This is a genomic window from Aeromonas sp. Lyrl_2 (genome assembly GCF_051948815.1).
In the GTDB taxonomy this organism is placed as follows: domain Bacteria; phylum Pseudomonadota; class Gammaproteobacteria; order Enterobacterales; family Aeromonadaceae; genus Aeromonas; species Aeromonas veronii.
Genome location: NZ_JAYJLJ010000015.1, coordinates 1 through 115,343, shown reverse-complemented (window position 1 = coordinate 115,343; position 115,343 = coordinate 1). Strand labels below are relative to the sequence as shown.

Sequence of the window (115,343 nt, the reverse complement as noted above, 5' to 3'; positions counted from 1 at the left end):
ACCCGTTCAACCCGTTTTACGTTGTCAGGATTGCTTGCCAGACCCGGTTCAATGGCATCAACGATTTTATTTGACCGGGTCGCCAATGCCTTGGCCCATATTGCATACATGGGATTGGCCGTCTTGGCTTTTTCCACAGCGGCCAGATCTGGGGCCGCAATCACATATCCTCCCGCATTTTGCGGATCGGGTTGAATATTCATGGCTGCACTCATTGCGGCATAGCTTGGCAATGCGCAGGCGGCAGCGATCAGCCAGGCACAACGCTTGGGTTTGAACATGTTTATCGTCCTTGTTTGAATTAATGCGTTCCAAGAGTAGGTGTTTCAACAACTAAATTCACGATGAGAATTAAGAAATAAGCAAAATTTGTGAACCATTTCACCTTGTGATATTCAGTGCAGCTGAAACAAAGAAAAAGAACCCAAACGAAAACGACACAGCGTGATCTGTCGCCCATTTTTAGAACAGTTGAGACGGCCAGGTGACCTGCCATACGGTCATTGTTCGTGATGAAAAAAATGGCTGACAGGCTCAACCTGTCAGCCATCATCAATGTTCAAGAAAAATGCTCAAAATAGCCGGATGTCAGGCACGCACGGCACGGATCAGGATATTGCGCGGGGTCATGGGTTTGGCACAAAACTCCCCCATTTCGACCCGATAGCCCTGCTCTTGCAAAAAGAGCGCGCGATCCAGCGCCAGCCAGATCTCGAGGGGACGGCGAAACAAATGACGCACCAGCTCCATGCGGGCGACATCGCCAAAGCGGCGCTCCCCGTGCTCCAACCAGGCGGGGTAGTCGAGCCCGGCGGGCAGCACAATCCCTTTGCGCTCTGCAGCCCAAACGCAGAATGCCTCGAAGGTGCCGGTCAGCAGGCTCTTTTGCATATTGGGCACCGGCAGATACTCATCCACCCCGCGCACCTGACGCTGCAGGCAGTCAAACCCGAGCCGCCACACCACTTCCTGCTCGCGCAGGCGGGCGATCCGCGCACCGCCAGTCACCGTCTCCTGTAGCGGCAACTTGAGATCCGCCTTGCTCAACACCAGCTCGCTGGCGCTGGCCGCGGCTGACAGCGGGCGATAGTGGCTGGTACGGATCAGGTGGTAACAACAGGGAGAGATGGTCACTCCGCGGGCACTGCGCTCGGCCACCCGCTCCAGCAGATGGGTGTGCAGCTCGCCGCAGGCATGGAGTGCCATAGCGTGATGTTCGGGGGCGATCAGCGCCGCCGACTCGGGGGCAAAAGCATCGGCGCAGGTAAAGGTCATATTGGCGCCATCCCGCTCGGCCAGCAGCCGACCTTCGTCACAAAGCTGCCCTTGCAACTCCAGACTGAGGATAGGAGCCTGTCGATGAAGTGACACCAGCCGCCCAAGATGCCCCTTGCCAGCACACCACTCCAGATAGGGGCCCTGATGGGCAGGCAGACAGGCGGTGAACGACTCGATCTGGGCCTGCTTGCGCCCCGGCATATGCAGCGCCATCTCCTTGCTGCAGGTGATGGGATCCGGGGTAAACGGGACAAGCTGGCTAAGTTGCTGCAGCTCGGCTCCCTCGGCAATCCAGGGGGCAAGCAGACTGCTGAGGGCGCCCATATCTGCATCGAGCTCTGCCAACTGGGTCTGCGTCAACCCATTGAGCTTCGCCGCCAGTTCGGGCGCCTCATCGGCAAAGGCCATGGTCAGATGATGATATGGCTGATACTGCCACCAGCGTCGGTAGCGGGTGAGCAGTCGATCCAGGTGTTGAAAACGTTGAGCCAGCACGAATGCCCCTGCCTTACAGTCAAAAAGGAGGCTCATTCTAGCGATCCCGCTTCAAATTGCACTCTCAATACCTGGCGATCAGCGCCGCGCAACAGCACAGCCAACCTTGTGAGCCAGGGCAGACCTGACAAAGTGCGGGGTTTTATGCTATATTCCGCCCCCTCTTTCACGCGCCCCGCCCAACGCGGGTCGCTTTACCACTAGCTATGGGACCAACAACATGACCATCAACGCCATTCTGCAAGCGCGCGCGGGCGCCAAGTGTGAACTGTGCAGCGCCGAGCAGGCGCTGACCGCCTTCGTGGTGCCTCACTCCCCCGCCAGCGACGATGATCACAGCGTTGCTATCTGTGACACCTGCCGTGGTCAGCTGGAACAACCGGATACTCTGGTGGTCAACCACTGGCGTTGCCTGAGTGACAGCATGTGGAGCCAGGTGCCTGCGGTGCAGGTGATGGCATGGCGCCAGCTCAAAGCTCTCTCCGGCAAGGGTGAGGTGTGGGCTCAGGATCTGCTGGACATGATGTACATGGAAGACGAAGCCAAGACCTGGGCTGAAGCTGGTATTGCTGACGAAGATGACGACAGCGTACCGACCGTTGACTCCAACGGCGCCGTGCTGCAAGAGGGCGACTCCGTCACCCTGATCAAGGATCTGGACGTGAAAGGCGCCGGTTTCACCGCCAAGCGCGGCACCCTGGTCAAGGGCATCCGTCTGACCAACAACCCGCTTCATATCGAAGGCAAGGTCAATGGCGTGCAGATCGTACTGGTTGCTGCCTACCTGAAAAAGGCCTAAGCCAAGGGCGATTGCTCTGCTGTCTGCTGCCAGAGCACAAGCACAACGAAAAAGGATGGCGTCACGCCATACTTTTTTATACCCGCTTGCCGCAAACGGCCAACTTGAGCCCATAACAGGCCAGCCAAAGTAAAAAGGCGCATCCGGATGGACGCGCCTTCTTTACAGGGCCGATACCGTTAACCGGCAGCGGAAACGGTCACTCAGGAGGAGAGCTTGCCATCCAGCTCGGCAATCTTGGCAGACCAGTAGGCCGGGCCGGTTTCGTGGATATTGTTGCCTTCGGAGTCGACCGCTACGGTCACCGGCATATCTTCCACTTCAAACTCGTAGATCGCTTCCATGCCGAGATCGGCAAAGGCTACCACGCGCGCCTTCTTGATCGCCTTGGCCACCAGATAGGCGGCGCCACCAACGGCCATCAGATAAACAGCCTTGTGCTGCTTGATACTCTCGACGGTTTTCGGGCCTCGCTCGGATTTGCCGATCATGCCGATCAGGCCGGTTTCACCCAGCATCATGTCGGTGAACTTGTCCATCCGGGTGGAGGTGGTGGGGCCTGCCGGGCCAACTACTTCGTCACGCACCGCATCAACCGGGCCAACGTAATAGATAAAGCGGTTGGTGAAATCGACCCCTTCAGGCAGCCCTTCGCCATTTTTCAGCATGTCGGCGATACGCTTGTGGGCGGCGTCGCGACCTGTGAGGATCTTGCCGGAGAGCAGCACGGTATCACCGCTCTTCCAGCTGGCCAGTTCGGCCTTGGTGATGCCATCGACGTTGACGCGGCGCACGTTGCCACCCGCTTCACGGGTGATCTCCGGCCAGTCGCTCAGTTTCGGCGGAGTCAGTTCGGCAGGGCCTGAACCATCCAGCTCGAAGTGAACGTGGCGGGTCGCGGCGCAGTTGGGGATCATCACCACCGGCTTGGAGGCGGCATGAGTCGGCGCAGATTTCACCTTCACATCCAGCACGGTAGTCAGACCACCCAAACCCTGGGCACCGATCCCCAGCTTGTTGACCTTGTCGTAGAGCTCGACCCGCAGCTTCTCTTCGGTGGTTTGCGGGCCACGGGCGATCAGCTCCTGAATGTCGATATGCTCCATCAAGGCCTCTTTGGCCAGCACCGCCGCTTTCTCGGCGGTACCGCCGATGCCGATGCCCAGCATGCCGGGTGGGCACCAGCCTGCGCCCATGGTCGGCACGGTTTTCAGCACCCACTCGACGATATCGTCAGAGGGGTTGAGCATCACCATCTTGGATTTGTTCTCGGAGCCGCCGCCTTTGGCCGCGATGCTCACTTCCACCTTGTTGCCGGGGATCATGTCGATATGGACCACGGCAGGGGCGTTGTCTTTGGTATTCTTGCGACTGCCAGCCGGATCGGCCAGCACGGAGGCGCGCAGCGGGTTGTCAGGATTGGTGTAGGCACGACGGGTCCCTTCGTCCACCATCTCCTGCACCGTCATGTCGCTGTCCCACTGGACTTGCATGCCAATCTTGACGAAACAGGTCACGATGCCGGTGTCCTGGCAGAGCGGACGATGACCTTCGGCGGACATGCGGGAGTTGATCAGGATCTGGGCCAGCGCATCTTTGGCGGCCGGGTTGGCCTCGCGGTCATACGCCGCTTTGGCAGCCTGAACAAAATCCAACGGGTGGTAATAGGAGATGTACTGGAGGGCATCTGCGATAGAATCGATGAAATCCTGTTTTTTTATAATGCTCATATCATCCTCACTGGTCCTTGTCTCTGCCACGGAGCAGGGCAAGGGCTTCCATATGATGGGCCGTGCTGACGTGCTGGCTAAAAACTATCAACCAGCAAAAAGCGAACGACACGGCAGTTTTTTCTTAAGTCACCGACACCTATGATACGCTTGCCCACCAGCACCGACTAGGGTTCGGGAACCAAACTGTTGCCTGTGTAACATAAAATGACGCCAACACTTCATATCCATCATCTAGACCATAGTGCTGAACTCCATCAGCTTTTTGCCCGCCTGCAACATCAGCCGTGGGCCATGTTGCTGGAATCGGCGGGGCCACTCGGCGCCGATAACAGCTTTGATATCATCACTGCCGATCCGCTGGCGACCCTCGAAACCCGCGGCGAGGTGACCACTCTGCGTGTCGGGGCGAATATCAGCAAACACCACGAAGATCCCCTCGCCCTGCTGGCCCATACCCAGCAACAGCTGCTGGGGGAGCTGGATCTGTGTGCCACTCACCTACCCTTTATTGGCGGCGCCCTCGGCCTGTTTGGCTATGATCTGGGCCGTCGCTTCGAACGACTGCCGGTGCAGGCCGCCGCCGATATCGCGGTGCCAGACATGGCGGTGGGCATCTACGACTGGGCGCTGCTGCGCAATGTGGCGACCGGCGACTGGCAGCTGGTGCACTGGGGGGATGAAGCAGGCCTTGCCAAGCGGCTGGCCTGGCTTGAGCAGCAGCAGGCCAAACCGGCCCCCGCTTTTGCCTTGCTGGGGGCGTGGCAGAGCAATATGAGCCGTGCCGAGTATGGCGAGAAGTTTGCCCGCATTCAGGAATACCTTGCCGCAGGGGATTGCTACCAGATCAACCTGACCCAGCGTTTCAGCGCCCCCTATCAGGGGGATGAGTGGCAGGCCTACTGCCTGCTGGCAACCGCCAACAAGGCCCCCTTCTCTGCCTTTATCCGCCTGCCGGAGAGCGCGCTGCTGAGCCTCTCTCCCGAGCGGTTCCTGCTGCTCGATGGCCGTCATATCGAAACCAAACCCATCAAAGGCACTCGCCCTCGCCACCCCGATCCAGCCACCGATCGACAAGTCGCGCAGGAACTGGCGCAGGCGGACAAGGACAGATCAGAGAATCTGATGATCGTTGATCTGCTGCGCAACGATATCGGTCGGGTCAGCCGGCCAGGCTCGGTCAGCGTGCCTCATCTCTTTGCGGTGGAGTCGTTTCCGGCGGTACATCATCTGGTCTCCACCATCCATGGTGAGCTGGATGCACGCTGGCAAGGAGTCGATCTGCTGCGGGCCTGTTTCCCGGGTGGCTCCATCACCGGCGCCCCCAAGATCCGCGCCATGGAGATCATCGAAGAGCTTGAGCCACAGCGCCGCAATGCCTATTGCGGCAGCATCGGCTACCTCAGCCAGCATGGCCGGATGGACACCAGTATCTGCATTCGCACTTTGATCGCCGAAGCGGGTCGCCTGCACTGCTGGGCCGGTGGGGGCATCATCGCCGACTCCGATGCCGACAGCGAATATCAGGAGACTTATGACAAAGTCGCCCGCATCCTTCCGCCCCTCTCGGCGCTGTAACCCTCCCCACCATCAAGGCAACACACAGGAGAGCTCCCCGCCATGGATCGCCACGAACTGCTGACCCGCTTCCAGTTGCAGCGACCCGCCCCGGCCCATCGCCTCGCCATTGGTGGGCTCAGTCCGGCTGCGGTATTGATCCCGGTGGTGATGCGCGATGAGGGGCTCAGCGTGTTACTGACTCGGCGCAGCCCACGGCTACGTCATCATGGGGGGCAGATCAGCTTCCCCGGCGGGCGACAGGATCCCGGCGACGAAAACCTGATTGCCACGGCGCTGCGGGAGACCGAAGAGGAGCTCGGCATTCCGGCCCGGCTGATTGAAGTGATCGGCACCCTCAACCCGCTCAATACAGTGTCACGATTCGAGGTACTGCCGGTGCTGGGGCTGCTCGATGGCAACTATCCCCTCATCCTGAGTCCGGATGAGGTGGATCACGCCTTCGAAGTGCCGCTGACCCATCTGCTGGATCGGCGCAACCACATCCCCCTGACCCTTTCCAGAGGGGGGAAAGCACACACCATCTACTGGATCCCCTGGCAACAGCACTTTATCTGGGGGGCTACCGCCAGCATGATCAACCAGCTAGCCCAGCACCTCGCAAAATAACAATTTACCTACATTTGGCTGAGCGAGATTTAATCATTAACACTAAAATAACGTGTCAATTGATAAACAATAATTGAATTTTTCTTGTTTTGATCACATTTCCATAAGAAAGTGCGGTTTTTCGTGCCGTAAAGATGAATTTGATCAACATTTTTGATTAGAAAAACCGTATCCTTGCGCCGACTTAATAAGAACCACACATTCGGGGTGAGATAGATGTCAAACACAGTCACTGGCACGCAGGGAGTTGCGGCGTCAACAGAGCAAGGGATCCGCTCTACTCAAACCACTCGTTGGGAAAAACGCGACTCTACCTGGGTCATCAGTCTGTTCGGGACCGCGGTTGGCGCGGGGATCCTGTTCCTGCCTATCAACGCGGGTATGGGCGGTTTCTGGCCGCTGGTCGTCATGGCGCTGCTGGTAGGTCCCATGACCTATCTGGCCCACCGTGGTCTGGCCCGCTTCGTCCTTTCCTCCAAAAAGCCAAATGCAGACATCACCGAAGTGGTGGAAGAGCACTTTGGCGTGGGTGCCGGTAAATTAATCACCCTGCTCTACTTCTTCGCCATCTACCCCATCGTGCTGATCTACGGCGTGGGTATCACCAACACCGTGGAAAGCTTCATGGTCAACCAGCTGCAGATGAGTGCCCCGCCGCGCTGGATCCTCTCCATCGTGCTGATCATGGGCATGATGTCGGTGATGCTGGCCGGTGAAAAGCTGATGCTGAAAGTGACCGAGCTGCTGGTTTATCCGCTGATCGCCATTCTGGCCGGTATCTCTTTGTACCTGATCCCGGACTGGACCGGTGCCGCGCTGGAGCAAGTGCCCTCTGCCAAGGATTTCGCCACTACCCTGTGGCTGACCATCCCGGTACTGGTCTTCTCCTTCAACCACAGCCCGGCCATCTCCAGCTTCTCTCTGGCCCAGCGCCGCGACCACGGTGATCAGGCTGTCGAGAAAGCCGATGCCATCCTCAAGCGTACCGCCATGGTGCTGCTGGGCTTCGTGATGTTCTTCGTCTTCTCTTGCGTCATGAGCCTGACTCCGGCTCAGCTGGCAGAAGCCAAGGCTCAGAACATCGCCGTGCTCTCCTATCTGGCCAACCAGCATGCCAGCCCTATCATCTCCTACTTCGGTCCGCTGGTTGCGTTCGTGGCCATCGTCTCCTCCTTCTTCGGCCACTATCTGGGTGCCCGTGAAGGTCTGAAGGGGATGATCGTGCAGAACATGCGCAAGTCCGGCAAAGAGCCGAACGCCAAGAAAGTCGAGATGTTCATCATCGCCTTCTTCATCCTGACCCTGTGGGGCACTGCCATTGCCAACCCCTCCATCCTGGGCATGATTGAATCCTTGGGCGGCCCGATCATCGCTACCATCCTGTTCATCATGCCGATGTACGCCATCAAGCGCGTACCGGCCATGGCGAAGTATCAGGGTCATATCAGCAACGTATTTGTCGCTGTGATGGGGATGATCGCCATCTCCGCCATCCTCTATCAACTGGTTGGTTAATCCTCCACCTACCGCTGATAGCAAAAAGCCAGCCGAATAGTCGGCTGGCTTTTTTTATTGCATTTGTCCCGTCCTGAATAGTCTTGCCACTCATCACGCAGTTATTGCAGCGACAGCACCTGAACTCACACAACAACCAAGGAAACAACCCTTATCCGGCAACCACATCATGATGTTTCAGGGCTTCGCACCGAACCTCGACCAACAAAAATGCCAGTCGGGTAAACGACTGGCATCTCTTGATAAACACGCACTATCTCTGGCTGATTAGAGTGGTTGCGCTTCCAACAGGAACGGCGTGATACCGGTGATTTCCGGAATACCGAGCACCAGGGTGTCTTTCTGACCATTGCTACCTGGTTTCATGGTCAGATATGCGGTGACACTGGCGTTGCGATTGGCAAAATCGCGCATCTTTGTTTCCCAGAGCCCCTCATAAATTTTTCCCTCTTTGATATCAGCAGGCCCTGTCAAGGTATTGAAACTGCATGACCGATTGTTCCAACCAGTCAACGTCAGCTTGTTCAAACCTTGAGTGTTGGCCTCTGTCTCACCGCTTACAGAACACCCTTCTTTAAACAGGATGGTCAGCTTGATCCCCAAGCCATTGTTGCTGCGCTCAGTTTTGAAATCTTGAAACAGTGCACTCTCCCCAAGGTTGTACCAGGAGTCCGCGTTGATAGGCGCAGTGACCATCGGCTGCAATGCCACTTGGCCGCCCCAATTCTGAATAGTGAGTGCAGAATCGATTTTGGCTTTGACGGGTCGATAATCGAGTACCCAGAGTGACTGGCTGCTTCCCGCCGCATCTGGCACAGACGCCACCTTGACCAACCCATCGACATTGGTATTGGACTTTTGCTCAGCCGAGTCGAAGGTACTGGGTTGGCTTTTGTTCACCAGCAACGACAACGTCAGTGGGTAACCCTCACCTTTATTCAGAGAAGAGAAGCCTTGAGGGAAGGTATAAGTGCTGACTGTGGCACTTCTTTTCTCAGCAATGTTCATCGCCCAACCCGTGCCCTCTGTGGACGCCGGATAGACAAAACCGACCGCACGATAACTGTCGTTGACCGGACGGTTGATTAACTGCCCCTGAGCGTCCATCAGGACGGGGAGATAAACACCAGCCACCGGCAGCGCCCTCGGTTGCGGCTCCGGTGGCGTGGTACCACCACCACCACTATCTCCGCCACCACCACCGCAACCAACCAAACCTAATGCAGCAATAATTGCCCACGAAAGCGTAGTTTTTTTCATTATTTAATCTCGTTTTTTAGCCTGAACCTCATTATTCCGCAGCTATTTTAACGGGGCTGCACCCGCACTGTCTGTCGGCTATTTGTAACCAAACATTTCATCAAAATGAATGTTTTCTTGCGCACTCATCTCCTCAACACATTTAGGCACGCTGATATAAAAAGCCCCTCACAGAGAGGGGCTAGAAATCGAATTCGCAAGCAAACCGAATCACGCCTCGCTGCTTGGCAGCGGCGCCGGCTCCAGCAGGGTTTCATCTTCGGCCATGCAAGCAGCGGCGGTGAACAGCACGTCGGTGGAGCTGTTCAGTGCTGTCTCAGCAGAATCCTGCAACACGCCGATGATAAAGCCGACGGCTACTACCTGCATGGCGATGTCGTTGCTGATACCAAACAGACTGCAGGCCAACGGGATCAGCAGCAAAGAGCCACCAGCGACACCGGACGCGCCACAGGCACTGATGGTGGCGACCACGGAGAGCAGAATGGCCGTTGCCATGTCCACTTCCATCCCCAGGGTATGTACCGCCGCCATGGCCAGCACAGTGATGGTGATGGCCGCACCCGCCATGTTGATGGTGGCACCCAGCGGGATGGAGACAGCGTAGGTATCTTTGGGCAGGCGCAGTTTTTCACACAGCGCCATGTTGACCGGGATGTTGGCGGCAGAGCTGCGGGTAAAGAAGGCGGTCACGCCGCTCTCTTTGAGGCAAGTCAGCACCAGCGGATAAGGGTTGCGCTTGATCTTCCAGAAGACGATCAACGGGTTGACCACAAAGGCGATAAACAGCATGCAGCCGATCAGCACCACCAGCAGTTGGGCATAGCCAAACAGGGCATCGAAGCCGGTCTCTGCCAGCGTGGAGGCAACCAGACCCAGGATCCCGAGCGGGGCACAGCGGATCACCGCTTTCACGATGGCGGAGACACCGTGAGACAGGTCAGTGATCAGCGCCTTGGTGCTCTCGTTGGCATGGCGCATGGCGATACCCAGACCGATAGCCCACGCCAAGATCCCGATATAGTTGGCATCCATCAGCGCCTTGACCGGGTTGGTCACCACGTTGAACAGCAGGGTCTGCAGCACCTCAGTGATCCCGCCTGGCGGGGTGATCTCGGCAGTATTGGCCACCAGATGGAGGTTGGAGGGGAACAGGAAGCTGGCAATCACCGCGACCACGGCCGCAGAGAAGGTACCAAACAGGTAGAGCGCCAGCAGCGGGCGAATATTGGTCTTCTGACCCTGCTTGTGACCAATGATGGCCGCCATCACCAGTACGAATACCAGCAGCGGGGCTACTGCTTTCAGTGCGCCAACAAACAGACTGCCGAGCAGACCTGCCGTTTTCGCCCACTCGGGCGCAAACAGTGCCAGCAAGATACCGAATACCAGACCAACCAGGATCTGGCTGACCAGACTGGTGCTATTAACCAGCCGAAGGAGGGGGTGTTGTTGTGTCATCAAAAAAGTCCCTAAGCACCGTAGTGCATGAATCATGAGTCCTGTCTGCAATTACTCATCGGGAGACCCCTGTCGCCCGAATGTGGTGTCTGTGGCCAGCCTTCTGTCGGGCCGATCCGCCAGTCACCGGATTGCATGACGGAATATCCCATTCGCCATCTTTTTTTTCCAGAGACTCACCAAAAAATATCCCGTTTCCATCACAAAAAACCGCAACAAAACCTTAACTACAGCGCAACCACCCATCTTTGTACGTTTTATCGACACTCTCTGCCCTCACCCTCACGACCATTCCTGCGTCACCCGTGACCGGCATCGCTGTGCTATCATCCCCCATTTGCCGCGGAGCCTTGCCATGATCCCATCCCTGCTCAACCAATATTTTGGTTTCTCCGCACTCAGACCTGGTCAGGAGGCAGTGATCAGCCGGGTGCTGGTAGGTCAGAGTGCCGCCGCCATCTTTCCCACCGGCTCCGGCAAGTCGCTCTGTTATCAACTGCCTGCCCTCGCCCTGCCTCACCTGACCCTGGTGATCTCGCCGCTGCTGGCGCTGATGCACGATCAACTCGCCTTCCTTAAAAGCAAGGGAATAAGCGCGGCCACCCTCGACTCGAGCCAGAGCCCGGAGGAGAGCCGACGAGTGATGCAGCAGGCGCTGGATGGCCAGCTCAAGATCCTGATGATCTCGGTGGAGCGACTCAAGAACGAGCGTTTTCGCCGTTTTATCCAGCAAGTGCCGCTCTCGCTGCTGGTCGTCGATGAGGCGCACTGTATCTCGGAGTGGGGCCACAACTTTCGCCCCGACTACCTCAAGCTGCCGAGCTATCGCCATGACCTGAAGATCCCGCAGGTGCTGCTGCTCACCGCCACCGCCACACCGGCGGTTATTCAGGATATGCAGACCAAATTCGGCATCGCGCCGGAGGGGGTCGTGGTCACAGGTTTCTACCGCCCCAATCTTGATCTGGCGGTCATTCCCCTGGCGCCCGACGCGCGGGATAGCTGGCTCGCACAGGAGCTGGCCAACGCTCCGGCGGCCCCCACCATCGTCTACGTCACCTTGCAACACACCGCAGAAGCCTGTGCCGAGCAACTCATTAGAGAAGGGATCAACGCCCGCGCCTATCATGCCGGGCTCGACTCGGCGCTGCGCAGCCAGATCCAGCACGACTTCATGGCGGGCAAGGTGGATTGCATCGTCGCCACCATCGCCTTTGGCATGGGGATCGACAAAGCGGATATCCGGCGGGTCATTCACTACGATCTGCCCAAATCTATCGAGAACTACAGCCAGGAGATTGGCCGCGCCGGACGGGATGACCAACCATCGCGCTGTATCGTGCTGGCCAACCAGAGCCAGCTGCCGGTGTTGGAGAACTTCGTCTACGGCGATACGCCGGATTTGAGTGCCATCCTCCAGCTGCTTGCCATCATCAAGCAGAGCGGGAACGAGTGGGAATTCACCCTGCTGCGCCTATCCAACGACACCAATATCCGCCAGTTGCCCCTTAAAACCCTGCTGGTCTATCTGGAGATGGCGGGCATCATCACCCCGGCCTACAGCTACTACGCCGACTACCGCTTCAAGTTTGTGCTGGATAAAGGCGAGATAGTGAGCCGCTTCAATCCGAAACGCCGCCAGTTTCTGGAGCAGCTGTTCGCCTGTGCCCCGCAAGCGCGCAGCTGGTGCACCATGGACTTTGACGCCCTCTGGCAGGGCTATCAGGGGGAGCGGCAGCGGGCCGTTGCGGCGCTCGACTACCTGCAGCAGCAAGGCTGGATCGAGCTTGAAAGCAAACAGATGACCGAGGTCTACCGGATCACCCGTCAGGAATGGGACAACGAGCAGGAAGCAAATGCCCTGCATGCCCTGTTCCTGCAAAAAGAGCAGAGCGAGCTGGCCAGACTGCAAGCCATGCTCGACTTTTTCACCTCAAGTGAGTGCCTGAGCCACCGCCTCGCCCGCTATTTTGCCGATGAGGTGGCGCCGGTTCATTGTGGCCACTGTTCGGTTTGTCGCGGCGAGGTGGCGCATCTCCCGCCCCTGCCCTCACTGACCATGCCAAACGAGGCGGGGATCCGCGCCTGGTGCGATCCGCTGATTACCAAAACCGGTTTCGTGGATGCTCGTGTTCTGGCCCGCTTCTTGTGCGGTATCGCCACACCGTTGACCAGCCGGGTTAAGGCCAAATCGCTGGCGGGCGCAGGCCAATTGGCCGCCCACCCGTTTGCCCGCGTCCTGGCGGCAGTGCAACAAGCCTACCCTTGATAGATGAGTGCTGGCGGCGTCAATAGCCACCAGCAGAAACAAGCGTTTACAGACGCAGAAAAAGAAGACCCTCGCGGTTGCGAGGGTCAAGCCAACGGAAACGTGCTTAAACAGAGCTTGGTGAGGCAACAGTCAACTCTCTTGCTAAAGCGTCTTGCTGCTCACACATCGCCAATCTAGGGCACTCAAAATGTAGCGTCAATGTAAAAATTAGAGCTAAAATTCCAAACAAGGTGATTTACGTTGACGTTCACGTAATGACATTCTCATCCATAACCCCGCCAACCCGCAGCCCCATTGACTTTCGTCAAACCCCTTAATCTTTTCGCAATAAGTTCCCTCTTTCCCATAAACATTTATTTTTTATGTCTTTGACATTTACCTCACTATCGTGGCAAAAATAATTTAACAGTCAGTAACATAGCGGTGTTGTTGACTGACCCTCCCCGCAAAGGATCGGGCAGGTTTCTTCAGAATTTAACCTATCAACCGTGATGGATTACTGGAGTCTGTTGACTAGGCTTTAAAAGCGCACAACACAAAAGCAGTCATCCACTTTTTTCAGGGTAAGCGACTATAACGAGGGCAAAGTTATGGGCATATTCGAGCATTACCAACAGCGATATGAAAAAGCGAGAGAAGAGGAATATACCATCCAGGAGTTCCTGGATATGTGTAAGCAGGACAAAGCCTGCTACGCCTCCGCAGCCGAACGTCTGCTGACCGCCATCGGTGAGCCGGAGATGGTAGACACCTCAGCCAACCCCAGACTGAGCCGACTCTTCTCCAACCGCGTCGTGGCACGCTATCCCGCCTTCAAGGATTTCTACGGGATGGAAGAGGCCATCGAACAGATCGTCTCCTACCTCAAACACTCCGCCCAAGGGCTGGAGGAGAAGAAACAGATCCTCTATCTGCTGGGCCCCGTTGGCGGCGGTAAATCCTCGCTGGCAGAGAAACTCAAATCCCTGATGCAGAAGGTGCCCATCTATCGCATCAAGGGCTCACCAGTCAATGATCACCCCTTCTGCCTGTTCGATATCGAAGAGGATGGGGAGATCCTGGAAAAAGAGTACGGCATCCCGCGCCGTTACCTGCGTCCCATCATGTCCCCCTGGGTGGCCAAACGCCTGCACGAGTTTGGCGGCGACATCACCAAGTTCAAGGTGGAGAAGGTCAACCCCTCCATCCTCGATCAAATCGCCATTGCCAAGACTGAACCCGGTGATGACAACAACCAGGACATCTCCTCACTGGTCGGCAAGGTCGACATCCGCATGCTGGAGCACTTCGCCCAGGATGACGCCGATGCCTACTCCTACTCCGGTGCGCTGTGCAAGGCGAACCAGGGTGTGATGGAATTTGTGGAGATGTTCAAAGCGCCCATCAAGGTGCTGCACCCGCTGTTAACTGCAACTCAGGAGGGGAACTACAACGGTACCGAAGGGCTCTCAGCCCTCCCCTTTGACGGCATCTTGCTGGCTCACTCCAACGAATCCGAGTGGCAGCAGTTCCGCAACAACAAGAACAACGAGGCCTTCCTCGACCGGGTCTACATCGTCAAGGTGCCTTACTGCCTGCGCGTCTCCGAAGAAGTGAAGATCTACGAGAAGCTGCTGGTCAACAGCGAGCTGACCGAGGCCAAGTGCGCCCCAGGAACCCTCGAGTTGCTGGGCCAGTTCTCGGTGTTGTCACGGCTAAAAGAACCCGAAAACTCCAGCATCTACTCCAAGATGCGGGTCTATGATGGCGAAAGCCTCAAAGACACCGATCCAAAGGCGAAGAGCTATCAGGAGTATCGCGACTACGCCGGTGTGGACGAGGGGATGAATGGTCTCTCTACCCGTTTTGCGTTCAAGATCCTTTCCCGCGTCTTCAACTTCGACCACGCGGAAGTGGCCGCCAACCCGGTGCACCTCTTCTATGTGCTGGAGCAGCAGATCGAGCGCGAGCAGTTCCCGCAAGAGCTGCACGATCGCTACCTTGAGTTCATCAAGGGTTATCTGACTCCCCGCTATGTGGAGTTCATCGGCAAGGAGATCCAGACCGCCTATCTCGAGTCCTACTCCGAGTACGGGCAGAACATCTTCGATCGCTACGTCACCTACGCCGACTTCTGGATCCAGGATCAGGAGTACCGTGACCCCGAAACCGGCCAGCTGTTTGACAGAGCGTCTCTCAACAGCGAGCTGGAGAAAATTGAAAAACCCGCCGGGATCAGCAACCCGAAGGATTTCCGTAACGAAATCGTCAACTTCGTGCTGCGTGCCCGGGCCAACAATGCAGGCCGTAACCCCAACTGGACCAGTTACGAGAAGCTGCGCACCGTGATCGAGAAGAAGATGTTCTCCAACACGGAAGAGCTGCTGCCGGTTATCTCCTTCAACAGCAAAACCTCGGCCGAGGAGCAGAAGAAGCACGATAACTTTGTCGAACGGATGATGGAGAAAGGCTACACCCGCAAACAGGTGCGACTGCTCTCCGAATGGTATCTCAGGGTACGCAAGTCATCCTGACCCTGAGTGTTCAAGGGGGAGTTATGGCGCATTTTATCGACCGCAGGCTCAACGGCAAAAACAAAAGCGCTGTCAATCGGCAGCGCTTCATCCGCCGCTACAAGAAGCAGATAAAACAAGCGGTCTCGGATGCTGTCTCCAAGCGCAGCATTCAGGACGTAGACAAGGGTGAGAGCATCAGCATCCCGACCAAGGATATCGGCGAGCCCCATTTTCATCAGGGGCACGGCGGTAAACGGGAGATGGTGCATCCCGGCAATGATCAATTCGTCTCCGGCGACAAGATTGACCGCCCCAAAGGAGGGGGCGGCGGACAGGGTTCCGGCGAGGGACAAGCATCCAATCAGGGTGAAGGGGCCGATGATTTCGTGTTCCAGATCTCCAAGGATGAGTATCTCGATCTGCTGTTTGAAGATCTGGAGCTGCCCAGGCTGCAGAAAACCCAGCTCAATCAGCTGATGGAGGTCAAAACCTATCGGGCGGGCTACACCTCAAACGGGGTGCCCGCCAACATCAACGTGGTGCGCTCGCTGCAAAATTCGCTGGCGCGGCGTATGGCGCTGCAAGCAGGCAAGAAACGCCAATTGCACGAACTGGAAGATCGGCTGGCCCTGCTGGCCACCGATCCCAACGAGCACTTTGCCGAAATAGCCCTGCTCGAGAAGGAGATCAGGGAGCTGAAACGACGGATCGATGCGGTGCCGTTTATTGACACCTTCGATCTCAAATTCAACAACTTCGTCAAACGGCCCGTCCCCTCCAGCCAGGCGGTGATGTTCTGTCTGATGGACGTCTCGGGCTCCATGGATCAGGCCACCAAGGAGATGGCCAAACGTTTCTATATCCTGCTCTATCTGTTCCTGAGCCGGACTTACAAGAACGTAGAAGTGGTCTATATCCGCCACCACACCCAGGCCAAGGAGGTGGACGAGCACGAGTTCTTCTACTCCCAGGAGACAGGCGGCACCATCGTATCCAGCGCCCTCAAGATGATGAATGACATCATCAATGAGCGTTACCCCGCCAACCAGTGGAACATCTATGCGGCGCAGGCATCGGATGGTGACAACTGGGCTGATGACTCACCGCAGTGCCGTGAAATTCTGGCGCGGGACATCATGCCAAGGGTGCGGTACTACTCCTACATCGAGATCACCACCCGTGCTCACCAGACCCTGTGGCACGAATATGAGTCGGTAGCCAGCCAGTTCCCCCACTTTGCGATGGAGCACATTCGCAAGGTCGAGGATATCTATCCGGTGTTCCGCGAGCTGTTCAAGAAACAAGCGGCGTGAGGAGGTCACATGATCGAAACAGAAAAACGTGTAGCGCCACTGGATGACGGACCAGACTGGAACTTCGATCTGCTGGAGACCTATCACCAGGAGATCGCCCGAGTCGCCCGCTTCTACAAGCTGGATACCTACCCCAACCAGATCGAGGTGATCACCGCCGAGCAGATGATGGATGCCTACTCCAGCGTCGGCATGCCCATCGGCTATCAACACTGGTCGTTCGGCAAGCGCTTTATCCATACCGAACGCAACTACAAGCGCGGCCAAATGGGACTGGCCTACGAGATCGTCATCAACTCGGATCCCTGCATCGCCTACCTGATGGAGGAGAACACCATGCCGATGCAGGCACTGGTGATGGCCCACGCCTGCTACGGCCACAACTCCTTCTTCAAGAACAACTATCTGTTCAAAGCTTGGACAGATGCCTCCTCCATCATCGACTACCTGCTGTTCGCCAAGAACTACATCACCCAGTGTGAAGAGAAGCACGGTATCGAGGCGGTGGAGCAGTTGCTCGACTCCTGCCATGCCCTGATGAACTTCGGGGTGGATCGCTACAAGCGGCCCCAGAAGATCTCGATGGCCGAGGAGAAACGACGTCAGAAGGCGCGCGAAGACTACCTGCAGACCCAGGTCAACGAGCTGTGGCGTACCCTGCCTAAGCAGCATAAAGCCGCAGGGGTGGAGGACAGGCGCTACCCCGCCGAGCCCCAGGAGAACATTCTCTACTTCATCGAGAAGAATGCCCCCCTGCTGGAACCTTGGCAGCGCGAGATAGTGCGCATCGTGCGCAAGATCAGCCAATATTTCTATCCGCAAAAGCAGACCCAGGTGATGAACGAGGGGTGGGCCACCTTCTGGCACTACACCATCCTCAATCACCTCTATGACGAGGGCAAGCTGAGCGATCGCTTCATGATGGAGGTGCTGCACAGCCACACCAACGTGGTCTATCAACCCGCTTACAACAGTCGCTACTACTCGGGGATCAACCCCTATGCGCTGGGGTTTGCCATGTTTACCGACCTGCGCCGCATCTGCGAGAACCCGACCGAGGAGGACAGATACTGGTTCCCCGATTACGCTGGCAGCAACTGGGTGGATACACTGCATTTTGCCATGCAGAACTTCAAGGATGAGAGCTTTATCAGCCAGTTCTTAAGCCCGAAGGTAATGCGGGATATGAAGCTGTTCGCCATTGATGACGATGATCTGAAGAACTATCTGAAGGTCTCTGCCATCCACAATGACGAGGGCTATCGTCAGGTGCGTAATACTTTGTCGGCCCAGTACAACCTCAGCAATCTGGAGCCCAATATTCAGGTCTACAACGTGGCAGTAAAAGGGGATCGTTCCCTTACCTTGCGCTATGTCCCCCACAACCGCATACCCCTTGGCGACTCACGCCATGAGGTGCTCAAACACCTGCATCAGCTGTGGGGATTCGACGTGGTGCTGGAGCAGGATAACGGCGAGCTGCCGCCCGATATCATAGGTCGTTGCCCGGAGCGCAAACCGGGGATCTGACCCGTGACGTGATATCTCGACGGCCCACTTCGGTGGGCCGTTTTTTAATCGGTTGCTTCTGCCAGCATGAGCGCTGCCCAACCCGAACAAGCCACAACATAAAAAGAGGCCCGCATGGTGTGCGGGCCTCTTTTGCTTGCGATCAATCTGCAGCGGTTATCAGTAGAAGGTCTGCTGCTCTGCGGCCATCGCCTTGAGGCGGGCACAGGGGGCGAACCTGTCGCCATGGCGCTTCTGGTAATACTCCAGACGGCCAACCAGATGATCAATCCCGAGCGTATCCATATAACGGAACGGGCCGCCGAGGAAGGGCGGGAAACCGATGCCGAAGATGGCGCCGATATCGCCATCACGAGCCGAGGCCACCACACCGCTATCCAGCGCCATCGCCGCTTCGTTGAGCATCAGCAACACGCAGCGCTCGGCGATTTCCTGACGAGCCAGCTTGGCAGACGGCTTGATACCGAGCACGCCATAGACGCTCTCGTCCACCGTCTTCTTGCCCTCTTTGCCGGTCAGCTTGTTACGCGGTGCCGCCTTGCCATAGAGGTAGAAGCCCTTGCCATTCTTGCGTCCCTTGCGATCATTTTGCAGCAGTTTGTCGAACGCCTTGGGCGCCTGGAACTGCTCGCCGCCCAGCTCTTTTTCGAGAATGGGGGAGATCTTGGCCCCTACATCGATCCCCACCTCGTCCAACAAGGTGATGGGGCCAACCGGGAAGCCAAAGTCCAGCAGCGCGCTATCCAGCACCTCCACCGGCTCCCCTTCCAGCACCAGTCTTGCCGCTTCATTCATGTAGGGGGCAAGGATGCGGTTGACGTAGAAACCGGCTTCGTCCTTCACCACGATGGGCGTTTTGCCCTGGGCGCGGGCAAAAGCCAGGGTGGTAGCGACCGTCTCGGCACTGGTGCCAGCGTGGGGGATGATCTCCGCCAGCGGCATCTTGTCGACCGGGCTGAAGTAGTGCAGCCCCACGACTCGCTCTGGGTGCGCCGCCTCTGCCGCAATCTGGTTGATGGGTAGGGAAGAGGTGTTGGAGGCAAACACTGTGTGCTCACCGCACTCACGCTCCACGTCTTTCACCATCTGGTGTTTGAGCGCGAGATCTTCAAACACCGCCTCCACCACCATGTCCACCCGGTGAAAACCGGAGTAGTCGAGGGTACCGGTCAACAGGCTCATCTGCTTTTCCAATTCGCTGCGCAAGATGTGACGACGCTTGAGCTTCTTGGCCAGAATGTCATAGCTGTAGCGCATGGCATTGCCGATCCCGGCGCTTGCCACATCCTTGATCCGCACCGGCACGCCCGCCTTGGTAGCGGTGACGAACGCGATGCCGCCCCCCATCAGACCACCGCCCAACACGGCGGCATGGGCCACCTTGCGCGGCTCGGCCCCCTGATAGGTGACCTCTTTCTTCATCTCGGTGGTGGCAAAGAAGATGGAACGCAGGGCGGCAGACTCGGCAGTCATCACCAGCTCGCCAAAGTGGCGGGACTCGGCGGCCAGACCGGCCTTCATCCCCTCCTCCACGCCGATGCGCACAACATCCAGGATCCGCTCCGGCGCCGGGTAGTTGCCGCGGGTCTTGGCTTTCACCCCCTTGCTGGCCTGATCGAACAGCACCTTGCGGCCCAGCTTGTTGGTCTCCAGCACCTTGCCCTGCAGATCCCGTTTCAACTGATGGCGCGGTTTGCCCTTCTTGGCCAGCTTGATGGCAGCATCCAGCAAGATTGACGGCGGCACCACATCGTCCACCAGCCCCAATTTCTTGGCTTGTTTAGCACGAACCTGCTTGCCGGTCAGCATCAGATCCAGCGCCTTGGCCACCCCGATAAGGCGCGGCAGACGCTGGGTACCGCCAGACCCCGGCAGCAGACCGAGCTGAACTTCCGGCAATCCCAGCACGGTTTTACCGTGATCGGTCACCACCCGACCATGGCAGGCCAGCGCCAGCTCCAGCCCGCCACCAAGGCAGGGGCCATGAATGGCGGCGATCACCGGAATGGTTAGCCCCTCGATCTCGGCAAAGATCTCCTGCCCTTCCCGTGACAGGGTCTCGGCATCCTTGGCACTGGTGCAGGCGGCCAGCATGGTGATATCAGCACCGGCGATAAAGGAGTCCTTTTTACCGGAGGTGATCACCAGACCGATCAAATCCTTGTTGCGTTTCACTTCGGCCAGCACGGTGCGGATCTCCTCCACAAAGGCGGACTTGAGGGTATTCATGCTCTCGCCCGGCACATCCATGGTGAGGATGCCGATGCCATCTTTGCGAACATCCAGCGAAAAAGTCTTAGCACTCATCATTCAACCTCCAACACCATAGCCACGCCCAATCCACCCGCCGCACAGGCGGTGTTGAGCCCCAGTCCCCCGCCGCGACGACGCAGCTCGTGCAGGGTCTGGGTGATCATCCGCGCACCGGTCGCGGCAAAGGGGTGCCCATAGGCCAGCGAACCACCGAGGACGTTGAACTTCTCCATGTCCACCTCGCCGATGGCCTGATCACGGCCCAGCTTGTCACGGGCAAACTCGTGGCTGGCAAACATCTTGAGGTTGGCCAGGGTCTGGGCGGCAAAGGCTTCGTGCATGTCGATCAGGGTCAGATCACCGAGCGTGATACCAGCTCTGTCCAGCGCCAGCGGCGTGGCGTAGGAGGGCCCCATCAGCATGTCCTGCCACACATCGATAGCCGAGAAGGCGAAGCTGCGGATATAGCCAAGCGGCTCGAGGCCCAGCTCTTTCGCCCGCCCTTCCCGCATCAGCAACACGGCAGCGGCGCCGTCAGTGAGCGGGGTGGCATTGGCAGCAGTGACTGTGCCATGAACCCGGTCAAACACCGGCTTGAGCTTGGCGTAGCTCTCCAAGTCCGAGCTTTCACGGATATTGTTGTCCCGCTCCAGCGGTGACTTGTAGGGCGGTACATGGGCGGTAAACACCTCGCCACTGAGCTTGCCATCGGCCCAAGCCTGTGCGGCCAGAGTGTGGGAGCGATGAGCCAGCGCATCTTGCGCCTCGCGGCTGATCTGGTGGCTCTTGGCCATCTGCTCGGCGGTCTGCCCCATGGAGAGACCGGTCGAATATTCAGCCACAGCAGGCGGCACCGGCAGCAGATCCTTGATCCGCAACTGGCGCAAAATGTTGAAGCGCTGCTGCAGATTGCGCGCCTTGTTGAGATCCACCAGGGCGCGGGCCAGCTTCTTGCTCACCCCGATAGGCAGCACGGAGGAGGAATCAGCACCGCCGGCGATGGCGATGTCTACGGTACCGGCCATGATGGATTCGGTGACGTTGGCCACCGCCTGAAAACTGGTGGCGCAGGCGCGGGAGACGCTGTAGGCATCGGTATTGACGCTCATGCCGGTACCGAGCACGATCTCGCGAGCAATGTTGGGGGCTTCCGGCATCTGAACCACCTGGCCAAACACCAGCTGGTCGATAAGCTTGGGATCGAGATCGGTACGGGCGAGCATTTCGCTTACCACCAGTTTGCCGAGATCGACTGCTGGCACGCCATGAAAGGCGGTAGCCTGCTTGGCAAAGGGGGTACGCAGCCCCGCCACGACGGCAATCCGTTCGCCCTGGCGAGTCGTCAGTTTCAATGGCTGTTTCATCCTGGCTCCTTGGTTTAAAAGGCAGAGGTCTGACCTCATTGCGCCACATCTTAACAATCCAATCACAAGTTTCATACAGCTGATTGAAACTAAATTAAGCACGGCAAGGCCCCTTTGCTCGCCCTTGGGGAGCAACTGGAGTATAAAAAGATCAACTTCCATAAAAACAACGGGTTTATCGCATGGCAGCGGCGGAGTTCAGAGCGCTTAGGGACTATCTTGGCAGTCAGATCCTGGGGCAGGAGGAGCTAATTGAAGGGCTCCTGATTGCCCTGTTATGTGAAGGACATGTGTTAATCGAAGGGGCCCCCGGTCTTGCCAAAACCCGTGCCGTCAAGGCGCTCGCTGGCGCCGTCGAGGGACGCTTTGCCCGTATCCAGTTTACCCCCGACCTGCTTCCTGCCGATCTCACCGGCAGCGAGGTGTTTCACCCGCAGGATGCCAGTTTTGTTTTCCAGCCCGGCCCCCTCTTCAACCATCTGGTGCTGGCGGACGAGATCAACCGGGCGCCGGCCAAGGTGCAATCTGCACTGCTGGAAGCCATGGCTGAACACCAGATAACCGTGGGCAAAAAGAGCTGGCGGCTGCCACCTCTCTTTATGGTCGCCGCCACCCAGAATCCCATCGAGCAGGAGGGAACCTATCCCCTGCCGGAGGCCCAGCTCGACCGCTTTCTGCTCAAGCTGATGGTGGATTACCCGAGCCCCACGATGGAACTCGCCATCTTGCAGCTCAACGCCAGCGGTGAACAGCTTGGCGCTGCGCCGGTGACCCTGAGTCAGACCACCTTGCAACGTGCCCGCAGCGAAGTGCTGGCGGTTACCATGCAAAGCCGACTGGAGCACTATCTGGTGGAGCTGGTCTGCGCTACCCGCCCGGGCAGCGGCCTGTGCCCGGCTCTTGAACCGCTGATTGCCGTGGGCGCGAGCCCCCGCGCAACGTTGGGGCTGGCTCGCTCCGCCCGCGCCCGCGCCTGGCTTGCCGGACGAGATTATGTGCTGCCGGAAGATATTCAGCTGCAAGCCTATCCGGTGCTGCGCCACCGCCTTATTCTCAGCTATCAGGCACTGGCCGACAATCTGGATAACGATATCCTGATCGCCCAACTGCTGGATCAGGTGCCATGTCCCTAGATCCCAGTCTGCATCCCGATATCGTCCTGTCGCTGCCACGGCTGCTCAGTATCCGGCTCTGGGCCAAGGCCAAGAAGCCGCCTCACGCGGGCAGAAGCACCAGCGAACGCGGCAAAACGGGCCGCTCTCCCGGACTCACGTTTCGGGAGCTGCGCACCTATCAGGCTGGTGACGAGGTACGCCATATCGACTGGCGAGTGACCGCACGCCTCGGCCGTCCCTATACCCGCCTCTATAGCGAGGAGCTCGATCAGGTGCACTGGCTACTACTCGATCTCTCTCCTGCCATGTATTTCGGCTCTACGCTGCAGCTCAAGGCGCGACTGGGATGCGAGCTGGCAGCAGCCCTGATCTGGCAAGGGGAGAAGCAGCACAACACCCTGATCTGCCACGGGCTTATCCCCCATCACCAGAGCCAGCGCGGCAGCGTGCTGCCCCTGCTCGAATCGCTCTGCCATCACTATCAGCAAGGGCTGGCCCGCCGGGAGCTTTCTCACTCACTGGCCGACACCTTGTCCGGCGTGAAGCTGCCTCACGGAGCCAAGCTGACGATCATCACCGATCACAGACCCTGCGAGTCGGCGCTCTGTCAGCAGTTGCAGCTGCTCTCGCGGCGCCACGATATTCACTATTGGCAGATCCGTGACCCCCTCGAGGCAGCCCTTCCTTCTGATGGCCAACTGCCAGTGGCCATTGATCGGCCAGGGCAACACTATCAGGGCTGGCTGGATGGGGGCCATGCCGGTTTTTCCCGCCGCTACCAGCAAGCTGCCGAACAGCAACTGACCCACGGCAAGCAGCAGTTGCTGCCGCTGGTGCAGCGCCTCTATCTGCTCGATAACGGCCAGACGCTGCAACAGCAGTGGCAGGAGGGGTTATGTCATCAGGGATGATCACGCCCGCCGAACTCGACAGCGCCAGTCCCGCCTCCGACGCCATCACTCCGCCGCTGGCCGCCCTGATGCGAGACATCCACCCGGGGCCAGATCTGATTGAACAGAGTCTTGACCCCAGAGTGCAGGCGCTATTGTGGCTATTGATCACAGGTCTATTGCTGCTGCTGATCATCCTGATTGCCCGCAGGGTGATACGTTACCGCCGCTGGTGTCGTCAGCTGGAGGGAGATCCGGCGCTGCTGGTGGCACGCATACAGGAGGCCCTGCGTCATGAAGCACTGCAACGCTGGCCCGAGGCGCGCCAGTTACAGGGAGAGGCTTGGCTCGCCTTCGTCGATCGTCACGGCGGCAGCGATTTCAGCCAGTTCTCGTCTCACTGGAGCAGTTGGCTCTATGGCAGCCAGAACCCGAGCAGTGAGCAGAGCGAACAGCTTCGGCAACATTATCGCCGCTGGGGTAAGAGCCTCTTCTTGCAACGCTCCACCCGCCCAAGGCGTAAAGCCGCACGGAGGCATTCATGACCCTTGCCTGGCCTTGGTTTGCGCTGGCACTGGTGCTGCCCTTGCTGGTGCGCTTCAGCTTGCCACCCTTGCGCCGCGGCTATCTTGCTCACCCCGGGTTTGCGCTGCTGCGCCCCCACGCCGGATTGCCGCTCTGGCGCGCCATGCTGCTCTGGTGCGCCCTTATCCTCGCCCTCTGCCGCCCCCAGTGGTGGGGGGAACCGGTGATCCAATATGAAGGGAGTCGGGATCTGCTGCTGGCAGTGGATCTGTCAGACAGCATGCGCACCCCTGATATGCTCGATAACGGCGAGCAGCAAGCGCGGCTGACGGCGGTGCGTCAGCAGATCAAAACGCTGATCGCCAAACGGGCCGGAGACAGGGTGGGCCTCATCGTCTTTGCCGATCACGCCTACCTGCTCTCTCCCCTCACTCAGGAGATCCCGGCGCTGTTGACCTTGAGCCACGAGCTCGATTTTGATCTGGTCGGCCGAACCACCGCCCTTGGCGAAGCCATTCAGCTGGCACGTCAGCATGGGGATATGGGTCGCCCCACCGCCCTGCTGCTGGTCACTGATGGCCGCAATACCGCAGGCAATGCCGACCCGCTGCAGGAGGCCAAACTCGCCGCAGCGCAGGGAATACGGATCTACACGCTGGGGGTCGGGGCCGATCCCGATACCTTTATCCAACCCTACGATGAGGCGGGCAGCGGTCAGGCCGATCCCAGCAGCGAACTGGACGAGCCGCTCCTGAAAGAGCTGGCACAGACAGGCCAGGGACGTTACTTTCGGGCACGCACCCAAAGCGATCTCGATACCATCAACTCGACTCTCAATGCCCTTGAACCTGCCCCCATGCCGATTGCCCAGTACCAGCCGGTGATCGAGCTCTACCCCTGGCCGTTGGCACTGCTTTGTGGCTTGCTGCTTCTGCCATCAGGGCACGGCAGACTGAAGTTTCGCATGGTGCGTAACTGGCTGGTACGAGGCATGCGCAGATGGAACTGATCTTGCTCCGCCCCCTGTGGCTGATCGCACTCATCCCCTGGCTCTGGCAAGGGTGGCACCGTCGTCGCCAGCCCCCGCTGCTCGCACCTGCGATGCAGGCTTATCTGCTGCCAGCATCCCGTCCTCAACGTCCCTGGCTCTGGCTGGCAACCCTGCCCGTCATTTTGGCCCTGAGTGGACCGGCACTGCGCGGTGAGCTGCAACAGCAGCCTGCAGCACCGCTAGATATCTGGCTACTGGACTTGTCACGCTCGATGACCGCCACCGATCTCAAACCGGATCGGGCAACCCGGGTCAGATGGCAATTACAGCAGCTGCTGAGCCGCGCCAAGGGCGAGCGCATTGCGCTGATCCTCTACGCAGGTGACGCCTACCTCGCCATGCCGCCCACCCGAGATCATCAAGCCCTTTCGCTGCTACTGCCCGACTTGCGCCCCGATATCATGCCGTTGCAGGGCAGCAACCCGGCACGGGCGGTGGAACTTGCCATGAAGCAGCTGGCCCCTGGAGAACAAGCGCGTCTGCTGCTGGTCACCGACGACCTCACCCGGAATCAGATGACCCAAATCGCCGCCCTGTGGCCCTGCCAGCAACGCCTTCTTTGCCGCGACACCCAGTCGGCACGCCTCGATATTCTGCTTGCCAGCAGCGGTCAACCGGCCCCCATGCCCGCCATTCCGGCCAATGAGTTGGGGTTTGCCACCCGTATGCCCGCGCAGTTGCCCGCCCCCGATAGTCAGGCCATTGCCGCCCTGGCCAATCGCCTCGGTGGTGAGCTGCAGTGGCTTGGCAACGACGTCCCCCGCTTTGCCCCCCTCCCCACCACGACCTCGGCCCTCACCCCGGCACCACTGGATCTTGGCCCCTGGTTGCTGATCCCCTTGTTACCACTGGCCTTGCTGGCCAGAGTCGGCGCCCGGTTGATGATAGCGCTGATGGTGGGAGCTCAGCTGCTTGCGCCGCAAGATCTGCAAGCCGCAGAGAAGGGAGATCTGCAAGCGATGCAGGCTTATCAAGAAGGGGATTTTCAGCGGGCTGCCCATACCTTCAACGATCCAGTCTGGCGCGGCAACGCCTGGTATCGGGCCGGAGCCTACCGGCAAGCCATCGCAGCCTATCAGGAAGCGACGAGCGCCACCGCCCACTACAACCGCGGCAATGCCCTGCTGCAACTGGGGGAGTTTGCGGCCGCCAAAGAGGCCTATCTGGCCGCTCTGGCACTTGAACCCGGCCATGAAGATGCGCTCTATAACCTCTCTCTGTTACAGGGCGCAGCGGCGGCTGCTCCCGATACCAGCAACAGCAAGCAACCCGAACCATCGGCTGCTCAGCAGGCGACGGCAATGCCCCTGCCTCCCTCGCCACCCGTATTGCTGCTGGAACAGCGGCTGCGCAAAGAGGCGCTGCGCCGGGACCTGATCAAAGTGGAGGAGCCCTGGTGACGCGGGCAGGATGGGGACTGTTGCTCGCACTCGCGAGTCCACTTTGCTGGGCCTTGCCCCCTCGGGCAGAGCTGCTACCCGGGGCCGAACCCAGCGATTGGCTGCTGATCATCGAAGCGGATGGTGAGCGCCAGAGCAGCGAGCTGGAGATCACCCCCCTACTGCGCCAGTTTGCAGTGGGCAGAGTGACCATGAGCCGGGTCACCACCCCGGTACAACAACTGACTCGCTGGCAGATCCCGCTGCACCAGAGCGACTCACCCGCTAATACAAAGGTGGTGATTGCCCCGCTCAAGCTCGGAAATGAGTTCACTCCCTCGCTCACCCTGCCATTGAGAGAGGTGAAAACAGCGGCGCTGCCGCAACCCGCAGCCCCCTCGCCCCTCGAGATGCAGGCCAGCCTTGATCATCAGGGCCCGCTCTATCCCGGCCAGCCGGTGATCTACCGGCTGACACTGTGGCTGCCCACCAGTATGCAAAACCCGGCGCTGAGCGAACTCAGCTCTGCTAACTTCACCATCCGTCGCCTCGGTAGCGACGAGTGGATCGCCCCCGCTCAGGCTGGTCTACCCGGCCGGCTCACCCGCAGCTGGCTCGTTCAGGCAAAAGCGCCTGGGCTCTGGCACCTCGACTCGCCCCGCTTGCAGGGGCAGCTCACGCAGCAGGGGGGCAAGCCGCAACGGCTCTCGGCCCGTGCGGCACCGCTAGAGGTGAGGGTCGACAAAGCCCCCGCCACGCCGGTGGCCACCCGGCTGACCCTGAGCCAGCGGCTTGAACCGGCCACCATGGGGGAAGTGGGTGAACCGCTGATCCGGATCCTCACCCTGACCATGGAGAATGGTGACAGCGGCCAGATACAGCTTGCCCCCCTGATGGACCATCAACTGCCAAGCGGCATACAGGCACATCCCGATGGCGAGCAACAGCAGGAGCGTTACCGAGATGGCAAGCTGCTGTTTGAGCGACAGTGGCGCCAGACTCTGGTTGCGGATCAGAGCGGCGACTATCAGCTCCCCCCCATTGATCTGCCCTGGTTTAATACCCAAAGCGGCCGGATTGAACAGGCCAGCCTGCCCGCCATTACGCTGACGTTTCAGGCAACGACAAATCGGCAACCTGATCAGCAGACATCGCAGGTGGCACTGCGAGAGAGCCTTTGGTGGGTCGTGCTTGCCATAACGCTGCGTACGCTATGGCGCAACGGGCCCCGCTGGCGCGCCTTCTATCGACTGCAACGTGCCCTTGCCCAACACCAGCCGGATGCCAGTCGCAAGGCGCTGATCAAGTGGGCGACCTTGCGCTGGCAGGTCTCCTATTATCAATTAGGCCAGTTGCCTGACGCTGGGCATAATCGGGTCGGCAACGCGCTCGCCGCACTCGAGCGAGCCTGTTTTGCACGGCCCTCTTCTGCCCCCCCCATCGAGTGGCGCGCTCTGGCGCGTACCCTCAGGGCTGATGAAACCGCCGGTATTGCGTACCTGATTTACCTGCTGGCGCACGGGAGTTACCGCTCCCGCCGCCACGCCCCCTGACAAGGATTGCCCTATGGCACTGCTGTTTTTTAGAAAAAAACGTGCTCAGCAGCATATTGGTGGAAATGATCCGGCCACTTCGCCGGTCTCTGATCCCATGGCTGACAAACAAACCAAATTTGAAGCACTGGTTCATGCACTACATGGCGATCTCTACCGGTATGCCTACTGGCTGACCAGGGATCCCAACGTAGCGGAAGATCTGGTGCAAGAGACCTTCCTTCGTGGCTGGAAGGCTATCGACACCCTGCAGGATGACAAGGCGGCCAAGGGGTGGCTGATCACCATCCTCAGACGGGAGAACGCCCGCCGCTTTGAACGTAAACAGCTGGAGCTGGTGGATCTCGACGATCACCCTCAACCCCAGCACGATGCGCTGCACAGCGAGCAGGAGATGGAGAACGAGTGGTTGCACCGTCACATCGCCCGGTTACCCGAGGAGTACCAGGAGCCACTGCTGCTGCAAGTCGTGGGAGGATTCAGTGGTGAGGAGATTGCCGAGATGCTCGGCCTCAACAAGAACACCGTTATGACCCGCCTGTTTCGCGCCCGCAACCAGATCAAGGAGGCGATGGAGCAGAAGAACCAAGCAAGAGGACACGGACATGGATGAACTCGAATTTCGCCGCAACGCCATGATCCAGCCCAACGATCAACAACCGGACTTTCTCAGAACCGCTGACGCCAGCCAGGCCAATCGGAACTATCTCGACGAGATGAAGCAGTTCGACAGAACCCTCAAGCGCGCCATGCAGGTAGAGGTCCCCGCCGGACTGGCCGAGCGGATCCTGCTCAGGCAAGCCATGCTGCATGACAGTGACGCGCCAGATGATATGCCGCCATCCCGCCCCCTTGGCACGGCGCCGGTCAAGATCCGGACATCAACATCCTGGCGCCAGATCGCCCTGGCTGCATCGGTCGCCTTCCTGCTGGGAATGAGCACCCGCTGGATCACGCTGCCAGAAACGGCTCCTGCGGCCCTCTCCCTCGCACAGGTGGCGATGGCTCATGTCTATGGCGAAGAACCCTTTATTGAAGGTGTCGATGAGCAGGTCAATCTGCATAACATCAATGCCAAGATGGAGAAGTATGGCGCCACCTTAAGCGGGATGGATGGGCTCAAGGTGACCTATGTCAATCACTGCTCGTTTTATCAGGGACCGGCCTTGCACATGGTGATCCAGGGAAAGATGGGGCCAGTCACCCTCTTTTTAGTGCCCAAACATGTTCCATTAACCCTGCAACAGGCCACCTTTGAAGATGGCACCCTCAAAGGGGAGATACTCCAGCTCAAAGGCGCCAATATGGTACTGATTGGCGAGATGAAAGAGCCACTTGCCCCCGTTGCCAACGCCCTGCAGTCACGTCTGCAGTGGGACATTTAACATCGCTGGTTAACAACCTCAGATCCATCCTCAATAGCAGGTGGCGGTCACGAGCCGCTGCCTGTTTTCCCCCTGATTGCTCCTCTTTGTCACTCATTTGCCTCAAGATTTCGAAAAATTGACAAAATTATTTTTGTGACGGAGATCGGCAATCCAGGTCAATATTCCGCCTTTAGACCGTGAAAATGATGAATTAAACAGCAAGTTAAAACAAATGATTAACACATCGATCACTTTTATGTATTCTGCTGTCACTGGTCTGATTTCTTACCTCCTACCAGATCCATAGAATCACGCCAGAATTGATTGGGAAGAAGCTGAAATAAAAACGGATTTTGTCGAGGTTTGCATTGAACGTGCAGCCAATATCGGCAAAAAAATCTGCCTACAAGAGAGAACACCATGACGACAACTATTTTCAAGAAGAGCCTGATTGCCGCCACCATCGCGCTGGCCACCGGTCAAGTCCATGCTGCGGCATTCCAGTTGAACGAGCACTCGGCCTCCGGTCTGGGTCGCGCCTATGCCGGTGAAGCGGCTATCGCCGACAACGCCTCTGTTCTGGCCCGTAACCCGGCCGCCATGACCACCTTCGACAAGATGGCAGTTTCTGTCTCCGGCACCTACATCAAACCGGATGTCGATGTGGATGGTGCTGTTTACGCTGGCGCGAACAAAATGGCTCCAGCCAGCGAAAGTGGTATTGCTCCGGCAGCCTTCGTTCCCGCCTCCTACTTTATTCAGCCGCTGAATGACCAGTGGGCTTGGGGTATTGGCATCTTCTCCAACTACGGTCTCTCCACCGAATACTCCAAAACCTTCCCAGCTGGTGCCGGTGCTGGCGATACCGAGTTGATGACCTTCAATATCAACCCGAACATTGCCTATCGTGTCAACGAACACTTCAGTGTCGGTGCCGGTATCAACGCCGTTTACGGTGCCGCCGAACTCAACCGCTATGCCGGTCTGCTGGGCCCACTGAACCCACCTAGCCAAGGTGGCCCGCTGCCGACAGATACTCGTCTGGCTCACCTTAAAGGCGACACCTGGGGCTTTGGCTGGAACGTTGGTACCCTGTATGAAGTCAATGAAAACCATCGCTTCGCACTGACCTACCGTTCACAAGTCGATATGAGCTTTGATGGTGATTTCCAAGGCGCAAGCTCACTGAATCGCACAGTGGATGGCAACCTGAAGCTGGATCTGCCTGCACAAGCCGAGTTCGCCGGTTACCATCGCCTGAGCCCGCAGTTTGCTGTTCATTACTCTGTAAACTGGACTGACTGGAGCGCCTTCCAGGAGCTGAAAGCAACCAGCAGCCAATGTGCTGGCGGCGTATGTCTGCAAAAAGATGAGAAGTTTAAAGACTCTACCCGCTACTCCATCGGCGGTACCTGGTATATCAACCCGGCATGGGAAGCTCGCATGGGCTTTGCCTATGACAACACCCCGATCGAAGCTGACTACCGCAGCCTGAGCATTCCCGACTCAGACCGTATCTGGTACAGCGCCGGTGCCACCTACCATATCAACACCGATATGAGCGTTGACTTTGGTATGGCTTATCTGGACGGTAAAGAAGTTGACGTCAACGAAGGTCTGCGTAGCCACTCCGACAGCCTGCGTTGGAAAGGTACTTCCCACGGCAACGCCTTCCTGGCTTCTGCCCAGTTCAACATGAAGTTCTGATTATTGATAGAATTGAAAGAGCGCCGTCAGGCGCTCTTTTTTTATCCGAAAAAACCATCTCGGCGCACACATGTAGCACACACGTGTTTATTTTTCTTTTCTAATCAATCTATTAGAGTGCATCATTCCAGCATTTAATCTTGTTTTATCCTGATACTGGCCATTACCGTTGCCTTACTGGTCATACCATATAAAATCCTGCCTCCATTCATATGACCGATTGAACCTTCGGGTAACAGCAAGGATTTTGCCATGCATCCCATCATCAAACCGTCCGCCATCGCCCTGCTGGTGATCGCGGGTCAGACTCATGCCGCCGGGTTCCAGCTGGCTGAACAGTCCACTACAGGCCTGGGACGCGCCTTTGCCGGTGAGGCCGCCATCGCGGATAACGCCAGTGTGCTCTCCCGCAATGCAGCAGCCATGACCCGCTTCGATCAGATGGCGCTCTCTGGCGGAGTCATCTATGTCAGTCCTGACGTCAATATTGAAGGCAACACCCGCTTGCCGACCAAAGCCGGTATCGTCACCTCCGATGCCAGTGCACACGATATCGCCGCCGCAGCCTGGGTACCCAACGCCTATCTCATCATTCCACTCAATGAGCAGTGGCGACTAGGCTTCTCGGCAACCTCTTACTACGGCCTTGGCGTCAAGATGCCGGATAACTACAGCGCGGGACACTTTGGCAATGTCTCCGATATCAAGACCATGGATCTGGGTACCTCACTCGCCTATCGCATCAATGAGATGTGGTCAATTGGTGCCGGGATCTCTGCTATTCAGGGCGAAGGCGAAGTCGGTGGCACCTTCCCTTCTCGCAACCTGATCGCAAAACATTTGCAAGGGGATGGCTGGGCATGGGGCTGGAATGTCGGCACCTTGCTGGAGTTGTCCGAACAAACCAGAATTGGCCTATCCTACCGTCACGATGTCACTTTGACCCTCTCGGGAGATGCTATCGTGGGCCGACCCAATGCAGATGGCTCCGTTACCGAGATCAGAGATACCGGCAGTCTGGATCTGCCGTTGCCCGCGACGGCAGAGTTGGCGGCATTCCATCAGCTGACTGACAAGCTGGCTATCCACGGCAGCCTGAACTGGACCAACTGGAGCGAATTCGTTCAGTTGGAAGCTGATCTCAACAATTTGCAGAACATGCACATCAAGGACGAGCACTGGGAAGATAGCTGGCGCTACGCCATCGGTATGACCTATCAGGTCACTCCCAAGTGGCAACTGCGCTCCGGTGTGGCCTATGACGCCAGCCCGGTGCCAGCCGATCGTCGTACCATCTCCATCCCGGATGCCGATCGGCTCTGGTACAGCCTGGGAATGGGGTATCAGTTCACGCCCAACCTGACCGTGGATCTGGGGCTGACCCTGATCGATGGCAAAAAGGTGGATGTCACTGAAAAAATGGAGCTGCAACCGGGTAATCCGATGACGACCTCCACCTTCCAGGGCACTTCCGAAGGTGATGCCTGGCTGGCTGGTGCACAATTGAGCTATCTCTTCTAAATACCTTCCCTGCAAAAAACGCTATGCCAATTATTGCCTTACTCAATAAGGTGAACACTGGCATAGTGTTCTGCAACACCATAAAATCAACCCAGTACCTTTACTGGAGCAAGGCATGTATTCCTACGTAGCAAGACAGCCGATCCTCGACAGAGACCTCAAAACTCATGCCTATGAGCTGCTCTTTCGCGATAGTCTGAATAATGTCTTCCCGAGCATCTCCTCCCAGCAGGCGACGTCACGCCTGGTGGTCGAACAGTTCCTGCAACAAAATATCGATCAGCTCTTGGGCGGCCGCCCCTGCTTTATCAACTTCCCCCACTCACTGCTGCTGGAGGGATTGGCAGAGTGCCTGCCGCCCGAAAAAGTGGTGATTGAGATCCTGGAAGATTCCACACCGGATGATGCCCTGCTGGAAAAGGTGAAACAGTTGCACAAGCTGGGATATCAACTGGCACTCGATGACTTCACCATGTCGCCGGATTGGGAGCGCTTCCTCCCCTTTATCCACATCATCAAGTTTGATCTTCGTGCCACCCCCCTGATGCAGATCAAGGTGTTTATCCAGCGGCATCAAACGCTGGGGCTCACCTATCTGGCGGAAAAAGTAGAGGACAAGGCGGAGTTCGAGCGGGTCAAACAGCTGGGGATCCAGCTGTTCCAGGGCTTTTTCTTCAGCAGACCCGAGATGGTCAAGCAAGCCACCATGGAGCCAGCGCAAGTCGTGGTGATGCAGTTGCTCAACGTGGTCAACGAGGCAGAGCCTGATATCAACAAGATTGAGCAGCTGCTCGGTCAGGATATCTCCCTTTCCCTCAAGCTGTTGCGCTATGTCAACCATCTCAAAGGTCACACCAACCCTATTTCGTCATTTCGCCAGGCTGCCATCTATCTGGGCAACACCCAGTTAAAGCGCTTTGTCTCGCTGGTAGCCGCGACCAGCGCCGGCAAGGGCAAGAGCGCCGAGCTCTACCAGATGTCGATGATCCGAGCCCGATTCTGTGAACTGCTGGCCCACGCCCACGCCCCGAGCCAGCAGGCACAACAGGCCTTTATCACCGGTCTCTTCTCCCTGCTGGATGTACTGATGGAGCAGCCGATGGACAAGCTGCTCGGCACTATCCCTCTTATCGACGATATTCGGCTGGCGCTGCTGGAACGCAAAGGCAATCTGGGTTTCTACCTCGCGTTTTGTGAAGATTACGAGAGCGCCAACTGGTCACGGGTCACGGCCAGAACAGCCCGCCTGGGGCTGAGCGAGGATAAGGTGAGTCACCTCTATCTGGCCGCCACCACCTGGGTCACGGAACAACTGCTGGCGATGGAAGCCACCAATTAATTCGCCTCATCATTCACTTCGACCGCGATAGCGGTCGCCTCCCCGCCCCCGATACAGAGCGCGGCTACGCCTCGCCGCAGACCCCGTTGCCGCAGCGCGGCGATCAGCGTCACCAGAATGCGCGCGCCACTCGCCCCCAACGGATGACCGAGTGCACAGGCCCCACCATGCACATTGACCTTGTGATGAGGGATGCCGACCCCGCTCATGGCCAGCATGGTGACCATGGCGAAGGCCTCGTTGATCTCGAATAGATCCACCTCTTCCACCGACCATGCCAGACGCGCCAGCAAGCGTGAAATGGCGCCAATGGGCGCAGAGGTAAATTCGGCGGGCAATGCCGCGTGGCTCTGATAACCGACGATCCGTGCCAGCACTGGTACCTGCAAGGCTTGCGCCGTGGCGCCATCCATCAATATCAGCGCCGCCGCACCGTCCGAGATGGAGCTTGAATTGGCCGCCGTAATAGTGCCTTCCTTGCCAAACGCTGGCTTCAGGGTAGGGATCTTCTCCGGTCTGCCCTTGCTGGGCTGCTCGTCTTCGGCCAGCAACAAGCGATCACCGCGATAGACACTTGCCAGCTCGGATGCAAACGCGCCGGCTTGCTGCGCATCGCGCGCACGCTGCAACGACGCAAGAGCAAACTCATCCATGGCACTGCGGGTCAAACCGGCCTGATCGGCGCTGCGCTGGGCATGTATCCCCATCAGCTGGCCATCATAGGCATCTTGCAAACCGTCGAGGAATAGGTGGTCCAGCACCTTTTGATGCCCCATCCGAAAGCCGTTGCGGGCATTATCCAGCAGATAGGGGGCACGGCTCATACTCTCCACCCCCCCCGCGACCACTACCCTGTTGTCACCAAGGCGGATGGTATCCGCCGCCAGCATCACTGCTTTCATGCCGGATCCGCACACCTTGTTGACCGTGGTAGCAGGCACACTATCTGGCAACCCTGCTTTCAACAACGCCTGCCGGGCTGGCGCTTGCCCCACGCCCGCCGCCAGCACATTGCCCATAAACACTTCATCGACCTGCTCCGGACGCAGCCCGCTTTGTTGCAGTGCCGCCTCAATGGCACAGGCACCCAACTCAGGCGCAGTGACCTCTGCCAATGCCCCCTGAAACGCCCCCATCGGAGTCCGTTTTGCCGCCACAATTGCAATATCCATTTGCCTGCCTCTGTTTGTTACATGGCCATAACATAGGGGTTCTGACGCGATGGAACAAGAGTTGCAGTGCAGTTTACGTTTAGGTAAGGTGCAGACAGGATTTAGTTCGCCAAGAAGTCTGTATGAACAACAAGGATGAAGGACGGCGCTTCAGCATCAGTGAGCTGGCCCGGGAATTTGATATTACGACGCGCAGTATCCGTTTCTACGAGGATCAGGGGTTGCTCAATCCCGCCCGAGAGGGACAAACCCGCATTTACAGCAAGCAGGATCGGGTTCGCCTCAAGCTCACCCTGCGCGGCAAGCGGCTCGGGTTCAGCCTCGCCGAGATCCGCGAGTTGTTTGATCTCTATGATGCCGACAAGAGCAGCCGCACCCAGTTACAAACCATGCTGGGACTGGTTGAGGAGAAACGGGAGACACTTCAACAGCAGATGGAAGATATCAGGATGGTGCTGCTGGAGCTGGATGCTGCCGAGCAGCGCTGCCAACAGGCCCTTAGCCAGCTGGGATAACCAGCTTGCTGGGCTGACAAGGTAGCTCTTTCAGCCCGATCACAAGATGCCAGATAGCAAAAAGCCACTCCTGAGAGTGGCTTTTCTTCGACCTGACGGTTCGCTATTAAACGCGAACGAAGTCCAGGTGGATCAGCTTGTAACGTACCGGGTGACGCTGGATAGCTTTCACTTTTACGTTAACTTCCTCACCGTTGATAACCAGAGTCAGTACAGACTCATAGAATTCCGGCTTCTCTTGAGCCAGGATCATTTTCTTGTGGTCAACAGTGATGGACAGGGCTTCTTTGCCTGCACCGTAAACGATGGCAGGAACTTGGTCAGCTTGACGCAGGCGGCGGCTCGCACCTTTCCCCAGGTCAGAACGGACTTCAGCTTGGAATACGAAAGACATAGTATGTATCTCTTTTGGATGAATTTATGGTGCTAACTGCGACCGGTCAGCACCTCGCAAAACGAGCGCGAATACTACCACGGGCCAAATTCGGATACAAGGTACCGACTCTGCATTTAGCGCCCCTGCTCCAACCGGGCGAATTGCTGCTGACGCTGGGCCGGGCTCAGGGCATCAAACCGCGCCAGGGTCTCGGCGCGCGGGCAGTAGAGTCCTTCCCCCGTTCTGACCCGAATGCTCTTGCCAAGCCGCGGCTGATTCTCTGCCACCAGCGCCAGCAAATAGCTGTAGGTATCGGCTCCCCGGGCACTGGATAACTGGTTGGCAATGCGCCACAGGGTCTCCCCTGCTGCGACCTGATGACACACGGTTTGTGAACCGCCGGCCGCAGGAGCCGAGAGGGTAAGCATGGCGTCACCGCCTGCGGATAAGCTAGCCGTGTGGCTGGCGAGCGCCATATCGGCGCTCGCTACTCCCTCATCTCCTTTAGCACCACTCATCCCCGCAGTGCGAAAGGTCGCCCCCAGCTGAGCGAGCAGAGGTTCGCTCTCGTCGGGGTCGCTGGGTATATCAACACCACCGAACGCCTCTTGGGGTGTACGGAACTCGGCGATAAAGGGCGCGACAGGTTGCGCGTGATAATCAGGGGAACCACTCCCCTGCTGCACGATTGCACCAGCCGCAACAGCCTGCCCGGGGACGACCCCGTAAGCCATCTCGTCGATGCGCCGCAGCCTTGCCAGATAGGTTTTGGAGAGCTGCGCCTCCCCCTCGAACAGATCAAAGGGAGGCACCAGCCGGGCTGGAAAGAGGATCTGCCAGCGACCCTGCTTCTGCTTTTGGGCCAGCGGCGGAAACTGATTGCCACGCCAAGCCACAAACATCGCAGGCGGCGTGCGAGCCAGCGGGTAATATTCCGGGTTCAACTGCACCCAGGTTTGTTCCGCGATGGGTTGATAACCGCTGATCACCACCTGCGCCACACTCAACCAGATCCCCAGCATCCTTGCCTCCCTGATTTGCGGTTTGAAGGGGCTACCTGACCGGCAACCCCTTCTCATCACCCGCTATCATGCTGTTAAAACAGTTAGATAGCAGCTTAGCACTGAGCGATGGCGTTAAGCACCCGTTTATCGGAGACCGGATAAGGGGTCCCCAGATTCTGGGCAAAGAACGACACTCGCAACTCCTCGATCATCCAGCGAATATTAGCCACCTCGGTGGGAATAAGCTGGGATTTGGGGATCTTGGCCAGCAGCGCCTTGTACTCCGACTCCACGCTGTGCACTTTGAGCATGTAGACCCGATCCCGGTTGGGATCGATAGCCAGCTTCTCCAGGCGACGCTCGATGGCCCGCAGATAACGCAGCAAATCAGGCAACCGCTGCCAGCCGGTCTCGGTGACAAAGCCCTTGTGGATAAGGTTGCCCAACTGCTGCTGGATGTCGGACATGGCAAAGGCGGTGTCGAGCTGCATCTTCCCCTTGAGCCGTTTCTTGATCTCATGGGAGAGGGTCAGCACGGCTTCCACCTGCTTGGCCACTTCCACTACCGCATCGTTGAGCTCGGCGCGAACATACTCCTTGAGCGCCTCGAAACCGGCCTCGTCCCAAGCCATGCCGCCGTGCTGCTCGATCAGCTTGTCGCAGCCACAGGCGATGCAGTCGTCAATCAGCTCCGCCACCTTGCCAAACGGGTTGAAATAGAGCCCCAGCTTGGCCTTGTTGGGCAGCTTCTCCTGCAGATACTTGATGGGAGATGGCACGTTGAGCAGCACCAGCCGGCGCTGACCGGCCCACATCAGCTGCTGCTGCACCACCGGACTCTCCACCAGCTGGATGGCGACCGAATCCTTCTCGTCCACCAACGCCGGATAGGCTTTCACCTCGAAGCCGCCGCGCTTCTGGCTGTACTCCTGCGGCAGCTCGCCAAAGCTCCACAGGGTGAGGCCGGACTGCTCGATGTCATCATCCGCCACTTGCGACAGGGTCTCCTGCACCTTGCCACGCAGCGACTCTTTCAATGCCTCCAGGTCTTTCCCTTCCGCCACTTTCTTGTGTTTGTCGTCCACCACCCGGAAGGTGAGTTTCAGGTGATCGGGCACCGAATTCCAGTCCCAGGATTCGCGGGGCACGGTCACGCCGGTCATGCGGCGAAGTTGGCGCTCCATCTCGTCCAAGAGCGCCCCCTGCTCGGGGTTGATGCTGGCAAGCAGCGCATCGGCATAGTTTGGCGCTGGCACGAAGTTTTTGCGCATCGGCTTTGGCATCGACTTGATAAGGGCCACCAACAGCTCGTGGCGCAGCCCCGGGATCAGCCACTCGAACCCCTTCACCTCCACCTGATTCAGGAGCGGCAGCGGAATATGCAGGGTCACGCCATCGGCGGCCTCCCCCGGCTCGAACTGATAGGTCAACTTGAGCTTGAGGCGCCCCTGCTGCCAGAAGTTGGGGTAATCGAGATCGCTGATGTGGGCCGCATCCTCCTTCATCAGCATCTCTTTTTCGAAGTTGAGCAGCTCGGGGTCCTGCTTTTGCGCCTCTTTCCACCACTTGTCGAAGTGACGGGCAGAGATCACCTCCTCCGGCAAACGGGCATCGTAGAAGCGGAACAAGTCCTCATCATCCACCAGAATGTCGCGCCGACGGGATTTGTGCTCCAGCGCCTCCACCTCGGCCAGGAGCTTGCGGTTATCGCTGAAGAAACGGTGGCGGGTCTCGAAATCCCCCTCCACCAAGGCGCTGCGGATAAAGAGCTCGCGGCACAGCGCCGGATCGATACGGCTGAAGTTGATGGTGCGCTCGTTGACCAGGGTCAGACCATAGAGGGTCACCTTCTCCTTGGCCATCACGGCGCCGTTTTTCTTCGACCAGTGAGGGTCGCTGTGGTGCAGCTTGATGAGGTGGCCTGCCAGCGGCTCCACCCACTCGGGCTCAATTTTGGCGTTGATACGGGCGTAGAGACGCGAGGTCTCCACCAATTCTGCGGCCATCACCCACTTGGGCGGCTTCTTGAACAGACCCGAGGCCGGGAAGAGGTGGAAACGGCCATTGCGAGCACCGAGGAACTCGGGCTTTTCCAAATCCTTGTTGCCGATATGGCTCAAGAGGCCGGTCAACAGCGCGCAATGCACCGTCTTGAAATCTGCCGGTTCATGGTTGGCTTTAAAACCAAGCTCCTTGACCGTCTGACGCAGCTGGAAGTGAATGTCCTGCCATTCGCGCACCCGCAGGTAGGAGAGAAACTCCTTCTGGCACATGCGGCGGAACGGATTGCTGCCAAGGGTATCCTGCTGCTCTTTCAGGTAATTCCACAGATTGACGAAGGCGAGGAAGTCGGAATCCTTGTCCTCAAAGCGTCTGTGCTGCTCATCGGCAGCCTGCTTCTTCTCCATGGGCCGCTCGCGGGGATCCTGAATGCTGAGGGCGGCGGTGATCACCATCACCTCGCTCAGGCAGCCGGTCTGCGCCGCGCTGATCACCATCTTCGCCAGACGCGGATCAAGGGGGATGCGCGAGAGCTGGCGACCGGTCTCGGTCAGCTGCAGCTTGGCTTCGCGATCGCCGGTGGCTGGTAACTCGCGCACCGCCTCCAGCTCTTTCAAGAGAGTCAGACCGTCCTTGATATGGCGCGACTCGGGTGGCTCGACGAAGGGGAACGCCTCCATATTGCCAAGGCCGAGCGCCAGCATCTGCAGGATGACGGATGCCAGGTTGGTGCGCAGGATCTCGGGGTCGGTAAAGGCGGGACGGCCGTTGAAATCCTCCTCCGAGTAGAGACGGATACAGATACCGTCTGCCACCCGGCCGCAACGCCCTTTACGCTGGTTGGCGCTGGCCTGGGAGACCGGCTCGATGGGCAGGCGCTGCACCTTGGTACGCCAGGAGTAGCGGCTGATACGGGCGGTGCCCGGATCGATGACGTAGCGAATGCCCGGCACCGTCAGCGAGGTCTCCGCCACGTTGGTGGCAAGCACGATGCGCCGTCCGGTGTGTTGCTGGAATACCTTGTTCTGCTCGGCGTTGGAGAGGCGGGCGTAGAGCGGCAGCACCTCGGTATCGCGAAGATTGAGCTTGCGCAGGGCATCGGCGGTATCGCGGATCTCCCGCTCGCCGTTCATGAAAATGAGGATGTCCCCCAGCCCCTCGCGAGCCAGCTCTTCCACCGCATCGAAGATGCCCTGCAGTTCGTCGCGCTCTTCCAGCCCTTCGCTCTTGTCACTGCTTTTTTTATCAACAAATAGTGGACGGTAGCGCACCTCCACCGGATAAGTGCGGCCGGAGACCTCGATCACCGGCGCCTTGTTGAAATGGCGGGAGAAACGTTGCGGGTCGATAGTGGCCGAGGTGATGATCACCTTGAGATCCGGGCGTTTTGGTAGCAGCTGTTTGAGATAGCCCAGAATGAAGTCGATATTGAGGCTGCGCTCGTGGGCCTCATCGATGATGATGGTATCGTACTGGGTCAGCATCCGGTCATTCTGGATCTCCGCCAGCAGGATACCGTCGGTCATCAGCTTGATGTGGGTCTGCTCGCTCACCTGATCGGTAAAGCGCACCTTGTAACCCACGTAGTGGCCAAGCTCGGACTCCATCTCCTCGGCAATTCGGGCCGCCACGGTGCGGGCCGCCAGACGGCGCGGCTGGGTGTGGCCGATAAAACCCTTGACCCCACGCCCGAGCGCCAGACAGATCTTGGGGATCTGGGTGGTTTTGCCCGAGCCAGTTTCCCCTGCAATGATCACCACTTGATGTTCTTGAATGGCCTTGGCGATCTCCGCCTGCTTCTGGCTGACCGGCAGGTTGTCCGGATAGGTGACCTTGGGCACTCCGGCCAGACGGGTTTGATAACGCGCTTGCGCGGCATCCAGATCGGCAGCGATGGTCTCCAGCACGGCGGCCTGTTTGCCTTCAGGCAGCTTTTTGACCCCGTGCAGACGGCTGGAAAGGCGGCGGGCGTCGAGGTTCATGCAGGCAGAGAGACGGCGGCGCAGCGCCTCGATAGAGAGAGACAAGGTACGAATTCCTTAAATAGGTGCCCAGAGGGGCCATATCGATAAGCTGGGAGCGATCCTAAAGAGCGAGCGGGGGCGGTGCAAGCCTTAACGTAGCGTTATACATGGGAAGACTGAGAGATTAGCTGATCCTCAAACATGACAAAACAATCATTGTAAGATGGCATAACACGAATAAATCGCAGCATATGAAATAGCCAAGGCAAGCCGAAGCTTGCCTTGGGAGAGAGGAAAACAGGGTTAACCGTGGGTGTGATGGACAAAACAGGTAGTGAGCTGGGCGTGAATGGCCTGCATGACGTTGTGGCGATTGATGACCCCGAGCAGACGCCCCTCCTCCACTACCGGATAGATCTTCGGCTTTTGCCCCATCATCATCTCCGCCAGACTCAAAATGCTGGTATCGGGACCCACCGACAACACCTCCTTGCGCATCACATCCTTGACCTGCGCCACCTGTTCGCAGTGATAGGCCTCCTTAAGCAGCACTGCGATGCAATCCTGCTCGGAGATCCAGCCAATCAGATGGCCCTGCCCATCCACCACAGGGCCACCGAGCTGATGACTGTTCAGAAATTTCTCGACCGCAGCTTGTACCATCATGTCGGCAGTGAAGGTGATGGGTCTGCTCTGCATATAATCCTTGGCTTTTAGCGATTCCATATCTGCTCCCCTACGGTAGTCCATCAAGCTGGCGTCTTGTGCGCCGGTACCGGCACCATGCTCGGCTTGTTCCAAGCATAGCTGGCTCGCGGCAGTATGAGTCAGCGGCCAGCCTCTCCCTCAATTGGTGGCATGATCCGGCTCGCGATCCGGAATGGCTGCCATCATCATCTGCGGCAGGTGATCGGCCAGCACCGCCACCACAGCGGGATCGACCCGCCCCTGATCCGCCAGTTGCTGCATAAAGGTCAATGCGTCACGGGCAGGCAGACCGCGGCGATAAGGTCTGTCCTGCACCATTGCCTGAAAAATATCGGCGACCCGCAGGATCCGCGCTTCGAGCGCCATGGCGGATGCCGGCAGGTGGAACGGATAGCCCTCCCCATCAGGCTCCTCATGGTGATAGGCCGCCCAACAGGCAATCTCTTCAAACCCTTCGATATGGCGCAGGATCTGGTAAGTCTCGAAGCTGTGGGTATTGATGATGGCCCGCTCCTCTTTCGTCAGGCTGGCAGGCTTGTCGAGGATCTCGTCCGGCACCCTGAGCTTGCCCAGATCATGCAGCAAACCGGCGATCTCCAGCATGTCACAATGGATGGCACTGACTCCCATCTGCTCGGCCAATGCCCGAGACAACCTGCTCACACCGAGTGAATGCGTCATCGTGAATGGGCTTTTGGCGTCAACAATGCCGGAGAAGATCTGCGCCAGCGCTTTAAGCTCCCCGTTGAAGGTCAGGCAAGGCTCCCGCACCTGCAGCATCTCCAGCATGTAATCATTGATGGAGCGGGCTTCCAGCTGCAGCCAGAATGCCTCAGAGCGAGACGCCTTGAGGAAGGCATCCACCAGCTCGGGGGCAAAGAACTCGTCACGGAAATCCTGCAGGCGTGCGCGGATCTCGTGGGTATGCATCAACAATGAACCATCGCCATAGTAGGGCGCCGCCAACGCATCGCAGCGATCCACCAGAAAGATAAGGTTGGCCTGACGGGCCACATTGGGGTCCACATCGGCCATCTCACGCAACAGATGCCAGTGGGTGTGGTGATAACGGATAGGCAAGGCCAGTGGGGCCAGCAAACGGAAATCCTTGAGCAGCTGATATCCCACCTCGCAGTGGCGCTGGGAGGACTCCCAATCGAACTCGCTGACCAGATGATGATGGGTGATGGTCGAGGAGACACCGATATCATGCAGCACTCCGAGCTCGAACAGCAGACAGCGTTCGGCCTCACTCATCCCCAGCTCCCGGCTGCACTCGGCAGCCATAATCCCGACCCGTTTACCGTGGGCCACATCGCCAATGCCCACCAGATCCAGCGAGGCTGATAGGGCATACACCACCTGCCTTAGATCCACTTGCAACGAAAAGGGGGCTGTGCCCTGCGCTCTGTCCATGATCCGGGTCCCATGCGATGTTGTCGTATCAAACTGGCGCTGTTTTATGCTTCGCCTTCTATCAACTTAGTCAATAGCCGAGCCTTTTACCTTGTTTTTATAGGCATTTATGAACCTGCGCACCTTGAAAAGACAAAGATCACAGCTGGATTTATTTGTCCACTCCCATTCAAGTCATATTTATCCATTCAAAAATATGCAAGTAGACTTTTTAAATCTCGCGTAGAGATTGTGAGCAATTTTAAAACTCATATCTGAACGAAACAATCAACACCTCCACTTTACTTAATTATGACTTAATCAGAATTAAAGAGTGCTCGGTTTGCCAGTAAGAATTTTGAATAAAGGCACACCACAACCCTCATAACTGCCACCATCCCCAAATTAATTAACCAAACTGTGAACTCCATCACCCATTTATTCGCCTTGTCGCCATCGATAGCGGTAGACACCTCACGCTTTCTGGATACAGCTTCCCATGCTCGCTCGAGCCCACCCGATAGCCTGCGACCGAAAGGTTGGAGAAGAAATATCGGATAACCAGCGGTTATATTCGCTATAAGGCGACAAGGATAAACGGGATTTATAGAGTGAAACTGTTGAAAGCTGATTTCCAAGCGGCGGTTAACTCGGGCTATTCAGGTCATATCACTCTTTGCTGGTCATAACGACAGCGATAAAGGGGAATGTGCCCATCCGGGTATTCCATCCCCTCCAACAGCCTGCATGGGATGATATTTCCACCGCGTTAAACGCACGCTGCTTTCATCGCCCATTTTGTGTACCAATTCACATCAGATTAGGAGTGGAGCCAATAATGGCCATTCAAATAAACAAAATAGCCATGAGCCTTGCCTTAATGGCCACCGCTGGTAGTGCCACAGCAGCCGCCAAGCCCAATATTCTTGCCATCATGGGCGATGACATCGGCTACTGGAACATCAGTGCCTACAACCAGGGGATGATGGGCTACCAGACCCCGAACCTGGACAGGATCGCCAATGAGGGTCCTCTTAACCGGTCACTACAGATATCACTAAACAATCATCATATCCTGAGAGATAGATTGGCCTTATAGTCCCGGTGTGCCAGACAGAAGTGCATAAGATATCGGAAGCAACCGCCCAATAAACCACCACCTGCACGGCTCGCCCTTCGTTCTGCCTGCGCTATGGTTTACCATGCACACAATTGTGGTGCCTGGCACCGCCCACCCAGGCGCTAGCCGCCGTCATCGGATACCTCATCTCGAGCAACATGAGCAAAACAGCACACGCGGGCAACGAGCCAACATTCTATTTCCACGACTACGAAACCTTCGGCATCAGCCCCGCCAAGGACAGGCCGTCGCAGTTTGCCGGTATTCGTACCGATGCGGATTTCAACCTCATTGGCGAGCCGCTGGTCATCTACTGCAAGCCACCGGCGGACTATCTGCCGGATCCGGAGGCGTGCCTGATTACCGGTATCACGCCGCAAAAGGCGATGAAGGATGGGCTGTGCGAGGCGGATTTCATTCGCCAGATCCACGAGCAATTCGCCACGCCGAATACCTGTGTGCTTGGCTACAACAGCATCCGCTTCGATGATGAAGTGACCCGCTACACCCTCTATCGCAACTTCTATGACCCCTATGCCTACAGCTGGCAGAACGGCAACTCCCGATGGGATATTCTCGACATGCTGCGGGCCTGCTATGCCCTGCGCCCGGAGGGGATCGAGTGGGCCTTTGACGATGAGGGCAAGCCGAGTTTCCGGCTGGAGAAGCTGACGGTTGCCAACGGCGTCGCCCACGCCAATGCTCACGATGCACTCTCGGACGTGCTGGCCACCATCGAGATGGCCAAGCTGGTGAAAAAAGCCCAACCCAAGCTGTTTGGTTATCTCTTTGATCTGCGTAACAAAAACAAGGTAAAGGCGCTGATTGACGTGGTGACCATGAAGCCGCTGGTGCACGTCTCCGGCATGTTCTCCCCCTGGCAGGGTTGTGCAAGCTGGGTCTCGCCACTTGCCTGGCACCCCACCAACCAGAACGCGGTGATCATGGTGGATCTGACCCGTGACCCCACCCCGCTTATCGAGCTCACGAGCGAGGAGATCCGCGAGCGCCTCTACACCAAGAAAGAGGAGCTGGGGGATCTGGCGGGCATTCCGGTCAAACTGGTACACATCAACAAGTGCCCGGTACTGGCGCCGGCCGCCACCCTGACCGCGGAGCGCGCCAACGAGCTCGGCATCAATCGGGAGCAGTGCCGCAAGAGCCTGGATCTGCTGCGCGCCCACCCCGAGGTGCGGGAAAAACTGGTGGAAGTGTTCAATCAGGAGTTCGCCGGCAGCAATGAGAGCGACCCCGATACCCAGCTCTACGCCGGATTCTTTGGCCATGGCGACAAGTCCACCATGGATCTGGTGCGTGCCACCCCCGCGGACCTGCTGGGTGAACGGGAGTTCGCCTTTACCGACTCCCGGCTGCCGGAAATGCTGTTCCGCTACCGCGCCCGCAACTGGCCGCACACATTGAGCGAAGCAGAGCAGAAACGCTGGCGCCTGCACTGCAGCGACTACTTCAGCCGCCGTCTGCCGGACTACGTGCCCCGTCTCGAGGCACTGGCCGAGCAGAACCAGAGTAACGAACGGAACTTTGCGATTCTAAAGAGTCTCTACCACTATCTGGAAGATTTATGAGTTGTGAGTAGTTTCACAATAAATCCTTCCCGCCCATCCCCTTCTTCAGGTCATAATGACGAAGGGGATTTCCCCAAAAACCAATATCTTGCAACATCCTGAGCGGATGTCTCCCAAGCAAGAGTTCTCTTTGGCCGAACGGAAGCCATTTGCTGATGCCTCGTCACCACGCACTGCTCGGATTACTGGCCCTGCTGCCGCTGGCAGCCAACGCCGCATACCGGTTCGATGTGCCGGATTATCTTGCTCGCCTGCCCGAGCAGACCTATCGCATCGTAGAACAGAACTTCAATACCCTTTATCAGCAGACTGATTTCACTCCCCTGATCACCAACAGCTACTTCAACGGCTCCCATCTCTACAAGTTTGTCGGGGTACCGCTGGCCATCAGCGCCCAGTCAGGTTTCCAGCTGGAGGTGTTTGGTCAGGTCTATAACCGCGCTTCGCAAGCCTATATGCACCTGAGCGAGGACATGTCCCTCTATCGGGTGATGCGAGTCGATCTGATGGGGAACCCCAATGATCAACTGGCCATCGGTTTTGGTCTGGGGGTGCCCATCACACCATTGCTGACCCTCAAGGCGATCGCCTCCGGCAGTGATATCCCGGGCTATGGCTCCGCCAAATACGCTGTCGGTTTTGAGTGGCGTTACTGAAAAACGTGACTGATAACCGCTGATTGAAACAATTCAGGCTCCGTGATGGAGCCTGAATTGTATGTGGTGATGCGGTGATCAGGTGTAGCGGATCACCCGCCCCTCGCCCCCTTGCAGGGTCACGGTTGTGCCGACTGCCTGCCCCTGCCAAAAATCGGTTCCCCCTTCTGGCAGCAGAAACTCCTGTGGTTGCCCCTCCCAGTTGAACAGGCAGAGCAGAGTGCCGCCCTCGGGCAGGCTTACTTCGCCGCAGGCAAAGTCCATCGACTCGAAACGGGCAGAAGGTGTCCGGGCCGCACAGAGCTCAAGCAGCTTGCGCAGTTGCGCCGCCTGCTCCTCATCGAGATCTTGCAGCCGATCACCCGCCAGCATCATGCCGCCGCTTGCCACCAACGCCGCCAGATGGAAACTGTATTCCGCCTGGCTTGCCTGCTGGCTTGGCAGATCCCGCAGACAGATGCAGTCGGGGTCGAGGGCCCAGAGCTTGTCGTTCTGCCAGGCGCGGCAGAAGGCCTCGCGGGCAATTTGGCGATAGCGGTGGCCATTGCGCTCCACGTCATCGCTCACCCGCATGCCGTGCACCAAGCCAAGGCTTGGCCAGATGGGGGCGTTGCAACCGAGCAGGAAGGCCCCTTCACCTGCACCACGCAGGATGGCGGCCATGCCGCGCCGATAGGCTTCAACCCGAGTGGCTGCCGGATCATGGAAACGGCCACCATGGATAGCGCCCCAGAAGTTGGCATCGAGCTTGAAGTAGTGGATGCCCCACTGCTCACGCAAAGTACGGAACACCCGCTCGAGGTGCACCTGCACCTCGGGGTGGGTACCGTCCAGCACATACCAGGGAGTACAACGCCAACCGCCATAGGTGACCCGCTCGGAGGGCAGCGGCAGACCGTCATCCCCCTTCACAAACCAGTCGGGGTGATCCTGAAACACCTGCGAACCTGGCTCTGCAATAAAGGGAGCGACCCAGAGGGCAGGCTCGCAGCCAGCCTGTTTGATCTCCGCAGCCAATGAAGCAACGCCTTGCTCGAACTTGGCCGACGGAGTGAGCCAGTCGCCCATCTTGGCCTGATAGCCGTCGTCGATCTGCACATAGCGCAACGCCGGGAAGCGCTCGGCGCGCACCTGCAGGTTCTCGCGAATATCGGCAGCGCTCACATCCGCGTAGTAGTGATACCAGGAGCACCAACCGCTCGGGCGCTCACTCACCTGGCCGATCAGCGAGCCATGTTCGACCTCGATCAGCTGTGCCAGCTCGGCCAGCAGATCTTCTCGCTCCGCTCCTTCGAGGCAGATCAGCGCCTCGCTCTGCCAGTGCTCACCGGCTACGAGTTTTCGCCCTTCGCAGTTCATCAGGATCTGCAAGCGACCATCGGGATAGAGGCGAAACTCTCCGCCAAAACGGTGGCAACTGGCAAAGGCAAGCAGCAGCCACCCCTTGTTATGCTCCACCAGCAACAGGTTGTGCATGGTGTGATAGCCGTTGTCATCGGTGATGCGATAGACGCTGGCATCGGGGCAACGGCCGACATGTTGTGGTGATTGCCAGCTACCCATGGTCTGAGCCAGCATCTGGAATCCTTCACCATAGATGGCGCTCTCCACCGGCAGGCCAAGCTTGCCATCAAACAGCACCCAGCGCTCAACCGGAGTGGCAACAGCGCCGGTGTTGTCGAGTCGCACCCGACACAGAGGCCCTTCCCACTGACGGGTTTGCAACAGATGGGGTGGCAACGCAGTATCGTTCGCCAGCTGGCGAACTCGGGACAAGAGGGATGTCATCACTACTCCTTGTAGTTCGAAAAAGGTTCTATCGGGCACTTTTCAAAAAATGCCAATCAAATCAGCTTCAAACGAACTGATTTCAGTTGTTATTGTTTTAATGCCGCGACCCGGCCTCTCTGGTAAACTGCGATTTTTCTTCCCAGTCGATGAGGTTCACGTGATCGCGCAACGCGCCTTGCTGTACTTTCGTGACTTTATGGTCATCGTCGCCTGCCTGCTGGCAGGCAAATCCGTGGCAGCCATCCTGCCGTTTGCCTTTCCCGGCAGCATCATCGGCATGCTGCTGCTGTTCGTGCTGCTCTCCCTGCAACTGATCAAGCTGCACTGGGTCGAGCTGGGGGCAGGCTTGCTGCTGCGCCACATGGGCGTGCTGTTCGTGCCGGTTGCGGTCGGACTGGTGGCCTGGCTTGAGCCCCTGCGCCAATCCTTCGGCGTCATCATGCTCTGCATCGTGCTCGGGATCGTGCTGATCCTCGCCACCGTCGGTCGGCTCTACCAGAGGATGAACAAATGATCTTCTGGCTAGCCATTCCCCTGACCCTGGCGCTCTATTTCGCCACCCGCGCCCTCTATCGACGCCTGCCCTGGCCCATCATCAATCCGGTGCTGGTGCCGACCGGGGTGATCATTGGACTACTACTCTGGCTCGATCTGCCCCTTGAGCAGTACGAGCGCGGCAGCAGCCCCATTACCATGCTGCTGGAACCCGCCGTGGTGGCGCTGGCGCTGCCGCTCTATCAGCAGGCGCGCCAGATCCAGGCCAAACTCAAGCCCATCCTAATCTGTGCCCTCGCCTCCGTCTTGATCTCGGTGTGCACAACCCTGCTGATCGGTCATTTTATGGGCACAGATCCGGCGCTGCTCGCCTCATTGGCGACCAAATCCATCACCACCCCGCTCGCTATGAGCGTCAGCCAGTCCATCGGCGGCATTCCCGCCATCGCGGCCGCAGTTGTTGTTGTTGTGGGAATTGTCGGCGCTCTGATCGGCTACCCGCTGCTCAGATTGCTGAAGGTGACCGACCCGGAAGCACAAGGGCTCGCCATGGGGGCCTGTGCCCACGCCATCGGCACCGCCACCTCCGCCGAGAAGGGGATCACCCAGGGCGCCTTTGCCTCGCTCGCCATGGTGGTATGCGGGATCCTCACCGCAGCCGTCGCTCCCCTCCTCTTTGCCATCTATCACTGGCTCACCTGACCGATGATTAGCCACCCCGACAGCTCTGCAGCGCTGTCGGGGTGCGACCTGCCGCACAATTTGCACAAGACAAACGTTTCCATTACCATCCCCCTCCGTTTGCCCGTCAGGGCGTGAGCCTGCTCACACATTTACCCGAGCTTGCTCCCTACAATGGCCGCCCAATTGGCCTTTGAGGACACACTATGCATCCCCGTTTTGCCAAGCCATTCGATACCCTCTCTGCCCCGCTCAAAGCAGCCGTGCAGCCCATGCTGGATAGTGCCGACTTCAACGCCCGCTTCACGCCGGAGCAAGTCGCCACCCTGAAAGCCGCCACAGGTCTCGATGATCGCGCTCTGCGCCTCGCCCTGTTGCCACTGGCCGCCGCCTGCTCGGTGGCGCCCATCTCCAAGTTTTATGTCGGTGCTATCGCCTGCGGCCTGAGTGGCACCTGGTACTTCGGTGCCAACATGGAGTTTGCAGGACAAGGTCTGTTCCACTCGGTCCACGCCGAGCAGTCCGCCATCTCTAACGCCTGGCTGGGTGGCGAGACCGGGATAAGCGAAATCACCGTCAACTACACCCCCTGCGGCCACTGCCGTCAGTTCATGAACGAGCTGAGCACCGCCAAGATCCTGAAAGTCTCTCTGCCCGATGACTTGAGCGCCCTGCAATCCTTCCTGCCCCACTCGTTTGGTCCGGCGGATCTCGACATCACTGATGCGCTGATGAGCCCGCAGGATCACGCAGAGCTTGAGCTTCAAAGCGAAGACCCGCTGTGGCAGGCCGCGCTGGCAGCTGCCCGTCAAAGCTACGCCCCCTACAGTCAGGGCTATGCCGCGGTGGCGCTGCAGTTTGCCGATGGCCGCATCTTCTCTGGCCGCTACGCCGAGAACGCCGCCTTCAACCCCAGCCTGCCGCCGATGCAGATGGCCTGCGCCCATGCGGTGCTTAACGGTGAAGATCTCGCCACCATCCGCCGCGCCGTGTTGCTGGAGAACAAAAACGGCCAGATCAGCCAGCGTGACTCCGCCCAGTCCACTCTTAAGGCGCTGGGCTCGGTCGAGCTGGAGTATCAGGCGGTCTGACCCGGTTTGCGTCTATAAACGAAAGCCCCCGCACCTTGGTGCGGGGGCTTTTTTACTGGGCCGTTTAACCGGGAGCGACCGGTGATCTTCACGGTTTGGCGCGGTTGATCACCCCGTCTGACCGGTTGCTGATCAGACCGGTTTCAGCCGCGCAGTGAAGTGGCGCAGCAGCGGCGGCTCGTAGTCGAAGGTGAGCCCGCGAATGTCGCTGGCCCGCGCTTTCAACGCGATCAGGCAGTCGGCCACATAGTCCATGTGATCCCGGGTGTAGACCCGGCGCGGAATGGTAAGACGCAGCAGCTCGAAGTCCGCCGCCACCTGCTTGCCGGTGGCTGGATCGCGCCCGAGCAGCAGGGAGCCAATCTCCACCCCGCGCACGCCCCCTTCCAGATAGAGCTCGCAGGCGAGCGCATGGGCCGGGAACTGCTCGGCCGGAATATGGGGCAGCAGCTTCTTGGCATCCACAAACACCGCATGGCCGCCGGTGGGGGTCTGGATCGGGATGCCCGCCTCGGCCAACCGCTCGCCGAGATAGGCCACCTGACTGATACGGTAGGTGAGATACTCCTCATCCATCCCCTCGCGCAGGCCGATGGCGAGCGCCGCCATATCCCGCCCGGCAAGGCCGCCATAGGTGACAAACCCCTCCATCGCCACGCAGCGCACCTGCACCGCGCGGAACAGGTCGAGATCTTCTTTGAAGCAACACAACCCGCCGATATTGACCAGCCCGTCCTTCTTGGCCGACATGGTGAAGATGTCCCCCAGCGCAAACATCTGGTGCACTATCTCCTTGATGCTGTGCTTGGCATAGGCCGGCTCCCGCTCCTTGATAAACCAGGCGTTCTCGGCAAAGCGGGCAGCGTCGATCACCACCGGAATATGGTGGCGACGGGCCAGTTCGGAGACCGCTTCCATATTGGCCATGGAGACCGGCTGGCCACCGGCACTGTTGCAGGTCACCGTGATGATGATGCCGGCCACGTTGGCGGCCCCCAGGGTCTCGATGGTGTCGCTCAGGCGAGGAAGGTCAAAATCCCCCTTCCAGGCGTAAGGGGCCGTGGTGTCGAGGGCTTTCGGGGTGAGCAGGTTGATGGCCCGCGCGCCAGCCAACTCCACATGGGCTTTGGTGGTGTCGAAGTGGTAGTTTGAGATAAAGACCGGCGCCTTGCCCCGGCAACGCTTGACCAGCTCGGGGAAGAGGATCTGCTCCGCCCCGCGCCCCTGGTGAGTGGGCATCACATGCTGGTAACCAAAAATCTCGCGCACCGTGCGCTCCAGCTCTACGAAGTTGCGGCTGCCCGCATAGGCCTCATCCCCCATCATGATGCCAGCCCACTGACGGTCGGACATGGCACCGGTGCCGCTGTCGGTCAGCAGATCGATATAAACATCTTCGGCCAGCAGCAGGAAGGGGTTCCAGCCAGCGGCCTCGAGGGCAGCGCGGCGCTCGGCGCCAGTGGTCTGTTTGATGGGCTCGACCATCTTGATACGAAACGGCTCGGGTATACGACGCATATAAGACTCCTCACCGGCGCGGGGCCAGTGTGTTTGAAATCGGAATTGGCAAAGAGGCCGGGGCGATCAGGGTCGTCCGGCTGACAAATTCAAACGGCGGGTGCCGCCAATCAGCGGTGAGGAAAGTCGAAGGTGAGAATGGGATCCCGGGTATACCAGTGGGCGAGCAGGCAAGCTGCCCGGGGCGTAGCTGTCATGATTGGCATCACTCCCCTCCATATCGGTTGTAGACAGTCGGTGGCCAACAAGATCCATAGATGGATGCTGCCAACGGGCAGCCTCGCCACGTTAACGGCTGGTTAATTGGCAAACAAGTGGCGCACCGACGGGCTGTGCGCCCGCTCACAAAGTGGGCATCTGCGCGGCAAACCGGCAGCGAGGTTGATCCGCCCGCGCCCCCGCTTCGTTATTCTCCCTACCCACACGCCACATCCCCCATCAGCCAAGGCCGGAAGCCATCATGCATCGCAAACCCCATCTGCCCGAGAAGATCTGCCCCGTCTGCCAGCGCCCCTTCAGCTGGCGGCGCAAGTGGGCGCGCAGTTGGGAGGAGGTTCGCTACTGCAGCGAACGCTGTCGCCACGCTCGTCTCCGTAACCATCAACATAATGAGGAGCCAGCCTGATGGAGCTGCGCCTGATTCTCGGCGATCAGCTGAACGCCGCTCACAGCTGGTTTCGCACCCCGGATCCGGCAATCTGCTACCTGATGGCGGAGGTGCGTCAGGAGACCGACTACTGCCACCACCATCGTCAGAAAGTGCTTGCCTTCTTTGCCGCCATGCGCGCCTTCGCGGCGGCCCTTGGCAAGGCGGGCCACCGAGTCTGTTACCTGACTCTTGATGAGAGTGCCCGCTGGCCCGACTTGCCCAGCCTGCTGGCAGCCCAAATCGCGGCGCATCAGGCCGACAGCTTTGCCTGGCAGAGCCCGGACGAGTGGCGCCTCGCCAGCCAGTTGAAAAGCTGGGCGGCGGGTATTGCCATCCCTGCTACCGAGGTGGAGAGCGAACATTTTCTCACTCCCCGCGATGGCTGGCAGCGTTACCCCCACAGCCGGATGGAGTTCTTCTACCGCGCCCTGCGAAAGCAATATCAAGTGCTGCTCGATGAGCACGGCCAACCCCTTGGCGGGCGCTGGAACTTCGATGACGAGAACCGCGCCAAGCTGCCGGAGCGTCAGCCGATCCCGGAACCCCTCACCTTTGCCAACGAGGTGAGCGAGATTGATGCCATGCTGACCCGCCACGGGGTCAGCACCATCGGCGAGGCGGATGCCAGCAGACTGCCGTGGCCCATCACAAGACGTCAGAGTCGCGAGCTGCTGGCCCATTTTCTCGCCCACTGCCTGCCCCACTTTGGCCGCTATCAGGATGCCCTGAGCGAGCGGGGCTGGAGCCTGTTTCACAGCCGACTGTCGTTTTCCCTCAATAGCAAGATGCTTCATCCGCTTGAGGTGATTCGGGCCGCCGAGACCCATTGGCAGGCCAATCAGGCCACCATCACGTTGGCGCAGGTGGAGGGTTTTATCCGCCAGATCCTCGGCTGGCGCGAGTTTGTCCGTGCCCTTTACTGGGAGAAGATGCCCGACTACCAGCAGACCAATTTTCTCGGGGCCAAGCGGCCGCTGCCCAGCTTTTTCTGGAGCGGCGAAACCAGGATGACCTGCGTGCGTCACGCCATCAACCAATCCCTTGAGCACGGTTACGCCCACCATATCCAGCGGCTAATGGTGACTGGTAACTTTGCCCTGCTGGCGGGGATCGATCCTGACGAGGTGGATGACTGGTATCTCGGCATCTATGTGGATGCCATCGAGTGGGTGGAGCTGCCCAACACCCGTGGCATGAGCCAGTTTGCCGATGGCGGCCTGATGGGCAGCAAGCCCTACGCCAGCAGCGGCGCCTATCTCGAGCGGATGGGCCACTACTGCAAGGGGTGCCACTATCAGGTCAAAGCCCGCCACGGTGATGGGAGCTGCCCCTTCAACAGCCTCTACTGGCACTTTCTCTGGCGCAATCGGGACAAACTGGGCGGCAATCCCCGCCTCGCCCTCCCCTATGCCAACTGGGATGGCCAAGCCGCAGCGCAACAGCAGGCCATTCTGGCGACGGCGGAGCAGTACCTGATCAAGCTGGAGCAGTTGTAAGCGGACCATGTCCCCTGGCGCATTCACACTGACAAGAGCGCAGCGATTTACGCTGGCAATCAGGCGCGTCATCGCACCAAACACCAGCCTGTGACCGGCAAGCAGACGGAGATCCCAATCCTGCGCAGAGCAGTTGAATATCCTGTGGCGGCTGATTATGGTGGTGGCCACATCAGGAGATCAGTCAAGGAAAGACGATATGGAGATAGTGGTTCTCGGTGGCGGCGTGATCGGGGTAACCAGCGCCTGGTATCTGGCCAAAGCGGGTCACAAGGTGACTCTGCTGGAGCGACAAGGTGGCGTCGCCCTTGAAACCAGCCATGCCAACGCCGGGCAGATATCCCCGGGTTACGCGGCCCCCTGGGCGGCCCCCGGCATCCCCCTCAAGGCCGCCAAGTGGATGCTGCAAAAGCATGCCCCCTTCACTGTGCGCCCCACTGCCGACCCCTTCCAGCTACGCTGGATGCTCAGAATGCTCGCCAACTGCACCCCGACCGCCTATGCCACCAACAAGGGGCGCATGGTGCGTCTGGCCGAATACAGCCGCGACTGCATGAAGCTGCTGCGCGACGAGTTGAGCATCGATTACGAAGGGCGCCAGCTCGGCACCCTGCAGCTGTTTCGCAGCCAATCCCAGCTCGATGCCAGTCAGCGCGATATCGAGGTGCTGGAGGAGTATGGCGTCCCCTACCAATCCCTTGATGCCAGCGGCTGCGAAGCGGCAGAGCCTGCGCTGGCGCGGGTGCGCGGCAAAATCGTCGGCGGCTTGCGTCTGCCCGGCGACGAGACCGGCGACTGCTTCCGCTTCACCAAGGCCCTTGCCCTTGAAGCCGAGAAGCTCGGGGTCAAGTTCGTCTTCAACTGCGATATCGACGAGATTGAGCAAGCCCGTGGCCGAGCCGTGGCGGTGCGGGCAGGCGAGCAGCGCTATCGCGCCGATGCCATCGTCTGTGCGCTCGGCAGCTATGCCACCGGCTTTTTGCGGCCGCTGCTGCGCCCGCTCGGGCTGGAGCTGCCGGTCTATCCGGTCAAGGGCTACTCCCTCACCCTGCCGATGATCAACGCCGAGGCCGCCCCGCGCAGTACCGTGCTCGACGAGACCTACAAGGTGGCCATCACCCGTTTTGACGAGCGGATCCGGGTCGGCGGCATGGCGGAGCTGTCGGGCTACAACCTCGCCTTGAATCCGAGGCGCCACGACACTCTGGCCATGGTGGTCGGCGATCTCTTCCCCGAGGGGGGCGATATCAGCCAAGCCGAGTTCTGGACCGGACTGCGCCCCATGACACCGGATGGCACCCCACTGGTGGGGCCGAGCCCCATTCCCGGCCTCTGGCTCAATACCGGCCACGGTACATTGGGCTGGACCATGGCGGCCGGCTCGGGTCAGCTGTTGTGCGATCTTATCAGCGGCAGCGAGCCCGCCATCAGCGATGAGGGGCTCACCCTCGCCCGTTACGGCTAGACGCCCACACAGTCGGGCTGTTTCTCTCGCCAACTGCGCCCTCAGACAACAGCAGAGGACCTCCTCAACCGCTTTATTGACAGGCCACCGCCATAAACGGTGGCCTTTTCGTCTGATGTTGACCTTCTCGCTCCCCGTCTGCCTGAGCGGTGCGCTGGCTGCCGGTTAATGCAGCAAACGGCACAGAATATTGCGCAATTCGACTTGCGCAAGCCGTCACAATCCGTAATGTGGATAGACGCATTTTTCGCAGCGCATATTTTTTAACTGGCCTGTAAACCGCTTGTAAACAGGCGTCGCCAGACAAGGGGTTACGGGTGTCACCACGAGTTTCTTTAGCAGCAATCCAGGGTAGGACAATATGAAAAAAGTAGGTTTGGTCGGTTGGCGTGGCATGGTGGGATCGGTTCTGATGAGCCGGATGCAGGAAGAGCAGGATTTCGCCCATATTCAACCCACATTCTTCACCACCTCCCAGGCCGGTGAGGCCGCGCCCAACTTCGGCGTCGATGCCGGTACTCTGCAAGACGCCTTCGATATCGAGGCGCTGGCCAAGCAGGATATCATCATCACCGCGCAAGGCGGCGACTACACCAAGGATGTCTATCCGCGCCTGAAAGCCGCTGGCTGGCAGGGTTACTGGATTGACGCCGCCTCCTCCCTGCGGATGGAGAAAGACGCCGTCATCATTCTGGATCCGGTCAACGGCGATGTCATCGAGCAGGCCCTGAACGATGGCATCAAGACCTTCGTCGGCGGCAACTGCACCGTCAGCCTGATGCTGCTGGCCCTCGGCGGCCTGTTCAAGGCCAATCTGGTGGAGTGGGTGAGCGTGGCGACCTATCAGGCAGCCTCCGGTGGCGGTGCCCGCCATATGCGCGAGCTGGTCACCCAGATGGGGATGCTGCGTGACGAAGTGGCGGTTGAGCTGGCCGACCCTGCCTCCGCCATCCTCGACATCGAGCGCAAGATCACTGAAAAGACGCGCTCCGGCACCCTGCCGGTGGACAACTTCGGCGTACCGCTGGCCGGTGGCCTTATCCCCTGGATTGACACCAAGCTCGACAACGGCCAAAGCCGTGAAGAGTGGAAGGGTCAGGCCGAGACCAACAAGATTTTGGGTATCGAGAATGCCGTCATTCCGGTGGATGGTCTCTGCGTGCGGATCGGTGCCCTGCGCTGCCACAGCCAAGCCTTTACCATCAAGCTGAAAAAAGATGTGCCGCTGGCGGAGATCGAATCCCTGCTGGCCGCCCACAACGACTGGGTGAAAGTGATCCCCAACGATCGCGACATCACCGCCCGCGAGCTGACTCCGGCGGCCGTCACCGGCACCCTCAGCATTCCGGTGGGTCGTCTGCGCAAGCTCAATATGGGCCCGGAGTATCTGGCCGCTTTTACCGTGGGTGACCAGCTGCTGTGGGGCGCCGCCGAGCCGCTGCGCCGCATGCTGCGTATCCTGCTGGCGCGTTAATCCGCCACAGAAGCAGATACAACAAGGGCGGGGAGTCACACTCCCCGCCCTTTTTATTGCCTGTTTTTATAAGCCCTTTAGCAGGCTCTCACTCTTGCTGTCACTTAAAGGAGAATGCGCTGGCACCCGCTGTAGATCTCGGCCCGCCCGGGGCGGCAAAAACCCACCAGCGTCAGCCCGGTCTGCTCGGCCCGCTCGACCGCGAGCTCGGTGGCGGCCGAGATGGCGAGCAAGATCTCCACCCCGGCGCTGGCGCACTTTTGCACCATCTCGAAGCTGGCGCGGCTGGTCACCAGAATGGCACCGTCACGGCGACCCGTGCGGCACAGATGGCCCACCAGCTTGTCCAGTGCAATATGGCGTCCCACATCTTCGCGAATGGCGAGAATATTGCCCTCACCATCCAGATGCACTGCCGCATGGGTAGCACCGGTGCGCTGGCCCAGCAGCTGGAGCGGGCGCAGCGCGCTCAGCACCTTGTCGATATGCCCTACCGCCAGACGCTGGCTGTCAGGCAGCGCTGGCTGGGTGCGGATCACCTGCTCAAGACTCTCGCTGCCGCAGATGCCGCAACCGGTGCGCCCCGCCAGGGTGCGCCGCTTCTCTTTGAGGCGATGGACGCAGCGATTGGCCAACGTGATATGCAGCTCAATCCCCTGACAGCCGTTAATTTGCTCGATGTCGTGGATATCGAGCAGGCTGTCGATGATCCCCTCGGATAGCGAAAAACCGATAGCGAAATCCTCCAGATCGGAGGCCGAGCACATCATCACGCTGTGGGCAATGCCGCTGTAGACCAGCGCCACCGGCGTCTCGGAGGGCAGCTCCATCTCGCTGTCGCAGGTCAAGGTATCGGCGCGGTAGTGCACTACCTCGCGGTGGATGGCGCAGCGGGCCAGCTCGTTTTGTTCGCTCTGCTCTCTTTGTTCTCTCTGCTCGCACTGTTCGTTCTGTTTTTGCTCGCTCCGCGCCTCAAGCTCTATGGCCTCTCTCATGGTGCGACCCCATCGATGATCTCGGGATCCCGGGCCGAAATGCCGAGCCGCTTCATTTTCGAAAGCAAGGTGGTGCGCTTCATGCCGAGGCGGTTGGCCGCCCCCCGCTCGCCAGCGACGATGCCGTTGCAGTCACGCAGGGCGGCGATGATCGCCTCACGCTCATCAATCGGCCCCTCCTCGGCAAAGAGCGGCGAAGCGGGCTCGTCGTAAACCAGGGTCTCAATCTTGTGGTAACCCTTGAGGGGCATCAGCTCATCGGGCGAGAGGTTGAGCACATGGCCGCGGGTCATCACCACAGCGCGCTCGATGACGTTCTCCAGCTCGCGGATATTGCCGTACCAGGGGAGTGACACCAGCATCTTCATGGCATCGGCGGGGATCGAGGTGATGGTGCGGCGCATCCGCTTCGCAATCTTCTTGATAAAGAAATTGACCAGCAGCGGGATATCCTCGCGGCGCTCGCGCAGCGGCGGCAGCTCGATGGGAAAGACATTGAGGCGGTAGTAGAGATCGCTTCTGAAACGCTTGTTCTTGACCATGGAGAGCAGATCGCAGTTGGTGGCGGCCACCAGCCGCACATCCACTGCGATGGGGTTGCTGTTGCCCACCCGCTCCAGCTCGTGCTCCTGCAATACCCGCAACAGTTTGGGCTGCAAATCCAGCGGCATATCCCCCACTTCGTCGAGGAACAGGGTGCCCTTGTGGGCCCGCTCGAAGCGGCCGATGCGCTGGGTCAGGGCACCGGTGAAGGCCCCCTTTTCGTGGCCAAACAGATCGCTCTCGATAAGGCCGGTGGGGATGGCGGCGCAGTTCACCTTCACCATCTCGTGGTCGTGGCGGGCACTCAGGGCGTGAATGGCCTGGGCGATCAGCTCCTTGCCGGTACCGGTCTCGCCGAGGATCAGCACGGTACTGTCGCTCTCGGCCACCAGCCGCACCTTCTCCAGCACGCTCTCCATCACCGCGCTCTGGTAGATGATGTGGGGGAACTCCCCCTGCATCTGCGGCTCGTTGATGCGAATGGTCTTCTCTTTTGCGCCGTTGGTGTTGGAGATCTCCTGCTGCGCCTGCACGTTGTTCATGGCTATGGCGGTGCGCGCCGCCACCTGCTCCAGCAAGGAGATATCGATATCGGCAAAGAAGTCGGCGTTGGGGTGCGAGAGGATCAACACCCCCAGCAGGTTGCCCCGATAGCGCAGCGGCAAAATGCAGGAGCTGTCGGCCTCGGGCGGCAGGATCTGGGAGGTAAAGCGGCAGCGATTGCTGCAGCCGTGGCCGTGCTCGCGATAGACAAAAAACGGCTCGCTGTGGCCAAGGGCCCCCTGCAGGCACTTCTTTTCGAAACAGGAGTGATCGATGATGCCCGGTTGATCGCTCTGGTGCTGATTGACCAGATAGCTCTTGAAGCTGTCGGAGGTGGCGTTGTACTCCGCCAGACACAAGCTGCTGATGCCGAAGTGGTGATGCAGGATAGCAAACAGGCTCTTGGGCAGCTCGGCGATGCGCACCAGCTTGATTACCGCGTTGGTCACATCCACCAGAATTTTGCAGCTGTCGCGCTCAAGGCGCAGGGAGTTGGCCTGCTCCAGGGTGCGCTCCTTGTCGAGCACGTTCTCCAGCGCAATGGCGATAATGGCCGCCAGCTGGGTCAGCTTGGCGAGGGTCTCCATGGTGAAACTGTCGAGCTGGGTGTTGATAAACTCGACCCCGCCCAAGTGGCTGCGGGCGGTGGTGATGGGGAGCTGGCAGTAGGAGCGCAACCCCCCGTAGACCCCTTCGCGATCCAGCGCCGGGCAGCGATTCTCAAAGCGGGCGGCAGCGAGAATGATGGCCTGTTCCGGGGTCTCTTTGGTAGGACGGGGGGAGAGGTGCAGCTCTGCCTTGGGGCAGACCAGATGCTTTGGGCCGGAATGTCCCATGAAGTAGAAGATGGCCTCCTCGTCCGCACCCATGTTGAGGATCAGGTTGACCCGGGTTACGCCGCCGAAGCTGGCATCTATCTTGTTGATTTTGTGGATAAAATCATCGAGCGTCACGGCCGACAGGAGGGATTTGGAGAGCAGGAGGAAACCGTCGTCCCAGATGGGAGAGATCTCGTCCAGGGGGATGGCACTCACATTTAGCATTGCGGCCTCACGTTATATCGATTTAGTCACCAGTCAGGCTGTCCATGCCATCGCATCACGACAAGCACCCGTCACCAAAATAAATAGCCGCAGCCCGTAAAAGCGGCTGCCAATAAGAAAAGCGGTGACGAAAATTGTCGCATGTTGCAATTCCAGAGTTGTTATTAACGAACGACAACAAAAAGTAACATCGTTATCGGGAGATATATTGGAATGGCGACTCATCATAGATGAGCTCAAATTTCATTACAATCCGATTTAATATATCTGATGGCCATATTTAACCGGTTATTTCATCAGTTCTTGATCTCAATTAAGGCGCCCGAAAAGTGGGCCGCCGTCAACTGTCAGATCTGTCTCTCCTCTTCGCTGACTGCGGGTTTCAAGATGGCGTTTGCTGCCCATTCATCGGCAATTTATGAAGTGATGATCCGGCTATGGCAGCACTTCAGGCCACCGAAGATAAAGAGGGCCGACAAGCTCTGGAAGGCCATCAGCAGCCAGCTGGCGTTGTCGGCAAGCTCGGTGGTGACGCTCTGGTGCGTGAGGTAGACCAGCAGGGTGATCACCCCCAGCAGCAGGCCGTTGATCAACGTGGTGGAGATAAACCCGATCAGCCAGGCACTGGAAATACTCAAGGCAGAAAATACGCTACTCATGGCGAGCCTTGCTGCCATAAAACAGCCGAAAAAACCGAAGCCGAGCAGAAATATCATCTCGTCGCGCCAAATATAGCAACCTATTCCCAGCAATATCGCCGCCAGATAGGTGCCAATATAGAAAAGTCCGAATAAGCGACCAATTTCATGTTGCATCATTTACTCCCCTTTTTTTGGGTAATAAAAGGGTGCCCGACTCGATAAATCCGAGTCGGGTTCCCTTATTTGTGCAGAACCTCTTTTTTAGGGCGATCAGCCTTTGGCTGCGCTGCGCAATTTCGCCTTGAGCGCGCTGTATTCAGTCTGGACGTAGACTTCCGCCTCAGGCTGATTGTCGATGCGCTCGATCTTCACCGCACAGTACTTGTACTCCGGCGTGTGGGAGACGGGATCGACGTGCTCGATGGTGAGCTCGTTGCAGGCCCCGATCCACCACTGGTAGGTCATGTAGACCACCCCGGAGTTGACCCGGTCGTTGTAGTTGGCGCGGGTGATCACCTTGCCACGGCGCGACGAGATCCAGACCAGCGCCTGATCCTTCACCCCGAGCTTTTTGGCATCGCTCGGGTGGATCTGCACATAGCCCGGCTCATCGGCCAGGGTCTGCAGCGCCGAGCAGTTGCCGGTCATGGAGCGGCAGGAGTAGTGACCCACCTCGCGCACGGTGGAGAGCACCAGCGGGTACTCGGCACAGGGCTGCTCTAGCGGCGGCCGCCACTCGGAGGCAATCAGCTGACCCTTGCCGCTCGGGGTGGTGAACACATTCCCCTCGAACAGAGTGCTGGTGCCCGGGTGATCCTCGGTCGGGCAAGGCCACTGCACGCTCTTGAGATCGGCCATCTTGTCGTAGCTGACCCCGGCATAGAGCGGGCAGAGCGCACGCATCTCGTCCCAGATCTCTTCGGTGTTGTGGTACTCCATGGGATAACCCATGGCGGTCGCCATCAGCGAAAAGATGGCCCAGTCCGGTTTCACGTTCTCGGGGGGCGTCACCGCCTTGTAGAAGCGCTGGAAGCCGCGATCCGCCGAGCTGTAGACCCCTTCGTGCTCGCCCCAGCTGGTGGCGGGCAGAATGACGTCGGCCATCTCGGCGGTCTGGGTCATGAAGATATCCTGCACGATCACCAGCTCCATCCCCGCCAGAGTGCGGCGGAACTGACCGAGATCTGCCTCGGTCTGGGCCGGATCTTCACCAAAGATGTAGAAGGCCTTGCACTTGCCCTCCTCCACCTTGTGGCCAAGCTCGGTCAGGCGATAGCCGGGCTTTTGAGAGAGCGACGCCACGCCCCACGCCTTGGCGAACTTGGCGCTGATCTCGGGATCGGCCACCGACTGATAGCCCGGGAACTGGTGCGGCAGCATCCCCATGTCACAGGTGCCCTGCACGTTATTCTGACCGCGCACCGGCCCGCAACCGGTACCGCGGCGACCGAAGTTGCCGGTCAGCAGCGCCAGACCCGCGAGCCCCTTGACCACGTCCACCGCCTGACCGTACTGGGTCACCCCCATGCCCCACAGGATCATGGACGCAGGCGACTCGGCATAGGTGCGAACGGCGGCGCGGATATCGGCGGCTTTGAGGCCGGTGATCCCCTCCACATATTCCGGGGTGTACTTGGCCACCGTCGCCTTAAAGGTCTCGAACCCTTCGGTGTAGTTGGCGACAAATGCCTTGTTGTAGAGCCCTTCGTTAATCAACACGTTGGCGAAGGCGTTCACCAGCGCCATGTTGGAACCGTTTTTGAGCGGCAGCCACTGATCGGCGATACGGGCGGTCTCCACCATGCGGGGATCACACACAATCACCTTGGCCCCGTTTGCCTTCGCCTTGAGGATATGGCGAGCGACGATGGGGTGAGAGTCCGCAGCGTTGTAACCAAACACTAGCAGGCACTTGGTCTCTTGAATTTCGGGAATGGCGTTGCTCATGGCGCCGTTGCCTACAGTTGTCTCCAGACCGGAGACTGAGGGTGCGTGTCACACCCTCGCGCAGTGGTCGACGTTGTTCGTCCCAATCACCGCACGGGCAAATTTCTGCATCACATAGTTGGCTTCATTGCCGGGGCCACGGGCAGAGCCGGTGGTCATGATGGCGTCCGGGCCATATTTCGCCTTGATGGCAGAGAGACGGCTGCTGGCGAACTCGATGGCTTCGTCCCAGGAGACCGCCTCGAACTTGCCACCGCGTTCGCGGCGGATCATCGGGCTCTTGAGACGGGGGGTCAGCAGGTTGGTGTCGTTCAAAAAATCCCAACCGTAATAGCCCTTGAGGCAGAGCTGCCCCTCGTTGGTCCGGCCGTTGGCGCCTTCGGCCCCCACCACCTTGTCGTTTTCAACCAGCAGGTTGATTTTGCAACCGGTGCCGCAATAGGGGCACACGGTAATGACTTTTTTCATGACTCACACTCTTGTTTGTTAACGAAAAACGGCTCGGCAAGCCCGCTCACACCCGCGCCGGCATCGCCAGCAGTGCCTCGGCACTGGCCAGCTGCTTCTGCCGGTTCAGGTTTTCAAGATGCTCCGGCGTGACCAGCCGCAGCGCCTGGGTCGGACACACCTCGACACAGGCCGGGCCAGCCTCGCGGTGACGGCAGAGATCGCACTTGAGCGCCTGCGCCTTGGTCTGCGGACGCTTGAAGAGCGAATCGGCAGCGGGTGCCACCTCTTTGAGCACCACCGCCATGGCGCCGTAAGGACAGGCCACCACGCAGGACTTGCAGCCGATGCAGCGCTCCTGCAACACCTTGACGCAACCATCCTCGCTGACGATGGCATTGTTCGGGCAGGCCATGGCGCACGGCTTGTCTTCACACTGGCGGCAGAGCACCGGCGTGGTCACCTTGCTGCCCACGATCACCTTCAGGCGCGGCTGAAAGTAGCTGTCCCTGGAGACCAGATGTCCATCCTCGATGGCAAGATGCAGGCCGCCCTCCCGCTCAAGGGTCCCGCTGCAAGACCCTGACTGGTGCGAAACGGCGCAGGCCACCTCACAGGTACGACACCCAATACAGAGACTGGGATCTGCAATCACGAAGCTGTTCATAGAGAGGGATCCTAAATGGTTCGTTACACCGGGCCGCCCGCCGACAGGCAAAGAGGCGGCCAGCCCCCCACAAAGCATTTATCAGACCAAAAAGGGCCGAGGGTGCGATAAAAATTCACAAGCAACTGAAATTAAAGGAGTAATCAGAAATGAATACGTGCAACTTGCCGCTCCTGACGAGGGTGACGACGGGCTGGGAAGTGTGATCGACACGACAAAAGTGACGAGCTCGACACCGGCTGACCAGCCCCTGCCCCAGCCGTATAACGGAGCCGTTTGAAGGAGTTTGCAGCCAGGATCGGCCGCCCCAAACCGGGCAAGCGGAGGAACGAAATCCCAGGAGAAAAGCCATACCAAGGGCCAAAAATGGGCTGTACAGCACGCCAAAGCCGCTTTGGGCGACGGCAAGTTGTTTGGTTTTACTATCGAGCTGGCAGACAATCATCAAGTCAAACCGAACAAAAATGAGCCACTTATTGACTGATTTGTTGAGCCAGAGCCGGTTTTAGGCCCCTGCCTCTTCAGTTTTCTATCCCTCCGGTTAATATGTGCCACTTGGCAACCAGCTCCGTTGGGGTCGTTTCCATGCAGATAAGCAATACAAAACTACAGGTAAAAAGCAGCAGACTAGGGGCTGGAACTTAGGGGCGGTAGCGATGACATAACGCAACTCTAAGATGGACTTCAACCAAAAATTATTTCTACTTTTTTAGCCAGGACATCAAGCAGATAACAGCATATGTCCAATTGATATGCACAAGATACTTTCAGGAAAAAAATGGAACTTGTTAACTATCACCCCGTAATGGTCAGTTATGACGGGAACGGAGACAGAATAAAATCTCATCGGATGAAAGCAAGTTATGTATCATCTAGCATCAATGGTTTAGACACCATATACAAAGAGGCTTTTAAAGAAGCGAATAAGATCTATAAATCTCAAGTTAATATTGACACGTTGTTAGAAGGTGGATTCAAAGAGGGATCTTTATGGTGGTTACTACAGCTTTTTACACGGGAAAGTGAGTCACAAATACAGATCAATAAAACATCTATAATAAATTCTGTGATTCAATCCATCCAATCTGCAATAAATTTATTGAAGCAAATGGATATGAGCACAACAGAAATATTGATAAAAGAGACTCATGATGGCTATGAGATAGATATAAATGGTGAAAAAGTTGTTTTGAATGAACTTCAGTGTGCAATTTTGACCAACCCAAAAATTCGCTCTGCAATTAGTGATGTTGCGGCTCCTCTAACCGAGGATGGTATTGATTCCTTAACAATTGACCATGGTTCATCCATTTGTCAAAAAATAAAAATATCAAAAGAAGACAATAATAACTTAGTAGTAAAAAGAAATCATAGGCATATTATCGAAGAAGGAAAAATATCCGGCTTTTACTACGTTGAAACACTAAGCTATAACCCCAAAGCAAAATGGAAGTTAATTTCTAAAGACAACCCAGCCAATAGCATTACCGTTGTTATTACAGATTCTGTTTTTTTAAAACGAGTCTCAGATAACCAAGAACGTTTTTCAAAAGATGACTTACTTAAAATTGAGGGTGTATGGTATAAGGAGAGAGTGAAGTTGACAGGTAAAACCTTTATAAACTATACGGTAACGGATGTAAGGGAACATATACCTGCCGAGGAACGACAATGGAAACTTCTATAATAATATCTATAGCAATCGTGTTTGCTATCATCCTTAACTATATTAAGCCGATTATTATTCATCGAATTAGAACTAGAAAAGTACGTGTAATTGTAATTGATCGTCTTGGCCATAAAAACATTAATACTTTATATTTATATCCTGATGACCCTCTATGGGAAGTCATCCAAGCTCATAGAGGTGATAAGCATGTCTCATGAGTTACAACCTCAACATACAAAAGAAATTCAAAAAACTGATATATTAAGTAGTGCTGCTATCACCGCACTAATAACTTTTATTGTCCTAACTTGGTCAAAAACAATTCCTTCTGATTCAGCTATATTTCCATATGTTACAGAGCAAACTATATCATTCGTTGCTGGTCTTGCCTCCTATCTTGTCACAATCACTTTAGCTTACCTAAGATATGAAGTGCGCTTATTGTTATATCGGAGAGACTACACAAAGAAAATTAAATATTTAGACCAAATCATCGACACTACCTCTTGTCCAAAAACCAAAGCCGATTTGGAAAGACAAAAGAACACTCTATTGATTGCTGCCGCCAAGGCTATTTCTGAAGAAAAGGTGTGATAATAAATTTGATTTTACACACATTAGCTCATTCTATCACGATTGTTGAACTTGACGTCTTCAACATCCATAAAATGGAAATCACTCAGAATTCATTAATAGCCAACATTAATGGGCAAATAAAAACCTAGTTAAAATTAATTACGTGGCATAAATATAAGAACCATTATGGAATATATTTTCGAATCATTAAACAAAGCACGACATATTATAGCGTATATATTTTCTATATCAGCCAAAAGGTTATGGTCAAGACTACTTGTTATATGCATGTTTTGCGTTACTCCTATTCTTGCATATTATGCATTATTCAACTACCTCTTATATCAAGCACAAGTTGAAGAATCCGATAATAAAGACGTAATTGAGCTCACAACAAGTATAAATATATACAGAAGTGTTTATGAAGAACTAAAATTATGTATTGCTTCGGAAAACGAAAAGCATAGATTAACAGACTGGTATTGCAATGAAGCTATTGATGCATACAAAAACATCTCAAATGGATGGCCACCAGAGAGAAGAACTGCGCTTATAGATAAAAAAGCATACGAGGGGATGCTTATTGATATTTCTTACTACACATCTGCCCTTGAATATAGATTGGTCGAAGCTAACCGAAAAAAAGACAACTACCTTTCAAAATTAAACTTGATTGTCAATGGCTGGTCATTTTTATTTTTAATTTTCTCCAGCATTATAATCTCGATTTATACTTTTTATAAATTTCACACTATGACTAAAAATTAGCTAAATAATTACCACTTTTATCATTGGTAGCCGTAGGGTGCAATAAGCGCAGCGCATTGCACCTCTTGCCTCTTTTAATATTTGGTGCAATTCACTTCGTTCATTGCACCCTACCCCCCAAATAAAGACTCCATTGCTACCCAACACCCTCCCCCTTGCCATCCTGCCAGCAATTAATTAGTCACTATTTTATCGTCTGTTTTTCGCTCGCCTCGGTAAAAAATAGTGGCCAAACCACTTACCCAGATAAAACAAACGGTTGCCCGCAGAGCGGGTGAATATTTCAATCAACGGCCAATTAATAACCTTACTCAAAAGGACGTTTTGATTATTTATACCTGAGCATGAACCCGCAGAGAGTGTGTCATTATAAGCTTAATGACAGATGAACAGACTGTGTTCCATGACAAGCAGATCACTATTCCGTTAGCGCCCTTTCCCATCGCAATCCATTAATTCTCTCCCGATTAAATATCACGACTTTCCTGATAGGTCGGGCAGCTGTGCGTTGGCAAACGTGTAAACATCAAACTGACAAGATGAACTCATGAACTGTGATAAACAACAAGCCATGTCCGGCGTTATGCTGGCGGCGATTGGCGTAGTCTATGGCGATATCGGCACCAGCCCGCTCTATACATTGCGCGAGTGCCTGTCAGGTCAATTCGGGTTCGGCGTCGAGCCGGCCTCCATTCTCGGCTTTCTCTCGCTGATCTTCTGGCTGCTGATCCTGGTGGTGTCGGTCAAGTACCTCTCCTTTGTGATGCGGGCCGACAACGCCGGCGAGGGTGGCATTCTCACCCTGATGTCGCTGGCTACCCGCAACGCCTCCACCCGCTGGACGCCGCTGCTGATCATCCTCGGCCTGATTGGCGGCAGCTTCTTCTATGGCGAGGTGGTGATCACCCCGGCGATGTCGGTGATGTCGGCCATCGAGGGTCTGAGCATTCTCACCCCCGCCCTCGACCCCTATATCGTCACCCTCTCGGTGCTGGTGCTGACCCTGCTGTTTGCCATCCAGAAACATGGCACCGCCATGGTGGGCAAGCTGTTTGCCCCCATCATGCTGATCTGGTTTATGACGCTGGCGGTGCTGGGGCTGCGCGGCATCATCCACAACCCCGAGGTACTGGGTGCGCTTAACCCCATCTGGGCGGTGCGCTTCTTTATCCAGTACCAGACCACCTCCTTCTTTGCACTCGGCGCCGTGGTGCTGGCCATCACCGGGGTGGAGGCGCTCTACGCGGATATGGGCCACTTTGGCAAAAATCCAATTCGCCTCGCCTGGTTTATCGTGGTGCTGCCCTCACTGGTGCTCAACTACTTCGGTCAGGGGGCGCTGCTGCTAAGCAATCCCGCCGCCATTGCCAACCCCTTCTTCCTGCTCGCGCCGAAATGGGCGCTGGTGCCGCTGCTGCTCTTGGCAACCATGGCGACGGTGATCGCCTCGCAGGCGGTGATCTCCGGGGTCTTTTCGCTGACCCGGCAGGCAGTGCGGCTGGGGTATCTCTCCCCCATTCGCATCGTTCATACCTCCGAGCAGGAGTCCGGCCAGATCTATATTCCGGTCATCAACTGGATGCTCTATATCTCGGTGGTGATCGTCATCATGAGCTTCGAGCACTCCAGCAATCTGGCGGCGGCCTACGGCATTGCCGTGACCGGCACCATGGTGCTCACCTCCATCCTCTCCTGCTCGGTGGCCAAGAACAGCTGGCACTGGAACAAGTATCTGGTGGCCATCCTGTTTGCCGCGCTGCTCTGTATCGACGTGCCGCTGTTTGCCGCCAACCTCGCCAAGATCTTCTCCGGTGGCTGGCTACCGCTCACTCTGGGTGCGGTGATGTTCACCGTGATGACCAGCTGGAAGAGCGAGCGCTTTCAGCTTATTCGTCGCCTGAACGAGCACGGCAACTCCCTTGAGCCGATGATCGCCTCGCTGGAGAAATCCCCGCCGACCCGGGTGGCGGGCACGGCTGTCTATATGTCGCGGGTGGTCAATGTGATCCCCCATGCGCTCTTGCACAACCTCAAGCACAACAAGGTGCTGCACGAGCGGATCATCCTGCTCACCCTGCGGGTGGAGGATGTGCCCTACGTCCACAATGTGCGCCGGGTCTGCATCGAGCAGCTCTCCCCCACCTTCTGGCGGGTGGTGGCGAGCTACGGCTGGCGCGAAACCCCGAACGTGGAGGAGATCTTCCACCGCTGCAACGCCGAGGGGCTGAGCTGCCGGATGATGGAGACCTCGTTCTTTATGGCCCACGAGTCGCTCATCATGAAAGACCGTCCCTGGTATCTCTATCTGCGCGGCAAGCTCTTTATGCTGCTGCAGCGCAACGCCCTGCGCGCCCCGGATCAGTTCGAGATCCCGCCCAACCGGGTTATCGAGCTGGGTTCGCAGGTGGATATCTGATGGCGGGTTGATGGCCTCTTCATTGCATAGAAAACGTCAGCAAATAGAGAGGGAGGCATTGGCCTCCCTCTTCTTTTCCGTTAACCCCGATTACCGCCCCCTCATCCCCAACCCTTCTCCCGCAAGGGGAGAAGGGAGCAAACCACATCGCCCCCTCAGACATCCCACCGTAGGGTGCAACAAGCGCAGCGCCGTGCACCGCACACATATGTTGGAGTGCGGTGCAATTCACTGCGTTCATTGCCCCCTACTCATGCTGCGTTTTCCAAGGTGACGAACCCTCCCTATGGCTTCGTCACAAGTGACGAACGTCACAGTTCGACAGCCGTACCAGCCCTTTCACTCAACCACATAAAGATTTTTATTTATTTAAAAACAGCTACTTAAATCCAATTTCGCTGCAAAAACCATTCTGGCCCGTATCTTGCCAACCTGCCCCTACTTTCTCCGTTCGCGACACGACAAGGTAGGCTATGAACCGCTTCGTTATCGCTGACCCCAAGCTTTGTATCGGCTGTGGCACCTGTATGGCGGCCTGCAGCGAAGTACACAAGGCGCAAGGTTTGCAGCAAGCCCCCCGTTTAACCGTTATGCGACACGAGCAGGCGACCATGCCGGTTCAGTGCCGTCACTGTGACGATGCCCCCTGCATCAAGGTGTGCCCGGTCGAGGCAATTCGCCAGACCGGCGATTGCGTGCAACTCAACGAGTCCCTCTGCATCGGCTGCAATCTCTGCGCCGTGGCCTGCCCCTTTGGCGCCATCCAGAGCGGCGGCAGCCGTCCGGTGGCCGTGGCCACCAGTTACGACACCTATATCCCCTGCTCCATCCGCTCCAGCAACCCCTCCACCTCTGCCGGCCTGCGCTGCTTTGGCGAGGATCTGCTGAGCTGGGAGCCGGGCGTGCGCAGCATCGCGGTCAAGTGCGATCTGTGCGAGTTTCGCGCCGATGGCCCGGCTTGTGTCGGTGCCTGCCCCTCCCAGGCACTGAAGCTGGTCAATGACGGCGACACCGAACGCGCCGCCCGTATCCGTCGCCAGCAAGCGGCCGACACCAACCCGCAAGGGGCCTCCGCCTTCCCGGCGCCTGCCACGGCGCTCCCTGCATCCGATTTATCCACCACAGAGGGAGCTCGCTGATGTTGTCCCCCCTTGTAATGGCCACACTCCTGCTCTTTTTGCTGGGCGCTGCCGCCGGTTTGCTCCTGCAAAAGCTGCCCGCACTGGCCAACCGTCTCAACAGCGGCTTTGCCCTGCTGGGTTCGCTCGCGGGTCTGGTCGCCGCCATCCAGATCTTTGCCCAAGGCGCCCCCGTCGACGGCCAGCTCTGGCTGCTGGGCTCAGTGCACCTCGACATGCTGGCCGCACTGATGCTGCTGGTGATTAGCACCGTCGGCGTCGCCATCGCCCTCTACTCCTTTGCCTATATCCGCGAATATCAGGGCAAGGGGGATGTGGCCATCGGCGCGCTGATGAACCTCTTCCTGTTTGCCATGGTGGGCATGGTGCTGGCCGACAATGCACTCGGTTTCTTGCTCTGCTACGAGCTGGTGACCCTCACCACCTACTGGCTGGTCAAGACCAACCCCGAGGCCGCCAAACAGAGCCGTCTCTACTTGGTGATGAACCATATCGGCATGGCGCTGGTGCTGATCGCCTTCTGGCTGCTCTGCCGCGAAAGCGGCTCGCTGGAGTTCGCTGCGCTGCGCGAGCACCATCTGGCGGGCGCATTGGCCTCGCTGGTGTTTCTGCTCAGCTTCTGCGGCTTTGGCCTGCGCGCCGGTTTCGTGCCGCTGCACGGTTGGCTGCCGGTGGCCGAGCCCGTTGCCCCCTCCCATATCTCGGCGCTGATGTCCGGCGTGATGGTGAAGCTGGGTCTCTTTGGCATTTTGCGGGTCAGCATCGATTTTCTCGGCGCCAGCCAGCTCTGGTGGGGCTATGTGGTACTGATCTTCGGTGCCTGCTCGGCGGTGCTCGGGGTGCTGTTTGCGCTGGCCGAGCATGACCTCAAGCGGCTGCTCGCCTACCACACGGTGGAGAACATCGGCATCATCCTGATGGGAATGGGGATCGGCATGATCGGCATCGCCAACCAGCAACCGGCACTGGTGGTGCTGGGACTGCTCGGCGCCCTCTATCACCTGCTCAACCACGCCATCTTCAAGAGCCTGCTCTTTATGGGCACCGGCTCTGTGATGTTCCGCCTGCACACCCGCGATATGGACAAGATGGGGGGGCTGGCCAAGCTGATGCCCTGGACCGCGCTGGCGTTCCTCATCGGTGCCATGGCCATCTCGGCGCTGCCGCCGCTCAACGGCTTTGTCAGCGAGTGGTTTATCTATCAGTCGCTGCTCTCCATGACCAAGCTCGGCACCTCCGTTGTCGCGCCGCTCGCGGTAGTGATGCTGGCGGTAACCGGCGCCATGGCGGTGATGTGTTTCGTCAAGGTGTACGGCATCTGCTTCTGCGGCGCACCGCGCAGCGAGAAAGCGAGCCACGCCCGCGAAGTGCCGGGCGCCATGGTGGCTGGCACCCTGCTGCTGGCCGCCGTCTGTCTGGTGCTGGGTCTGGGCGCCCCCTGGATTGCCCCCCATATCGCCAGCTATGGTCAAGCCTTGGTAAGCGGCCAAATGAACGTGGCCACTGGCGCCACCCTGCTGCCACTCGACAGCTCACAAGCGATCCTCTCCCCGCCCGTTATCGCCATCACCTTGCTGGGGCTGTTCCTCATTCCGCTGCTGGTACTGGCCATCTTCAAGGGGCCCAAGCTGGGTCGTCGTCACGCTGGCACCCCGTGGGCTTGTGGTTACGCCTACGAGGAGCGCATGAGCCTCACCTCTGGCGGTGTCACCCACACCTTGCGCCAACTCTGCGCGCCGCTCTATCGCAAGCAGCCGCAGCTCGATCTGGCCAGCGCCCTGCACGGGGTGAGCGATACCAGCGGAATGACCGGCTGGCTGCTGCACGCCATTGTGCTGGCGCTCTTTATCCTGATGGCTGTAGGAGTCTGATATGCCTGTTCTTGAAATGCCGAGCTGGGGCATGGTTGCCCTCGCCCTGACCCAGGCCATCGCCATGCTGGCGCTGGCGCCGCTCGCCACCGGTTTCAACCGGGTGCTGCGGGCCAAGATGCACTCCCGTCAGGGGCCGGGCCTGCTGCAGGATTATCGGGATATCGCCAAACTGCTGCGCCGCCAGGAGGTAACCCCCGAGCCTGCCGGCATCATCTTCAACCTGATGCCTGCGCTGCTCATTGCCGCCCTCTTGCTGGTGGGGATGGCGCTGCCGACCCTGACTCACGAGTCCCCCTTCCCCATCGCCGGGGATCTCATCACCGATATCTATCTGTTCGCCATCTTCCGCTTTTTCTTTTCGCTGGCGGGGCTCGACAGCGGCAGCATGTTTGCCGGGATCGGTGCCCGCCGCGAACTGACCCTCGGCATTCTGGTGGAGCCCATTCTGGTGCTCGCCTGCTTCATCATGGCGATGATGGTGGGCAGCTCGGATCTGGGCAACATCAGCAACTATGTGGCGACCCAACCGCTGGCCGCCCCCATCGCCACCCTGCTGGCTGGCGCTGCCTGCGCCTTCACGGTGTTTGTCGAGATGGGCAAGCTGCCCTTTGACTGCGCCGAAGCCGAGCAGGAGTTGCAGGAGGGGCCGCTCACCGAGTACTCCGGTGCGGGCCTGGCCCTGCTCAAGCTCTCCATCGGCCTCAAACAACTGGTGGTGGTGCAGCTCTTTCTGGTGATTTTCCTGCCCTTCGGCAAGGCGGCCAACTGGAGTCTGCCTGCGCTGATCGGCGCTGCACTGATCCTCGCCTGCAAGCTGCTGGTGGCCTTTTTACTGGCTGGCATCATCGAAAACGCCATGGCCCGTACCCAGTTCGTGCGCACCCACAAGCTCACCCGCTACGGCTTGGGGCTGGCCCTGCTGGCGCTGCTCGCCTATCTGGTCGGGATCTGAACCATGCCCGCCAGTACAGCAACTTTTTCCGATTTCATCATTTGTGAATGCTCATTCCCGAACATTAAAGTGAGAACTGCATGACCATCGCCATTTCGGATCGCATCGGCTGCGACTACATCCAGCAGGTGCGAGCCCAACTGCCCCACGCCATCGTCGACGAGGAGTGGCAAACCGCCGATCAGGCCACCATTACCGTCAAGCCCACCAGTCTGGTCGAGACCGCCAGCCTGATCTTCCATCAGCTGGGGGGCTGGCTTCCGCTCTCCTTTGCCAATGACGAGCGCAGCCTAAACGGCCACTTCGCCGTCTACCACGTCTTCTCCATGGAGGGCGACACCAAGTGCTGGATCACCGTCAAGGTGCTGGTTGATGCCGATACCCAGGAGTACCCCTCCATCACCCCGACCATTCCGGCGGCGGTGTGGGGCGAGCGGGAGATCCGCGACATGTACGGCCTGCGCGCCATCGGTCTGCCGGACGAACGCCGTCTGGTACTGCCGGACGACTGGCCGGAGGATATCCACCCCCTGCGCAAGGACGCCATGGATTATCGCCAGCGCCCGATGCCCACCACCGACACCGAGACCTACCCTTTCGTCAACGAACTGGGCAGTGATGCCAACCGCATCGTGCCGGTCGGCCCGCTGCACATCACCTCGGACGAACCGGGCCACTTTCGTCTGTTCGTCGATGGGGAAGACATCATCGATGCCGACTACCGCCTCTTCTATGTCCATCGCGGCATGGAAAAACTGGCGGAAACACGGATGGGCTACAACGAAGTGGCGTTTCTGGCCGACCGGGTCTGCGGCATCTGCGGTTTTACCCACAGCGTCGCCTACACCACCTCGGTAGAGAACGCCATGGGTATTCCGGTGCCGGAGCGGGCCAAGATGATCCGCGCCGTGCTGCTGGAGGTGGAGCGCCTGCACAGCCATATCCTCAACATCGGCCTGTCGAGCCACTTCACCGGTTTTGACACCGGCTTCATGCAGTTCTTCCGGGTGCGGGAAAAATCCATGACCCTAGCCGAGCTGCTCACCGGCGCCCGCAAGACCTACGGCCTCAACCTGATTGGCGGGGTACGCCGCGACATCTTCAAGGAAGATCGCATCAAGGGTGCCCAGCTGGTGCGTGAGCTGCGTGATGAGTTGAAACCGCTTGTGGCCATGCTGCTGGATACCGCCAACATCTCCTCCCGCCTCATCGGTATCGGCAAGCTCGACCCGCAAATTGCCCGTGATTTCAGCTGCGTCGGCCCCATGGTGCGGGCGAGCGGCTTCAAGCGCGACGTGCGCCGGGTCCACGACTTTGCCGGCTACCGCGAGCTGCCGATGGAGATCCAGACCAAGGCGGGTTGCGACGTGCAATCCCGGGTGCTGGTGCGGATCCACGAGCTCTACGACTCCCTCGACATGATTGAGTTTGGTCTTGAGCATCTGCCGGAGGGGCCGCTGTTGACCGAAGGGTTCACCTATCAGCCGGGCAAGTTTGCCCTGGGCTTTACCGAGGCCCCCCGCGGCGAGAACGTCCACTGGAGCATGACCGGAGACAACCAGAAGCTGTTCCGCTGGCGCTGCCGCGCCGCCACCTACGCCAACTGGCCCGCTCTGCGCTACATGCTGCGCGGCAATACCGTGGCGGATGCACCACTCATCATCGGCAGTCTGGATCCCTGCTACTCCTGTACCGACCGGGTAACCCTGGTCGACCCCAAGAAGGGCAAATCCACCGTGGTCTCCTACAAGGAGATCGAGCGCTACGGCATCGATCGCAAAAACTCTCCGCTGAAATAAGGGGTCATCATGATCAAGCTGTTCAAGACCATCCTCAAGGCTGGCACCCCGACCGCCAAGTACCCCTTCGCCCCTTATGAGGTGAACCGGGATTTTCGCGGCAAACCGAAATATCAGGCAGATCAGTGCATCGCCTGCGCCGCCTGCACCAAGGCCTGCCCGGCCAATGCGCTGGTGATGGAAGTGGACATGGAGACCGGCGAACGGCGCTGGGAGATCTCCATGGCACGCTGCATCTTCTGCGGCCGCTGCGAAGAGGTCTGCCCGACCCGCGCCATCGCCCTCTCCCCTGAATTCGAGCTGGCGGTGACCAACAAGGCTGACTTGTATGAGGAGGCCCGCTTCGTGCTGGCCCCCTGCACCCTGTGCGGCACCTACTTTGCCCCGAGCAAACTGGTGGCGCTGGTGGAGGACACCCTCAAGCAGGCAGGCACGCCGCTCACGACCCCGGAAAGGCTGCACCACTGCCCCGACTGCAAACGAAAACAGAGCATGCTGAGCCAGCCTGACTCGGCCCTGATCACACCGATAGCCACACCGATGGCCGCACAAAAGGAGTGGATGTGATGAGCAAGATCAAAGGCATAGAACCGGTTGTCGGCTATGCCCATACCCGCGCCGTGCCGCTGGCACAGGATCCCGAGATCACCAAACTCAAGAAGACCCTGCTGAAAGACATTCGCCGCTCGGCCTATGTCTACCGGGTCGATTGCGGCGGCTGCAACGCCTGCGAGATCGAGATCTTCGCCACCATCACCCCGCTGTTCGATGCCGAGCGTTTCGGCATCAAGGTGGTCGCCTCCCCCCGTCACGCCGACATCCTGCTCTTTACCGGCGCTGTGACCCGAGCGATGCGGGTACCGGCCCTGCGCGCCTACGAGGCGGCGCCCGATCCCAAGATCTGCATCGCCTACGGCGCCTGCGGCTGTGACGGCGGCATCTTCCACGACCTCTACTGCGTCTGGAGCGGCACCGACAAGATCGTGCCGGTGGATGTCTATATCCCCGGCTGCCCTCCGACACCGGCGGCTACCATCTACGGCTTTGCCGTGGCGCTCGGTCTGCTGGAACAAAAACTCAAAGCCACCAGCCACGAGGTGCAACCGGGTGAGCGGGTCGAGCTGCGCCACACCGGCATCCCCAACGAAATCCGGGTGATGATCGAGCGCGAAGCGCGCCGCATGGCCGGTTACCGTCAGGGGCGGATCATCGCCGACGAATTCATGGCCCTGCTCGAAGGGGCGACCCAGCAGGATGTGGATCTGCGCATCCAGAGCTACCTCGATCAGCACGACGATCCGCGCCTGGCGGAGATCGTCAACAACCTCGCAAACGCCTGCCTCAACCGGGCGGCCGGCAAGGGAGAGGCGGTGCATGGCTGACGAGGTTTTCTTCTATCGACTCTCGCGCAAGTTCGTCGACGAGCAGTTCGACGTGCCGGAAGAGGCCAGGGAGGTGATGTACTACAGCCTCGCCATCGGCCACCACCTCGGCATCGTTGATTGCCTGCGAGCAGACCTAGTCTGCTCGCTGACCGGTTATCGCGACTGGGTAGCCAAGCTGCCAGAAGGGAGCGAAGCGCGCCGCAAGATGGAGGGGTTTCTCACCTTTGGCGAGATCACCATCTATCGCGAGCACTGCCATATGCTGGCCTGCGCCTTCGATCGACTGCGCAAAGCCGAAGGCGTGCTCGATGAGCAGGAGCTGGGCTGGACCAATACCTTTATGGAGCAGCTGACCACCCTCTTTAACGACCCCCATATGTACCTGATGGTAAGGAGCCGCTGATGGGCTGCAATCTCGTGTTGACCGTGGGCAATGCCATGATGGGGGATGACGGTGCCGGCCCCTATCTCGCCGACAAGCTGCAGGCAGCCCCCCTGCCCGGCTGGATCCATATCGACGGCGGCATCGCGCCGGAAAATGTGGTCTATAAGGTGCGGGAGCTGCAACCGGAGCGGGTGGTGCTGGTGGATGCAGCCGAGATCGGCGAGAAGGCGGGGACCCTGCAGGTGATCCCCCCCGAGACCATCGCCGAGATGTTTATCTTCTCGACCCACAATATGCCGCTCAATTTCCTGATCGACGAGCTCAAGACCTTTGTCCCCGAGGTGATCTTTGTCGGGGTACAACCGGCCATCGTGGCGTTCTCCTTCCCGATGACCGAGATGGTGAGCGAGGCGATGGATTATCTTTATCAGCATCTTGATGCCGCCAGGGACACCAGTCTGTTAATAGATAAACTGGATCAGTGGAATATTGCCAACGCCAACCGGTGATTATTTATCGAGTTGTTAACGACCGTTATTGACCGACGGTTACGGCAATGTGATCGAGGCCCGGTGTTAAATTAAAAACATCGGGCTAATTGTGCTGAACTTGATATAAAACAAGGTTCTTTGATTTTTTCAAAAAATCGCTAACTCTCGCATTTTTATGACAAAAAAAGCGTTGCCAGTCACAGACTTTTGCCACAAAATGGCGACCGTTATGGAAGTTGATGGGGTCTGGTGGCCTCCTCGGTCTTCAAAACCGATGTGAGCCGAGAAGGCTTTGGCAGGTTCGATTCCTGCCTCTTCCGCCAAATTCATCTATTGAACAAATACTCTCTCGCTGAATTTTTCGGCCTGAATGTTATTTCCATTGTTTGTTCAATATGTTTGAAGTAATACCTTAAAAAAGGTGCTTGCCGCTGCCAATATAATCCGAACTCAGGTTATCTCGCTGGCCAAAAATTAATTTATCAGCATCGATGCAGCATTAATTTATACCCGCTCATTGATGCATCCAGTTTGCAGTCATCCGCAAATCGCCAGCAGTGCCATAACCCGTCAGCTCGGCCTCTCTATCGGCAAACCGGTGCGCATCCCGAACCCACGCACTGCACTGGTAATCCCATGCCGAACTCGTCTCACGCGTCAGCCATCCCCCACCGCCAGCCCGCATCAGGTACGGCTGCCGACGATTCACTGCCAGATTCACAGCAACAGCCCAGCCAGCAACAAACGCGCCGTTTGCCGCAAGTGGAGCATCTGCTGCAGCAACCCTTTCTCGCCGGTTTTATCGAGGCGCTGAGCCGCCCGCTGGTGACTCAGGCGGTGCGCGACACCCTGAGCGAGCTGCGCCAGAGCGACGATTTTCGCCAGCATGGCGTTGCCCCCGAGCAGATTGAGGCGCTGATTGCCAAGCGTTGCCGACAGCAGTTGCGCCAGCGTCAAACCCGGGTGATCAACGCCACCGGCACCCTGGTGCATACCAATCTGGGGCGCTCGCCATTAAGTCACGAGCTGTGGGACGAGGTGCGTGACCTCAACACCGGGTACAACAATCTGGAGCTGGATCTCGCCACCGGCAAGCGCGGCGGGCGCAAGGGGCTGATCGCCCCCCTGCTCCGTTGCCTCACCCAGGCCGAGGATTCGCTGGTGGTCAACAACAACGCCGCTTCGCTCTTTTTGCTGCTGCAGGAGGTGGCCAAGGGGCGCGAGGTGATCGTCTCGCGCGGCGAGCAGATCCAGATTGGCGGCGGCTTTCGCATCCCCGATATTCTGGCCCTCTCCGGCGCCAAACTGGTGGAGGTGGGCACCACAAATATCACTACCGCCAAAGATTACCTCGATGCCATCACCGATCAGACCGCGCTGGTGCTGATGGTGCACAGATCCAATTTCGCCATTCGCGGCTTTACCGAATCCCCCGATATCGGCGAGGTGGCCCGCGCCCTGCCCGAACATGTAGTGCTGGCGGTGGATCAGGGCTCCGGCTTGACCAGCGAAGAGTTTGCACCGGATGAAACCTCGGTGCGCCAGTACATCAAGGCGGGGGCGGATCTGGTCTGCTACTCAGGCGACAAGCTCTTGGGGGGCCCGCAATCGGGCATCATCAGTGGCCGCAGCGACCTTATCAAGCGGCTGGAAAAACATCCCATGATGCGCACCTTCCGCCCGAGCCGCATCGTCTACTCCCTGCTCGAACGGCTGCTCATCCACAAGCTCAACAAATCCCCCATCGGCGAAGGGATTGCCCAGCGCACCTTGAGCAACCCGGCAGCCATGCAGGCGAGAGCCTCCCGGCTGATGGCCGCCCTGCCCGGCTGCTTTGTGCCGGTCCCAGCCCAGCTGGTGGTGGGCGGTGGCACCTTGCCGGACGAGTTTTACCCGGCCCCTGCGCTGGAGTGCACCGACCCGCGTCCGGCCCAGCAACTGCTCGATGATTTGCGCGAACTCCCCGTCCCTGTCATCGCCACGGTGCGCCAGCAGAAGGTGCTGCTCAATATGGCCACCCTGCTGCCGACCGAGATGGAACTGCTGATCGCCCAACTCAAGGAGTTGCTGCTCCCCGCCCCGTTCAATGCAACAAATGCGACCGAGGAGCCCTGATCCCATGACCCCCTATCGCGCTGTTATCGGCCTTGCCGGCCACGTGGATCACGGCAAGACCCTGCTGATCAAGGCCCTCACCGGCATCACCACGGCCCGTGCCCACGAGCAGGCCATCGGCATGACCCAGGATCTCGGCTTTGCCCACTTCGACGACGGTCAGGGCAACACCATAGGCGTCATCGACGTGCCTGGCCACGAGCGCTATATCCGCAATATGGTGGCGGGGCTCTGGAGTCTGGATCTGGTGCTGCTGGTCATCGCCGCCGACGAGGGGTGGATGCCGATGACCGGCGATCACCTGCGCCTGCTCAAGGCGATGGGGGTGCCGCGTCTCTTGGTCTGCATCAACAAGTGCGATCTGGTCTCCCCCGACGAGCTTTTGCTGTTGGAGGAGAGCCTGCTGGAGCGGGTGATGGACGAGAGCGGCATGGTGCCCGACATCGTCAGCGTCAGCGCCAAAACCGGCGCCAATATGGCTGCCCTGCACGCCGCCATCGTGCGCCAGCTTGCCGAACTGCCAGCCTCACACGCTGCCCGCGAGCAGAGCGCCCCGCGACTGTATGTAGACAGGGTCTTTACCGCCAACGGCACCGGCACCGTGCTTACCGGCACCTTGCAGCAGGGCCGCCTCAAGGTGGGGGACAAGCTGCGTCTCTACCCCGCCGATCGGGAGGTGCAGGTGCGCTCCCTGCAGGCCTATCACCAGAGCGTCGACGAGATTGGCGCCGTCTGCCGGGTGGCGGTGGGCCTTAAAAAAGTGCCTCACAAGGAGGTGGCTCGCGGCCACTGCCTTACCAGCGCCGCTGGCCAGTGCGAGGCGGCGACTCATCTGATCGTGCGGCTCTGTGAGGTCGGCGGCAGCATCCGGGAACAGCGCAACCGCGAGGTCGAAGTGGCCCTTGGCAGCTGGCATGGCCGCGCCCGTTTTGTTCCCATCAAGGACTCCCGGCTGGCACGGCTGATCTTTGCCAGCCCCATTCCCTGCTTCTTTGGCCAGCCGCTTGCCATCATTCGCCACGGCAGCAGCGAACTGCTGCACGGCGCCCGCATCGTCTGGTGTGGCGACATCCATCCCGCCAGACGCAAGGCGCTACACACCCTGCTGGGCGAGCTGCCTGAAAAACTGGAGCACTACAACCCGGCCACCCTGCAGCTTGGCCTCAATGGCTATGTGCTAGCCAGCCGCTTTGACCAGCAGCCCGAGCAGGTCACCCCCCTCGGTGAGTGGCTGCTGGATAACTGCTGGCTGGCCCAAAACCGCGACCAGCTGCTGGCTACGCTAGCCAGCGAACCGCTGAGTGCCGCCGAGCTGGCAACCCGCTTTGGCATCGCCCTGCCGGTCATTCAGGCCCTGCTCCAGCAGCTCAAGAGCGAGCAGCTGATCCGCCTGCACCATGACAAGTGGCAACCGGGCAGCGGCGAGTCGGAAGATGATCTGGGGGAAGAGGCGCAGCTGGTGCTCAAAGTGGTGCGAGATCAAGGCAAGGAGGGTTACGAGCCCGGTAAACTGGGCCCCGGCGGCGTGGCGCTGGATCCCTTTATCACCCGCAAGCTGCCCGCCACCCTGCTGCAGGGCTTACAGCAAAAAGGCGCCCTGCAAAAGCAGCTGCGCAATCTGGCACGACTCAAGTATCTGGTGCAGCTCGATGGCCCCATCTACTACGACGCCGAGCTTTACAACCAGATGGTCGCCGCCGTGCTGGCGGGCCAGCAGGTGGGAGATCTGATCGACATGGCATCCCTCAAGGAGATCACCGGCTTGTCGCGCAAATACGCCATTCCGTTCTGCCTGCGCATGGAGATGGATGGCTGGGTGCGGCGCGAGGAGAACGAGCGCCGGGTGCTGCGTTTGCCGCAGACTCAAGATGAGATGGAGCCGGCATGAGCGCCACCATCGCCCCCTCTGGCTCTGCCAATCATGTGGCCAACCGGCTGCGCCGCGAATTTCATATCGACGGCATAGTTCAGGGGGTCGGCTTTCGCCCCTTCGTCTATGGGCTGGCGCTGCGCCACGGCCTTGCCGGTTATGTCTTGAACGATGCCAACGGCGTCACCATTGGCGCCGAAGGCTCCCCCGAGCAGCTCGCCGCCTTTGCCCGCGAGCTGCGGGAATTGGCGCCGCCACTGAGCCGTATCGATCATTTCAGCGAGCGGGAACTGCCCCAAGATGCTGACTCCGAACATAATCCCGACTACGACGGCGTCTTTCATATCAAGGCCAGCCAGCAGCAGAGCGCCGCCACGGTCGCCATCTCGCCGGATCAGGGGATGTGCGAGGCGTGCGCCCGGGATGTGGCCAACCCCAAGGATCGCCACCACTACTACCCCTTTACCAACTGCACCCACTGCGGCCCGCGTTACACCATCATCCGCCGCCTCCCCTACGACAGACCCCATACCGCCATGGCGGGCTTTGCCATGTGCCCGCGCTGCGCAGCGGCCTATGAAAACCCGCTGGATCGACGCTACCACGCCCAGCCGGTGAGCTGCCCCGAGTGCGGGCCTCATCTCAGCTGGCGCAGCGGCCACGGCGATGCGCTGGCCGAGCGGGAGGATGCGCTGCACGCAGCCGCACGCGCCCTGCAGACGGGGGCGCTGATTGCGGTCAAGGGGATGGGGGGGTATCACCTGATATGCGATGCCCGCAATGAACAGAGTGTGGCCAGATTGCGAACGCTCAAGCGGCGCGCGCGCAAACCGCTGGCGGTGATGATGGGCTCCCTTGCCGAGGCCAAATTGCATGTCACCGGCAGCAAAGACGAGTGGAAGCTGCTCACCTCTCAGGCCAGCCCCATCACCTTGCTACGCAAGCGCATTAACGATGATCGGCTCTCAGAATCCCTACTGACAACCGCGCCGCTGGCCGAGGGGATCGCCCCCGGCATCCCCTACCTCGGCATCATGCTCCCCTATACCCCGCTCCATCAACTGTTGTTGGATGCCTGCGCCATGCCGCTGGTGGCCACCAGCGCCAATGGTCGTGGCAGCCCGATCCTTATCGAGTGCGAGGCTGTGGTCAGGGAACTCGGCAGCGAGATTGACGGCATCCTGGATCACAACCGCCCCATCCTGCACCCGTGCGACGACAGTCTGGTGCAGTGGGTAGGCGGGCGACGCCAGACGTTGCGGCTGGCCCGGGGCTATGCCCCCTGCACCCCCAGCCTGAAAGAGGCGGTCAAGGTACCGCTCTTGGCAGTCGGGGCGCAGCAGAAGAACCAGCTGGCGCTCGCTTTCGGCCGCCAGCGCATCTACAGCCCCTATATCGGCGATCTGCACAGCCTGCCGATGCAGGAGCACTTCGAGCAGACCCTGGCCACCTTTCGCGATCTCTACGATCTCAACCCCGAACTGCTGGTGTCGGATCGCCACCCTGGCTACCTCAGCCACCAGTGGGCCAAAAGCTATTGCCGCGATCAGGGGGCAACCCACCTCGAGGTACAACACCATCACGCCCACCTGCTGGGGGTGATGGCCGAGCACGACATCACAGGCCCGGTGCTGGGGGTTGCCTTCGATGGCACCGGCCTTGGCGATGACGGCACCCTCTGGGGCGGCGAGCTGCTGATCGCAGACGTTAAGGGCTTCGATCGTGTTGCCCACCTCGCGCCTTTCAAGCTGATCGGCGGCGAAGCGGCCATCCGCGAGCCGGTGCGCCAACTGCTGGGACTGCTGTTTGAATCGCACACTCCTGAGCAGATCAGCGCCCTCGATATTCCGTTGAGCAAGCAACTACCCCTTAAGCGGATCAGCAACCTGCACCAGCTCTGGCATCTTGGTCGCAACGCCCCCTACACCAGCTCCATCGGTCGGCTGTTCGATGCGGTGGCGGCGCTCTTGGGAGTGATCGACCCCCCCGATTACGAGGGCGAAGCCGGGCTCCTGCTGGAGGCGGCCGCCTTGCAGCTGGCCCCCGATGAGCAGCCCTTCCCCCTTGCCTTTGCTCTCAGCCAATCAACAGAGGGGCCGCTGCAGATCGAGTGGGCCGAGCTGATCCATACCCTTGTCAGCGAGCGTCGCAAAGGCACCGCCACCGCCAGCCTGGCTGCCGGTTTTATCCGCGCCATCAGCAATCTGGTCATCGCCCTGGCCGAGCGTTTCCCCGGCTATCCGGTGGCGCTTGGAGGCGGCGTTTTTCAAAACCGGGTGCTGATGGATCAGCTTGTTCCCGCTCTCGAAGCCGCTGGCCGGCAGGTATTGACCAGCGAAACCCTGCCGCTCAATGACGGTGGCATCGCCGCCGGTCAGCTCTGGTTTGCCATCCACCATATTGCCACGCATCAGCCTGTCACCACCGGTTGTGCCACCTTGTCGGAGTCCTGAAATCCATGTGTCTATCCATCCCCTCTCAGGTGGTGCAACTGCACCCCGAAGATAACTGCGTCACCGTCGACACCTTGGGGGTGCAGCGGCGCGTCAGCTGCATGCTGCTCGAAGAGCCCCTCCAGGTGGGCGACTATGTGCTGCTCCATATCGGCTTTGTGATGAGCAAGATTGACGAAGAGGAGGCGCAGGCCAGCCTCGAGAGCTTCCGCCAGATGGTGGCCCTGATGCCCAAACAGGATATCTTGCCATGCTGACCTTGAATGACCTGTTCCAGGGCTTTCGCCAGCCCGAGGTGATCCGCGCCCTCGCCGCCCAAATTACAGAACTGGCCAAGGATCTGCCCGAGCCGCTGCGGGTGATGGAGGTGTGCGGCGGCCATACCCACACCATCATGAAGTACGGCCTGCACCAGCTGCTGCCCGCCAGCATCGAGTTTGTCCACGGCCCCGGCTGCCCGGTCTGCATCATGCCCAAAGAGCGCATCGATCAGGCCATCGAGCTGGCGAGCCAGCCCAACGTCATTCTGGTCACCCTGGGGGACATGATCCGGGTGCCGGGCTCCAAGGGCACGCTGGCCCAGCAGCGCGCCAAGGGGAGCGATATCCGCCCGGTCTATGACCCCCTCGATGCCCTGCGTATCGCCCGTGAGAACCCGGACAAAACCGTGGTCTTCTTCGCCATCGGTTTCGAGACCTCCACCCCGATGACAGCGGCGCTACTTGCTGCCGCTGAAGAGCAAGAGGTCGATAACCTCCTGTTTCATATCAACCATGTGCTGGTGCCCCCCGCCATTCATGCTGTGATGGCCGACGGGGTGGCCAAGGTGAACGCCTTTATCGGCCCCTCCCACGTCAGCGTCATCACCGGCGCCGATATCTACCTGCCCATCGTCGATCGCTATCAGGTGCCGGTGGTGGTGAGCGGTTTCGAGCCGGTGGACGTGATGGAGGCGCTCTTGATGATGGTGCGCCAGAAGGTGGAGGGTCGCTACGCGCTGGAGGTGCAATACAGCCGCGCCGTCACCGCCAGCGGCAATAAAGCCGCCCAGCGGCTGGTTGAGCGCTTTTTCGAGACCCGCGAGCACTTTCGCTGGCGAGGTCTGGGGGATATCAACGCCTCCGCCCTGCGCCTGCGCGATACGTTTGCCAAGCGCGATGCGGAGCGTCACTTTGCGCTTAATCAGACTCCCATCGATGACCACAAGGCGTGCCAGTGCGCCGATATCCTGCGCGGCCTGGCCAAGCCAAACCAGTGCAAAGTCTTTGGCCGGGGCTGCACCCCGACCCAGCCCATGGGCAGCTGCATGGTCAGCTCCGAAGGGGCCTGCAATGCCTACTACCGATATATGGGGATCCAATGAGAGAAATTCAGTTAAGCCACGGCGGCGGCGGTGTGGAGATGAACCAGCTGATCAATCAGCTCTTCTTTCGCTACTTTGGCAACGAGATCCTGCTGCGCGGTGAAGATGCCGCCCTGCTGCCGGTAAGCGGCCCCGTCGCCTTTACCACCGACAGCTTTACCGTCTCGCCGCTCTTCTTCGAGGGGGGCGATATCGGCAAGCTGGCCATCGCCGGTACGGTCAACGATCTCGCCATGATGGGGGCCAAACCCGAGTATCTGAGCGCCAGCTTTATCATCGAGGAGGGGTTCCCCTACGCCGATCTCGCCCGCATCGTCGAGTCGATGGCAGCAGAGCTTGCCAAGAGCGGCGCCCGCATCGTCTGCGGCGACACCAAGGTGGTGCCCAAGGGGGCGGCCGACAAGATCTTTATCAACACCAGCGGGGTCGGTACCTTCCCGTTGCCGGAGCAGAGCCGGGGCATCTCGGTGCGCAACCTCAAGGCCGGTGACGCCATTCTGGTGTCGCGAGATATCGGCAGCCACGGCGCCTGCATCCTGATGGCCCGCGACGCCCTGCAACTGGGATCCGATCTCAAGAGCGACTGCACCACCCTCTGGCCGCTGGTAGAAGCGCTGCTAAAAGCTGGCATTACCCCTCACGCCCTGCGCGACGCCACCCGCGGTGGCCTTGCCGCCGTGCTCAACGAGTGGAGCAGTGCCTCCCAAGTGGCCATCGAGCTGGAGGAGTCCGCCATTCCGGTGTGCGATCCGGTGCGCGGCCTGTGCGAGCTCTACGGTTTCGAGCCCCATGATCTCGCCAACGAGGGGACCATGGTGCTGGCCCTGCCTGCCGAACAGGCGCAGGACGCGCTGGGCATCTTGCGGCAATTCAACCCCGCTGCAAGCCAGATCGGCGTGGTGCAGGCGAGCGATCGCCACAAGGTGATCCTCAACAACCCCTGGGGCAGCCGCCGCTATCTGGAGCTGCCGCAGGGGGAGCTGCTGCCGCGGATCTGTTGAGCGGCCATGCCGTTCCGTCAATTACAGGGAGGAGTCACGGCTCCTCCCCATATCGGTTAAGGAGTCACCATGCACGAAATGTCTCTGGCCATGGCCGCCATCGATCTGGCGGCCGAACAGGCCACCCAGCGGGGCTTTACCAAGGTGACCGCCCTCTGGCTCGAGGTCGGCAGCTTCTCCTGCGTCGACCCGGACACCATTGCCTTCTGTTTCGAGGCGGCCGCCAAGGGCACCGCCGTCGAAGGGGCCAAGCTGCACTTTCAGCGCCAGGCGGCAGAGGCCTGGTGTTATGACTGCAACCAGACGGTCACCCTCACCGAGCGCGGGCAGGCCTGCCCCGGGTGTGGCGGATACAAATTACGAGTCGCGCAGGGTGATAACCTGCGCATCACCGACATCGAGGTAAGTTGATATGTGTAGCGTATGCGGATGCGGCCAGGCGCGGATCGCCGGCCATGAGCACGATCATGAGCATCATCACGAACATGAACATCACCATGAACATGGTCATGACGCCAATCACCACCATGACCACGAGCAGAGCGCGCCGCGCACCCTGATCATTCACCACCACTATCACCATCAGGGGGATGTCCATCACCACTACCACGGGGTGCGGGCTCCCATAAGCCATGAGGGGCATGATCACCCCCATGAGCACCACCATGATCACCCCCACGACCATCATCATGATCATGCCCACTCTCATGACCACGGCCATTCCCACGCGCATCCCCATGATCACAGCCATGACCATGACCATGACCATGACCATCAGCAGGGTGATCTGCACTACGGCAAAGGGGAAGCGGGATTATCGGTGCCCGGCATGGGACAGCGCCAGCTGATCGCCATCGAGATGGATGTGCTGGCAAAGAACAATGCGCTGGCGGCCCACAACCGCGAACACTTCACAACCGCCGACCAGCTGGTGCTCAATCTGGTATCGAGCCCGGGTTCAGGCAAAACCACCTTGCTGTGCGAAACCCTGCGCCAGCTGGCCGACAAACGCCCCTGCGCTGTGATCGAAGGGGATCAGCAGACCAGCGCCGATGCGGATCGCATCCGTGCCACCGGTGTGCCTGCTGTGCAGATCAACACCGGCAAGGGCTGCCATCTGGACGCCAAAATGGTTCACGACGCCTGCCACCAGCTGCCCGCCAATGAAGGGGGCATTCTCTTTATCGAGAACGTGGGCAATCTGGTCTGCCCCGCCAGCTTCGATCTCGGCGAGAAGTACAAGGTGGCAATCCTCTCCGTCACCGAGGGGGAAGAGAAGCCGCTGAAATACCCGGACATGTTCGCCGCCGCCCAGCTGATGGTGATCAACAAGATCGATCTGCTCCCCTACGTCAGCTTTGACGTGGCCCGCTGCATCGAGAACGCCAAACGGGTCAACCCCTATATTCAGGTGATCCAGGTCAGCGCCACTACCGGTGAAGGGATGGATGCCTGGCTGAACTGGCTGGCCAGTGCTTGAAATCAACCGGTTAAACGCCGTTGCTAACGGTAGAAAACAAAAGAGGGAGGCTGATGCCTCCCTCTCTTTTATCTGCGCGCTTTGCCAACGGTTCTCTCTGTACAGAATGGCCAGCGACTCATACTCGCGTCCCCTCACCCTGGCCCTCTCCCCAGGGTGAGGGAATCGGTTTGTGAATGCTCGCGAGGTGCTCAAAGTACGCACAGCCCCCCAGAAAGTCTGTGGGCTTAACAACCCGTCCTGTTTCCCAAACCCTGAGCGTGGTGAGATGGCACCTTCTGCTCCCTTCTCCCCTTGCGGGAGAAGGGTTGGGGATGAAGGGAGAACGCCAACTCTTAGGCCACGCTACGAGCCATTGCATCCTGCTCCGCAGGCACCTCACCAAAGCGCAGCACCCGATGGCAGATCTGGCGCAGCAGCGCCTGCTGGTGACTGAATATCACCATGCCAAGCCCGCGCTGCTCACACTCAACCATCAACTCCCGCCAGAGATGACGCTGAATTTGCGGATCCAGCTGGGCGGTCACCTCGTCGGCAATCAGCAGACGGGTGCGGGGATCGAGGGCGCGCAGCAGCGCGATGCGGGCCAACTCGCCGCCAGAGAGCTGACCCGGTTTGCGGCTGAGCCACTCAGGCTTGACCATAAAGCGGGCCAGTATGACGTCATCGGGGCGCCATACATCCCAGAGCGCCTGCCCGGTGGTGCGATATGGATTGAAGGTGAGTTCCGGGTGCTGAGGCACCAGCTGGATGGGGTTATAACCTTTTACCTGTTCAGGCACTAGCTGCCCATCCAGCAGGAACTGCCCGCCGGCCCCAACCGGTTGCCAACCGGCCAATACCCGCCCCAGGGTGGTCTTACCATGGCCGCTCGGGGCGGAGATACCGAGCCGCTCCCCCGCTTTCACCGTCAGCGATAACCCCTGCCAGAGGGGACGTTCCCCCTGGGCGATAGTGAGATTTCGTACTTCAAACATCAGGAAACCTCCGGCACAGAGAAGAGCGCGTTGAATTCCGGCAGTGCCTGCCAGTGAGCGCGGAGCATCTCGCTCCCCTGCCCCTGACGCAGATGGTGGCAGCTCAAAGTATCGCTCACCTGCCCCTGATGCAGCGCCACAATGCGATCGGCAAAGCGGGCCGCCAGCGCCAGATCGTGGGTCACCCAGAGGATACCGCTGCCCTGATTGGCCAATTCACGCAACTGGCCGAGCAGCAGACAGGCCAGCCCCTCGTCGAGCCAGGCGGTGATCTCGTCTGCCAGAATGTAGCGGGCGCCGCCGAGCGCCGCAGTGCAGGCCAGAATGCGCTTGGCCATGCCGCCGGAGAGCTGGCGCGGGAATCTGTCCAGGGTGGTCGTGGGCAGCTGGTAGCGCAGCAGCTGCTCACCGAGCCGCTCGCGGGAACCGTTCTGGCCGCAGAGACGTGCCGCACGGCCCAGCTGGCGCTCCACCGTCAGCAATGGATTGAGGGCGCTTACTCCCTGTGGCACATAGCAGAGAGTGTGACCGCGCAAACGGGCCCGGCTGGCATCACACAGGGGTACGCCATCGAGGGAGATGCTGCCGCGCATCCGCAGATTGTCCGGCAGCAATGTCAGAGCGCTTTGCAACAGCAGGCTCTTGCCCTCGCCGCTCCCCCCCACCAGCGCCACTATCTCCCCCGGCGCCAGTTGCAGGCTGATATCGGTCAACAAAGGCTGCCAGCTGCGCCGCCCCAGCCAGGAGTAGTGGGCCGCCTCTATGGTCACCTGATCAAAACTCAGCATGGTTCACTCCTGTGCCACAGCAGCTGTTGCAAGGCGCGGGTAGCCTGATCAAAGAGCAACACCAGCAGCAGCAACATCAGCCCCGGGAAAAGGGCCAGCCACCAGCCGCCACCGGCCAGATAACGCAGGGCATCGGCCAGCAGCAGACCCAGCGAGGCCTCGTGGGCCGCCAGACCAAATCCGAGAAAGCTCAAAGCCGCGCTGTGTAGTACCGCATGGGGAAACATCAGCAGGGTGCCGATAAACCACTGAGGCAACAGCCCCGGCAGCAGGTGGATGCGCCAGCGACGCAGCGCCCCCATCCCCTGACTGCGGGCCAGCACCACATAGTCGCTGCAGGCGATCCGCCGCGCTTCTGCGCAAAGGATCAGCGCCAGCTTGGGCCAGTGGGTCAGTGCCACCGCCAGGATCACCCCGCGCATGCCGCCCCCCACGGTAAAGCAGATAAGGATCAAGAGCAGCATATGGGGCAGCGCCAGCATGGCGTCGATCACCATTCGCACCGCCGCATCACATCTGGGGTGAACGAGCGATACGCTTGCCGCCACCATGGCCAGCAGGCCACTGCAGAGAGCCGTGCTGATGCCGAGCTCCAGACTGGTGAGGGTGCCCTGAAAGGCGCGCAACCAGAGATCCCGCCCCATCTGATCGGTGCCAAACCAGTGGGCCAGCGAGGGGGGCTGCTGGCGCGCCAGCAGATCCATCGGCACATCCTGATGAGAGAGGCTCCAGCCGTAAGCAGCCAGCAGCGCCAATCCGAGCAGGGCAAAACCCAACCGCAGTATGGAGGGAAACGGATTAAACAGCATGCTCACCCTCCCAACCCCGGTTGATGCGCGCCAGCAGCAAACTGGCCACCGTATTGCCAATAAAGACCAGCAGGGTGCAGAAGAGCACGATTCCCATCAGCAGGGGAATATCGCCCCTGAGCCCCGCATCCACAGTAGCCTGGCCGAGCCCCGGGTAGGAGAATACCTTTTCAGCCAAGAGCGACCCACCAATCAGCTCGCCGAGCGAGGCAAACTGCAGGCAGAGCGCCGGGGTCAGGGCGTGGCGCAGCACGTGAAAACGCAGCATGGGCCAGCCGCCATCCCCCTGAGCGCGGGCGTAGCGGATAAAGTCGCTCGCCAGCACCTCGGCCACCCGCTCCCGGGTGTGCAGCGCGATGTTACCAAGCCCCAGCAGGGCCAGGGTTGTGACCGGCAGCAACAGATGGCGCAACCGCATGGCCCAATCCGCTTCATCGGCAGCGAGGCCCGGCGTCCAGGCGCAGCAGACTGGCAGTAGTGGCCAATGCACCGCAAACAGGGCCAGCAGCAACAGGCCGACCCAGAAGGTGGGCAGGGAGGCAAGCAGGTAGGCAAAACGGCAAATCAGGCGATCGGGCCAGCGGTTGAGATAGCGACCAGCGCAGAGGCCCAGCAAAATCCCGAAAAAACCGGATAGCAGCCAGGCGCCCGCCAGCAGCAGGAAGGAGGCGGCAAAGCGCTGGCCAATGACCTCGCTCACCGGCGCGTTGTAGAGCATGGAGTAACCGAGATCCCCCTGCAGCACCTGGCTAAACCAGTGCCAGTAACGCAGCCACAGCGGCTGATCCAGCCCCCAGCGGGCGGCGATGCGGGCGTACTGCTCGGGCGGCACATGCAGCAGATCATTGCCGATATAGGCCTTTATGGGATCGATGGGGGAGTAGCTCAGCAGCACAAAGGTGGCAACCGAGACCAGACAGAGCAGCCCTGCCAAACGCAGCAGGGCTTTCAGTGTGGCAGTCATCATGGTGGACGAACTTAACGGCACGTCCACCGCCAATCCTGCAGGTTGTTGAGGAGTGACCAGCTACCGTGAATTTCCGGTGCCCCCTTGCCAAGGTCGATGCAGCGGTTGGCCAGATAAGTGTGCTGCACGTTGAGCAGCCAGGCCCAGGCCGCATCCCCCTGCACTCCGGCGCCACGCTTGCCATCCCACTCCACCTGCTGCCAGAACGGCACGGCCGCCTGCCAATCAGGGGCATCCAGCGCCTGCTTGAGGTGGCCATCCACTACCGGGTTGCTGTAGTAGCCCGGGTTGTAGAACTCCACGCCACCCGAACCGCTCTGGTAGTGGTGATAGAGCTCCATGGGATCCAGACTCCCCCACCCCATCAGCACCGGGTTGGCGTGCATCTCGCGCTCCACCTGCTCCCAGCTGCCGGACTTGAGGCTCACTTCGAGGCCGATGGGTTTGAGCATGGCCCGCACCGCTTCCGCCAGATCCCGGCGGGTTCTGTCGCCACTGGTGTACCAGAGGGTAAAGGCGGCGCGCAGATTGCCTTTGTGGCGTACGCCGTCGCTCCCCCTCTGCCAGCCAGCTTCGTCGAGCAGTGCGTTGGCATGGGCCGCATCCCCATCCTTGAAGGCGGTGGCTTTATTCAGCCAGGGCAAGCCTTCTACCGCGCTGTAGGCGGGGATGGCGTGCCCTTCCAGCAGCTGGTCGGCCAGCAGCTGGCGGTCGATGGCGTAGTTGATGGCGCGGCGCACCGCCACGTCCGAGGTCACGTCGTTGCCGATGGGATAACCCTTGGCATCCTTGCCACCAGCAGGCGGAATGGGGAAGACGATGCCGCGGTTCTCCACGCTCGGCCGCACCCAGAGCTTGAGGGAAGCAGACGCGGTTGGCGCCAGTGACGGGGCGATGCGCACCACATCGAGCTGGCTACTCTGGGCGGCGGCATAGGCGCTCTCTTCATCGATAAAGACAAAGACCAGCCGTTTGAAGTCGTTGTTGCCGCCGGCGTAATAGGGGTTCGCCTCCACCACCAGCTGTTGACCGGGCAGGAAGCTCACCAGCCGGTAAGGGCCGGCACCGACCGGCTTTTGGGCATATGCTTTTGCGTCGTAATCCTTCTTCGACACTATGCCCAAGGATCCCAGCACGTTGACGAAGGTGCTCTGGGGGGCACTCAGGGTGATGGCAACTTCGGTGGATGAGAGCACCTTGGCCGAGACAAAGTTGCCCATGTCGATCTTGCCGCCACCCTGAGCTGCGCTGTTGTAGGTGAAGGCCACATCTTCAGCGGTGAGCGGCGCGCCGTTGGAGAATTTCAGGTCAGGCTTGAGGGTAATGAGCCACCCCTTGCCATCCTTGTTCGGGGTCACCGCTTGGGTGAGCACATTCTGCCAACTGAGATCGGCACTATCGCCAGCAATCTGTTTGAGCAGCGGGCTGTGCAGCAGCAGGTAGCTGCCGTGGCTCCAGCCAAGCAGAGGGTCAAACCCTTCGGTGGGTTCAGCTCCGATGGCGAGCTTGAGCTCGGCAGGCACAGGTTGGGCTGCGGCCAGCGCCGCGTGAGAGGCAGTGCCCAGCAGCAGAGTCAACAGGGCGGCAGCACTGGTGCCACAGTAATGGCGAAGGGAATTGCGTGGAACAGTCATGGGGATCCTTCTTGTTTTGTACCACTCACGGATCATCACTCAAAAAAGAGGTGGAATGCGTGTCTGAACATGGGAGTGAGGGGCCAAAATGGCCCCCTATTCTAAACTTGATTTCGCGTGAAACCTAGCGACTATGCCGGTTGAGCACGCCGGGCACCGAATAGCCGTCTGCGACCCAGATCCACGCCGCCAGCCCCTTGCTGCACCGGCAAGGAGAACAGCATCTTGAGGGTGCTGCTCACCAGTGCTCGCCCCTCCTCGGCACCGAGATGGGGATCGAGCGGCGACATCAGGGAGCAAGCCAGCAGCTGTCCCGTCTCGGGCAATTCACCCACCATAAAGGTCATGTTGCCACAGGGGAGCTGCAGGGCGAGCCGATCGCTGTTGCTGCGTACCGGCCAAAGCTGATCCGGCCCCGGCAGCACCACCACGCTCAACATCCAGGGGGTGAGCACGCAGCCGAGCCACTGTCCTTCAAACAGCACGCACTCCGCCACAATGGGCATGGTGGCGTGATAGAAGGGCAACGCCTGCATCTCTTCGCGAGCGATCCGCTCGTACTGGGCTACCAGCAGAGGCGAGGGATTGCTGGCAAAACCGGCAAACTCCTGCGCTGTCTCCGGTACTATCTCCAGCACTCTCTCAGCCTCGCTTAAATGGGACTGCGCCATAGGCCCTCCTGCTCTTGTTCAGCTTTCTCCTGCTCAGAGAGCGCAATGGCGGGCGCACCAACGGCAGCCAGCAGGGTCAAAATCCGATCCGTCGCCTCCCCCATGGCAGCCGCCACCACGGGGGTGAGGCCGATGCGGGGTTCGAGGGATTCAGGCTCGACCCCGATCAGGGTGAGCCGCTTGGGCGACTCCCCCGTCATGTGCAGCGCCGAGAGCACATCCGCCAGCCCCAGCTGATGGGGGGATATCTTGCGACCAAACAGGGTCGGGATCTCCTCATCCTTCAGGGTCACGACGGTGCCCGGTGGATTACCGCTGCGCACCGCATCCACCAGAATGATGTGATCGCGACTGGCCATGGCTTCCAGCAGCTCCATGCCAGCCGTGCCGCCATCGAGCAGCTCGATGCCGGGGGCGAAACGGTATTCGCGCCCCAGCGCCTCAACGATGCGCACGCCGACGGCCTCGTCACTCAAGAGCAGGTTGCCCACGCCCAGGATCAGGGTGTTCATCACAGCACCTTCACCTGAGTCGTTTCACCATTTTGGGTATCCACCACATGCACAGCGCAGGACATGCAGGGGTCGAACGAGTGGACGGTACGCACTACTTCCAGCGGCTTGGCCGGATCGGCTACCGGGGTGCCTACCAGAGATTGCTCGTAGGGGCCGGGCTCGTCGTTGAAGTTGCGCGGGCCCGAGTTCCAGGTCGATGGCACCACCGCCTGATAGTTCTCGATCTTGCCATCCTTGATGACGATCCAGTGGGAGAGCATGCCACGCGGCGCCTCTTCAAAGCCCACCCCGCGAAACTCTTTATCCGCCGGGATCTCCGCCTTGATATAGGCGGTAGTGTCCCCCTTGCCGATATTGTCCACCAGCGCCTTCCATTGATGGGACAGGGTATCTTTGAGCACACAGCAGCGCACCGCGCGACCGATGATGCGGCCCATGGTGGAGTGCAGCTGTTCGGTCTTGATGGCGGAACCGGTCAGCGCCTTGTAGATGCCGTTCAGCTGCTCGAAATGCGCCACCGTCTCCGGGTGTTTGGCGGCCAGCTTCACCAGCAAGTCTGCGAGCGGCCCCACCTCCACCACCTTGCCGTAGAAGGTGGGGGATTTGACCCAGGAGTATTTGCCGTCATCCTGCCAGCCGGTGTAATCGGGCTCGGTCTTGCCCTCCCAGGGTTTGAGGGGCTCGTCATCCTTGTACCAGGCGTGCTTGTTGCTCTCGGCGATGCCGTCCATCAGCCAGCCATCCTGATGGCTCTCGATGGGGCGATAACCCGTCAGATTGCCATTCTCGATATAGCCGCCCGGCATCAGGAAGCTGCCGCCGTTAGCGTCGGTGGGCAGCTCCGGCACGCTCAGGTAGTGCTTGGCACCCTGCCCCAGATGCAACCACTCGGGGTAGTGGGCGGCGATGATGGCGGCATCCACCTTGTAGACCTGCTCGATAAACTCGCCGAGCCGATCGATAAAGCTCTTCACATAGAGCAGCCGCTCCAGGTTGAGCACGCTCGGTGCATCCAGATTGATGGGGTTGGCCACGCCGCCCACCGCCAGATTCTGGATGTGCGGGCTCTTGCCCCCCAGAATGGCGACAATGCGGTTGGCATCGCGCTGGCACTCCAGCGCCTGCAGGTAGTGGGCCACGGCGATGAGGTTTACCTCCGGGCTCAGCTTCATTTCCTTGTGACCCCAGTAACCGTTGGCAAAGATGCCAAGCTGGCCGCTCGCCACCAGCGCGCGGATCTTCTCCTGCACCTTGGTCAGTTCATCGGCACTGTTGAGAGACCAGGTTGATACCCCCTTGAGCATGTCCGCCGCTTTTTGCGGATTGGCCTCAAGGGCCGCGGTGATATCCACCCAGTCCAGCGCGGAGAGCTGATAGAAGTGAACGATGTGATCGTGGATGTTGTGGGCCGCGATGATGAGGTTGCGGATAAACTGGGCGTTGACCGGCACCTTGGCGCCAATGGCGTTCTCCACCGCCCGCACCGAGGCGATGGCGTGAATGGAGGTACATACCCCGCAGATGCGCTGCACAATCATCCAGGCATCGCGCGGGTCGTTGCCCTTGACGATCTCCTCCATGCCGCGCCACATGGTGCCGGACGACCAGGCTTTGGTCACTTTGCCACCTTCGATTTCGCAGTCGATACGCAGGTGCCCCTCAATGCGGGTGATGGGGTCTATGGTGATACGTTGGCTCATACGTTGGCTTTCCCTCGGGCCTGATAATCTTGGTGAACACGTTCAAGTGATGGCAGTACCGGCAAGAGCCGGATCAACAGCAAATAGGCACACACCTCGATGGCAACAAAGCCCAGGGAGATCAGCACCTCCTCCGCAGAGGGGAAGTAGTGGTAGCCATTGCCGGGGTTGAAGGCGAGTAGGGAGTAATCCAGCCGCCAGAGGGCGGCGCCCAGCAGCATGCTGAGGGCCCCCAGGAACAACATGCGCGAATCCCGGCGGCTCTTGTCCCAGTGGAACACCAGCAGCGGGAAGATCATCAGCGCAATCTCGCTCCAGAACATGATGGAGAAGCGATTGAACTCGGAGAGATACTCCGACTTGTCGTGGATGACGATCTCGGCAAAGCGCAGCGCCACAAACAGGATCAGGAAGATATCGATCACCTGGGTCAGTTTGTAAAAGAGCGACTTCTCGTTGGGGCCACGCCCCGCCAGCCCCGCCTGCACCAAAGAGCCCTCAAACACCACGATGGAAAAGCCCATGATGAATGCGGTCAGAAGCGAAAAGACCGGCAGCAGCTCATAGCTTTGCCAGAGCGGATGGATCTTCTCCCCCGCCACTATCATCAAGGATCCCATGGAGGATTGGTGCATAGTGGGCAACAGAGCCCCCAGCGCCAGCACGAAGAACATGATCTTGTTGAGGCGAATGAGTGACGCCTTCCAGCCGAACTTCTCCAGCAGCACGGGAGCAAACTCCAGCGCCATCACCCCGATATAGATGGTCATGCAGACCGCCGTCTCGAACAGCACCGAGGAGGTGTTGAAGTGACCGGGCAGGTAGAAGTACGGCAGGTTCCAGTAACGCCCCACGTCGATGGTGATGGAGAGGCCGCCCAGCGAGTAGCCAAACAGGCTCGCCAGCAGGGCCGGTCGCACCAGCGGGTGATACTCGCCCCGGTTGAACACATAGACCGCCCAGGCCAGCGCCCAGCCGCCACAGGCGAAACCGGTACCGATCAAGAGATCGAACGAGATCCAGAGACCCCAGGGATAGCCACCGTTCAGATCGGTGACCGAGCCCAGCCCGAAGACGAGGCGCTTCAAGATCAACATGCCGCACAGCACGGCAAAGGGGGCCAGCACCAGCACAGGCCAGCTGACCAGCTTGCCGCCGAGGGGATACGCCTTGTGGTTACTCATGATCCTTGCCTCCCTTTGTGGTGCCCTGATCCTTGATCTGCGCACTCCCCTGATCATGGCCATCATCGTGATGGTGATCGTGACCATGCTTGGTGTTGCGGCGAATGAGCACCGAAAGGCCGGTCAGTACCACCATGGGCAGCACCATCCCCTTGTAGAGGGTGTGCTGAATATGCTCGGAGCGGGCACCGGAGGAGAGCTCCGGCAAGTCGGGCATGTCGAGCTTGGTGTAGGGCACCCCGGCCAGCACCAGCACCTGGGTGCCGCCCCCCTCCTTCTCGCCATAGACGTAAGGCTGGTAGTTGGGCACTTCGTGCAGGTAGAGGTCGTTGGCAGAGAGGGTCTGGCGCGGGTAGGCATATTCGCTGCCCGGGGTCGCTAGCAGGCGGCGCTTGGCTTCTGCCATCAGCTCCTCGCGGGTGCCGAAGATGACGGCGCCGGTGGGGCACACCTCGACACACCCAGGCAACTTGCCCTGATCGATCCGCTCAAGCCCTTTCTGGTTGCAGAGCTCGCACTTGTGGATCGCCCCCAGCGGGTTGTCATAGTCATATTTGGGCACATCGAACGGGCAACCCACCATGCAGTAGCGACAGCCGGTGCAGACGCTCGGGTCGTAGTGAACGATGCCGGTCTTGGGATCTTTTTTAAGAGCCTGCACCGGACAGACAGAGACGCAGTTGGGATCGACACAGTGCATGCACTGCTTCTTGATGTAGGCATAGCCATCCACCAGCTGATCCTTGTGCTCGCCAGTGCCGCTCTTCCACACCTGAATGATGTTGTTGGTGTAGGGGGTCAGCTTGTCGTTGTTGGACCAGGTCTGCTCGCCCGCCGGATTGGTCGGGTTGCCGTTGAGGCGCTGACACTCCGCCACACAGGCCTGACAGCCGACGCAAAGGGTAGAGTCATACAACATGCCGAGCGCGCCGGGAATGGGCGGCTTGTTCTTGGCCGCTGCCAGTGCGGTGCCGGGTGCGGCTGTGCCCGCTGCCAGCGCACCGATGGAGGCGAATTTGAGGAAGTTGCGTCTGTTCACGGTCATTCCTCCCGTGATGGGTGCTGCCCGGCTTCGTGGCGCTTCTGCTGGCGACCGAGTTCACGCACCGTCATCAGACTCACCCCCACCAGCACCCCGAGGGCGCCACCGATAAGGCCAGTCGCGGTGGGCGAGGTATAGCCCCCCTCCTGAATTTTCACATCGGGTTTATCCACCCTCGGAGTCGGGTTCTCTACCTTGGCAAGCTGGAAGATCCCCTTGCTAAAACCGACCCCTTGCTCGTTGCAGCCATAACAGGGGTGACCGATGCCGACCGGCCAGATGCCGCCGCCCACATCGCAGAACTCCAGAGTCGAGCAGTTGCCGTAGGTCTCCGGCCCCTTGCAGCCCAGATGGTATAGGCACCAGCCCTGACGGTGGCCCTCGTCGCCAAACTCCTTGGCAAAACGCCCCGCGTCGAAGTGCGGACGACGCTCGCAGTTCTCGTGGATCAGCCGCTCATAGGCAAACAGCGGGCGCTTCTTGCTATCCAGCGCCGGCAGCTTGCCGTAAGTGATGTAGTAGGCAACCGTGGTGAGGAAGTTGTGGGGATTGGGCGGACAGCCCGGGATATTGATGATGGGAGTGCCGATATTGCCGAGGGCCTCTTCAAGGCTGACAGCGCCGGTCGGGTTGTCGCCGCTGGCAGGCACACCGCCCCAGGCAGCGCAGGAGCCGATGGCGATCACCGCAGCCGCGTCGGCGGCAGCACGGCGAATATGGTCGACGATGGGCTCACCGGCCACCATGCAGTAGACGCCACCATCTTTGAGCGGAATGGAGCCATCCACCACCAGCACATACTTGCCTTTATAGCGCTTGATGGCGTTGTGCTTGTTCTCTTCCGCCTGATGACCAAAGGCCGCCGAGAGTACCTCGTGGTACTCCAGCGAAATGGTATTGAGGATCAGGTTCTCGATGGTGGGGTGCGTGGCGCGCAGCAGCGATTCGGTACAACCGGTGCACTCCTGCGCCCCAATCCAGATCACCGGCGGCCGTTCGGGGCTGGTGAGCGCAGTGGCCATCTTGGCGACGGCATGCTGACTTAATCCCAGGGTTGCGGCCATCCCGGCACACAATTTCATAAAATCACGGCGATTAATCCCATGAGCCGATAAAAAATTATCCTCGACCATTCTACTTATTCCCGTAGTGAGCACTTGTTTGATAAATGCTTAATAGCGGAAATGCTAAGGACTCACCCCCCCTGCAGTATTGATCTCTATCAATTTCGACCGGCTTACCCCTATTTTCATAGCGAGCCACATCACAAATGAAATTAATTACCCCCAAAGGGATATTTAGCATCCCCGTAAATTTTATGAACTTAATTGGACATTAAATAATTAATCACCGCATATCCTCTCTTTCACTGTGAGCCAAATTAACATGATTGAAATCTTGGCTATACCGCTCATTTCACAATACTGATACCCACCAATAAATGATCCATTGAATATATCTTTACTCATCTCATTGCATATTCCATACAGTCATCTACGGGCAACCTCCTGACTTGCCTCCCCACACCAGAACTGTCTCACGGCCAGCTGCCACCGGTAGCAAGCACGGCCTGCATGGCACGATTTACCTGCATGTCGTTTGGTTTCAGTTTGCACTGGACGGCGATGATTGCTTCTGCTAACCCACACAGTACAACCCCGCTTGGCCTCCCTGATGTTTAATACCGCTTAGTGAAAAGATGCCGCCGAGGTATGCATATCAGTATGACCTCCCCCACTCTTTATTGTCTTGGATGCTGGTGAGTAAAATATCGCACTCACGGATATGTTTACGCATCATCGTGAATCTGCATTCAAATTAATGGGGAGAGAAAAGGCAAGGTGGAAGGCTGTCTGCAACATAGACATCATATTTAACTCGCGATGCATTCGCTCATCCGGTTACAGATGTTACCGCCCACCTTTACACTATTTACCTTCACGTCACCCCGCTTAATTAACCAGAGCGTAAATATCCATCTCCATCGATATAGATGATAATTATTCTTGTTCAATGGCAACCCTAAAAAATGAGTTGGGATGACGATGAACATGATAAACGATAAGGGTGTTAACCATCAGCCGAGCAGTGGTGCCAGCAACTGCAGCGCCTTATCGAACTCGAACTCGTTGACCGCCCGGCTCACCTCTTGAAATGCAGCACGCAGCAGTTGCAGTTGCAGTTGCAGTTGCAGTTGCAGTTGCAGTTGCAGTTGCAGTTGCAGTTGCAGTTGCAGTTGCAGTTGCAGAGAGAAGCCTCCCCCTGACTGCCTCTGATAACAACGCCATAGAGCCTTGTTTCTGGCTGGCCCTACGGACACTTGCCAAGTGCGGGAATTGAACAAAAAAACGAGAAAAATCAAGATAGATAGCCAATTAAAATGACATAATTGACTATAGTTCAATCGAACGTTTGAAAAACGTGACCACTTCACATGGGCCCAGCGCAATGACCACTGAACGGGAACAGTTGATCCGCTCACTGTTTGATGAGTACATCGAGCTGTATTCATCACGGGATGATCGGCTCACCACGCAGTTTAGCGACAATTTCAGCGGTTTTGCCGGCAGCAGTGATGTTCTGGTTACCGATAAAGATGAGTGGATCCGGATAACTCGCCGCGATTTTACCCAGATCCCGGGCAGGATCCGCCTGGAAATACTCGATGTAACCCTGCAAGATCTGGCCGCGGATGTGGTGGCTGTCACCGCCTTCTTCCATATCCATCTACCGAAATCAGAACCTATCCTTTCCCGCAGAACCGCCAGGTTGGTGCTGATTTTTCGACACGAAGCCATGGTGTGGAAAATTGCGCACAGCAGTATCTCCATCCCTTACAGTGCAGCTCGGGAAAGCGAAATTTACCCGATGACCAGTCTGGAGGAGCGCCAACATGAGCTGGAGCTCATTATCGAGCTCAGAACCAAGGAGCTGGCGGAAGCGAACCGGAAACTGGAAGCGCTCAGCAATACCGACGGGCTCACCAACATCGGCAACCGTCGTCTGTTCGACAACTCATTGAACCAGGCCTGGGAGCGCTGTATTCAGACAGAGATGCCGATTGCGCTCATCATGCTCGACATCGATCATTTCAAGCAGTTCAACGACCTCTATGGCCACGTTGCCGGTGACGAGTGCCTTCGATTGCTGGCCCATACCCTGGCGCAATCCGGGCGCCGCTCGGGGGAGTTGGTGGCTCGCTACGGCGGAGAGGAATTTGTCATCCTGCTGCCACATGTCGAGCGTCAATCCGCCTATGAAATTGCCCAACATATCCAGCGGCTGATTTTTGCACTCGCGCAGCCACACGCACAAAATACCACCGGTCTGGTGACCGTTAGCATGGGTGTTGCCTGCCTCAGACCATCGAGTCACTGGCAGCCGTCTGAACTGGTAAAACTGGCTGATGCTGCGCTCTACACCGCCAAATCATCCGGCCGTAACTGCATCAGAGTGGCGGAGTCACCCAGCCTCCCACAACCAGTCTGCCCATAAGTCCCTCATGCGTGACCATCCTCCCCGTGGGGAACCACTGCGCGCTAACCATCGACGGCAAGGCTCAACGCATCCCATCGCAACATACCTTCCCACAGATCCAGTGTACTTTGATAGGTATCTGCCGCGTTGTAATGGACCATGGCATGCAGGCGGGCATGATGGCCAAGTCGCTTGACCACGTCGGGCATGGCATTGATGCTGGCCAGCACCCGCGCCAGATCGCCGGGATCGTTTGGCTGATATTTGCGGCAATTCACGTCATCGGTGAGGTGTCGATCCCACCAGGCGCCATCGGCCTGGATCACTACGCATAATCCTGCCGCCATGGCCTCCAGAATGGAGAGACCAAACGGTTCCTGATGACTGGTGGAGACAAAAATGCCGCATTGAGATCGGATCTCGTCAAGATTAGCGGGGTTGGCATACCAGTGCGTGTCTGGCAGCTGTGGCTGAGGCTGGCTACAGGGTTGCAGCGTGCCCTTGGGCTGCAGATAGCACACCATCAGCTCGGGGCGAGCGTCAGGGATCAGTTGATGGGCGGCCAGCATGGTCTCCAGCCCCTTCCAGCGCAGCAACGAGGCCGCCCACAAAATGCGGTGCCCCCCCAGGGTCGCTTTGGGCCAATCAATCTCGCTCAAACCGTTGGTAAATGGCTGCCAGTGTGACGGGAACTCGGTCTCGCCAAGCCGGGCCAGCAGCGCCGCCAGGGAGCTGCGGGTCGATTCGAGATAAAACACAAAACTCGCCCGTTGCAAGGCTCTGGCAGAGAGCCCCGAACACCCCACAGGGCCATGGATCAGCTGAACCACCCGGCACCGCAACCAGCGGGCCGCCCAGTAACAGCAGAGATCCACCCCCGGCCCGGACGCCGCCGCCAGACACTTCACCTGCCCCAAGCGCAGCACAAGCCAGAGGATGAGCAGGGTCTGCCACCCCTGTTTGAGCAGATAGCCGATGCCGGACTCCCGCCCCTTCAATATGTGGGGCAGCCAAAGAGGATGATGCTGACAACGGGACCAGGAGTCGGGATCCTGGGTCAACACATGGCATGTGAGCCCGGGCATCCGCTTGGCCAACTCATCGAGCAGCACTTCGGTCGCAACCTTGGAGCCACCGCGAAACGGGATGGGATCCACGACGATGATCTTTCCAAACACCGGCTCAGTTTGCATGCTCATCTTGCTGCTCCCTTACTCTGGCACCTTGCGGCGGCCAAACCCCAACTGCACTTTTTGCGCCACTTTTGCCATCCCACTTGCCAGCATATTGCGCCCTCTGGCAAGGAGTCGTTGCCCCGCCCAGTGAATGAGTGGTCGGAAGGGTGTGGGGGCCGTGGCGTGCCAACGACCAGCCAGCGCGGCGTCCTACACCGCCGTGACCCCGTCGACATAGCGCGCCACCGTGAACAACTGTGCGGCACGCAACTGAGCGGCCCGCCCCATTTCACATCGGCGCTGCGGATTGCTCAATTGCCGCCAGTGATCAGCCATCTCGGCCCAATCCCCCGGGGTTGCCAGCAAACCGGTCACCCCCTCTTCCACCACTTCGGGGATGCCGCCCACTCGGTAGGCACTGACCGGGAGCCCCAACATGCCCGCCTCCGCCAACGTCAGACCAAACACCTCCTCACGGGCTCCGGAGACCAGCAGATCCACCCCGCCTCGCAAGATAGCGGCACTGTCCGGCCGCTCGCCAAGAAAGTGGACACGCTCGGCCACCCCGAGCTCGACAGCCAACGCCATCAATGCTTCCCGCTCCGGACCGCTGCCAATGATCAGCAACTGGGCCTCCTCCCCCGATGCCATCAGGGCAGCCAGCGAGCGGATCAACAGATCAATCCCCTTGCGTTTGATCAATGAGCCGACGGTTGCGATGATCATATCCCCCGGTTGCAAGCCCAGCATGCCGACGACCGGCCAGTGAGCACCGCCATTCAGGCGAGCGGCATCCACCCCGTTGGGTACCCGGATCAACCGTTCGGCCGCGCAGCCATCCTGGCGCCAACCGGTCAACACCGGCTCGCTCACCCCGATCAGCACGCTTGCCTGATGAACCCGCAGGCTGAATCTGTCTCTGGGCTGGTAACGGGCATGGAGGTGGCACACCAACGGTACCTGCAACACTCGACAGACCCCCACCAGCCACTGACAAGGGGCCGCGCTGTTGGCATGCACCAGCCCAATCTGCCGTTCGGTGATGAGCTCTCTGGCTCGTCGGGAGAGGCGCCGATGGGCAGCAAGATCAAAGCGGGGCGCCTGCCATCCCAGCAGCAGGCTGAACGGCTCGACCATGGTTTCTACCCCGAGGGTGGCCGCCTCTGCCGCCAGCGTCGGGCTATTGCACCAGAGCAACGGCGTAAACCGGCTGCGATCGAGGTGAGCCAGCAGATCCAGCAGGCAGCGTTCGCTGCCGCGGATCCAGTCCTCTCCGTAGTGAACCAGCAAAACAGGGGTTGCGTTCATCCTCTTGCTCCCTTTGGTGGCACTGCCGGCAACCGGGTTGCCTCCTGATGATCCTCAGCGGTGGCCTTCACCTCTGTGGCCGACTGCTGCACGTACTTGATGGCGGCGACGGCCAGCGCCAACTCCAGATAGATGGGCCAGGTAAACCCCTGGGTCAGGAAGGATCCCGAAATCACAAACCCCACCATGCTGGCCATCCCCCCCTGCATCGCCGTGATCACTGCAGGAGGCATGCCAGCGAGCTGGCAACGCCAGCAACTGCGCAGGGTCACCGTCACCATGCCGATAAACAGCGCCAACCCGACAAAGCCGGTTTCAGCCAGCACCCCGAACCAGGTGGAGTGCACCGCATGATTCAGTCCATCCCAATGGGGGCTGTAGAAGAAATAGTTGTAATAGAAATTGGACAAGCCCACCCCCACCAGCGGATGGCCCAACGCCATGCCCCAGGCCGCTTGCCAGGCGTAGATCCGCCCCATGGCCGAGGCATCGACCCCGCTCTCGGCGGCACCGCCAGATGCCCGGTCACTGATCCCTGCGGCGGCAAAGAGCACCGCCAGCGCGACCATCCCCAGCGAGATCAACAAGGTTTTCGACTTCACCCGCTGCCAGGCAAACAGGCCGCTGACCGCACACACGCCAAGCAAGCCGCCGCGGCTCTGAGTGGCGATAATGGCGGCCGCAGTCAGCGCAAAGCCGAGCCCACCCAGCAAACGCCCCCCACCCCATTGCCCTGATTGAGCAGCAAGCTCAGCGAAAAACCGGCAGGAAAGAGCAGCACCAGCGCCAGATCGTTGGGATCCCCCAGCACAGAGCCCAGCTCGCGCCCTATGGTCACCCGGGTGCCCTCCACCAGCCCGATCCCGCTCGCCTTGTTGTAGAGGGCCACCAGCGCCACCAGACAGCCCGCCACCACAAAGGTGCGCACCGCCAGCGCAAAATCCCCCGGAGTGCGCACCAGCCAGGTGGTGGCCAGGGTCATCAGATAGATCTTGCTGTAGCTGCCGGTCCAGGTGGCGATCGCCTCGCCCCGGTTGCTGGCAAACAGCACACCGATGGAGACCATCACAAAGAAGGCCGTCAACCAGCTCAGGGGTTGGCTCCAGTAAGGCTTGATCCGGCCAGTCAGCAAAATGTGCCAGACCAGCGCGCCGATGGCGGCCAGCGAGAAGAGCAGCGGGATCTTGAGGGGATAGAGCTGGGGGAACACCTCATGCAGCCGAAAGAAGGAGAAGGTGACAAACCCCAGCACCATCAAAAAGGGCCAGCGCAGGGCAAACCAGATAGCGGGAATGGCAAGGCCGAGCACCGGCAGCAGCAAGGGATGGGGCAGCCGCCACCAGAGCAGGGCCAGCACCAGACAGATGGCGCTTGCCCAGATGGCTGGCGTTAGACGAGCCATGATCCTGCCCACCATTGGCCGAGCCAGACCATCGCCAGCGCCCCAAGCGAACTGGCCCAGAGGGTGGAAAGGCGATACGGCAGCGGCAGCAACCGCTGGCTCACCAGATAAAAGGCCAGCGCCCGTACCAGATAGACCAGCAGCAGAGTCCAGATCACCCCGGCGACCCCGAAGGGGGGGATGGCGAGCAGAAAGCCTGCGACCCCAAGGGCGCTGCAGCCCAGATTGATCACCATCTGGGCATTGCTCTTCTCGCCGCTAAAGCAGCCGACATTGAGCAAGTCCGAAACATTGCGCACCGCCATACCCAGCACCAACAGCGGAATATAGGCGATCGCCCCGTGATAGCTCTCTGGGGTCAGCCAGCGAATAAGCAAGGGGGCGGTAAGCCCGACAATCCCCGCGGTGACAAACCCCAGTACCGACCCCATCACGCTGTAGTGGGCATTGAGTCGCAGTCCATCCGGCTCGCGCAGCAGCATGAAACGACGGGGATACCACCAGAGGGCAAAGGGTTGCAGCAACAACCCCACCGCCAGCGCGAGCTTGCCCGCTACGGCGTAGTAGGCAAGCAGCGCCTCACCCACCACATCGGCCAGCAACCAGCGATCCAGTCCGCTCAGGGCAAAGCCTGCCAGCCCGCTCACCACCAGGGGCAATCCATAGCGCAGCAGCGGCCGATAGTGCTGCCAGTCAAAGCGGATCCCGCTATCTCGCCACTGCCAGAGGCTCAGCAGCAACGCCAGTGCAACGCAGGTCAGGGTGCCGGAGGCCAGCACCCCGCTCACGCCCCAGCCGAGCCAGAGCCACCAGCCAGTCAGTCAGTCAGTCAGTCAGTCAGTCAGTCAGCAGGGACTGGATCACCGCCTTGCCTGCGGTCGCCACGAAAAAGAGCCGTGCCTGATTGCGCATCCGCAGCCATGCCAGCGGCACGCCGATCACCCCTTCAAACGGCAGGGCGCAGAGCACCCAACGCACATCCGCAAGGCGGGTTTCCACCGGCAGCCAGGCTTGCACCACAGGTGCCAAGAGCCAGAGCAGCACCAGACTGGCCAGGGCGATCAGCCAGACCAGACCAAACATGCGGGCCACCACCTGCTGGCGCTCCTGCTCATCTTTCGCCAATCCGGCAAAGCGGTAGAGGGCATCCACCAGCCCGAAGCCCAAAATAAGGGAACCCAGATTGATGAGAGTCAGCAGCACCTCCAGCTGGCCGTATTCACGAGGCAGCAGCTGATGGGTCAACACCGGCAGCATCAGCAGGGAGATCCCCTTCATCAGGAGCAAGCCGCCGGCGTAATAGAGCATGGCAATCTGGTTCACACCAAGTTTCATAGGGCCTCCCAGCCACCCGAAGCATCCTGCTCCGGGTCAGCTACCGCTAATACAAAGCCCACGCCACTCACTCCCGCCCTGAAGCGATAGCCCCTCTGTGCGGCTTAACCGGCCTGAACAAGCCCAGAATGAGACTGGCATTTGCGTTTTGCACAACGCTGGCTGCAAATTGCACCGACAGGCGCAATCTGCCCCACCTCTTAGCCCCATTTGGCCCGATCTAGCTGGGGCCGTCCTGTTGGCCCGATCCCTGCTTCCTGCTTAGCGACCAACGGACTGCACCAGAGGGAGAGGTCGCCATGAACACCATCAACCTGCACCGGATGAAAAGCTGGGCCAAACAGGGGGAAACGCCACTGGCTCGCCGGGTATGGCGACTGGCCAAAAGTGCCCGCCACTGGTCATTCCCCGTGATCCCTCCTCTGCATCGGCTGCTTTATCGGCTCTATCTGCTGGGCAGCAACGCGCTGGCGACCCTGACCCGCACCCTCTGGTGGACCCCCTTGTTTCAATCTCGCCTCACGGCCCCCGCCCCGCGCCTCTATCTCTATGGCGGCATCCCCTATATCAGCGGTCCGGTCACCATCGAAATCGGTGCCGATTGCCGCCTCAGCGCCGCCATGACCATCAGCGGCCGGGCATCGAGCCAGACACCAAGGCTGGTGATTGGCCGCAATGTCGGGATTGGCTGGCAGACCACCCTGGCGGTGGGCAGCAAGATAGTGCTGGGGGATAACGTCCGGATTGCAGGGCGTGCCTTTCTGGCGGGCTACCCGGGGCATCCGATCAACGCCCGCGATCGCGCCCGGGGCCTGCCGGATCGCGATGAACAGGTGGGGGCCATTGTGCTGGAGCAGGATGTCTGGCCGCTACCGGGCAGTCGGCTGGCGGGCAAGATCAATGGCCACTGGCTGGCGACGCAGATCCGGCGCCAGTTGCCCGAGCTGGATCGCCCCTTGCTCTGGATCTCCCTTCCCAGCGCCGTCGATCTGATTGGCAAGCTGGATGAGCGGGCGGTCATCTACTACTGCGGCGATGACTTCTCGGCGCTGGCGGGGGTGGATCATCAAGCCATTGCCCACTGCGAAGCCCGACTGGTGGAAAAAGCGGATCTCATTCTGGCCGCCAGCCCCGCGCTGGCCAGCCGCTTTCCCCCCCATAAAACCCGGCTCCTCAGCCACGGCGTGGATCTCGAGCTGTTTATGCCCCCCAGAGAGCGGCCGGCGGATCTTCCCTCCGGCCGCCCCATTGCCGGATTTTACGGCAGCCTGAGCGACTGGATTGATATCCCCCTGCTGGCAGAGACGGCTGCCGCCCTGCCTCACTGGGATCTGGTGCTGATTGGCCCGGTCCAGACCGATATCACCCCCCTCAAGGGGCTCCCCAATATCCATCTGCTGGGGCCCCGTCCCCATCACACGCTGGCGGCCTATGCCCAGCACTGGCAGGTGAGTCTGCTGCCCTTTGTCGACAACGCCCAGATCCGTGCCTGCAATCCATTGAAATTGCGCGAGTATCTGGCCGCAGGGCGCCCCATCGTCAGCACCGATTTTCCGGCTCTCGATGGCTATCGGGATCAGATCCAGCTCCCCCACGATGGGGAGAGCCTGGCCCAGGCCATCAATCGGGCCGCCTTTGATCAACCCAATCCGGGCTGGTTTCAGGAGAGTGGCTGGGAGGGGCTCACCCGCAGCGAAGGGCGCCACACTCGCCAGCAGCAGGTGGCCCAGCAAAGCTGGGATCACAAGGCTGCCGAGCTGAACAACTGGTTGAAGGGGCTGGCCGGATGAGCAGAGGGCTTTGGCTGGTTATCCTGCTCTGCTGCCATGCAGCAATGGCCGCCACCCGGCTGGAGGGGCAGACCCCGCTGCCCCTGACAGGCAACCAGACACCCCAGCGGCTCGATCTGAGCACCCACAACTGGCCAATAGGCAGCGATGATGAACTGGTGATCGAGGGCCATAACCCCAGCGCCCGCCCACCAACCCTGATCCTGCGTATCGACGATAACGCCTCGGTCAACTACCGCAGCCGGGTCAATCTGGAGCGGATTGTCGCACCCGGCCCCTTCACCCAGCGCTTTACCTTGAGCGAGTGGCGCACCAGCCAGCCCAGAGCGCTGGCGCTGGACAAACTCACCAAGCTCTATCTCTTTATGGCCGATAACGCCCCCTCAATGACCATTCACCGCTGGTACTGGGAGCCCGGTCTGACTCTGCCTGAGGGCACCATTGCGCTGGATCTGGGGGCGGCGGCGGCGCCCCGCTTTACCGGCTTTGAAGCCCTGAGCCCGGGGGATCCCCGGCTGATTGGCCATCCCACCCCCATCTTGCGCCCCTCCGGCGATGCCCTTGTGCGCGATGGGCTGCGCAATCTCGACGGAGTACGACTGGACCTGGCCAAAGGGCGCTACCAGCTTACCCTCTGGCTCGATGACCCCGGTGAATGGGAGTACCTGCCCCACCCCTTCGAGCGCAGCGTGCTGGTCAATGGCGAGCCCATCTGGGCCGAACAGTGGCAACCGCAGGAGTGGCTAACGCAGCGCTATCTGGCGGGACAATCCCGCGAGGCACTGCCAAACCCGGATCCCTGGCAGCTGTTCGGGGCACGACAGGGCGGCCCCGTTCATGTCACTCTGAACCACCCCGGCGGCCCGCTCACTATCACATTGGTGGGTCACTCACCGGATGCCAAATACCTGGCGGGGCTGCTGCTTGCCCCCTATCCGGCCCCCACCAGCAAAGAGGCGCTCCCGAATAGTGGAAAAGCTCTCGCCGTATTGGCCGACGCTACCGCCATCGTGCTGGCCAAGCAGCGCCAGCTATTTTTGGAAAAGTGGACTCTGGCCCCCTATTCCCCAACCCCAGCCCCAGCTTCGCAGCAACTGAGCCTCACGCCGATTACGGATGCCGCCCCAACCCTGCAGATCGCCCCGCTATCTGCGGCCGATGAGTTGCAGCAGGCTTCACGACCGGTGCTGGCGGCCCGTGGCAGCCAGCTGCTGCTGGAATTTGCCATCCACGCCGCCACCGACGATCCGGCACCCTTGCTGGTGATCCAGCCCCCCGAGCAGGCAGGATCGCCGCTGACGCTGACCCCCTATTACGGCAAGTGACATCTGGTTCGCCCGCAGGCGAGCGGCACCCTGCTGGCCCCCTCGGATCAGGAGTTGGTCGAGGGGGTCGCCGGGCTCACCCTGCTGGCAGGGGTGCCACGGCGTCTGGTGCTGCAAATGACCGTCCCACGCGATGCGCCGGCGGGGCGCTATCTCGGCAATATTCAGCTGCTGAGCCAACAGCAACTGGTGCAGCTGCCACTGACTATCGAGGTGCTGCCGCTGACCCTGCCCGCGGCCAGCAAACCGGTCGGCATCTATGTCGAAGCGCCCCCTTATCTGAATTGGCTGAGCCCCAATCCCGAGGCGTTAAAAGAGCAGATCGCCGAGGCCAGTCGCTGCGATCTGCAGCGGCTCGCCAAGCTGGGGATCAGCGGCCTCTCGCCCGCTCTGCCACAGGATGAAGCGGGGATGCGGGAGATTCCTTGTCGATTCTCAGACTATTTGCTGTCACGGCATTCAGCACGCTGCAAATGTTATGCCGGGCAGTGCCACGGCACTTGTTCTCCAAATGATACTCTTTGCGCCTTATTCACCAACACCCACTCCTCGTTTTGATTGCCAAATTGCAATTAACCTCCCCCGCACGTTGCAAACTGCAATTCACCTTGGCCGAAATCGCCCGATAACAGGCTAAATGGCTGATAATTCAAGCCCATTAGACTGGGCCCGATTATTGCTTGCCTTTGGACACACTTCACAAGCCACCGTTGGCTCGGCCCCCGTGCCGCCATTTTCCAGGAAGGAGAGATCATGAAAGCAGGCCTTTATATCGCACCACTGCTGGCAGCCCTTTGCGGCACCGCATACGCAGCCCCCTCACCTGACAGCGCCGTGTTGAAGGTTGAAGGCGCCATCAGCAGCCCCACTCATCAGGCTCTGGCCCTGTGGGACAGCGCCATGCTGGATCAACTGCCGGTACACGAAATCAAAACCCATACCCCATGGTATGACGAAGCCAAAACCTTTCGCGGCCCGCTGCTGCAAGATGTATTGGCCAAGGTCGGGGCAACCGGCAAACAGCTCACCATTACCGCGCTCAATGACTACTCGGTACAGGTGCCGACAAGCGATGCCGAGCAGTATCGGGTCATCCTCGCCCGCACGATCAATGGCAAGCCACTGTCGGTGCGTGACAAAGGGCCGCTGTTCCTTGTCTATCCGTTCGATCAATATCCCGAACTGCAAAACAAGCTCTATTACGGTCGGGCTATCTGGCAGATCAGCGCGATAAAAGTGGAGTAGATCCCATCATGCGTTCCATGGCGGCCAGTCAACGTTTCTTGTTTGTGGTGCTCTGCGTGCTGCTCCTTGCCTTTGCCGGTATTGGTACCATCCAGTACCGGCAATTTCAGGATCTGCAGCGCAGTACCAGCCAGGGCGAAGACAACGTGATGTGGAACTATTTCCAGCTCTATAATGAAGCGCTGCGTTTTCAAAGCTCGCTGCTCCATGAGTCGCAACCGACCTTCCAGCTCAGATACGATATTCTGGTCAGCCGCATGGATCTGGTGTTGGAGAGCAAGGATCGCAGCCTGCTTCAGCAAACAGAGATCTACCAGCAGGCAAGCAAAGCCATTCGATCCTACATCTCTCTGGCGGATATCTGGCTCGGCCCGGAAGCCACCAAGCCGCTCGACAATCTTGCCCATCAGGAGCTGCGCCAACAGCTTGCCTCCCTGCTCCCCCTGCTCCATCAGCTGACTCTGGAGGTGAACCAGCAGGCGACCCTGTTTGATGTGGCGCGTCGCGACAGCGTGAGGGAGCAGATCATCACGACGACACTCATCGCGACCCTGCAATTTGCGCTGCTCTTTGTGCTCGCCCTGCTGATCTGGCGGCAAATGAATATCTCGTTTCTGCAACACAAACTGATGCAGCAGCTCAATGACAAACTGCTGCGGGCAAATCAGGCGGCAGAGGCAGGCACAAGAGCCAAAAGCAGCTTTTTGGCCAACATGAGCCATGAAATTCGCACCCCCATGAATGGCATTCTCGGCATGCTCTCACTGCTGGCCGACCGGGATATGGATCCGAGGGAGCGAGACTATCTGGAGACGGCGCGCGAATCGGCAAACCATCTGCTCGGTCTGCTCAACGACATTCTGGATGTATCCAAACTGGAAGAGGGCAAGATCGAGCTACAGCTGGCCCCCCATCACTTGCCCCAGCTGCTGGAGGATATCCGGGCCCTGATGCAGAGCAACTGCGATGCAAAAGGGATCAAACTGGCCCTGACTGTTGCCCCCGATACGCCGGAGTGGTTGATGATCGACCCGCTGAGAGTGCGCCAGATCCTCTTCAACCTGGTGAGCAATGCCATCAAGTTCACCCATCAGGGGGAAGTAAAGATCCACGTTGATAGCACCCTATTGGAGCAGGATCGCCACTCGATACGCATCTCGATCCAAGACACCGGGATCGGCATGAGCAAAAGTCAGTTAAAGAACCTGTTTCAACGTTTCGCCCAGGCGGATGTCTCGATCACCCGCCAATATGGCGGATCGGGCCTGGGACTTGAAATATCCCGTAATCTCGCACGCCTGATGGGCGGCGATATCTCGGTAGAGAGCAGCGAAGGGCATGGCAGTACCTTTACCTACATCTGGCCCGCCAGAGCCACGACCCCCTCGATTGTTTGCCTGCCGTCCAAACCGCTGGATCAGGAGAGTTATCGCATCTTGCTGGTTGATGACAATGCCACCAACCGCAAGGTGATCGGCGCCATGCTCGACTCCGTGGGCCATCAGGTCACACTGGCCGTTCAGGGAGAAGAGGCGCTGGAGAAACTGGGTCACACCGAATTTGATCTGGTGTTGATGGATGTCCAGATGCCAGTGATGGATGGCCTGGTGGCCACCACCCGGATCCGCACCTCCCAGATGCCTTGGGCAGATATCCCCATCATCGCCCTGACGGCTGATGCGATGCCGGAATCCAAGCAATACTATCTTTCCCATGGCATGAATGGATATATCACCAAGCCCATCAATAAAGAGACGCTGCTAAGCGAGATAAACAGACATATTTCCCATGGTCGGCTCAAATACAACGCAGCCATGCGTGTCACCAAACAATAAAACCTTGGATTCCGGGCTACTGATTGCTCATGTGGGGCAACATTGACGCCTGCAGGCAACTGAATGGGCTTGGGTCTGGAACCCACGCAGGCAAGCAGCTTCGCAACAGCTGCACGGGCCGTCGGCTTGTCTCGGGTATGCAGGGATTTTTTGATCTGTACAGATCTAGTAATCCCCTCCCTATAGCGTCCAGACCAGAGTGAATGACTATATTTATGTTTTTAATGCATCAATAACCACTCTTAATGCGGGTGAAACATTCCGGTGGGGATAATAGAGGTACAGACCAGCCAAACGGTGACTATAGGGTTTCAATACCTGGATTAAGATGCCGCGCTCAAGTTCATCGCTCACCAATTCCCCTGGCACATAGGCCAGTCCCAGCCCCATTTTGGCAGCAGCCGCCTCCATATAACTGTCAGAGAAGACCCACTGCCCCTGTGGTCGATGCTTAATCGCCTTCCCCTCTTGCCACAGTTCCCATTGATAGAGGCTGCCATCGGCAAATTGGTAAGCGATACAGGGATGTCCCGCCAGATCGGCAGGCGCCTGGGGAAATCCGTATTGAAGAAAATGATCTGGTGTGGCTACCATCACCATCTCCAGATCGGGCGTAATGCGCACGGCCCCCATCCCCTCATCCACCTCGTCACCCAGCCGCACGCCAGCATCAAAGCGTTCATCGATGATGTTCACGAAGCGGCTTTCACTGATGAGTTCCAGCCGAATATCGGGATAACGCTGCCTGAAGATGGTCAGCTTGGGCAGCAGCACCTTGTCAATGGCATGTTGGCTGGCGTTGATCCGTACCGTGCCTGAAGGGGTATCACGATAGTGGGCGAGCGTGGCCAGACCCGCATCAAGGGACTGAAAACAGCCCTGCGCCGTGCGGTACAACTGCTCACCCGCTTGGGTTAAGGAGAGGCTGCGGGTGGTGCGCATCAGAAGCTGCACCCCGAGCCGGGCCTCGAGATCCCGAATCGTTCGGCTGACCCCGGACTGGGCAAGCCCCAACCTAGCTGCGGCCTTGGTAAAACTCCCTTCCCAAGCGACCAGCATAAAGACGTGGAGATCGTTGTAATTCTCGCGGCCTGTCATTTTGTTCACCCCCTATGTTCCTGTCCGCCACGATCTGAGTCAGGTGCACGTCAGACGTCTTAATTTAGAACAAATAAGCATTAATGTTATCAAAAAACCGCCTCTAATCATCACTATTCGTTCTAACTAGACTGTGTGTCGTGGTTCACAAAACCAGCCCTCCACCACCAGGACCACGCATCAGAAATCCGATTTCGAGGAACTTTGCCATGAATGTTCTCCCCAAGAAACTGACAGCTATCGCGTCTACCCTGCTGCTGAGCGCCGCATTAACCGGAGTCTCTACATTGAGTCATGCCCAAACAACCAATCCCACTGAACCTGTCTCCATGGTCACCCAATGGGACAAGACCTTCACCCAAAGCGACAAGGTCGATCATCGCAAGGTCACCTTCAAGAACCGTTACGGCATCACTCTCGTGGCTGACCTCTATCTGCCGAAAAGCCGGGGAGACGCCAAGCTGGCGGCCATTGCTCTGAGCGGCCCATTTGGTGCCGTAAAAGAGCAGTCGAGCGGCCTCTATGCCCAGACCCTGGCTGAGCGTGGTTTTGTCACGCTGGCGTTTGACCCCTCTTACACCGGTGAGAGTGGCGGCCAGCCGCGTGATGTGGCCTCGCCAGACATCAACACCGAAGATTTCAGCGCCGCCGTCGATTTTCTCGGCCTGCAAAAAGAGGTCGACCGCAACCGTATCGGTCTACTGGGGATTTGCGGCTGGGGTGGCATGGCCCTCAATGCCGCCGTTGGCGACACCCGCATCAAGGCGGTGGCAACCAGCGTGATGTATGACATGAGCCGGGCCATGGGGCATGGGGTGGGCGATGGCAAGGATCGATATTCCACCGCCGATCGCCGCGCCGTGCTGGCATACCCCATTGATACATGCATGAGACCAGCGCCGACAAGGCACCAAGGTGGACAGAAGGACAGGCAGAAGATGAAGGGGG

At 59.1% G+C, this 115,343-nt stretch carries 96 protein-coding genes, 1 tRNA gene and 1 pseudogene (1 of these 98 running past the window's edge); 58 read left to right on the top strand and 40 right to left on the bottom strand.

The annotated features are described in order from the left end of the window. Positions 1–281, bottom strand: partial view of a chitinase gene (locus VF684_RS14395; protein ID WP_376898287.1) — the 5' end (the start) only. 1,183 nt of this gene lie to the left of the window's left edge; only the first 281 of its 1,464 coding nucleotides appear in the window; the start codon lies at positions 279–281; its stop codon lies beyond the left edge, outside the window. A gap of 307 nt (positions 282–588) precedes the next feature. Further along, positions 589–1,809: a methyltransferase gene (locus VF684_RS14390; protein ID WP_279475146.1), complete on the bottom strand. Its 1,221-nt coding sequence runs from the start codon at positions 1,807–1,809 to the stop codon at positions 589–591. Positions 1,810–1,993: 184 nt separating this feature from the next. Here VF684_RS14390 and VF684_RS14385 point away from each other — a divergent pair, with 184 nt between their 5' ends. Then, positions 1,994–2,572 carry a PhnA domain-containing protein gene (locus VF684_RS14385; protein ID WP_042083002.1) on the top strand — a complete coding sequence of 193 codons (579 nt, stop codon included), beginning with the start codon at positions 1,994–1,996 and terminating at the stop codon, positions 2,570–2,572. Positions 2,573–2,775: 203 nt separating this feature from the next. Here the strand turns inward: VF684_RS14385 and VF684_RS14380 are convergent, their stop codons facing one another. After that, the gene (locus VF684_RS14380; RefSeq protein WP_005351759.1) at positions 2,776–4,302 is read right to left on the bottom strand and encodes a fumarate hydratase; all 1,527 of its coding nucleotides are present in this window, start codon (positions 4,300–4,302) and stop codon (positions 2,776–2,778) included. Between the two features lie 294 nt (positions 4,303–4,596). On the opposite strand from VF684_RS14380, the gene pabB reads away from it, so the two are divergent. The 3 genes from pabB to VF684_RS14365 all read left to right on the top strand — a co-directional run bounded on the left by pabB (position 4,597) and on the right by VF684_RS14365 (position 8,004). Next, complete coding sequence (gene pabB, locus VF684_RS14375) at positions 4,597–5,880, top strand: aminodeoxychorismate synthase component I (RefSeq protein WP_234924782.1); 1,284 nt, start codon at positions 4,597–4,599, stop codon at positions 5,878–5,880. 42 nt (positions 5,881–5,922) lie between these two features. Further along, entirely contained in the window at positions 5,923–6,489 is a 567-nt protein-coding gene (locus tag VF684_RS14370; RefSeq protein ID WP_005351753.1) for a CoA pyrophosphatase, read from the top strand. A 216-nt stretch (positions 6,490–6,705) separates the two neighbouring features. Then, positions 6,706–8,004 carry a serine/threonine transporter gene (locus tag VF684_RS14365; RefSeq protein WP_005351750.1) on the top strand — a complete coding sequence of 433 codons (1,299 nt, stop codon included), beginning with the start codon at positions 6,706–6,708 and terminating at the stop codon, positions 8,002–8,004. A 267-nt stretch (positions 8,005–8,271) separates the two neighbouring features. Here VF684_RS14365 and VF684_RS14360 read toward each other — a convergent pair whose 3' ends face one another. Both VF684_RS14360 and sstT read right to left on the bottom strand, forming a co-directional pair. After that, positions 8,272–9,264, bottom strand: coding sequence for a hypothetical protein (locus VF684_RS14360; RefSeq protein ID WP_201913884.1), 993 nt, complete (start codon positions 9,262–9,264; stop codon positions 8,272–8,274). 210 nt (positions 9,265–9,474) lie between these two features. Next, entirely contained in the window at positions 9,475–10,725 is a 1,251-nt protein-coding gene (sstT, locus tag VF684_RS14355; RefSeq protein ID WP_279475144.1) for a serine/threonine transporter SstT, read from the bottom strand. 355 nt (positions 10,726–11,080) lie between these two features. Between sstT and VF684_RS14350 the strand changes: the two genes are divergently transcribed. The 4 genes from VF684_RS14350 to VF684_RS14335 all read left to right on the top strand — a co-directional run bounded on the left by VF684_RS14350 (position 11,081) and on the right by VF684_RS14335 (position 18,335). Next, positions 11,081–12,994: a RecQ family ATP-dependent DNA helicase gene (locus VF684_RS14350; protein WP_257725768.1), complete on the top strand. Its 1,914-nt coding sequence runs from the start codon at positions 11,081–11,083 to the stop codon at positions 12,992–12,994. 593 nt (positions 12,995–13,587) lie between these two features. Further along, positions 13,588–15,510 carry a PrkA family serine protein kinase gene (locus tag VF684_RS14345; RefSeq protein WP_033113275.1) on the top strand — a complete coding sequence of 641 codons (1,923 nt, stop codon included), beginning with the start codon at positions 13,588–13,590 and terminating at the stop codon, positions 15,508–15,510. 23 nt (positions 15,511–15,533) lie between these two features. Next, positions 15,534–16,805, top strand: a complete 1,272-nt coding sequence (locus VF684_RS14340) for a YeaH/YhbH family protein (protein WP_005360363.1) — start codon at positions 15,534–15,536, stop codon at positions 16,803–16,805. 9 nt (positions 16,806–16,814) lie between these two features. Beyond that, positions 16,815–18,335, top strand: coding sequence for a SpoVR family protein (locus VF684_RS14335; RefSeq protein ID WP_257698964.1), 1,521 nt, complete (start codon positions 16,815–16,817; stop codon positions 18,333–18,335). Between the two features lie 159 nt (positions 18,336–18,494). Here the strand turns inward: VF684_RS14335 and fadJ are convergent, their stop codons facing one another. Together fadJ and fadI are read right to left on the bottom strand one after the other, a co-directional pair. Beyond that, entirely contained in the window at positions 18,495–20,642 is a 2,148-nt protein-coding gene (fadJ, locus tag VF684_RS14330; RefSeq protein WP_139441457.1) for a fatty acid oxidation complex subunit alpha FadJ, read from the bottom strand. Further along, on the bottom strand, positions 20,642–21,952 hold the full coding sequence (fadI, locus tag VF684_RS14325) for an acetyl-CoA C-acyltransferase FadI (RefSeq protein ID WP_139441407.1): 1,311 nt from the start codon (positions 21,950–21,952) through the stop codon (positions 20,642–20,644). Before fadI ends, fadJ begins: the two co-directional genes overlap by 1 nt. Before the next feature lie 182 nt (positions 21,953–22,134). On the opposite strand from fadI, the gene VF684_RS14320 reads away from it, so the two are divergent. The 11 genes from VF684_RS14320 (at position 22,135) to VF684_RS14270 (ending at position 34,399) form a co-directional block, all read left to right on the top strand. Further along, the gene (locus VF684_RS14320; protein WP_440174316.1) at positions 22,135–23,085 is read left to right on the top strand and encodes an AAA family ATPase; all 951 of its coding nucleotides are present in this window, start codon (positions 22,135–22,137) and stop codon (positions 23,083–23,085) included. Beyond that, a complete protein-coding gene (locus tag VF684_RS14315; RefSeq protein WP_139441408.1) occupies positions 23,076–23,978 on the top strand; it encodes a DUF58 domain-containing protein in 903 nt (300 codons plus the stop codon). The genes VF684_RS14320 and VF684_RS14315 overlap by 10 nt, the downstream gene beginning before the upstream one ends. Beyond that, positions 23,963–24,502, top strand: a complete 540-nt coding sequence (locus VF684_RS14310; RefSeq protein ID WP_139441409.1) for a DUF4381 domain-containing protein — start codon at positions 23,963–23,965, stop codon at positions 24,500–24,502. The genes VF684_RS14315 and VF684_RS14310 overlap by 16 nt, the downstream gene beginning before the upstream one ends. After that, the gene (locus tag VF684_RS14305; RefSeq protein ID WP_279475140.1) at positions 24,499–25,491 is read left to right on the top strand and encodes a VWA domain-containing protein; all 993 of its coding nucleotides are present in this window, start codon (positions 24,499–24,501) and stop codon (positions 25,489–25,491) included. The genes VF684_RS14310 and VF684_RS14305 overlap by 4 nt, the downstream gene beginning before the upstream one ends. Then, positions 25,482–26,933: a VWA domain-containing protein gene (locus tag VF684_RS14300; protein ID WP_279475138.1), complete on the top strand. Its 1,452-nt coding sequence runs from the start codon at positions 25,482–25,484 to the stop codon at positions 26,931–26,933. The genes VF684_RS14305 and VF684_RS14300 overlap by 10 nt, the downstream gene beginning before the upstream one ends. Before the next feature lie 20 nt (positions 26,934–26,953). Next, positions 26,954–28,465 (top strand): hypothetical protein, encoded by a 1,512-nt coding sequence (locus VF684_RS14295; protein ID WP_279475137.1) that lies wholly within the window; start codon positions 26,954–26,956, stop codon positions 28,463–28,465. A 13-nt stretch (positions 28,466–28,478) separates the two neighbouring features. After that, the gene (locus VF684_RS14290; protein WP_139441412.1) at positions 28,479–29,078 is read left to right on the top strand and encodes a sigma-70 family RNA polymerase sigma factor; all 600 of its coding nucleotides are present in this window, start codon (positions 28,479–28,481) and stop codon (positions 29,076–29,078) included. Further along, entirely contained in the window at positions 29,071–29,850 is a 780-nt protein-coding gene (locus tag VF684_RS14285; RefSeq protein WP_139441413.1) for a DUF3379 domain-containing protein, read from the top strand. Before VF684_RS14290 ends, VF684_RS14285 begins: the two co-directional genes overlap by 8 nt. A 402-nt stretch (positions 29,851–30,252) precedes the next feature. Beyond that, positions 30,253–31,539 (top strand): outer membrane protein transport protein, encoded by a 1,287-nt coding sequence (locus VF684_RS14280; RefSeq protein ID WP_005360328.1) that lies wholly within the window; start codon positions 30,253–30,255, stop codon positions 31,537–31,539. A 252-nt stretch (positions 31,540–31,791) separates the two neighbouring features. Beyond that, positions 31,792–33,060 (top strand): OmpP1/FadL family transporter, encoded by a 1,269-nt coding sequence (locus VF684_RS14275; RefSeq protein WP_139441414.1) that lies wholly within the window; start codon positions 31,792–31,794, stop codon positions 33,058–33,060. 115 nt (positions 33,061–33,175) lie between these two features. After that, positions 33,176–34,399, top strand: a complete 1,224-nt coding sequence (locus tag VF684_RS14270; RefSeq protein WP_139441415.1) for an EAL and HDOD domain-containing protein — start codon at positions 33,176–33,178, stop codon at positions 34,397–34,399. Here the strand turns inward: VF684_RS14270 and VF684_RS14265 are convergent. Continuing rightward, on the bottom strand, positions 34,396–35,571 hold the full coding sequence (locus tag VF684_RS14265; protein ID WP_139441416.1) for a thiolase family protein: 1,176 nt from the start codon (positions 35,569–35,571) through the stop codon (positions 34,396–34,398). The two genes, VF684_RS14270 and VF684_RS14265, sit on opposite strands and share 4 nt — an antisense overlap. 122 nt (positions 35,572–35,693) lie before the next feature. Here VF684_RS14265 and VF684_RS14260 point away from each other — a divergent pair, with 122 nt between their 5' ends. After that, on the top strand, positions 35,694–36,086 hold the full coding sequence (locus VF684_RS14260; RefSeq protein ID WP_005360322.1) for a MerR family transcriptional regulator: 393 nt from the start codon (positions 35,694–35,696) through the stop codon (positions 36,084–36,086). 106 nt (positions 36,087–36,192) lie between these two features. Here the strand turns inward: VF684_RS14260 and rplY are convergent, their stop codons facing one another. The 5 genes from rplY to VF684_RS14235 form a co-directional block, all read right to left on the bottom strand. Beyond that, entirely contained in the window at positions 36,193–36,480 is a 288-nt protein-coding gene (gene rplY, locus VF684_RS14255) for a 50S ribosomal protein L25 (RefSeq protein ID WP_005333252.1), read from the bottom strand. A gap of 116 nt (positions 36,481–36,596) precedes the next feature. Next, entirely contained in the window at positions 36,597–37,484 is an 888-nt protein-coding gene (locus tag VF684_RS14250) for a hypothetical protein (RefSeq protein WP_201913862.1), read from the bottom strand. A 95-nt stretch (positions 37,485–37,579) separates the two neighbouring features. Beyond that, positions 37,580–41,494 carry an ATP-dependent RNA helicase HrpA gene (gene hrpA / locus VF684_RS14245; RefSeq protein WP_279475136.1) on the bottom strand — a complete coding sequence of 1,305 codons (3,915 nt, stop codon included), beginning with the start codon at positions 41,492–41,494 and terminating at the stop codon, positions 37,580–37,582. 240 nt (positions 41,495–41,734) lie between these two features. Continuing rightward, positions 41,735–42,157 carry a CBS domain-containing protein gene (locus VF684_RS14240; protein ID WP_005333273.1) on the bottom strand — a complete coding sequence of 141 codons (423 nt, stop codon included), beginning with the start codon at positions 42,155–42,157 and terminating at the stop codon, positions 41,735–41,737. A 120-nt stretch (positions 42,158–42,277) separates the two neighbouring features. Then, positions 42,278–43,555, bottom strand: coding sequence for an HD-GYP domain-containing protein (locus VF684_RS14235; protein ID WP_107682909.1), 1,278 nt, complete (start codon positions 43,553–43,555; stop codon positions 42,278–42,280). Positions 43,556–44,372: 817 nt separating this feature from the next. Here VF684_RS14235 and VF684_RS14230 point away from each other — a divergent pair. The 3 genes from VF684_RS14230 (at position 44,373) to VF684_RS14220 (ending at position 46,896) form a co-directional block, all read left to right on the top strand. After that, positions 44,373–44,633: a hypothetical protein gene (locus VF684_RS14230; protein ID WP_234829651.1), complete on the top strand. Its 261-nt coding sequence runs from the start codon at positions 44,373–44,375 to the stop codon at positions 44,631–44,633. A gap of 179 nt (positions 44,634–44,812) precedes the next feature. Further along, positions 44,813–46,240 carry an exodeoxyribonuclease I gene (sbcB, locus tag VF684_RS14225; RefSeq protein WP_107683128.1) on the top strand — a complete coding sequence of 476 codons (1,428 nt, stop codon included), beginning with the start codon at positions 44,813–44,815 and terminating at the stop codon, positions 46,238–46,240. Positions 46,241–46,395: 155 nt separating this feature from the next. Continuing rightward, positions 46,396–46,896 (top strand): hypothetical protein, encoded by a 501-nt coding sequence (locus tag VF684_RS14220; protein WP_005360277.1) that lies wholly within the window; start codon positions 46,396–46,398, stop codon positions 46,894–46,896. Between the two features lie 78 nt (positions 46,897–46,974). Here the strand turns inward: VF684_RS14220 and VF684_RS14215 are convergent, their stop codons facing one another. Further along, positions 46,975–48,684, bottom strand: a complete 1,710-nt coding sequence (locus VF684_RS14215; protein ID WP_376900284.1) for an alpha-galactosidase — start codon at positions 48,682–48,684, stop codon at positions 46,975–46,977. A gap of 160 nt (positions 48,685–48,844) precedes the next feature. On the opposite strand from VF684_RS14215, the gene VF684_RS14210 reads away from it, so the two are divergent. From VF684_RS14210 to cdd, 3 genes are all read left to right on the top strand, one after another. After that, positions 48,845–49,201: a CidA/LrgA family protein gene (locus tag VF684_RS14210; protein ID WP_005333279.1), complete on the top strand. Its 357-nt coding sequence runs from the start codon at positions 48,845–48,847 to the stop codon at positions 49,199–49,201. Then, a complete protein-coding gene (locus VF684_RS14205) occupies positions 49,198–49,884 on the top strand; it encodes an LrgB family protein (protein ID WP_279475135.1) in 687 nt (228 codons plus the stop codon). The genes VF684_RS14210 and VF684_RS14205 overlap by 4 nt, the downstream gene beginning before the upstream one ends. A gap of 185 nt (positions 49,885–50,069) precedes the next feature. Next, positions 50,070–50,954 carry a cytidine deaminase gene (gene cdd / locus VF684_RS14200; RefSeq protein ID WP_005333283.1) on the top strand — a complete coding sequence of 295 codons (885 nt, stop codon included), beginning with the start codon at positions 50,070–50,072 and terminating at the stop codon, positions 50,952–50,954. 132 nt (positions 50,955–51,086) lie between these two features. On the opposite strand, the gene VF684_RS14195 is transcribed toward cdd, so the two are convergent. Further along, positions 51,087–52,472 carry a tryptophanase gene (locus VF684_RS14195; RefSeq protein ID WP_279475134.1) on the bottom strand — a complete coding sequence of 462 codons (1,386 nt, stop codon included), beginning with the start codon at positions 52,470–52,472 and terminating at the stop codon, positions 51,087–51,089. A gap of 460 nt (positions 52,473–52,932) precedes the next feature. Here VF684_RS14195 and VF684_RS14190 point away from each other — a divergent pair, with 460 nt between their 5' ends. The 4 genes from VF684_RS14190 (at position 52,933) to asd (ending at position 57,556) form a co-directional block, all read left to right on the top strand. Continuing rightward, positions 52,933–53,097: a DUF2256 domain-containing protein gene (locus VF684_RS14190; protein ID WP_279475132.1), complete on the top strand. Its 165-nt coding sequence runs from the start codon at positions 52,933–52,935 to the stop codon at positions 53,095–53,097. After that, positions 53,097–54,617: a cryptochrome/photolyase family protein gene (locus tag VF684_RS14185; protein WP_279475131.1), complete on the top strand. Its 1,521-nt coding sequence runs from the start codon at positions 53,097–53,099 to the stop codon at positions 54,615–54,617. Before VF684_RS14190 ends, VF684_RS14185 begins: the two co-directional genes overlap by 1 nt. Before the next feature lie 157 nt (positions 54,618–54,774). After that, complete coding sequence (locus VF684_RS14180; protein WP_337738132.1) at positions 54,775–56,082, top strand: D-amino acid dehydrogenase; 1,308 nt, start codon at positions 54,775–54,777, stop codon at positions 56,080–56,082. A gap of 361 nt (positions 56,083–56,443) precedes the next feature. Beyond that, the gene (gene asd, locus VF684_RS14175; RefSeq protein ID WP_279475125.1) at positions 56,444–57,556 is read left to right on the top strand and encodes an aspartate-semialdehyde dehydrogenase; all 1,113 of its coding nucleotides are present in this window, start codon (positions 56,444–56,446) and stop codon (positions 57,554–57,556) included. 104 nt (positions 57,557–57,660) lie between these two features. On the opposite strand, the gene fdhD is transcribed toward asd, so the two are convergent. The 5 genes from fdhD to VF684_RS14150 form a co-directional block, all read right to left on the bottom strand. Then, a complete protein-coding gene (fdhD, locus tag VF684_RS14170) occupies positions 57,661–58,551 on the bottom strand; it encodes a formate dehydrogenase accessory sulfurtransferase FdhD (protein ID WP_279475123.1) in 891 nt (296 codons plus the stop codon). Continuing rightward, complete coding sequence (locus tag VF684_RS14165; RefSeq protein WP_279475121.1) at positions 58,548–60,680, bottom strand: sigma 54-interacting transcriptional regulator; 2,133 nt, start codon at positions 60,678–60,680, stop codon at positions 58,548–58,550. The genes fdhD and VF684_RS14165 overlap by 4 nt, the downstream gene beginning before the upstream one ends. Before the next feature lie 416 nt (positions 60,681–61,096). Continuing rightward, positions 61,097–61,339 (bottom strand): hypothetical protein, encoded by a 243-nt coding sequence (locus tag VF684_RS14160; RefSeq protein ID WP_235660875.1) that lies wholly within the window; start codon positions 61,337–61,339, stop codon positions 61,097–61,099. Between the two features lie 252 nt (positions 61,340–61,591). Continuing rightward, complete coding sequence (fdhF, locus tag VF684_RS14155; protein ID WP_376900280.1) at positions 61,592–63,736, bottom strand: formate dehydrogenase subunit alpha; 2,145 nt, start codon at positions 63,734–63,736, stop codon at positions 61,592–61,594. A 46-nt stretch (positions 63,737–63,782) separates the two neighbouring features. Continuing rightward, a complete protein-coding gene (locus VF684_RS14150; RefSeq protein WP_047435276.1) occupies positions 63,783–64,382 on the bottom strand; it encodes a 4Fe-4S dicluster domain-containing protein in 600 nt (199 codons plus the stop codon). A 778-nt stretch (positions 64,383–65,160) separates the two neighbouring features. Between VF684_RS14150 and VF684_RS14145 the strand changes: the two genes are divergently transcribed. The 20 genes from VF684_RS14145 to hypA all read left to right on the top strand — a co-directional run bounded on the left by VF684_RS14145 (position 65,161) and on the right by hypA (position 87,049). Continuing rightward, a complete protein-coding gene (locus VF684_RS14145; RefSeq protein WP_338454819.1) occupies positions 65,161–66,069 on the top strand; it encodes a hypothetical protein in 909 nt (302 codons plus the stop codon). A 189-nt stretch (positions 66,070–66,258) separates the two neighbouring features. Further along, positions 66,259–66,645, top strand: a complete 387-nt coding sequence (locus tag VF684_RS14140) for a hypothetical protein (RefSeq protein ID WP_124929552.1) — start codon at positions 66,259–66,261, stop codon at positions 66,643–66,645. Positions 66,646–66,813: 168 nt separating this feature from the next. Continuing rightward, entirely contained in the window at positions 66,814–67,395 is a 582-nt protein-coding gene (locus tag VF684_RS14135; protein WP_376900277.1) for a hypothetical protein, read from the top strand. A gap of 547 nt (positions 67,396–67,942) precedes the next feature. Next, positions 67,943–69,811, top strand: a complete 1,869-nt coding sequence (kup, locus tag VF684_RS14130) for a low affinity potassium transporter Kup (RefSeq protein WP_024944982.1) — start codon at positions 67,943–67,945, stop codon at positions 69,809–69,811. 473 nt (positions 69,812–70,284) lie between these two features. Further along, complete coding sequence (locus VF684_RS14125; RefSeq protein ID WP_279475099.1) at positions 70,285–70,950, top strand: 4Fe-4S dicluster domain-containing protein; 666 nt, start codon at positions 70,285–70,287, stop codon at positions 70,948–70,950. Further along, positions 70,950–72,821: a hydrogenase 4 subunit B gene (gene hyfB / locus VF684_RS14120; RefSeq protein WP_279475098.1), complete on the top strand. Its 1,872-nt coding sequence runs from the start codon at positions 70,950–70,952 to the stop codon at positions 72,819–72,821. The genes VF684_RS14125 and hyfB overlap by 1 nt, the downstream gene beginning before the upstream one ends. A gap of 1 nt (position 72,822) precedes the next feature. Next, positions 72,823–73,776 carry a respiratory chain complex I subunit 1 family protein gene (locus tag VF684_RS14115; protein WP_279475095.1) on the top strand — a complete coding sequence of 318 codons (954 nt, stop codon included), beginning with the start codon at positions 72,823–72,825 and terminating at the stop codon, positions 73,774–73,776. Between the two features lie 80 nt (positions 73,777–73,856). Beyond that, the gene (locus VF684_RS14110; protein ID WP_376900274.1) at positions 73,857–75,575 is read left to right on the top strand and encodes a hydrogenase large subunit; all 1,719 of its coding nucleotides are present in this window, start codon (positions 73,857–73,859) and stop codon (positions 75,573–75,575) included. Between the two features lie 9 nt (positions 75,576–75,584). Then, positions 75,585–76,142: a formate hydrogenlyase complex iron-sulfur subunit gene (locus VF684_RS14105; protein WP_201913807.1), complete on the top strand. Its 558-nt coding sequence runs from the start codon at positions 75,585–75,587 to the stop codon at positions 76,140–76,142. Next, positions 76,142–76,957: an NADH-quinone oxidoreductase subunit B family protein gene (locus VF684_RS14100; protein ID WP_201913805.1), complete on the top strand. Its 816-nt coding sequence runs from the start codon at positions 76,142–76,144 to the stop codon at positions 76,955–76,957. Before VF684_RS14105 ends, VF684_RS14100 begins: the two co-directional genes overlap by 1 nt. Continuing rightward, entirely contained in the window at positions 76,950–77,363 is a 414-nt protein-coding gene (locus VF684_RS14095; RefSeq protein ID WP_201913803.1) for a formate hydrogenlyase maturation HycH family protein, read from the top strand. Before VF684_RS14100 ends, VF684_RS14095 begins: the two co-directional genes overlap by 8 nt. Next, positions 77,363–77,854: a hydrogenase maturation peptidase HycI gene (gene hycI, locus VF684_RS14090; protein ID WP_139731296.1), complete on the top strand. Its 492-nt coding sequence runs from the start codon at positions 77,363–77,365 to the stop codon at positions 77,852–77,854. Before VF684_RS14095 ends, hycI begins: the two co-directional genes overlap by 1 nt. Before the next feature lie 213 nt (positions 77,855–78,067). After that, positions 78,068–78,159, top strand: a tRNA-Sec gene (locus tag VF684_RS14085). A 313-nt stretch (positions 78,160–78,472) separates the two neighbouring features. Next, positions 78,473–79,951: an L-seryl-tRNA(Sec) selenium transferase gene (gene selA, locus VF684_RS14080; protein WP_201913801.1), complete on the top strand. Its 1,479-nt coding sequence runs from the start codon at positions 78,473–78,475 to the stop codon at positions 79,949–79,951. Positions 79,952–79,955: 4 nt separating this feature from the next. Continuing rightward, complete coding sequence (gene selB / locus VF684_RS14075; protein WP_139731288.1) at positions 79,956–81,839, top strand: selenocysteine-specific translation elongation factor; 1,884 nt, start codon at positions 79,956–79,958, stop codon at positions 81,837–81,839. Continuing rightward, on the top strand, positions 81,836–84,274 hold the full coding sequence (hypF, locus tag VF684_RS14070; RefSeq protein ID WP_440174315.1) for a carbamoyltransferase HypF: 2,439 nt from the start codon (positions 81,836–81,838) through the stop codon (positions 84,272–84,274). Before selB ends, hypF begins: the two co-directional genes overlap by 4 nt. Before the next feature lie 5 nt (positions 84,275–84,279). Next, positions 84,280–84,531 (top strand): HypC/HybG/HupF family hydrogenase formation chaperone, encoded by a 252-nt coding sequence (locus VF684_RS14065; protein WP_040065728.1) that lies wholly within the window; start codon positions 84,280–84,282, stop codon positions 84,529–84,531. Next, positions 84,525–85,637: a hydrogenase formation protein HypD gene (gene hypD / locus VF684_RS14060; protein ID WP_376900266.1), complete on the top strand. Its 1,113-nt coding sequence runs from the start codon at positions 84,525–84,527 to the stop codon at positions 85,635–85,637. Before VF684_RS14065 ends, hypD begins: the two co-directional genes overlap by 7 nt. Next, positions 85,634–86,638 (top strand): hydrogenase expression/formation protein HypE, encoded by a 1,005-nt coding sequence (gene hypE / locus VF684_RS14055; protein WP_376900264.1) that lies wholly within the window; start codon positions 85,634–85,636, stop codon positions 86,636–86,638. The genes hypD and hypE overlap by 4 nt, the downstream gene beginning before the upstream one ends. 69 nt (positions 86,639–86,707) lie before the next feature. Next, entirely contained in the window at positions 86,708–87,049 is a 342-nt protein-coding gene (hypA, locus tag VF684_RS14050) for a hydrogenase maturation nickel metallochaperone HypA (RefSeq protein WP_071910411.1), read from the top strand. On the opposite strand, the gene VF684_RS14045 is transcribed toward hypA, so the two are convergent. Continuing rightward, a complete protein-coding gene (locus VF684_RS14045) occupies positions 87,027–87,431 on the bottom strand; it encodes a hypothetical protein (protein ID WP_376900262.1) in 405 nt (134 codons plus the stop codon). The genes hypA and VF684_RS14045 overlap by 23 nt on opposite strands. Here VF684_RS14045 and hypB point away from each other — a divergent pair. Then, positions 87,345–88,118: pseudogene (gene hypB, locus VF684_RS14040) on the top strand (hydrogenase nickel incorporation protein HypB); the annotation flags it as partial. The gene VF684_RS14045 and the pseudogene hypB overlap by 87 nt on opposite strands. A gap of 335 nt (positions 88,119–88,453) precedes the next feature. On the opposite strand, the gene VF684_RS14035 reads toward hypB, so the two are convergent. The 12 genes from VF684_RS14035 to VF684_RS13980 form a co-directional block, all read right to left on the bottom strand. Further along, positions 88,454–89,095, bottom strand: coding sequence for an ATP-binding cassette domain-containing protein (locus VF684_RS14035; RefSeq protein ID WP_376900260.1), 642 nt, complete (start codon positions 89,093–89,095; stop codon positions 88,454–88,456). Further along, positions 89,095–89,883, bottom strand: a complete 789-nt coding sequence (locus VF684_RS14030) for an ATP-binding cassette domain-containing protein (protein ID WP_376900258.1) — start codon at positions 89,881–89,883, stop codon at positions 89,095–89,097. The genes VF684_RS14035 and VF684_RS14030 overlap by 1 nt, the downstream gene beginning before the upstream one ends. Further along, positions 89,877–90,692 (bottom strand): ABC transporter permease, encoded by an 816-nt coding sequence (locus VF684_RS14025; protein ID WP_376900256.1) that lies wholly within the window; start codon positions 90,690–90,692, stop codon positions 89,877–89,879. Before VF684_RS14025 ends, VF684_RS14030 begins: the two co-directional genes overlap by 7 nt. Beyond that, positions 90,682–91,686: an ABC transporter permease gene (locus VF684_RS14020; RefSeq protein ID WP_376900254.1), complete on the bottom strand. Its 1,005-nt coding sequence runs from the start codon at positions 91,684–91,686 to the stop codon at positions 90,682–90,684. Before VF684_RS14020 ends, VF684_RS14025 begins: the two co-directional genes overlap by 11 nt. Beyond that, entirely contained in the window at positions 91,671–93,293 is a 1,623-nt protein-coding gene (locus VF684_RS14015) for an ABC transporter substrate-binding protein (protein WP_376900252.1), read from the bottom strand. The genes VF684_RS14020 and VF684_RS14015 overlap by 16 nt, the downstream gene beginning before the upstream one ends. Positions 93,294–93,424: 131 nt before the next feature. Beyond that, positions 93,425–93,964, bottom strand: coding sequence for a hydrogenase-2 assembly chaperone (gene hybE / locus VF684_RS14010; RefSeq protein ID WP_376900250.1), 540 nt, complete (start codon positions 93,962–93,964; stop codon positions 93,425–93,427). After that, the gene (locus tag VF684_RS14005; protein ID WP_236354750.1) at positions 93,946–94,476 is read right to left on the bottom strand and encodes a HyaD/HybD family hydrogenase maturation endopeptidase; all 531 of its coding nucleotides are present in this window, start codon (positions 94,474–94,476) and stop codon (positions 93,946–93,948) included. The genes hybE and VF684_RS14005 overlap by 19 nt, the downstream gene beginning before the upstream one ends. Next, positions 94,476–96,179: a hydrogenase 2 large subunit gene (gene hybC, locus VF684_RS14000; protein ID WP_279475088.1), complete on the bottom strand. Its 1,704-nt coding sequence runs from the start codon at positions 96,177–96,179 to the stop codon at positions 94,476–94,478. The genes VF684_RS14005 and hybC overlap by 1 nt, the downstream gene beginning before the upstream one ends. Further along, positions 96,176–97,363 carry a Ni/Fe-hydrogenase cytochrome b subunit gene (gene hybB / locus VF684_RS13995; protein WP_021230238.1) on the bottom strand — a complete coding sequence of 396 codons (1,188 nt, stop codon included), beginning with the start codon at positions 97,361–97,363 and terminating at the stop codon, positions 96,176–96,178. Before hybB ends, hybC begins: the two co-directional genes overlap by 4 nt. Further along, positions 97,356–98,408 (bottom strand): hydrogenase 2 operon protein HybA, encoded by a 1,053-nt coding sequence (hybA, locus tag VF684_RS13990; protein ID WP_201913791.1) that lies wholly within the window; start codon positions 98,406–98,408, stop codon positions 97,356–97,358. Before hybA ends, hybB begins: the two co-directional genes overlap by 8 nt. Continuing rightward, positions 98,405–99,538 carry a hydrogenase 2 small subunit gene (gene hybO / locus VF684_RS13985; RefSeq protein ID WP_201913788.1) on the bottom strand — a complete coding sequence of 378 codons (1,134 nt, stop codon included), beginning with the start codon at positions 99,536–99,538 and terminating at the stop codon, positions 98,405–98,407. The genes hybA and hybO overlap by 4 nt, the downstream gene beginning before the upstream one ends. A 944-nt stretch (positions 99,539–100,482) precedes the next feature. After that, the gene (locus VF684_RS13980) at positions 100,483–100,725 is read right to left on the bottom strand and encodes a hypothetical protein (RefSeq protein ID WP_440174314.1); all 243 of its coding nucleotides are present in this window, start codon (positions 100,723–100,725) and stop codon (positions 100,483–100,485) included. A 128-nt stretch (positions 100,726–100,853) separates the two neighbouring features. On the opposite strand from VF684_RS13980, the gene VF684_RS13975 reads away from it, so the two are divergent. Continuing rightward, positions 100,854–101,900, top strand: a complete 1,047-nt coding sequence (locus tag VF684_RS13975; protein WP_201913782.1) for a GGDEF domain-containing protein — start codon at positions 100,854–100,856, stop codon at positions 101,898–101,900. Between the two features lie 44 nt (positions 101,901–101,944). On the opposite strand, the gene VF684_RS13970 is transcribed toward VF684_RS13975, so the two are convergent. The 6 genes from VF684_RS13970 to VF684_RS13945 all read right to left on the bottom strand — a co-directional run bounded on the left by VF684_RS13970 (position 101,945) and on the right by VF684_RS13945 (position 107,102). Beyond that, positions 101,945–103,081, bottom strand: a complete 1,137-nt coding sequence (locus VF684_RS13970) for a glycosyltransferase family 4 protein (RefSeq protein WP_376900244.1) — start codon at positions 103,079–103,081, stop codon at positions 101,945–101,947. A 186-nt stretch (positions 103,082–103,267) separates the two neighbouring features. After that, a complete protein-coding gene (locus VF684_RS13965; protein ID WP_234879899.1) occupies positions 103,268–104,365 on the bottom strand; it encodes a glycosyltransferase family 4 protein in 1,098 nt (365 codons plus the stop codon). After that, positions 104,362–105,078, bottom strand: a complete 717-nt coding sequence (locus VF684_RS13960; protein WP_234879900.1) for an O-antigen ligase family protein — start codon at positions 105,076–105,078, stop codon at positions 104,362–104,364. Before VF684_RS13960 ends, VF684_RS13965 begins: the two co-directional genes overlap by 4 nt. Further along, positions 105,051–105,767 (bottom strand): hypothetical protein, encoded by a 717-nt coding sequence (locus tag VF684_RS13955; protein WP_234879901.1) that lies wholly within the window; start codon positions 105,765–105,767, stop codon positions 105,051–105,053. The genes VF684_RS13960 and VF684_RS13955 overlap by 28 nt, the downstream gene beginning before the upstream one ends. Beyond that, positions 105,755–106,555, bottom strand: coding sequence for a lipopolysaccharide biosynthesis protein (locus VF684_RS13950; RefSeq protein ID WP_240037434.1), 801 nt, complete (start codon positions 106,553–106,555; stop codon positions 105,755–105,757). Before VF684_RS13950 ends, VF684_RS13955 begins: the two co-directional genes overlap by 13 nt. 49 nt (positions 106,556–106,604) lie before the next feature. Then, on the bottom strand, positions 106,605–107,102 hold the full coding sequence (locus VF684_RS13945) for a lipopolysaccharide biosynthesis protein (protein WP_234879903.1): 498 nt from the start codon (positions 107,100–107,102) through the stop codon (positions 106,605–106,607). Between the two features lie 299 nt (positions 107,103–107,401). Here VF684_RS13945 and VF684_RS13940 point away from each other — a divergent pair, with 299 nt between their 5' ends. The 5 genes from VF684_RS13940 to VF684_RS13920 all read left to right on the top strand — a co-directional run bounded on the left by VF684_RS13940 (position 107,402) and on the right by VF684_RS13920 (position 113,297). Then, a complete protein-coding gene (locus VF684_RS13940) occupies positions 107,402–108,892 on the top strand; it encodes a glycosyltransferase (RefSeq protein WP_279475084.1) in 1,491 nt (496 codons plus the stop codon). Continuing rightward, a complete protein-coding gene (locus VF684_RS13935) occupies positions 108,889–110,217 on the top strand; it encodes a hypothetical protein (RefSeq protein WP_279459031.1) in 1,329 nt (442 codons plus the stop codon). The genes VF684_RS13940 and VF684_RS13935 overlap by 4 nt, the downstream gene beginning before the upstream one ends. A 54-nt stretch (positions 110,218–110,271) precedes the next feature. Further along, positions 110,272–110,775, top strand: a complete 504-nt coding sequence (locus VF684_RS13930; RefSeq protein ID WP_279459034.1) for a hypothetical protein — start codon at positions 110,272–110,274, stop codon at positions 110,773–110,775. A 195-nt stretch (positions 110,776–110,970) separates the two neighbouring features. After that, on the top strand, positions 110,971–111,462 hold the full coding sequence (locus VF684_RS13925) for a molybdopterin-dependent oxidoreductase (RefSeq protein WP_005351410.1): 492 nt from the start codon (positions 110,971–110,973) through the stop codon (positions 111,460–111,462). A gap of 8 nt (positions 111,463–111,470) precedes the next feature. Continuing rightward, entirely contained in the window at positions 111,471–113,297 is a 1,827-nt protein-coding gene (locus tag VF684_RS13920; protein ID WP_139442139.1) for an ATP-binding protein, read from the top strand. Positions 113,298–113,510: 213 nt separating this feature from the next. On the opposite strand, the gene VF684_RS13915 is transcribed toward VF684_RS13920, so the two are convergent. Beyond that, positions 113,511–114,395, bottom strand: coding sequence for a LysR family transcriptional regulator (locus tag VF684_RS13915; RefSeq protein WP_440174317.1), 885 nt, complete (start codon positions 114,393–114,395; stop codon positions 113,511–113,513). Positions 114,396–114,604: 209 nt separating this feature from the next. Here VF684_RS13915 and VF684_RS13910 point away from each other — a divergent pair. Then, the coding region (locus VF684_RS13910) for an alpha/beta hydrolase (RefSeq protein WP_440174313.1) at positions 114,605–115,343 on the top strand (739 nt) is incomplete at its 3' end.

What these genes read in the sequence shown, in the direction of transcription:
- rplY (WP_005333252.1), bottom strand. Translation starts at nt 36,480, where the DNA reads ATGTCTTTCGTATTCCAAGCTGAAGTCCGTTCTGACCTGGGGAAAGGT.
- VF684_RS14300 (WP_279475138.1), top strand. Translation starts at nt 25,482, where the DNA reads ATGGAACTGATCTTGCTCCGCCCCCTGTGGCTGATCGCACTCATCCCC.
- kup (WP_024944982.1), top strand. Translation starts at nt 67,943, where the DNA reads ATGAACTGTGATAAACAACAAGCCATGTCCGGCGTTATGCTGGCGGCG.
- VF684_RS13970 (WP_376900244.1), bottom strand. Translation starts at nt 103,081, where the DNA reads ATGAGCATGCAAACTGAGCCGGTGTTTGGAAAGATCATCGTCGTGGAT.
- VF684_RS14385 (WP_042083002.1), top strand. Translation starts at nt 1,994, where the DNA reads ATGACCATCAACGCCATTCTGCAAGCGCGCGCGGGCGCCAAGTGTGAA.
- VF684_RS14305 (WP_279475140.1), top strand. Translation starts at nt 24,499, where the DNA reads ATGACCCTTGCCTGGCCTTGGTTTGCGCTGGCACTGGTGCTGCCCTTG.
- VF684_RS14025 (WP_376900256.1), bottom strand. Translation starts at nt 90,692, where the DNA reads ATGCTGTTTAATCCGTTTCCCTCCATACTGCGGTTGGGTTTTGCCCTG.
- pabB (WP_234924782.1), top strand. Translation starts at nt 4,597, where the DNA reads ATGTTGCTGGAATCGGCGGGGCCACTCGGCGCCGATAACAGCTTTGAT.
- hycI (WP_139731296.1), top strand. Translation starts at nt 77,363, where the DNA reads ATGGGCTGCAATCTCGTGTTGACCGTGGGCAATGCCATGATGGGGGAT.
- VF684_RS14350 (WP_257725768.1), top strand. Translation starts at nt 11,081, where the DNA reads ATGATCCCATCCCTGCTCAACCAATATTTTGGTTTCTCCGCACTCAGA.
- VF684_RS14030 (WP_376900258.1), bottom strand. Translation starts at nt 89,883, where the DNA reads ATGCTGAGTTTTGATCAGGTGACCATAGAGGCGGCCCACTACTCCTGG.
- VF684_RS14235 (WP_107682909.1), bottom strand. Translation starts at nt 43,555, where the DNA reads ATGGACAGAGCGCAGGGCACAGCCCCCTTTTCGTTGCAAGTGGATCTA.
- VF684_RS14280 (WP_005360328.1), top strand. Translation starts at nt 30,253, where the DNA reads ATGACGACAACTATTTTCAAGAAGAGCCTGATTGCCGCCACCATCGCG.
- fadI (WP_139441407.1), bottom strand. Translation starts at nt 21,952, where the DNA reads ATGAAACAGCCATTGAAACTGACGACTCGCCAGGGCGAACGGATTGCC.
- VF684_RS14180 (WP_337738132.1), top strand. Translation starts at nt 54,775, where the DNA reads ATGGTGGTGGCCACATCAGGAGATCAGTCAAGGAAAGACGATATGGAG.
- VF684_RS14315 (WP_139441408.1), top strand. Translation starts at nt 23,076, where the DNA reads ATGTCCCTAGATCCCAGTCTGCATCCCGATATCGTCCTGTCGCTGCCA.
- VF684_RS14345 (WP_033113275.1), top strand. Translation starts at nt 13,588, where the DNA reads ATGGGCATATTCGAGCATTACCAACAGCGATATGAAAAAGCGAGAGAA.
- hybA (WP_201913791.1), bottom strand. Translation starts at nt 98,408, where the DNA reads ATGACCGTGAACAGACGCAACTTCCTCAAATTCGCCTCCATCGGTGCG.
- VF684_RS14140 (WP_124929552.1), top strand. Translation starts at nt 66,259, where the DNA reads ATGTCTCATGAGTTACAACCTCAACATACAAAAGAAATTCAAAAAACT.
- VF684_RS14110 (WP_376900274.1), top strand. Translation starts at nt 73,857, where the DNA reads ATGACCATCGCCATTTCGGATCGCATCGGCTGCGACTACATCCAGCAG.
- VF684_RS14285 (WP_139441413.1), top strand. Translation starts at nt 29,071, where the DNA reads ATGGATGAACTCGAATTTCGCCGCAACGCCATGATCCAGCCCAACGAT.
- VF684_RS13945 (WP_234879903.1), bottom strand. Translation starts at nt 107,102, where the DNA reads ATGAAACTTGGTGTGAACCAGATTGCCATGCTCTATTACGCCGGCGGC.
- fdhD (WP_279475123.1), bottom strand. Translation starts at nt 58,551, where the DNA reads ATGAGAGAGGCCATAGAGCTTGAGGCGCGGAGCGAGCAAAAACAGAAC.
- VF684_RS13955 (WP_234879901.1), bottom strand. Translation starts at nt 105,767, where the DNA reads ATGGCTCGTCTAACGCCAGCCATCTGGGCAAGCGCCATCTGTCTGGTG.
- VF684_RS14340 (WP_005360363.1), top strand. Translation starts at nt 15,534, where the DNA reads ATGGCGCATTTTATCGACCGCAGGCTCAACGGCAAAAACAAAAGCGCT.
- VF684_RS14365 (WP_005351750.1), top strand. Translation starts at nt 6,706, where the DNA reads ATGTCAAACACAGTCACTGGCACGCAGGGAGTTGCGGCGTCAACAGAG.
- VF684_RS13965 (WP_234879899.1), bottom strand. Translation starts at nt 104,365, where the DNA reads ATGAACGCAACCCCTGTTTTGCTGGTTCACTACGGAGAGGACTGGATC.
- VF684_RS14135 (WP_376900277.1), top strand. Translation starts at nt 66,814, where the DNA reads ATGGAATATATTTTCGAATCATTAAACAAAGCACGACATATTATAGCG.
- hypE (WP_376900264.1), top strand. Translation starts at nt 85,634, where the DNA reads ATGAGAGAAATTCAGTTAAGCCACGGCGGCGGCGGTGTGGAGATGAAC.
- VF684_RS14240 (WP_005333273.1), bottom strand. Translation starts at nt 42,157, where the DNA reads ATGGAATCGCTAAAAGCCAAGGATTATATGCAGAGCAGACCCATCACC.
- hypA (WP_071910411.1), top strand. Translation starts at nt 86,708, where the DNA reads ATGCACGAAATGTCTCTGGCCATGGCCGCCATCGATCTGGCGGCCGAA.
- hybE (WP_376900250.1), bottom strand. Translation starts at nt 93,964, where the DNA reads ATGGCGCAGTCCCATTTAAGCGAGGCTGAGAGAGTGCTGGAGATAGTA.
- VF684_RS14380 (WP_005351759.1), bottom strand. Translation starts at nt 4,302, where the DNA reads ATGAGCATTATAAAAAAACAGGATTTCATCGATTCTATCGCAGATGCC.
- VF684_RS14145 (WP_338454819.1), top strand. Translation starts at nt 65,161, where the DNA reads ATGGAACTTGTTAACTATCACCCCGTAATGGTCAGTTATGACGGGAAC.
- selA (WP_201913801.1), top strand. Translation starts at nt 78,473, where the DNA reads ATGCCGAACTCGTCTCACGCGTCAGCCATCCCCCACCGCCAGCCCGCA.
- VF684_RS14185 (WP_279475131.1), top strand. Translation starts at nt 53,097, where the DNA reads ATGGAGCTGCGCCTGATTCTCGGCGATCAGCTGAACGCCGCTCACAGC.
- hybB (WP_021230238.1), bottom strand. Translation starts at nt 97,363, where the DNA reads ATGAGTAACCACAAGGCGTATCCCCTCGGCGGCAAGCTGGTCAGCTGG.
- VF684_RS14290 (WP_139441412.1), top strand. Translation starts at nt 28,479, where the DNA reads ATGGCACTGCTGTTTTTTAGAAAAAAACGTGCTCAGCAGCATATTGGT.
- VF684_RS13940 (WP_279475084.1), top strand. Translation starts at nt 107,402, where the DNA reads ATGAACACCATCAACCTGCACCGGATGAAAAGCTGGGCCAAACAGGGG.
- VF684_RS14165 (WP_279475121.1), bottom strand. Translation starts at nt 60,680, where the DNA reads ATGCTAAATGTGAGTGCCATCCCCCTGGACGAGATCTCTCCCATCTGG.
- VF684_RS14370 (WP_005351753.1), top strand. Translation starts at nt 5,923, where the DNA reads ATGGATCGCCACGAACTGCTGACCCGCTTCCAGTTGCAGCGACCCGCC.
- sstT (WP_279475144.1), bottom strand. Translation starts at nt 10,725, where the DNA reads ATGACACAACAACACCCCCTCCTTCGGCTGGTTAATAGCACCAGTCTG.
- VF684_RS14015 (WP_376900252.1), bottom strand. Translation starts at nt 93,293, where the DNA reads ATGACTGTTCCACGCAATTCCCTTCGCCATTACTGTGGCACCAGTGCT.
- VF684_RS13915 (WP_440174317.1), bottom strand. Translation starts at nt 114,395, where the DNA reads ATGACAGGCCGCGAGAATTACAACGATCTCCACGTCTTTATGCTGGTC.
- VF684_RS13920 (WP_139442139.1), top strand. Translation starts at nt 111,471, where the DNA reads ATGCGTTCCATGGCGGCCAGTCAACGTTTCTTGTTTGTGGTGCTCTGC.
- VF684_RS14275 (WP_139441414.1), top strand. Translation starts at nt 31,792, where the DNA reads ATGCATCCCATCATCAAACCGTCCGCCATCGCCCTGCTGGTGATCGCG.
- VF684_RS14205 (WP_279475135.1), top strand. Translation starts at nt 49,198, where the DNA reads ATGATCTTCTGGCTAGCCATTCCCCTGACCCTGGCGCTCTATTTCGCC.
- fadJ (WP_139441457.1), bottom strand. Translation starts at nt 20,642, where the DNA reads ATGAGTGCTAAGACTTTTTCGCTGGATGTTCGCAAAGATGGCATCGGC.
- VF684_RS14260 (WP_005360322.1), top strand. Translation starts at nt 35,694, where the DNA reads ATGAACAACAAGGATGAAGGACGGCGCTTCAGCATCAGTGAGCTGGCC.
- VF684_RS14250 (WP_201913862.1), bottom strand. Translation starts at nt 37,484, where the DNA reads ATGCTGGGGATCTGGTTGAGTGTGGCGCAGGTGGTGATCAGCGGTTAT.
- hybO (WP_201913788.1), bottom strand. Translation starts at nt 99,538, where the DNA reads ATGGTCGAGGATAATTTTTTATCGGCTCATGGGATTAATCGCCGTGAT.
- VF684_RS13935 (WP_279459031.1), top strand. Translation starts at nt 108,889, where the DNA reads ATGAGCAGAGGGCTTTGGCTGGTTATCCTGCTCTGCTGCCATGCAGCA.
- cdd (WP_005333283.1), top strand. Translation starts at nt 50,070, where the DNA reads ATGCATCCCCGTTTTGCCAAGCCATTCGATACCCTCTCTGCCCCGCTC.
- VF684_RS14335 (WP_257698964.1), top strand. Translation starts at nt 16,815, where the DNA reads ATGATCGAAACAGAAAAACGTGTAGCGCCACTGGATGACGGACCAGAC.
- VF684_RS14160 (WP_235660875.1), bottom strand. Translation starts at nt 61,339, where the DNA reads ATGAGTAGCGTATTTTCTGCCTTGAGTATTTCCAGTGCCTGGCTGATC.
- hyfB (WP_279475098.1), top strand. Translation starts at nt 70,950, where the DNA reads ATGTTGTCCCCCCTTGTAATGGCCACACTCCTGCTCTTTTTGCTGGGC.
- VF684_RS14125 (WP_279475099.1), top strand. Translation starts at nt 70,285, where the DNA reads ATGAACCGCTTCGTTATCGCTGACCCCAAGCTTTGTATCGGCTGTGGC.
- VF684_RS14100 (WP_201913805.1), top strand. Translation starts at nt 76,142, where the DNA reads ATGAGCAAGATCAAAGGCATAGAACCGGTTGTCGGCTATGCCCATACC.
- VF684_RS14310 (WP_139441409.1), top strand. Translation starts at nt 23,963, where the DNA reads ATGTCATCAGGGATGATCACGCCCGCCGAACTCGACAGCGCCAGTCCC.
- sbcB (WP_107683128.1), top strand. Translation starts at nt 44,813, where the DNA reads ATGAGCAAAACAGCACACGCGGGCAACGAGCCAACATTCTATTTCCAC.
- hybC (WP_279475088.1), bottom strand. Translation starts at nt 96,179, where the DNA reads ATGAGCCAACGTATCACCATAGACCCCATCACCCGCATTGAGGGGCAC.
- hypD (WP_376900266.1), top strand. Translation starts at nt 84,525, where the DNA reads ATGCTGACCTTGAATGACCTGTTCCAGGGCTTTCGCCAGCCCGAGGTG.
- VF684_RS14190 (WP_279475132.1), top strand. Translation starts at nt 52,933, where the DNA reads ATGCATCGCAAACCCCATCTGCCCGAGAAGATCTGCCCCGTCTGCCAG.
- VF684_RS14360 (WP_201913884.1), bottom strand. Translation starts at nt 9,264, where the DNA reads ATGAAAAAAACTACGCTTTCGTGGGCAATTATTGCTGCATTAGGTTTG.
- VF684_RS14195 (WP_279475134.1), bottom strand. Translation starts at nt 52,472, where the DNA reads ATGCGTCGTATACCCGAGCCGTTTCGTATCAAGATGGTCGAGCCCATC.
- VF684_RS14320 (WP_440174316.1), top strand. Translation starts at nt 22,135, where the DNA reads ATGGCAGCGGCGGAGTTCAGAGCGCTTAGGGACTATCTTGGCAGTCAG.
- VF684_RS14220 (WP_005360277.1), top strand. Translation starts at nt 46,396, where the DNA reads ATGCCTCGTCACCACGCACTGCTCGGATTACTGGCCCTGCTGCCGCTG.
- asd (WP_279475125.1), top strand. Translation starts at nt 56,444, where the DNA reads ATGAAAAAAGTAGGTTTGGTCGGTTGGCGTGGCATGGTGGGATCGGTT.
- VF684_RS14230 (WP_234829651.1), top strand. Translation starts at nt 44,373, where the DNA reads ATGGCCATTCAAATAAACAAAATAGCCATGAGCCTTGCCTTAATGGCC.
- VF684_RS14035 (WP_376900260.1), bottom strand. Translation starts at nt 89,095, where the DNA reads ATGTTTGAAGTACGAAATCTCACTATCGCCCAGGGGGAACGTCCCCTC.
- VF684_RS14105 (WP_201913807.1), top strand. Translation starts at nt 75,585, where the DNA reads ATGATCAAGCTGTTCAAGACCATCCTCAAGGCTGGCACCCCGACCGCC.
- selB (WP_139731288.1), top strand. Translation starts at nt 79,956, where the DNA reads ATGACCCCCTATCGCGCTGTTATCGGCCTTGCCGGCCACGTGGATCAC.
- VF684_RS14115 (WP_279475095.1), top strand. Translation starts at nt 72,823, where the DNA reads ATGCCTGTTCTTGAAATGCCGAGCTGGGGCATGGTTGCCCTCGCCCTG.
- hypF (WP_440174315.1), top strand. Translation starts at nt 81,836, where the DNA reads ATGAGCGCCACCATCGCCCCCTCTGGCTCTGCCAATCATGTGGCCAAC.
- VF684_RS14270 (WP_139441415.1), top strand. Translation starts at nt 33,176, where the DNA reads ATGTATTCCTACGTAGCAAGACAGCCGATCCTCGACAGAGACCTCAAA.
- VF684_RS14095 (WP_201913803.1), top strand. Translation starts at nt 76,950, where the DNA reads ATGGCTGACGAGGTTTTCTTCTATCGACTCTCGCGCAAGTTCGTCGAC.
- VF684_RS14390 (WP_279475146.1), bottom strand. Translation starts at nt 1,809, where the DNA reads ATGAGCCTCCTTTTTGACTGTAAGGCAGGGGCATTCGTGCTGGCTCAA.
- VF684_RS14150 (WP_047435276.1), bottom strand. Translation starts at nt 64,382, where the DNA reads ATGAACAGCTTCGTGATTGCAGATCCCAGTCTCTGTATTGGGTGTCGT.
- VF684_RS13975 (WP_201913782.1), top strand. Translation starts at nt 100,854, where the DNA reads ATGACCACTGAACGGGAACAGTTGATCCGCTCACTGTTTGATGAGTAC.
- VF684_RS14005 (WP_236354750.1), bottom strand. Translation starts at nt 94,476, where the DNA reads ATGAACACCCTGATCCTGGGCGTGGGCAACCTGCTCTTGAGTGACGAG.
- VF684_RS13925 (WP_005351410.1), top strand. Translation starts at nt 110,971, where the DNA reads ATGAAAGCAGGCCTTTATATCGCACCACTGCTGGCAGCCCTTTGCGGC.
- VF684_RS14215 (WP_376900284.1), bottom strand. Translation starts at nt 48,684, where the DNA reads ATGACATCCCTCTTGTCCCGAGTTCGCCAGCTGGCGAACGATACTGCG.
- VF684_RS14265 (WP_139441416.1), bottom strand. Translation starts at nt 35,571, where the DNA reads ATGGATATTGCAATTGTGGCGGCAAAACGGACTCCGATGGGGGCGTTT.
- VF684_RS14065 (WP_040065728.1), top strand. Translation starts at nt 84,280, where the DNA reads ATGTGTCTATCCATCCCCTCTCAGGTGGTGCAACTGCACCCCGAAGAT.